This is a genomic window from Streptomyces sp. NPDC014889 (genome assembly GCF_043081205.1).
Taxonomy (GTDB): domain Bacteria; phylum Actinomycetota; class Actinomycetes; order Streptomycetales; family Streptomycetaceae; genus Streptomyces.
In genome coordinates this window covers 343,586-434,837 of the sequence record NZ_JBIBWH010000008.1, presented here as the reverse complement: position 1 = coordinate 434,837, position 91,252 = coordinate 343,586, and the positions used below count along the sequence as shown (strand labels likewise).

Here is a 91,252-nt window from a genome sequence, read left to right as displayed (position 1 = left end):
CCACGTCAGGGGCAGACAGAAGCATCCCCAGCGCGCGCCACGGGATTTACCACGCCCCCGGCGCGCACCGAAGGTGCGCTGGATCGCTGACCTGCGGTTAGCAGTAGCGTCAGTTGGTCTCGACCTGTTTCGCGATATCCAGCAGGTCGAACCCCTCGGACCCGCCTCACCTGCGGGTTTGTGCTGGAGTGACCGGTGGGGCGGCTGCGTGATGCTCGGTCGTCGTGATGCCTGTAACCGCCCTGCCGGGGAGCCGCTGACATGGCTCCGCGCCGATCAGCATGAGTGACTTCTGTTGCCAGCCGTTAGGAAAGTCGGGCTGGACAGGATTTGTCTAAGTAGACTTAGACACCTTGTGGTCGATCCAGGCTGGTGGAGAGTTCCTGTGCACGAGAGCATGCTTGCCAAGCCCGAGGACGTGGTCGACCGTGATCGTGAGTGGGGTCTGCTGACCGAGTTCGTCACGGATCCGGATCCGGCGATGCGTCTGGGGATCGTGTCGGGGCGCAGGCGGCACGGGAAGTCGTATCTGCTGCAGGCGCTGTCGGAGCGGGTCGGGGGTCTGTACGTCACCGCGGTGCGGGAGGAAGGGCGGCTGCCGGCGCTCCAGCGGTTCAGCGACGCCATCGCGACCTACGCAGGTCTGCGGCCCGGCACGCTGCGGTTGACCGACTGGCGTGATGTCCTGTCCAACGCCCTTGATGTCACCGCGCGCACACAGACACCGCTGTTGGTGATCGACGAGTTGCCGTATCTCCTCCAGCACTCTCCCGAGATTCCTGGCCTGCTCCAACAGCTCTATGACGAGCGTCAGCGGGGCACCGGGGCCGGACCTGGAGCGCGGGTGATCCTGTGTGGGTCCGCGATGAGCGTCATGCACGAACTGCTGTCGGGAACGAAGCCGTTGCGCGGCCGTGCGGTGATCGATCTGAGGCTGGGAGCCTTCGACTACCGGGCCAGCCGCGTGTTCTGGCAGATCGACGACCCGCTGACCGCCCTGCAGGTGCACGCCGTTCTCGGTGGCGCTCCCGGTTACCGGCCGGTGGCGGCACGCCCGCACCCGAACGACGGCTTTGCCTCCTGGCTGACGCGGACGCTCCTGGACCCGGGGCGGGCGGTGTACTCGCGCACGGAGACGGAGTATCTGCTGCGCGAGGATCCGCGGATCACCCAGCACACCCTGTACTACGACATCCTCACCGCGATCGCCCAGGGAGCCACCACCCCCACCAGGATCGGCGCGGCCCTGGAACGCCAGCGCAACGCCGTTACCCACCCGCTCGACGTCCTGGAGTCCACGGGCTACGTCCAGCGCGAGCAGGACATCCTGCGTCCCCGCCACCCCGTCATCACGCTGGCCGACCCCGTCATCCGCTTCAACCAGCTGATCACCCTGCCGCAGGCGGCCACCGTCGAGCAGGGCTTCGCCGAACAGGCATGGCAGGCCGCCGCGCCGACCTTCAACTCCAAGATCCTCGGCCCCCACTTCGAGGACCTCGCCCGCGCCTTCACCCGTCGGTACGCCCACACCCTGCTTCCCGGCGGCCTGCCCGGCCCGGTCGGCACCACCGAGGTGGCCGACCCGGCGGCCCGCACCAAGCACGAGGTCGACGTCATCGCCCTGGCCCTGGGCGAACGCCCGCAAGCTCCGCGCGCCAGGATCGCCCTCATCGGCGAGGCCAAGGCCACCGCTGCTCGCCGGGGTACGGGTGACCTGCAGCGCCTGGAACACATCCGCGCCCTGCTCACCGACCAGGGCTACGACACCACGGGCACCACACTGGCCCTGTTCTCCCTGCACGGCTTCTACCCGGACTTGATGGAGTCCGCGGCCGACCGTGACGATCTGCTCCTGGTCGACCTGGCGACTCTCTACGGGATCGGCTAGCCACCAGTCCTGTCACGATGTCATCGGCAGCCCCAGCGACGCGATGGGGCGTGCCCGCGCACAGTGTCGGCGGAGGCGAATGGTCTGCCGCGGCCGGTTCAGGCAGTCGTGACGACGATGCCGATGTCGATGAACAGTCGGCCGGTCGTCAGCTTCCAGCGGTGGCGGGCCGTCGGGTGGGTGAGGAGTGCGCGGGACGGGGCGGGGCGGACCGCGCGGAAGCCGCGGAAGCCGGGGGATTCGGTGGCATGCCGCCTGTCCGCGAATGCGCCCGTACGTCCACGGTGTTGCATGGTGCGACGCTAGAGGTACGACGTGATCACCACGATCGAGACGAGTTCGCCGGTGGCGGAGCGGCCGAGCCATACCGGCCATGTCCCGTCGCCCCCGTGCAGAACGACACCAGGTCGCTTCCGGTCGCCTCGTCGACGGCACGTATGCGGCCGTTGCCGATGGACTCGCATGCGCCGTCGTCCTGCTCCTCGTAGTGGCGCCCGACCTTTCCGGACAGCGTCTCCCAGGCCGCGGCGTCCGCGAAGCTGTCGGTCGCTGCGTCGGTGCTGAAGCCGTAGGCGTGGCCGTCGAGGAGCAGACGGGGGTCTTCGCCCTCACTCAGCGCCCACTCCCAGGCGACGGCGGGTTCGTCCCGGATCAACAGGCGCACGGCGGGCTCCTCGGTGACCGGGAACCGATCCTCGCCGTACTCGCCCTCGCCAGCGATCACGGCCGCCTCCAGCGCGTACTCTCCGGGGGGTATGCGCTCGGTGAGTTCCCGGGGCTTCTCGTCGAGAGGGTCCGAGACGGCCAGGCGCCCGCTCGGGATGCGCACCATGGCGATGTGCCGCGGCTCGGCTGTCTCCGTCTCGTCCCAGGGTTCCACGGAGAAGGGGTTCCCCGGCTGAAAGAGGTCGTCGACGGGCAACTCCATACGCATGGGTTTCGGCGGGCGCCACAACGATGCGGGTTCTTCGTCGCCCGCGAAAGCCACCTCCTGTGCTGTGGCGTCACCAGGCTCGGGCCCGTCCGACGGCCGGGACGAGTCGGCCGCCCGGACTCCGAACCCGCACCGGTCGTGCCACCGCCGCTCCTCCGGCACATCGGCCAGGGTGTGGAACGACCCGCCGTTCCGTCCATGTTCCTCCAGCACCTTGCTGCCTCGGCAACCGGGCAGGAGTTCCACCGTGAGCCGCCAGGCGTCGGGCGCCAGGTCCGGCTGTTCCGGTGAGGCGTACCGCCGTTCCACGTACTGCCGCACGAACAGACGGCCGTCCTCCAGCAGCCGGAGATCGACCTCGTGGGTTCGCCGTCCCAGCTCGTCATAGGCCCACTGCCCGACGAAACGATCACGCCAGGCGACGAGGTGCACCTCTGCGGGGACCGCGCGCCCGGGGACCCGGTGCAGCACCACATAGGGGTCCCCGGTGACGTCCTGGGAACCGGGGGACCGCGGGGCGGGCAGGGGCGCAGCGCCTGCAGCATGGCGCGCACGGCACGCTGACCTTTCACGTCGACTTCCAGGCCGAGACCGTGGAGGCCGAGCGCGTGGGGACGCACGAGGGTCGGCTCCAGTTGATCAGCCACGCCAATGGGGGGCAGCCTGGCCTCCGACTGATCTTCCCGCTCTGCCTCGGCTGCGCCCTGGGTCGGCAAGTCCTCTCACCCCCCGCCGGTCACGGGCTTGACCTTGACATGGTGACAAGGTGTCCCCTGGTGCAGGAGGTGGTTTCGATCAACCCGACAAACGGAACCCCGCAGCACGCCCGCATGGTCGACGCCCTGAGCGCTGTGGACTCGTCGGTCAGGCTTCAGGCGGCCCTGGCGGCCGGCTCGAACCCCGACCCCGGGTTCATGGAGACGCTCGTCGAGCGGTGCGCGGTCGAGCCGGACTTCTACGTGCGGGACATGCTGACCTGGGCGCTGACCCGCCTCCCGCCGGAGATCACCCTGCCGCGGATTCGCCTCGAACTCGGCTCCGAGCACACTCGGGCCCGCAGCCAGGCGTTGCACACGCTGTCCAAGATCGGCGACAGGAACGCGTGGGTCTGGATCACGCGCGACATGCTGCGTGACGCCGACGACGAGGTCGCACGGACCGCATGGCGCGTCGCGGTCGCCCTCGTGCCCGAGGACGAGAAGCAGGGCCTGGCCGACGAACTGGTCACGCAGCTCGGCCGCGGCGACCGCAACGTGCAGCTGAGTCTGAGCCGGGCCCTCGTCGACCTCGGCGACGTGACCGAGGCCGTCCTGGAGAAGGCCGCGGCGAGCCCCGACCCGGCGGTGGCCGCGCACGCCGGTGCCACCGAGCTGCTCCGGCAGAATCCGGAGACCGGTTTCGACGCGGCCATCGAGGAGGCGAAGCGAGTCGTGATCCTCGGTCCGGAACGAGCCGCTGCCGTGGAGAGCGCGGAATGCTGATCGGTGATGTGGCCCGTCACTCGGGGGTGAGTCCCCGGATGCTCCGGCACTACGACGCCCTCGGGCTGGTGCGTCCGACGGGCCGTACCGTCGGCGGCTACCGCGAGTACTCCGCCGAGGACGTCCGCAGGATCTTCCACGTGGAGAGCCTGCGGTCCCTCGGGCTCTCGCTCAAGCAGATCGGGCGCGCGCTGGAGGACCCGGCCTTCACGCCGTCCGACCTGGTCAGCGACCTCATCCGGTGGACGGAAGACCGTTTGGAGCGGGAACAGGAGCTGCTGGATCGGCTCCGTGCCGTCGACGCGTCGGCGCCCACCGGCTGGCAGGACGTCCTGCGCATCGTCGAACTGATGCAGGGGCTCAACTCGACCAGTGCCGCGCGCAGGCAGCAGGCCGTCCTGGCCCGGCCGGAGGGTGGCCCGGTCCCCGCCGAGCTGCTGGCCGGAGCGGTCCTGACCGAATCCGACCCCCACGTCGCGGGCGCCCTGCGCTGGGCACTCGCCCGCTCGGGCGGCGAAGGCGTGGCGACACTGGCCGCCGGCGTGCAGTCGGAGGACGTCGACATCCGGCGACGCGCGGTGCTGGCGATCGCCGAGATGGCCGAGGCCCCGGGGGCGACCGCGGTGCTTGCGGACGCGCTCGGGGACCCGGACACGAGGGTGCGCGGGTATGCCGCGCTGGCGCTGGGCAGGCGCGGCGTGACCGGGGCCGTGCCGACACTCGTCGGCATGGTGGTCGAGGGTTCCCTCGACGTCGAAGCGGCGGAGGTACTGGGAACGCTGTCCCAGGACCCCGAGTGCACGGACCGGATCATGACCGCGGTGATCGACGAACTCGCCGCGCCCACCGCCGACTCCGCGGTACGCATACGTCTGACCCAGGCGCTGGTCGAGCTGTCGGGGACCTCGGCGCAGGAGGTCCTTCGCCAACTGGCCCAGGACGACGACCACGCCGTCGCCCTCGTTGCCTCGGCCTTGGTCACGGTAGTCGGCGAGCGGTCTCCCGAAGACCGGGGCGACGAGGGTTCCTGAAGAAGAGGCCATCCGCTGAGAAAACCTGGCCGGTTTGTGTGCACTGCCCCGAGTTCAGTGGAGCGACTACGGCCGTGGGACTTCGGCCACACAGCCTGGCCTGACCCAGAGGCATCATGGTGACGTGGACGTCGAACTTCTGTACTTCGCCAGCTCCGCGTTGAACTGAGCACCGATCAGAAGGGCCAGGTTGGCCAGCCACAGCCAGACCAGGAAGACCACGGCACCCGCCAGTGAACCGTACAGACGGTGATAGGTGCCGGCGTGGGAGGTGTAGACGCCGAAGCCGAGCGAGACGGCCAACAGGAGCCCTACCGCCAAGGTGCCGCCGGGGGCCATCTTTCGCACAGGGCGGGAAGGCGCGGGGCCCGAACGGTACAGCACGAGCACCAGGGCGACGGCGACCGCAGCCACGACCGGCCACCGCAGCGCACCCCAGACGGCCTGCGGCCCGGTACCCAGGTCCAGCGCCCGGCCCAGACGCCGGGTCAGGCTGCCGGTGAGAAACAACGCCAGGGTGCTCGTGAGAAGTAGCGAGATCAGGACGAGGGCCGTGGCGATGATGCGCGGAGCGGTGCGCCAGACCGGCCGATGCGCGCTGACGCCGTGCATGGCGTGCAACGCCCGGCGGAAGACGCTCAGATAGCTGGATCCCGACCACAAGGCTCCTGCTCCGCCGATAAAGATCAGCGTCCATGCCGCTGACGACTGTTCGGCCATCTGCCGCAGGGTGCTTCGCAGCAGTGCGCGGGACGCGACCGGCGCGGCCTGCGACATGCGGTCGATGACCTCCGGTTTGGCCGTCGGAATGGTCAGTCCCACGATCGACAGGATCACCAGCAGCACCGGAAACAGGGCCAGGACCGCGTAGTACGTCAAAGCGGCGGCCCAGTCCGTGACGTCGTCGTTCCAGACCGCCACCGGCGTACGGCGCAGCGCCGCCGGCCACCGGCCCGCGCGACCCTCTGCATTGGTCATGAGGCGAATGCTCTCCCCCCGTGCTCGGCCGCTTTTATGGAAGAGGAGCCGAAGGGCCTTCCCGGATCACGTCCGGCAAGGCCCCTTTCAATCCCCGATGCCAGGGGCGAGGTCAGTGCTTGAATACGTCCTTGACCTTTTTCCTTGGCCTCACGCGCTCGTGCCCCGGCTTTCCCTTCATAAACAAGACACCGTTGCGGCATGCCGGTGACATCGCAGGGCAGACGGGGGGGGCAGGAGGTTGATAAATATGGTTCCCCTGCTGCTCGTTCTGCTTCTCGCGCTGATTCTCTTCGGTGTCGGCTTCGCCATCAAGGTTCTTTGGTGGGTCGCCGTCGCCGTTCTGGTGCTGTGGCTTCTCGGCTTCGTCATGCGCTCCACCACCGCCGGCGGTGGCCGAGGCCGTTGGTATCGATGGTGACCTGACTCACCCCTGCGAAGCAGGCGCGCCTGACGGGAAGCTCAGAGGCGGGCGTCCGCCGCCAGTGCGGTGAACGCCGACCAGGCGTCGAGGGACACGGCCAGCGCTCGCCTGTCCGTGTCCTTCGAGTCCCGGACAAGAACGGCCTCTGGGCACACAGCGACCTCTACGCAGTTGCCGCCTCCACCGCCGCTGTAGCTGCTCTTGAACCAAGCAAGTTCGGTGGTGCTCATAGCGCTCCTCGCATCTGCTTCAGCAGGCTCGCGGTGGCCTGATGGCTCAGTGCCTGTGAGCGCATCTTGCCATAGCGCTGAAGCATGGCGCTTGCGGCTTTTGTATCGGTGACGAGCATGCTGCAGTCGTGGGCTTCCACGTAGCCGACCCATCGGTTCTCGGCTGTTTCAGCGAGATAGAGAGGGCCTTCGAAGCCTGCGTGATCCTCCTGGACCAGGGGCATGACCTGGATCTCCACGTTGCGGAGGCAGCCCACATCAAGCAGGTTGTCGAGCAGCGCTCGAGTCACGTCGACACCGGCCAGGCAGCGTTCCAGCAGAGCCTGCTCGACGATGAAGCTGAACGCGCTGTTCGGCCGCTCCCTCAGGAGGCGCTGGCGTTCGAGCCGAGCCGTGACTTGTTGTTCGAACTGGTCCTCGGACAGCGGCGGCAGGCGCCGGTCGAAGAGGGCGCGAATGTACGGCTCGGGTTGCAACAAGCCCGGAATGACAGAGCACTCGTACGCATACAGCGAGATCGCCTCCTCCTCGACCCCCGCCCACTGCCGGAACCAGGAAGCAAGACCCGCCTTCCGCGTCAGGCTCCTCGCCGCGGCCTCCAGGACCCGTGCCGCCGACGGGCCGTCAACTGCCAGCACGCTGGCCCGCATGCCAGCCCTGAACCACGAATCCACCACTCCCACACGTACGTTCACGCAGCGTTTTGGTGCCCGCCTCGCCCGGCTGCTCGCCGCGCACCAGCTCACCGAGTGGGGACATCCTCGCGGGACCGAAGCGCATGACTCCGTCGTCCTCGTCGTCGCCGAACTCGCCGCGAACGCCGTTCTCCACAGCCGTGTCCCGGGACGGGACTTCGCCCTCACCCTGTTCTTCGAGGAGGGCCGGGACGCCGTCCGCATCGAGGTGACCGACACCCACCCTGCCCTGCCGGCGCGCATGGATCCCGGCCCGGAGCAGGGCGGGGGCCGTGGCCTGGTGCTCGTCGACGCGCTCGCCGTCGACTGGGGCGTACGGGACCGCGTCGGCCCCGGCAAGACGGTGTGGGCCGAGTGCGCGCTGTAAGGAGGGCTTACGGGTTCAACTTCAAGAGGTCGCCCGTGGGTTCAGTTTCCCAGGGACGACAGCGCGGCCCCGACTCGCTCCGCTGCCTCCGGTGGGGTCGAGGCGTGCGGGGAGAGCCTGAGCGAGTCGGTGCGGACGGTCGCGGCGACGCCTTCGGCGTGCAGGGCCTTGGCGACGAGGGCCGGATCGTGGTCCGGCATGGTGAAGGAGAGGATGCCGGCTCGTCGCGCCGGGTCGGCGGGGGAGAGGACGCGGCCGCCGTACGTCTCGACGGCGTCGGTGAGTTCGGCGATCCGTACGGCGATCGCGGCTTCGATCGTGGCGACGGTGTGCCGCTCGACGAGCTCCAGCGCGGAGGCGAACGCGGCGGCGGCCACCGGGCTCAGATTGGTGATCGACCAGCGTCGGGCGTCCGGGGCGGGCGGGTGCTCGGCTCCGTCGAAGAGGCCGGCGTCCTCGACGCCCGTCCAGCCGGTGAGGACCGGTTCCAGGGATTCCAGGGCGCGGTCGGACAGGGTGGCGAAGCCGGTCGACCATCCGGCGCGCAGCCATTTCTGGCCGCCCGCGACCACCACGTCGGCGGCGTCCCAGGGCAGGGAGGCGACGCCGAACGCCTGGATGGCGTCCACGATCAGCAGCCGTTCCGGTCCGATCGCCTCGCGCAGCGCCGCGAGGTCGGCACGGAACCCGGTGCGGAAGTCCACGGCGCTGACGGAGAGGGCCACGACGTCGTCGGTCAGCGCGGCGCGGACCAGGTCGGGGGTGACTCCGGAACCGGGCTCGGGGTCGAGCCAGCGCGGCGTGGCCCGGCCCAGGTCCGCGTTGCGGCGCCACGGGTAGTGGTTGGCGGGGAAGTCGGTGCGCGGGGCGAGGACCACGCCCTCCCTGATGCCGAGCGCGGCGTGGAACAGACCGGTGGACGCGTTCGGGAGCAGCACCGTGTGCCGAGCGTCGGTGCCGGCGAGGCGGGCGGCCGTGTCGCGGGCCGTCTCCTCCGCGCGCATCAGGGTGTCCACGGTGGTGTGGTCGGCGCGGGCGGACGCCTCCAGGGCACGGGCGGTGGCGGCGACGGCGTCCCGGGACGGCGGCCCGAAGCGTGCGAAGTCCAGGTACCCGGCGGGCGTGTCGAAATGGGCGGCGTACGACGTGAGCACGGGGCTCGTCCCTCCGGGTGGTGCGTGCGGATCGAGTGGCGCGGCGGGCGGTGGAGTGGAGTCCCGTGGTGCCTCGGAGCCCGCCCGCGCATCCTGCCACAGCGCTTCAGATGCTCCGGATGGTGAGGTGGTCCGTGAGCGGGTGGAAGCGGCTCGGTGGAGAAGATCATGTCCGAGGGCGCGGTCTTGGCCGGGCGGGCGGCACGCGATACCGTCTGTCCGATATCGACGACGGCGAGACGGAAGCCGGTGGGAATCCGGCACGGTCGCGCCACTGTATGCGAACGCTCCCGGGCGTTCGTGAGTCAGACCCGTGGCTGTCGTCCTGTGCACCACCGAGATGGGACGCGAACTCCCAGAGGAGGTTCTGCCATGGCGCAGACCGTCGCCCGGCCGACTGCCACCGCCGCACCCGCCCCGCTGCCGCTGAAGGCGATAGCTCCCTGGGCGGTCTTCTTCGGCGTTCTCATGCTGGTCCTGCTGTACTTCGTCGGCGCCGAGCAGGGCGCCACCTCCGTGTTCAGCGGCACGGACGTTCACGAGTGGGTGCACGACGCCCGCCACCTGCTCGGTTTCCCCTGCCACTGAGCCGAGGGACGCCGCACGCACATGAACTCCGCAACGGTAAGAAACCTCCTGGTGCGGGGCATGCTCGCCGGCCTCGCCGCCGGTGTGCTCGCCCTCGTCGTCGCCTACTTCCTCGGGGAGCCGTTCGTCGACAAGGCGATCGGCTTCGAGGAGGCGCACTCCCACACGCACTCCCACGACGACGTGGAAGTCGTCTCCCGTTCCCTCCAGTCCACCGCCGGTCTCGCCACCGGCGTCCTCGTCTACGGGGTCGCCTTCGGCGGCATCGCCGCGCTCGCCTTCTGCTTCGCTCTGGGCCGCGTGGGCCGCTTCTCCCCCCGGGCGACCGCGCTGCTGCTGTCCGGGTGCGCGCTGCTGGCCGTGTACGTCGTGCCGTTCCTGAAGTACCCGGCCAACCCGCCCGCGGTCGGTGACGAGGACACCATCGGCAAGCGGACGACCCTGTACTTCCTGATGATGCTGCTCAGCATCCTCCTCGCGATCGCCGCCACCATCCTGGGCAAGCGCCTCGCGCCCGCGCTGGGCACGTGGTACGCGACGGTGGCCGCGGTGGCCGCCTTCGCCGTGGTGATCGGGACGGCGTACGCCTTCCTGCCCGTCGTCAACGAGGTGCCGGGGGACTTCCCGGCCACCGTGCTGTGGCGGTTCCGGCTCTCCGCCCTGGCCATCCAGGCCGTCCTGTGGGGTGGTTTCGGGCTGGTCTTCGGCGAGTTGGCCGAGCGGCTGCTGAACCCCCGGCCCGAGACCGCCGCGTCCGGGCAGGCGGTGCCGACCGCGCACTGAACCCTTCAGCGTGAACGGCAGGGCCCCGCGGAGAAACTCCGGGGGCCCTGCCGCGTTCGGTCAGGGCGCGGCCAACGGCCGGCCGAGTCGCAGATTCCAGCGGCCGGCCCGTCCGCTGAGTTCCGTGGCCGTCAACGGCGGTACGTCCAGCCGCCAGAAGCCGGCCAGGGGCAGATCCAGTACATGGACGACCGCGGCCCGTACGACCTCCGGCTCGACGACCGCGAGCGTACGGCCGTCCGCGTCCCGCGCGGAGTCGAGCCGGCGTCCGACCCGCTCGCACAGGTCCCGCACCGACTCTCCCCCGTGCGGCGCGCAGTCCGGGTCGGCGAGCCAGCGGCCCACCGCCTCCGGCTCGCCGGCCATCAGTTCCTCCAGGTTCCGGCCGCGCCAGCGGCCCGCGTCCAGGCCCGCCAACTCGGCCGCCGCCACGCCGTCGAGGCCGAGAGCCGAGGCCGTCTCCCGGCAGCGCACGCTCGGGGACAGGAGCACCCGGGCGGCCGAGGGCAGCGACCCGGCCGCCGAACGGGCGTCGGCCGCACCGCCGTCGTCGAGCGAGTCGCCGTCGTCCAAGCGGGCCTGCCGCAGCGACGGGCTGGTCGCGGGCGAGATGAGCGTCATACGGCTGGTCAACGTCACTCCTTGCCTGCGGTGGTGACGGCGGTGCCCGCGGCGCGCAGCGCCTCGACCTCGTCGGGTGGCGCGGAGTCGTCGGTGACGAGGGTGTGCAGCCGCGTGACGGGTGCGACGAAGGCGTGTGCCGTACGGGACAGTTTGCTGCCGTCGGCCACGGCGAGCACGCGCCGGGCGGATTCGATCGCGGCCCGCTTCACCGCCGCGTCGTCCAAGTCGTAGGCGGTCAGGCCCTGTTGTGCGTTGAGCCCGCAGCAGCCGATGACAGCGGTGTCGAAGCGCAGGGCCGTGAGCGAGGACAGGGTCAGGGGTCCGGTGAGGGCCCCCTCGCCCGGACGGGGCCGGCCGCCCGGCACGAGGAGGGTGGTCTGCCCGGGGCTGTCGGCGAGCACGTTGACGGCCTGGAGCGACAGCGGCATCACGGTCACCCGCCGTCCGCGCAGCGCCCTGGCGGCCTCCAGGCAGGTGGTGCCGCTGTCGAGGACGACCGTCTCACCGTCGGCGATCAGCGCGGCCACCTCCGCGCCGATGCGCTCCTTGGCCCGCGTGCCCTCCTGCGCGCGCAGGGTGAAGGGGGGTTCCTCGCCGCGCAGCAGCAGGGTCCGGGCGCCGCCCCGGAACCGCTCCAGCACGCCTTGCGCCGCCAGGGCCTCCAGATCGCGGCGGACGGTCATCTCCGAGGCCCCGGTGAGTTCGGCCAACTCGCCGACGCCGAGGCTGCCCGCCTCGCGCACCGCGTCCGTGATCTGCCGCAGGCGGTCCATGTTCCCCATGGCCGCGATTGAACACCATGCGCCGACAAACAGAAATACTGTGAGAACAGGCGCTTTTCAAACAAGCATCATGTTCGATACGTTCGGATCCATGGAGCGATCCCTTCGTGTCGCGCGCCTGGCGACCTTCACGTACTTCATCCTCAACGGGACCCTGCTGGGGATGTGGATCGTGCAGATCCCGCCCATCGAGCACCGCGTCGGCGTCAGCCACGCCGTCCTGGGCGGCTTCCTGCTCCTGCTCGGGGCGGGCGCCTTCGTGGGGATGCAGCTCGCCGGCCCGGTCGCCGACCGCCTCGGCACCCGGATCGTCGTGCCCGCCTCGGGCGTGCTGTGCAGCGCCGCCCTGGCACTGCCCGGACTGGCCTTTGAACCCTGGATGCTCGCCGCCGCCCTGGTCGTGCTCGGGTTCGGCAACGGCTGCCTGGACGTGAGTATGAACGCCCACGCCGTCCAGGTCGAGAAGGCCTACGGACGCCCGGTGATGTCCGCGTTCCACGCCACCTTCTCCGTCGGCGGCGTGGTGGCCGCCCTCGCGGGGGCCGCCGTGGCGAGCGCGGGCTGGACCCCGGCGGCGACGCTCGGCACGGCCGCCGTGCTGGGAGTGGTGGTCTCCGTGTGCGCCGCGCCCGGTCTGCTGCCCTCCGCCCTGCCCGCCGTCGCGGGACCGGCCGCGGACGCCGGGGGCGGGGCCGGGTCCGACGGGCACGTCGAGCAGGCGGCCCGGGCGCGCACCCGTATCTGGATCCTGGCCGTCCTCGCGCTGATGGTCATGCTGTGCGAGGGCGTCGCCAACGACTGGAGCGTGCTGCACCTGCGGACCGTCCTCGGCGCCTCCGACAGCACCGCGGCGTTCGCCTACGGCGCGTTCGCCGCGACGATGACCATCGGCCGCCTGCTCGCCGACCGCGTCTCGGCCCGCTTCGGCCCCGCCGCGATCCTGCGGTACGGCGCCTCGGTCGCCGCCGTCGGCATCGCGGCGGCCGCCCTGTCGCCGTGGATCCCGCTCGCCCTGGCCGGCTGGGGGCTGTTCGGCGCCGGACTCTCCGGCTGCGTTCCCCAGCTCTTCAGCGCCGCCGGTCACGCCGACGCCGGCGCCGCCGGCGCCAACGTCTCCAAGGTCGCCGGGCTCGGCTACCTGGGCATGCTCGCGGGACCGGCCGTCATCGGCTGGCTCACCCGCCTGGTCCCGCTGAACCTGACCTTCTTCCTCCCCGTGGCCTGCTGCGTCGTCGCGGCGGCGACGGCGGGCGTGCTGCGGCAGCGGGCGACCACGGTCGCGGGCCGGGGGCCCGTCCCCGGGGCGGGGACTCCGGCCGCGCCGGCCCTCGGCGGCGAGCAGGGTGCCGCCGGGGGCCGAGGCGCGGGGCACTAGACGGGCGCCGGGAGCACCGTGCCGGTGCCCGTCCCGCCCCGTACGCCCGCGTCCCGGCTCAGCGCCCGTGACACCGTGGAGGCCTGGACGCAGTCGATTGCGGGGAGCGGGCTCATGCGTCGTATCCACGTCGTGGCGACCGGTGGCACCATCGCGAGCCGTTCCGGGGCGGCGGGCCGCCGGGCGACCGTGCTCGCGGAAGAGCTGGTCGCGTCGGCCGGCCCGCTCCCGGACGGCGTGGAGGTGAGCACGCGGGACGTGGTCACCCGGGGCAGCTACGCCTTCGACACCGCCGATCTGCTGGCGCTGGCCCGCGAGGTGCGGGGCGCGCTGCGCGACGGCGCCGACGGGGTGGTGATGACCCATGGCACCGACACCATGGAGGAGACCGTCTTCCTGCTCGACCTGGCGTTCGACGACCCGCGGCCGATCGTGCTGACCGGCGCGCAGCGCCCGTTCGACGACCGCGCCGCCGACGGCCCGGGCAACCTGGGCGACGCCCTCGCCGTGGCCGCCGACGACGCGGCCCGCGGGCACGGCCCGCTGCTGGTCTTCGACGGCTTCGCCCACCGCGCCCGCGGGGTGCGCAAGAGCGACACCATGTCGGCGCACGCCTTCACCGCGCCCGGACGCGGTCCCGCGCTGCGCGTGGTGGGCCGGCGCGTGATCCCCCTGTGGCAGCCGGCGCCCGGTCCGCGGCTGCCTCTCGACCTCGACCTGCCCCGGCTGCCCCGGGTGGACGTGGTGCCCGCGTACCCCGGTGCGGACGGCCTGTTCGTACGGGCCAGCCTGGGCGCGGGCGCCACGGGGGTGGTGGTGGCGGCGGTCGGCGCGGGCAACGCCGGGCCGGAGCTGGTGGAGGCCGTCGCCGAGGCCGTCGCGGCGGGCCGTCCGGTGCTCATCTGCTCACGGGTCCACTCCGGCCCGGTCGAGCCCCTCTACGCGGACGGCGGCGCCGAACTGCAACGGGTCGGCGCGATCTTCGCGGACGACCTCAGCCCCTGGCAGGCCCGGCTGCTGCTGGCCGCCGCGAGCGCCGTGCCCGGCCGGTCGCCGGAGGCACTGGTCCGCGCCTGGCTCGCTGGACGGGACCCGTCGTCCGACAGTGGTTCCTGACGGCTTCCGACCGCCTGACTTCGCGGCTTCCCGGCCGCCCCGGCCCACCCACAGCAATCCCGTCCCGAGCGGTCAAGAGCAGGGAGATGTCGATGACCAAGGAAATCCTCGTCGGCTTCGGTGTGGACGTGGACGCCGTCGGCGGATGGCTCGGCTCCTACGGGGGCGCGGACTCGCCCGACGACATCTCCCGCGGGCTGTTCGCGGGCGAGGTCGGCGTGCCGCGCCTGCTGGAGCTGTTCCGGCGCCGCGGTCTGACCCAGACCTTCTTCTGGCCCGGCCACTCCGTCGAGACCTTCCCGGAGGTGTTCGACGCGTGTGTCGCCGCCGGACACGAGATCGGCGTGCACGGCTACAGCCACGAGAACCCGATCGCCATGAGCCGCGAGCAGGAGGCCGCGGTCCTGGATCGCTGCATCGAGCTGATCGAGACCCGCTCCGGCCGCCGCCCGACCGGCTACGTCGCTCCCTGGTGGGAGTTCAGCCAGGTCACCAACGAACTGCTCCTTGAGCGGGGGATCAAGTACGACCACTCGCTGATGCACCGGGACTTCGAGCCGTACTACGTGCGGGTCGGCGACTCCTGGACGAAGATCGACTACAGCCGGCCGGCCGAGGACTGGATGAAGCCGCTGGTGCGCGGCCGGGAGACGGACCTCGTCGAGATCCCGGCGAACTGGTACCTCGACGACCTGCCCCCGATGATGTTCATCAAGGCCAGCCCGAACAGCCACGGCTTCGTCAACCCCCTTGACATCGAGCAGATGTGGCGCGACCAGTTCGACTGGGTGCACCGGGAGATGGACCACGCCGCCTTCACCATGACCGTCCACCCCGACGTGTCCGGCCGGCCGCAGGTGCTGCTGATGCTGGAGCGGCTGATCGACCACATCAACTCCCACGAAGGCGTCCGCTGGGTGACCGTCGACCGGATCGCGGACGACTTCGCCGCCCGTAACCCGCGTCAGCAGGACGACGGAGTGCCGCACTGAGGCGGATTCTCGAAACTTTCGAACTACTTGGCCTTCCCGTTGATCTAGAGCTTGGGGGGCAGGTCGGGCATGCCTGAGTGAATCCAGTGGAAGTGGCTTTGAACAGGGGAAACGTGTCTACGGTGCGCCCTGGGGCTCAGCGAACGTTTCGAAATTCCGACCGAAACTGTTGACACCCGTCGGACCCGGCTCAACACTTCTCACCGCTGCGTCACCTCCTGGCAGCCGGCCGTTCCGCGAGGTTCTGTCGTGCTGCCCGCCCCCCACCACCTTCACGAGGAGGAAGCACGGACATGAACACGCTCGTCCAGACGAACGGCCGCAGACGCGGTCGCCTCACGTGGTTCATCAGGAGCCTCTGCGCCGCCGCCCTGGTTGTCATGGCCGCGATGACTTTGCCGGGCACCGCCAGCGCCGACACGGTCATCACGTCGAACCAGACCGGCACCAACAACGGCTACTACTACTCGTTCTGGACCGATGGCGGCGGCTCGGTCTCGATGAACCTCGGCTCCGGCGGCGGCTACAGCACCCAGTGGAGCAACGTCGGCAACTTCGTGGCCGGCAAGGGCTGGGCCACCGGCGGCCGCAAGGCGGTCAACTACTCGGGCAGCTTCAACCCGTCCGGCAACGCCTACCTGGCCCTCTACGGGTGGACGACCAACCCGCTCGTCGAGTACTACGTCGTCGACAACTGGGGCACCTACCGGCCCACCGGGACGTTTATGGGCACCGTCACCAGCGACGGCGGCACCTACGACATCTACAAGACGACGCGGGTCAACGCCCCCTCCATCGAGGGCACCCGGACCTTCGACCAGTACTGGAGCGTCCGTCAGTCGAAGAAGACCGGTGGAACCATCACCACCGGCAACCACTTCGACGCCTGGGCGAGCAAGGGAATGAAGCTGGGCAGCTTCAACTACATGATCCTCGCGACCGAGGGCTACCAGAGCAGCGGCAACTCCAGCATCACCGTGGGCGACGGCGGTTCCGGCGGTGGCGGCAACGGCGGTGGCGGTGGCGGTGGTGGTGGCGGCACCGGTGGGTGCACCGCGACGCTGTCGGCGGGTCAGCAGTGGAGCGACCGGTACAACCTGAACGTGTCGGTGAGCGGTTCGAGCAACTGGACCGTGACGATGAACGTTCCGTCGCCGGAGAAGATCATCGCGACCTGGAACGTCACCGCGAGCTACCCGAGTTCGCAGGTGCTGGTCGCCAAACCCAACGGCAACGGCCACAACTGGGGCGTGACCGTCCAGACCAACGGCGCCTGGACCTGGCCCACGGTCTCCTGCAGTGCGAGCTGACCCGGTCGACACCGAAGACCTCTTCAGAAAGGTCCCAAGACGTATGAGTCTCAGACCACTTGCGTCACTGCGGTCCCTGGTCGCGGGACTGGCCGTCGCCGCGCTGGCCGTGGCCGGCTCCCTCACCCTCGATGCCGCTCCGTCGTACGCCGCCACCTGCAACGGCTACGTCGGGCTCACCTTCGACGACGGCCCGTCCAACGACCACACCCCGGCCCTGCTGAACGCCCTGAAGCAGAACGGGCTGCGGGCCACGATGTTCAACGAGGGCCAGTACGCCGCCTCCTACCCGGCCCAGGTGCGGGCCCAGGTGAACGCCGGCATGTGGGTCGGCAACCACAGCTACACCCACCCGCACCTGATCCAGCAGAGCCAGTCGCAGATCGACTCGGAGCTCTCCCGGACCCAGCAGGCCATCGCCGCCGCGGGCGGTGGTACGCCGAAGCTGTTCCGGCCGCCCTACGGCGAGACCAACTCCACGCTGAAGTCGGTCGAGGCCAAGTACGGCCTGACCGAGATCATCTGGGACGTCGACTCGCAGGACTGGAACGGCGCGAGCACCGACGCGATCGTGCAGGCCGTCTCCCGGCTCGGCAACGGCCAGATCATCCTCATGCACGAGTGGCCCGCCAACACGCTCGCGGCGATCCCGCGGATCGCGCAGACACTGGCCTCCAAGGGCCTGTGCTCCGGCATGATCTCCCCGCAGACGGGCCGCGCCGTGGCCCCCGACGGAGGCGGCTCCGGCGGTGGTGGTGGCGGCGGTGGTGGCGGTGGCACCGGTGGGTGCACCGCGACGCTGTCGGCGGGTCAGCAGTGGAGCGACCGGTACAACCTGAACGTGTCGGTGAGCGGTTCGAGCAACTGGACCGTGACGATGAACGTTCCGTCGCCGGAGAAGATCATCGCGACCTGGAACATCACCGCGAGCTACCCGAGTTCGCAGGTGCTGGTCGCCAAGCCCAACGGCAACGGCAACAACTGGGGCGTGACCGTCCAGACCAACGGCGCCTGGACCTGGCCGACGGTCTCCTGCAGTACGAGTTAGTCGTCCGGTGGTTGCGGCGGACCACGGCCGCCGCGCCACCGGCGGTTCGCGTCCGGCGCGAGCGCGCGCGGGGGCCACCGGAAGCGGGCCTCCGCGCGCTCAACCCTTCGGCGCGGACGACTTCGGTGCCGCCGCTTTCGGTGCCGTCAGTGAGATGTCCTGGCTCGACAGCGTCTGCGGGGTGTCCGTGTACGCCCGCAGCCGGATGCGGACACCGCGCCCGGGGACGGTGTACCCGCCGCCGGGCGCCCGCAGTTCGAGGCGGGCGGTGGAGTGACCGGGCACCGTCGCCGGACCTTTCGCCAGGGACCAGTACCTGCCCGAGCCCTGGCCCGTGGTGAGCATGAAGTGGGGCGTGAGGGGACCGCCGCCGGTGTTGGTGACCTGGACGGTCAGCCGGGAGACGCGCGTGGCGGAGGACCGCTGCACCCCCGTGACCCGCATGGCCAGCGGCGGCCTGCCCGTCACCGCCAAGGTCGCGCTGAGCAGCGCGGGGAGGACCAGGAGCCCGACCGCCGCGATCCGGGCCGGGCGCCGGTGCGGCCCCGACAGCGGGCGCGGCCGGGGCTGCCAGGCCCGCGTGAACTCCGAGGACGGCGCCGTGACCGCGGCCGCGAGCCAGAGCGGGGTCATCATCAGGTAGTAGCCGTCCTGGGAGCGCGTCGCCAGGAAGAAGGCGCACCAGGGAAGAACGGTCGCCGCCGGGCCGAGCCGCCGTACGAAGAGCACGAACAGGGCCAGCAGGCCCGCCGCGAGGAGCACACTCGCATGCGAGTACCAGTCCAGGCGGTCGCTGCCGTCGGTGAAGTACAGGGACACGTCCACCAGGCCCTGTCCGTGCAGCACCGCGCCCTGGGTCAGCGGCAGCGCGATTCCGCGCAGCCAGTCGCCCGACTCGTGCACGATGAAGTACGCGTCGACCAGCAGCCATGCCATGACGGCGGTCCCGAGCACCCGGAGCAGCACCGACAGGGCCTGCCGGTGGCCGAGTTCGCCGCGGCGCACGGCGTAGATCCCGGCCAGCAGGAACGGGGTGACGAACCAGGGGAGTTGCTGCGCCGCGCAGGCCGCGCCCAGGCACGCTGCCCGGGCCAGTCCGGCCGCGCCGAGCCGCCCGCCCTGCCCGATCCGGGGCCAGCGGACCACGACCGGGATCAGCAGCGCCAGGGCGAGGACCGCCGGATAGCCGAGGCGCCCGTAGTTCGGCAGGAAGCCGAAGCCCAGGCACACCATGGTGGCCACCGGGCGCCACCGCTGCGGCAGCATCCGCCACAGGAGGACCGTGCCGGCGATCAGCGCGGCCGTGCTCACCGCCGTCGCGGGGGCGCCGCCGTGCCCGAGCCACAGCAGGGGCGCGGTCAGCAGCACCGCCAGCGGGGGGTAGCCGTAGGTGTAGTCGTAGCCGCCGTACACGGTGGGGGTGCGCGCCACGTGGCCGTGGAAGAGCCAGGGCCACGGCTGCCCGTACACCGGGTGCCCGGCGACCAGTTCCCTCGCGGCCTGCGAGGTGAGGGCGGCTTCGTCGTTGCCCGCGTGGTTCAGGACCCAGGCGCACAGGGCGAGCGTGACCGCGGTCACCAGCACGCACAGGTCCACGCGGGCCAGGGACCGCGTACGGCGGACCACCAGGGCCAGCACCCCGCAGACCAGGATCGAGGCGTAGCACAGGGAGATGACGCCGGCGACGGGGAGCAGCCGGGACGCGGCCTGCGTCCACACCGCCCGGGTACCGATGAAGAGGCTGACGACGGCCAGCAGTGTCAGGACGCGATGCCACTGGGCCGGTGGTTCCGGGGCGGACACCGCCGACAGTGTCCGCCGACCGGGTGCCACCAGCTGTTCTTCTGCCAAGTGCACGACACGCGAACGTAATCGGATCGGGTGAGCGGCGTGTGACGGACGGTGAAGAGTCCGGTGTGAACGCGGTAAGAAGCCCCTTTCGGGCAGGAAACGGTCAAGCCGCGTGTCGTTGGCGATCCATCGGGGCTGAAAAGATGTCTCTTTCGGACACTCTCGCGACCTCTTGTCGCGGACCGTGTCGCTGTTGGGCCGAAAGGGTGACTTGGCGTAAGAATTGGCTGGTGCAGGTGAGGGAAGCGAGTCAGGGCGGGGGGAGCCGGTGAGCAGGCGCGACGTCACCGATGAGCAGTGGGAGGGGCTCGCCCAGGTCGTCCCGCTGCGCGGCCGCGACGCCTGGCCGTCCGCGGTGGACCACCGGGTGCCTCCGGAGGCGACGACGGAGGCGCGCCGCCGCTTCGTCGTCCTGCGGGTCAATGTGTTTGCGGACGCCCGGGACGTCGCCGAGACCCTGATGGCGGGCGTCCCGGTGCTGCTCGACCTCACCGGCGCCGGGGGTGATGTCGCGAAGCGGGTCCTGGACTTCAGTACCGGTGTCGTCTTCGGGCTGAGCAGCGGGATGCACCGCGTCGACCGCAATGTCTTCCTGCTCACGCCGCCCGGCACCGAGGTGAGCGGACTCATGCCGGGAGCGGCGGTTCCGGGCGGGTGAGCCCCGGCTCCGTACCGGTGGGTGCGGGTGCCGCGCCGGTGAGGGCGCCGCGGGGTGGTACACCTGGTGCCGTGACTGAGGAACCCGAACATCCGGATCTGGCCGGGCTGCAGCGGCGGCTGGCGGAGTTCGCCGCGGCGCGCGACTGGCAGCCGTACCACACTCCGAAGAACCTGGTCGCCGCCCTCAGTGTGGAGGCGTCCGAACTCGTCGAGATCTTCCAGTGGATGACTCCGGAGGAGTCGGCCGGTGTCATGGCGGACCCGGAGAGCGCGCACCGCGTGCGCGACGAGGTCGCGGACGTCCTCGCGTATCTGCTGCAACTGTGCGAGGTGCTCGGGGTCGACCCGCTGGCGGAGCTGGCGGCGAAGATCGACCGGAACGAGCGGCGGTTCCCGGTGCCGGGCGAGCCGGAGGAATCCGGGGGGCCGGGAGACCCGGCGCGGTGAAGAAAGGGGAAGCCCACCTTCCGTTGTCACTCTCCGGAATCATCCATCGGGTCGAAACCGTTTTGTTGTCCGCAGATTTCCGTCTTCCTCTGGCTTTTGACCCCAGTCGCCTTCACTCTGGGTAGTGAACAACGGAGTTCGGGCGGACGTGCGAACAGCACGTCGGGACAGACAGGGGCAGCGCATGGACGCGGTGCGGCTCATCCTGGCGAGCAGGCGTGCCCTGGCGGGCAGTGACGAGGCCCCGGCCATCCTGACCGAGGTGTGGCAGGCGCAGGCATTGGCGCAGGCGATCGGCAGCCGCCTCGCCGTCTCGGGACCGCCCGAATTACGGGGCGAGGCATTGGGGTTGACGGAACTGGCGGGCCGCGGCTGCGGGGTACTCGGGGCGCCGGACCTCGATCCGGCGGACCTGCGGGCGGCCCGGCTCACCGAACTGGACGACGCCCGGCAGGCGTTGCTCAACCTGGACGTCCTGCTGGGCGAGGCCGGCATCGCGCTCGTCGGCGTCGCCAGCTCGGCCGCCGACGAGGCCATGTACTGGCAGTGCATGGAGGCGATCGACGCGGCGGACGAGTCCCGGGACCGGGTCCGCGAGATGGTGCGGAAACTGGCCGCGCGGGAGGAGGCGCCGCCGGAGCGGGAGGCGATTTCACCCGACCGGGGGTGGGAGGGGGGCGGGCCCCGGTGAGGCCCCCGCGCCCGCCGGCCGTCCGGCGTGCAGGATGGGGGGTATGGATCTGCGCATCTTCACCGATGTCATGGCCCGTTCATACACTCTTTCTCATGAGGCGATCGACGAACGGCAAGCAGACCAAGCCTGATGACGGAGAGGCGGCGATCTACTGCCGGATCTCCCAGGCCGGCGACGAGGACCAGACGGGGGTGGACCGGCAGGAGCGCATCTGCCGGGAGATGGCGGAACGTCTCGGCGTACACGTTGCCGACGTGTTCGTGGACAACAACCGGTCCGCGTGGCGCCGGAACCGCAGCCGTCCGGGGTGGGACGAGTTGCTGGAGATGATGGCGACGGGGAAGTACCGGCACGTTCTCGTGTACCACCCGGATCGCTTAATGCGGCAGCCGAGGGACCTGGAACAGTTGCTCTCGGTTGCCGACGACCAGCACATCATGCTCCACGGGCAAGCCAACCGCAGGGATCTTTCCGACCCTGACGACCGCTTCATCCTGCGGATCGAGGTCGCGCACGCGTGTCGCTCGTCGGATGACACCTCCCGGAGGATCGTCTCCGCGCTGGAGGACAGGGTGCGCGCGGGTGATCCGCACATGAGCAGGCGACCGTACGGCTACACGCCGGACCGGCGCACAGTCGTGGAGGAAGAAGCAGAGATCATCCGGGATGTCTTCCGCCGCTACCTGGACGGAGAATCGCCGGAAGCCCTGGCGAAGGATCTGCACAAGCGAGGGATCACAACAGCCCAGGGGAAAGCCTGGCAGGGTACCAACATCCGTAACCTGCTTTCGCAGCCTTTCCTTGCCGGCATACGGGTCTACCGCGGTGAGCACGTCGGAACGGGCAACTGGCCCGCGATCATTGACCTTGGGCAGTGGCAGGAAGTGCAGGAGATGCGCTCCCATCGTGCCGCACAGCACGCGGAGGGAAAGAAGCCTCAGCGCTACTACTTGCTCCGTGGAGTAGTCACCTGTACATGTGGAAAACGCATGGCCGGGAGCAAGACGAAGCAGAAGGCGAACTATCGTTGTACGCGAATGTCCTTCAACGGTGAGGGGAAGTGTCAGCGAGTGATCGCGGCCGACCCCCTTGAGGCGGCGGTCAAGAACGTCGCACTTGAAGTCCTGGAAAAGTTGGACGTCACCGGGCATCAGCCTGCCGCCACTGCGCGGCCGCACGCCGACGTCACGGCCGACGAGGACGACGCTCGGCAGCTTCAGGAGCTCAACGAGATGTGGCTTGCGAAGGAGATTCCCACCCCTGAATACCGGACGATGCGCCGGACGATCGAAGATCGGATGAAAGAGCGCCAGCGTCGGACCGTGCAACGACCCGTGGCCGTGCTGGAAGGGGTCGCGGGACCTGGCAGCCGTAAAGCGTGGGCAGAGCTTGAGAAGGAAGAGAACTATGCGCGCATGAACGCGATTTACCGCTTCCTGTTCTCGGCGGTGATCATTCATCCGGCAACGAAGATGGGGAGGGGGCTCGACCTGGACCGGATCGAGATCGAGCCCGCCCCTCTGTGGGATTAGCGTTCCGGTTTGGGGCTGAGGAGCCGGGCAAGGCGCTCTGCGCTCTTCGGCCCCAAGCGGGTCGGGAATTTGGCAGCCTGCTTCCTTACCCACCGGGCCCGCTCTTCCTCGCGAGGGTTCATAGGCTGCCGCCCCCACGCCGGTCCAGTTCTTCTCGAACGATCTCGCGATGGATGGCTATGTCATGGGCGATTCCGGCGGCGATCTGCGCGGCGCCGGGGGTGTGGCCGGAGCCGGCGTAGCGCCAGTGCCGTTCGGTGATCGTGTCGGGGGCGTCGACGTGGCCCATGTGGTGGGCGCGTTCGGCACGAAGTGCTGCGTAGGTGGTGGAGTAGGCGCGGGACTTGGTGAGGATGTGACCCCGGTAGCCGAGGGTGTGGGCCCAGGCCCGCAGGCGAAGGGGTTCGTACTCGGGGAGGCCGCCGAGGCGCCAGCAAGCGCGCATGAGGGTGCGCACGTGTTGGCTGACCGGCGCCATGGCGATGTCGGCCCAGGCGGTGAGCGGGTGGTCGAGGCCGGCGCCTGTCTCACTCGCCCCTTTGGTGACGTACTTGGCGACGTACGCGGCCACGGCGTCGTCGTCCGGGCCGTCACCATCAGCACGCAGAGGGCGAGCGTCGACCTGCGCGCCCCAGCGCAGCACCAGTTCACCCACGGATGGGCTGTACGGCGTGCGGACCAGAACGTGCTGAGCGGATTTGCGTACGACGTCGATGAGTCGCTCCGTTGTGCCCCAGGCCGGGGGTTCGTCGTCGGGCCCGGCCGGTCCGTCGAGGCGGACGACGGCATGGACATGGACGGCCGCCCGTTTTTGGTACTCGGCGACGCGGGCGAAGGACAGTCGGGCGTGGTCGGCGAAGCGCGACTGTACGAGGCCGGCCGCGGAGGCGAGGCGGCGCCGGACGTCGATGACGAAGCGATCCCACAGCTTGGATGCGTGCGCGTGCCAGAGGACGTGCGTCGAGTAGTCGTAGCAGTCGGGGCAGAGCGGTTGGCCGACGACCAAGGCGTCCGGGGCGTGGGCCGTGCCGCAGCCGAGGGAGCGGCCATGTTCGCAGGTTCGGCCGTTGCGGCGAGGTCGGCAGGCTTCTCCGGCCCGGTGGACCGGTCCGAAGGAGGGAGCGGTCAAGGTGACGAAGAGCCGGGGCCGGTGGCGGACGGCGGCGGGAACGTGCTTGCCGCCGAGGAGGCCCGCGCGCACGAGGTGGAAGGTGTCTCCAGCGTGGAGGCGGGAGCAGGCCGGGCAGACGGTGGCGCGGCGGTTGCGGCAGCGGACGAGGAGGCGTTCGGCGGGTTCGTCGCGGGTGTCGTAGTGGCGGAGGATCTCGCCGGTCGTGCCGTCCAGGGTGGCGGTCGAGCCGGACAGATGGATGGGGTGGGCGCAGCCGCCGGTAGCGGTGACCTGTTCCAGCCAGCGGGGGAACTGCGGGTCTTGGGCGAGGCGGATGGCGTCGCGGTCGGTTTCGGGGAGCTGACGCAGGCGCGCCGCACGATCGAGGGCGGCGCGCCTGTCAGCCGGGGTGTACTCGGGCGTGATGGGGGTGACCTTCCAGTGTGGGCCGCCGAAGCGGCTCTGGGGTTGGCGGGCGGTGCGCGGTCGGTCATGGGGATCGCTCCTTGCGTGGTCGGGCGCGTCGGTCGTGGGCTCAGCGGATGGTGCCGGTACCCCGGCAGACGCGGCAGCGGTGACGCCGTCCGGTCCAGGTCCTACGGGCCCCTTCGCCCTTGCAGACGGGGCACCTCACACGGCTCATGGGCATGGTGGTGTACGTCCTTCCTGCTCAGAAGTGGGCGAAGCCGCTGAAGACCCAGGTCGTGAAGCCGTTGATGGTGAGGCTGACCGGGGTCTGGCCGAGGTACATGCCGAACAGGACGATGCAGACGGCTTCCCAGGCCCGTACGTCGCGGGAGCGGACGAGGAGGAAGGTGATGATCCCGAAGACCACCACGAGGGACACGGCTGTTCCGGTGCTGATCATTCGGAGTTCCCTTCGACAACTGCGAGAGCGAGGGCAACGGCGGGCAGTTCCGGCGTGGTGGCCGCGTACTTCTTCGTGATCACCACGGCTTCCCCGGTCGAGGTGAGGTGGGAGCGGGCACGGCTCCAGCCGCCCTCAGGTCCGGTGCAGACGGCCACGCCGCGTTCCTCCGCCGTGATCGCCTGCGCGACGGCCACGGCGTCCTTGTTCAGGTCACCGAGGGTCATTTCTGCCGTGCCGGGGTCGTTGACGCGGTGGCAGATGCGTCCGCCGAGTTGGGCGCGCAGGGCGGTGACGCCGGATCCGAGGTCGGAGCCGACGCGTTGGCCGGCGACGACCAGGTGCATGCCGAGCGCGGCCCCGAGCTGGGCCAGGCGCAGCAGCAGCGTGGAGCACTGTTCGGCTTCCGCTCTGCTCTCACGGGTCCCGTCGGACAGATACAGCTCCGCGATCTCGTCGACGATCACGACGACCGGGACCGGCCGCAGCGTGTCAGGGAGCTCCCAGACCGAGCGGACCCCGGCCGACCGGCAGGCGCTCATCCGCTCTTGCATGTCGACGACGAGCGCGCTCAGGACTGCGACCGCTTCGCGGCGGCAGGTGGCAAGCGCGGACAACCGTCCGCCGAACAGGCCGAGTTCCATGCCGCCCTTGCAGTCGATGCCGACCAGGGCGACGGGTTGCGGCGCGAGTTGAGTGATCAGTCGGGCCAGCAGGGTGGACTTGCCGGACCGCGTGGCACCGACGATGAGCCAGTGCGGCACGAGGCGCAGGTCCATGATCCAGGCGCCGCCGGTCTCCCGCGCGCCGATCAGCGCGGACAGTAACTCAGTAGGTGCGGTGGCTAAGCCGGGGTATTGAAGCGGGTCACTGGCTATCGCGGTCAGCAGGACGAGGCCCCGTTCCGGGGAGGTGACGCGGACCGCGTGAACCTTCCACGCGTGGACGAGCGCGTCGGCCGCCTGCATGTAGGTCGCCGGGGTCTGGCCCGCGTGCAGCCGCACGACCACGGTCAGGCCCAGCCGCGTGGGCCGCGGGAACGACAGCCGCGGAGCCACCGGCCGCACCGGATCACCCTTGACCAGCAGGTGACCGATGAGTGTGCGTGCCGGAAGCCGGGACACCGACAGATCGTTGAGCAGGGCGACCCGGCGCCAGGTAAACAGCACCCGGCACACGGTCACCGGATAGCCGACGAGGTACCAGTGCCAGGCCGGACGGTGCCGGCGCACCAGGTCGCCGACGACGAGCATCCAGGCCAGCACGGCCAGGGCGAAGGAGATGATGTAGGGCGCCATCACGCTTCGCCGCCCTTGCGCTGTGCCCCGGTCGAGGGCACGGGTGTAATGGCGTCCGCGCGGAAGCTGAGGCCGTGCCGGTCACCCATGGCCCAGGCGAACGCGGTCAGGCCGGTGACCTTGACGATCTGCCCTTCCTCGATGCCGGTCGGCTGACCGCTGACGGCGATCTCGATGACGGAGATCCGCCGCCGGTCCTGCCGCACGGTGACCGCCACGGTGTAGACCGGGTTGCCGTCCCGGTCCCTCTTCACCTCCTGTGTCTCGGAGTTGCTGATCTTCACTTCGGGAGCGATGGCGCACCGCAGTACGCCGAGCCGCGCCGTGTCCACGGGAATGGACTGCATTCTTTGGCCTCCCTGGCCAGTCACGACATCAATCTGATACTGACGTCACTTGTCCTTACGAGTTACGACTATGAAGTCCTGTACGGCGAGGATGCAACTACTTATGCTGACGAGTGATGTCGCGCGTGCGACGTGCCTACGACACCGACTCGGAGATGCCGAGATGACCGAGATCCAGCGTCCCGGAGCCCTCTACCAGCAGGTGGCCGGCGCCATCCGCGAGGCGATCCTGTCGGGTGAGTTCGCGCCCGACTCCTTGTTGCCGTCCGAAGCCCAGCTCATGGCCCGCTACGCCGTCTCCCGTCCCACGGTCCGCAACGCGATTGCGGCGCTGCGCGCGGAAGGCCTGATCGACGTCCGCCACGGCAAGGGCAGCTTCGTACGCTCCGCCGGCCAGCCCGCCCTGACGATCGAGCGCCGCATCAGCCGCACCGCGGACGGCAACTTCGTGATGCCCAACGGCGATGTCTGGCAGGAGGCCGAAGAGCCCAGCAGCTACCGCACCCACACCACGAAGGCCACCGCCCGACTCCTCCAGCTCGGTGAGGAAGAAGCCCTCTTCGGCTGCGACCGGCTGCTCTTCGACCCAGCTACGGGCACCCGCGCGATGCACCGCACGCTGATCCCGTTCGCCGTGGCCGACAGCTTCCCGCCACTCGCCGAAGAGCCGTGCAAGCGCCCGGCCGCGTTCTACCGCCTGCTCACCGAGGGCGGACACACACTCACCTGGTCCGAGACCGTACGGGCCCGCATGCCCCTGCCCGACGAGCGGACCACCCTCCAGCTCCCCGACGCGACCCCGGTCCTGCATCTGTCCCGCGTCACCCACGACACCGACGACCGGCCCCTGATCCTCGAAGAACTCCGCATCGGTGCCGACCGCGCCGAACTCACCTACCGGCTCACCGCCGACAAGCAGCCCGTTCGACGCTCCCGCACCTGAGCAGCAGCGCCCATCGGTCGAAACAGCCTTCACTTCCTCAAGGGCGCGCCTGCGGCGCGCCGGGCCGCCCGGCCGCCCCGGCCGGGCGTGCGGCGTGGCCGCCGGTCCCGTCCGGTCGCCGGACGCCCCCCACCGCAGCACGGCCGAGGAGTCGAGGCGACAACCGGCCGCCGAGGGCCGGAGCCCGTAGGGCTGGGGGTCGTCGGCCGGAGAGATTTTAGGCAGCTCCCATGGGGCGAGCCTCGAAGAACAGGGGGCCGATCGGGCACCACACCGGGCAGGTCCAGTACCTGCCCGATTCGCCGGGCGAGCGTAAGGCCCCCTGTTCACTCGCCCCATGGCAGCTACCGCCCAAAATCTCTCCGGCCGACGACGTGCCCAAGCGCGCCACTCACCAGCGGAAACACCCCTCACCGCGCACCACCGTCACGAGGGGGCAGCGCCTCCAGGAGCCCGGCAAGCCGTTCCACGGCGTCCGGCCAGCAGGCCACACGCACGACACCGCGCCCCTCGGCGTCTGTCGAGGCGACCGCCCGTACCTCGGACGGTTCGAACCCCGCCCCGAGCAACGCCCGATTCAGCCGGTCCGCGGACTCACGCGCCACACGCCAGCCCGCCATGTAGTCGACGCCTCGCACCCACAAGCCGGATGCCGCAGACGCCGTGTCGTCGAGACCGTCACTCAGCCAGCCCTCACCGGAGCCGCCCACGTATCCCACCTCTGCCCTGATCTAGATAACGGGTCGTCAACTCTGTTTGGTCCAGGGCAGATACACAGCACGAAGGCCCCGGTACCATCAGGCACCGGGGATCTTCGCGTTCCCCAACCGGGCCACCCTTCGCTTTCCAGGGCTGATGGGGTGGCCCGGTCTCGGTCTTCGGTTGTGCAGCGTGGCCCCTGAGCGCTGAGCGGGGATCTCAGCGGTTGGTCCCAGGAGCCACGCCGTGTACGCCGGATGAGCTAGCTTCCGGCGCCCGACTGCCGCGCGATCGTCAGAGAGCGAGACGCGCAATGGCAGCCGGAGATCAACAAGACGCCTGGCCCCGGGTCTCGGCATCGAGGTCGAGGCGGCACCACACGGTCTTGCCGCCACGGTCTTCCGGCATCCACCACACCGCCGCCGCCAAGCGCTGCACGATCAGCAGCCCCCGGCCGCTGTCGGGTAAGACCGCTTCCGACAGTCCTTCCATCAGGCCAGGCCAGAACGTGTCACCAAGTGGCAGCAGCGGCGGTGACGAGTCCTCGTCCGCGACTCCGATGAACAGCCACTTCGGCCATACCTTGAAGTGGACATCGACACGACGGGAGCTGCCGGGACAGGCCAGAGAGCGTTCCGGCACCACGTGGTTCACCACGTTTCCCACCAGCTCCGACACGATCAGGCGAGCGTCATCCACCACGTCTTCGTGGCCCGCGCCCCGGAGGAACTCGGCCGTCTGGTCACGCGCGACGCGTACCGCGTTGCCGCAGTCGACGAAGAGCGTCAGCGTCAAGTAGTGCCCACCGGACGAGGGGTCCGGCGCGATGAACCAGTGCGCATACGCATCCAGTTCACTCGCAAAGCGCGCTTGCGATCGCGCTCTTCTCGCGTCCATGAATGGGTCCTGTCTCACGTCACGCTCACCGGGGCCCTCCCGGCAGGTGACGAGGGTGCACCCGTCAACCCACGTGCCGCTCCCCCCTCTTGGGGACCCCCCCCTCACCGGTACACTCGGCGTCAGGACGTGAGTGCAGATCGAGAGAGCCGATCTGACGAAGAGCGTCAGGTCAATCACGATGGGGAAGTGAGATGACCGAGGCAGCACCCACACCGGCAGCTCTGCCGCCGCACGTGCTGGAACGCGCGGACGTACGGTCGGCAATCGGCAACCACGACTTCGGCGAAGTCTTCAGACTCGCCAAGCTGCACGGCCACATCAGCTACGCCAAGATCTCCGAAGCTGTCGGATACAAGCGCGAACACATCGGCAAGATGGCCCGCCCCGAGACCGACGGCAAGGGCGTCCGCCCGCGGATCACCCAGCACTACAAGATCCTCGAAGTCGTCGACGGCCTACGCATCCCCGGCCATCTCGCGGGACTCGCCCCCCGCCCATGGGAGCTGGAACGGCCAGCCACCAGCTCCCCGACAGACGACCCCAGCGCCTTGATCGCACAAGGCGGAGCCGGTCTGTGGGACATCGCCGAGATGCTCCGCCGCACCGAGATGTCCAGCATCAACAGCGCCGCCCTGGAGTCGATCGAACAGGGCATCGACCAACTGGCCCGCTCCTACCCGTACGCCGATGCCGACTACCTCCACGAGCGCACTCGCAACGGTCTCCAGTACGTCACCAAGCAGCTCGAAGGCCGGATGACGCTCCGCCAGCACCGGGAACTACTCGTCGACACTGGATGGCTGTTCCTGCTGAACGCCTGCGTCCAGTACGACCGTGGCCAGCGCGAGGCCGCGAACCTCAGCAAGACCGCCGCACTTCGCATCGGCCAGGAGGCTGGCCACGGCGAGATCATGGCGTGGGCATGGGAGATCGAGGCTTGGTTCGCTCTCACCCAGAGCCGTTGGCAAGACATGCTCGAAGCAGTCGAGGCCGGCCACATCGCCGACCAGACCCATTCCGTGGGCGTCCAGCTCTACGCACACAAGGCCCGAGCCGCCGCCCGTATGGGAGACGGCCGCCTGGTCCGAGACTCCCTCGATGCCGGCCGCGCCCGCCTGGACCGCCTCCCCCGCCCGGACCACCCGGAACACCACTTCATCATCGACCCCGACAAGTGGGACTTCTATGAGATGGACGCCTACCGTCTCCTCGGAGACGACGAACGCGCCGCCGCCCACGCACGGTCAGTCATCCGCATGAGCACCGGCCCCGACGGCACCGAAATCTCCCCCATGCGTGCGGCAGAGGCGCGCCTCACCCTCGGAGTCGCTGCCGCTCGCACCGGCGATATAGAAGAAGCCATTGGTATGGGAACCACAGCACTCGAAGCGGACCGCAAGTCGCTGCCGTCCCTGCTTTTAGTCGCTGACGAGCTGGACAAAGAACTGCGATCCCGGTACCCACGTGAGGCATCCACGCGTGACTTTCACGAACAGGTCATGGCCATCAAGCGAGGCGCGTCCAAACCAGAGCTGCCGTTTTGAGACAGCGTGGTCATGTACTTGCTCCGGACGAGCCACCTGGGGCTGTTGTTGCGATTCCCGATCGCGTGACGCTTAGTGCTCCCAGTCAGCAACAATCGGTGGGAACAGTACGTCGTGCCAAGGGCGCACCCATTCCTGAAGGTATCGCACGTCGCTTGAAGAAGGCACGGGCAGAGCTTCCTCCAAGCGTACGAGCGAAGGCATGACGGCGGCGTCTCCGATGAGCAGTGCCTCACCCGAGGAAAGCATGGGTAGTGACTGCGTCAATGGCCCGAGAGAGTCAGGAATCAGTCGCTTCACATAGTTTTGATCCTCAGGGTTAGTCAACCGCATTGCTAGAAAATTACTGCACTGAGAAAAGATCGTCTCAGAGATCTCCGATGGTCTTTGACTGACAATTGCAGCCGTGATGCCGTACTTGCGTCCCTCTTTTGCAATCCTCTCAATTGCCGTCCGGGCGGCGTTATATTTTGCTGGCCCGCCCTTCGGGACGTACTTGTGAGCTTCCTCGTACACCACTAGAAGTGGGGTATCGGTTCGCATTTCAGGATGCGTCTTCTTGTAGTAGTAAGCGTAGTCAAAAAGAAGCCGAGAAATGAGTGAAACGGTGATACTCAAGACCTCGAAAGGGACACCACTGAGGTCAATCACCGTTACATTGGATGTAGAGTCAGCGGTATAACCGGTGAACTGTCTCAGAGTCTCCTCAAGAGTTGTTTCTTTTGCTCGCTTCCCCATCAAGAAGTCAAGCCTGCGGTCATGAAAGCGATTCTCCAGGCGAGTGAGGAAGTTATCCAGCTTTCCGTGCAGTTGCCCTTGCTTTGGGCCACGCGCCCCGTCGATCATCTCTTCGTTTTTGTTGCGGATCGCCGTCAATACATCTTCAAAGTCAAACCGAAGGGGTGAGTCGTAGTGAATGCGCTCCCTCAGCTTCTCTTCGCCATCAAAATGCGCTCGTCGGCTGTCGGTTACGGTGCGCTTCAACACGGCGACTTGGTTGTGCGATTGCTCCTCACTGCTCTCAATCAAGAGATCTTGTAGTTCCTCGGAATTCAGCAACCAGAACGGTAGCGTGAGCTGATGGACATTTAGAAAGTTCGCGTCAGGAAAAGCGGTCTGGTACTCGCAATGAATGTCGAAAATTACGATGTGCGTATTGTTGAGCTGGTAATCTCCATGTCGAGAATCTCTCATACCGGTTGCGGTTTGAATGATCCTAGCCATCGCGTGTGACTTTCCAGATCCAGTGGACCCAACAATCGCGAGGTGGCGGTTAAAGAACTTGTCTCCGTCAACTGGGACATCCACGTGACGCTCGTGCGCCAGACGAGCAAACAAGAATTTCTTTTCGTCTGGGACGGTGTCGTATACCTTTTGGACTTCGCTGCGCGTTGCCACTTCGACCGATTTAGGAGGGATGGCGATGCTGCCTCCACCGCGCTCAAAGTTTCCGTCTGTGTCGAGGAACCCGAGAGGTAGGGCTTCTAGAATGTACACCCGTTGGTACTCCGAAGGATCCGACCCATTTCCCGAAGCGACTGGCTTGAGTTCGATTGAGAAGTTTTCAATGATAGCGATGATGGAACAGTCGGCGCTGTCGAATACTCGCAAATATGAGCCGACTTTGAGGGGATCTCCCTCGGAAAGCTCCTTGATGTCGGTGACAGCGATTTTGATGCGGTCGGGATAAACTCCTACAACCTCAGCGCTTGACACCGCTACCCCCACTCTTGAAGACTTCACACAGATCAGAAGGTGACTGAATGATTACATGCCGCACCCTGGCGTCACGGAATGGATTATCCGCTGGTTCGGTGAGGTAGAAGTCGTGCACTTCGTTCATTTTCACATGGTCGACCAGTTGCGTCAAAATAGAGTAATCGACCAGCTTGATTCCATGGCCAGGGAGATGCGGGGAAACCAGACTTTGGAAACTGAACTCGGCGCCGCCATAGTCAAACCCGTCATGGAAGTGCTCTCTTTGCTGCCAAAGAGCGTGTTTAATCGAGATCAATCCAATAGGCCCGCGGAAGCACACGTACGGTGCTGGCGACTCGCCGGCGAAGTATCGACGACGGAGGCAGAGCGCAACGTCGACCAGATCCAGCGGGTGAGTCTGATCGTCGCATTCGATGATGAGGAGTCGCTCTCGAGGGGACACATGTGCGGCAACGCTTTTGTATTCCTCGCGAAGCAGTCTCAAGTACTTATCGTGACCGCAGACCTGAGCGTAACTGGCCTCGAAAACGGCTGTGCGAGCCTGATGTACTAGGTCCCTCAGGTCGCGAAGGGTGATTGTCCGGTCTCCAGGTGGCCGTTTCAGGATGACATCACGCAGGTATCCATGGATTACCGCATGCCAACAAAAGGCTTCCGCTTCGTTCCGTGCTCGAAGCGTTCTCTTGAGATGATCAAGGACTGTAGTGAATTGCGATACGAAGTCCGGGGCGAAAATCACCTCGAAAGATTTCGTGAACCAATCTTTGATGTCATTTTTGTAGTCGTTAGAAAATTCTCCGAGTGCGGTTTCTAGCTCCTCTCTGCTGATCCGCAATGTCTCGCCAGGAGTCCGGTCGGGAAAATATCCGTAGAGCGCAAATCTGGCCGTATTGTCCGCGGCGAACTGGCGCATCATTTGCTGCACCGCTGGCGCGATCCGCGAAAGGCTATAGGGGGTGCTTCTGTGTTTGACCTGAATATGGAAGGTGTGAACGCCGATATCCTGTGCGCCCTCGATCTCGACGGCTGCACCAGGGTTCGTGAGGATTTGCAGCAATGATGCATCGAACTGAAAAGCGAAGCCCTTGATGGCGTGATGTCCTCCATCAGAGGACAGTGTCCTACCGCCCAGCGCCGTACACCCCCCAGCATCGCGGCACGGCCCCGGGGCAGGCACTGAAGCAGGTGAGCCACCGTGACGCGTGTTGCCAACTGTCCGACATGGTACGCGTGGCGGCAGATGGTCGCCCTTGATTGTCGAAAGATGGCGAGTCTCGGATGGTGGCGCCCGCCCGACGTCTGGCGACTCCCCTGAGTCTGATGATGTTCAGTCAATTCGAAAGCAGTATCGAATTGGTGTCGTGATGAGGGAGGATCTCGTTGACGCGGGCAGTTCTGGGGCCCTCATCGGGCGCCGCAGGGGCGGTAGTTGCCTGGCAGGCGCCCTCGAGGTGTAGCCAGCCTCGCTGTTGAACATGCTGGTGGTCGTATAGGGTGCCGCAGAATCAGCTGAGCAGGCATCCAGCAGGGGGACGGGATGGACGCAGGGGATCTGGCCACGTGGGTGGGATCGACGTTTGCCGCGATTGCCGCAGGGGCCACGCTGTGGACGCTCAAGAGTCAGCGAGACCAGATCGCCGAACAACGAGTGTTCATCGCGGAGCAGTCAGCCACTCTTGAGCTCGAACGCGCCGAACTCCGAGCCCTGGCAGCAGAGCGGCGGACACGTCAGGCCAAGCGGATTGCAATGCTCCCTAAGCTCGGCGGGAGCCAGGGACCCCGCAGCGCTCTGGACATCGAGCTGCAAGGGTACGACCGGTGGCACGTCGACATCGCTAATCGTAGCGATGAGCCCATCCGAGACGTGCTGGTCCGCTTCGGTGATGCGTACAACGCGGGAGTGGCGGTGATCCTCGAAGCCGCTGAGATGCCCGAGAACGGCCGCCGCGTTGTTCCGCTGCACATTGTGGGCGCCGGTCACACCGCGCGGTTCGAGTCCCCTTCATGGGGTTCCCAAGTGACTGTCGACAACAACCGCCCGGTCGTGACCTTCACTGACGCTGCCGGCAGCAGTTGGCTCCTTGATGAACATGGTGAACTGCGCGAAGCCTCCGGAGCATAGTTGGGTGCTGCCCCAAGAATCCCCGATCCGTTGGGGACGCAGCCGACCAGTGGCGGAGGGAAAGTCTGTGAATGAGGCTTGACTTGCATCGTCAAGCCGCGTTCGCAGAATCCATCCGCGCTGTTGGCGGCATGACTGTGACGACTGTCGGTGCGTTGCTTGCCTTGCGGGCAGGACGGACAGCGGCCCTGGGAGATGCCAGCCACCCTGTCCGGACCGTCGGTCGGGGACGCAGATGGGCCAGTAGCTAAGGTCCCCGATGGACGGATGGCTGGCAGCGACGGTGTCCATGAAGCCAAGCCCGGCACATTGGCAGGATGCGCGGGTGACTCTGGGGCCCCGCATCCGGGGGCCCCGGACCTACGCGTCTCCCAGCGTCATTTCCGCAGTGACTTCCTGAAGCGGCGCCAGGAGTCGACCAGCGACGGAAGTTGATCAAGGAGACCCTTGAGCGCGTAGATGAACACAGCGAGGACTCCGAACCAAGTGATGATCCAGAGGCTGACGTCGGACGCCACGGTGCGGCTTCCCTTCGGGTAAAGGCCGAACCTCATGCGCGGGCACACTCAGTCCGACCACGTTAAGTGATCGAACTGAGTCCCATCCGACGCTGAAACTCAGGTACTACTGCAATATCTGGGTACCTGTTTGTGGTAGTGAGCCCTGGTTTGCTCTCCCAGGGGCCGTTCAGAGGCTGTCGGCTAGAGCAGTCGTCGGATTGCTCCCGGCAGCGTGAGTTGACTGGGCGTCACGTCATCGAGCGACGAACCCAACTCACCGTGTTCCCATCATGATAGCTGCCCTGCCAAGGCTTAGGTGTTGCATCTGTCGGGGGCAGGTAATGGTGCATGAGCCATGCTTGACCGAGCCCCAGCAGGGGGCGACCTACGACACCTTGCTCACCGTGGCGAAGGCCACGGAGGACCTCGGGTTCGACGCATTCTTCCGCTCGGATCATTTCCTCCACATGGGAGACGTGGACGGCCTGCCCGGACCCACCGACGCCTGGATCACGCTGGCCGGACTCGCCCGCGAGACCAAGCGCATCCGGCTCGGCACCCTGATGACGGCCGCCACCTTCCGGCTGCCCGGCGTGCTCGCCGTCCAGGTCGCCCAGGTGGACCGGATGTCCGGCGGCCGGGTCGAACTGGGCCTGGGAGCGGGCTGGTTCGAGGAGGAGCACAAGGCGTACGGCATCCCCTTCCCGAAGGAGAAGTTCGGCCGCCTGGAGGAGCAACTGGCCATCGTCACGGGGATGTGGGCGACGGAGGCCGGCAAGACCTTCGACTTCCGCGGGACCTACTACGAGCTGACCGGGTCGCCTGCGCTGCCGAAGCCCGCGCAGGCGAAGGTCCCGGTGCTCGTCGGCGGGCTCGGAGCGACCCGCACACCGCGGCTCGCCGCCCAGTACGCCGACGAGTTCAACGTCCCGTTCGCCTCCGTCGAGGACAGCGAGCGGCAGTTCGGCCGGGTCCGGGCCGCCGCCGAGGCGGCCGGCCGCGGCGCCGACGACCTGACGTACTCCAACGCCCTCGTCGTCTGCGTCGGCCGGAACGACCAGGAGGTCGCCCGCCGCGCCGCCGCGATCGGCCGTGAGGTCGGAGAACTGAAGGCCAACGGCCTGGCAGGCTCCCCGGCCGAGGTCGTCGACAGGATCGGCCGCTACGCCGCGATCGGCGCCGGCCGGATCTACCTCCAGATCCTCGACCTGTCCGACCTCGACCACCTGGAACTGATCTCCAGCCAGGTGCAGTCGCAGCTGTCCTGACAGCAGGGGCAGGCCGTGCGCGGGCCGGGCGTCACGCCCACGGCCTGCCCTCGCGCAGGCACACGGCCGACGCGCTCAGCGCCGCCCCGTGCAGCGCGGTGAGGGTCTGCGCACCGGCGGCGAGCCGTGCGCCGGGCAGATCGGCCGGGGCGAACCAGCCGTGCCGGTCGTGCTCGGCGCTGAGCCGCACGGCCGTGTCCGCGCCGCCGGGCAGCGTGCCGCCGTAGAAGAAGCAGTCCAGGACCGGGCCGGTGCCCAGCACGTCCACGCGGTGGTCCACGCCGATCAGCCGCGGCACCGGCCCGAGTTCGAGACCCGTCTCCTCGCGCATCTCCCGCCGGGCCGCCGTCCAGGGGTCCTCGCCGTGGTCCAGCATCCCGCCGGGCAGCCACCAACTCCCCGCCCCCGGCTGCCCGGAGCCGTAGCGCAGGAGCAGGACGCGGCCGTCGCCGTCAAGCACCACCACACACGCGGCGAGGAGTGCCTGCGGCTGCGTCCTCACCCATTCCTCGCGCGGCATCCACTCCACCACTGATCGCCTCCCGGACGGTCTCGCACCGGCACCACCGCGGCCGCGGTCCCGGCTGTTTCCCCTGCCCCCTGACAACGACCCCGCGGCCAGGGGGAAGTGGGCGGCGAATATTGGAAGGCACAGGTCCGGCCCCCTGTGCGAAGGTGAGGGCGTCGTCCTGCCGGGCCCCCGGGACCATGGTCCTCGGGGGCTCCGGCGTACCCGGCACCCCAGTCGTCCACCCAGCCGGAGAGGCCCTCCGCATGTTCCTGACCATCACCACCACCGGCACGCCCGAACGCCCGGCCACCGACCTCGGTTTCCTGCTGCACAAGCATCCCGGCAGGGCGCAGGCGTTCTCCACCTCCTACGGCACCGCGCACGTCCTCTACCCCGAGGCGGACGATCTGCGCTGCACGGCGGCGCTGCTCCTGGAGGTCGACACGGTGGCCCTGGTCCGGCGCGGCAAGGCCAAGGGACGCGGCGGCGCCCCCGACACGGCGCTCGCCCAGTACGTCAACGACCGCCCCTACGCGGCCTCTTCACTGCTGGCGGTGGCGCTGAGCGCCGTCTTCTCCAGCGCCCTGCACGGGGTGTGCCGCGCGCGCCCCGAACTCCCGTCCCAACCCCGTCCGTTGCGCATCGAGGTACCGGCGGTCGCGGCCCGCGGCGGCCCCGCCCTCGTGCAGCGCCTGTTCGCACCGCTCGGCTGGACTGTCACCGCCGAACCGGTCGCTCTGGACACGGAGTTCCCCGAATGGGGCGACTCGCGGTACGTACGGCTCGTGCTGGAGTCGGAGGCGATCACCCTCGCCCAGGCCCTGCGCCACCTCTACGTACTGCTCCCCGTCCTCGACGACGCCAAGCACTACTGGGTCGCCCCCGACGAGGTCGACAAGCTGCTCCGGGCCGGCGAGGGATGGCTGCCCGCGCACCCGGAGCAGAAGCTCATCACCAGCCGCTACCTCTCGCGCCGCTGGTCGCTGACCCGGGAGGCGATGGAGCGCCTGGAACTGGTGCGGCTGGCCGAGGCCGACGACAGCGGGGTCGAGGAGCTCGACAACGCCGTGGCCGCGGAGACCGGGACCGAGGAGAAGCCGACGCCGCTCGCCGTGCGGCGACGGGACGCGATCGTCGCCGCGCTGCACGAGCACGGGGCCGCCCGGGTCCTCGACCTCGGCTGCGGACAGGGCCAGTTGGTGCAGGCCCTGCTGCGGGACGCGCGGTTCACCGAGATCGTCGGCGTCGACGTGTCGGTACGGGCCCTCACCATCGCCGCCCGGCGGTTGAAGCTGGACCGGATGGGCGAGCGGCAGGCCGCCCGCGTCACGCTCCGGCAGGGCTCGCTCGTCTACACCGACAAGCAGCTCAAGGGCTACGACGCCGCCGTGCTCAGCGAGGTGATCGAACACCTCGACCTGCCCCGGCTGCCCGCCCTGGAGTACGCGGTGTTCGGCGCCGCCCGCCCCCGCACCGTCCTCGTGACCACCCCGAACGTCGAGTACAACGTCCGCTGGGAAACCCTCCCCGCCGGGCACGCCCGGCACGGCGACCACCGCTTCGAGTGGACCCGCGAGCAGTTCCGCCAGTGGGCGCACACCGTGGCCGGACGCCACGGCTACGACGTCGGGTTCCGCCCTGTGGGCCCCGACGACCCCGAGGTCGGACCGCCCACCCAGATGGCCGTGTTCACCCTCGGCACCACCAAGCACGACACAGACAGCGAGAAGGAGGCGAAGGCGGCATGACCGAGACACAGACCCCGACACCACGAGGACGCGTCCTGCCCGTGACCGACCTCTCGCTGGTCGTCCTCGTCGGCGCCTCCGGCTCGGGCAAGTCCACCTTCGCCCGGCGCCACTTCAAGCCCACCGAGATCCTCTCCTCGGACTTCTGCCGCGGACTGGTCTCCGACGACGAGAACGACCAGGGCGCCACCCGCGACGCCTTCGACGTGCTGCACTACATCGCCGGCAAGCGCCTGGCGGCCGGCCGCCGTACCGTCGTCGACGCCACCAGCGTGCAGCCCGACGCCCGGCGGCAGTTGATCGACCTCGCGAAGAGCCACGACGTGCTGCCCATCGCCATCGTGCTCGACGTGCCGGAGGAGGTGTGCGCCGAGCGCAACGCGGCCCGCGCCGACCGGGCCGACATGCCGCGCCGGGTGATCCGCCGGCACACCCGCGAACTGCGGCGCTCCCTGCGGCACCTGGAGCGCGAGGGCTTCCGCAAGGTGCACGTGCTGCGCGGAGCCGAGGAGGTCGAGAACGCGTCCGTCGTCACCGAGAAGCGCTTCAACGACCTCACCCACCTGCCCGGGCCGTTCGACATCATCGGCGACATCCACGGCTGCTCCGCCGAGCTGGAGGCGCTGCTCGCCAAGTTGGGCTACTCCGAAGGGGCGCACCCCGAGGGCCGTACCGCCGTCTTCGTCGGCGACCTGGTCGACCGCGGCCCGGACAGCCCGGGTGTGCTGCGCCGGGTGATGTCCATGGTCGAGTCGGGCGACGCGCTGTGCGTGCCGGGCAACCACGAGAACAAGTACGGGCGCCACCTCAAGGGCCGCAAGGTCCAGCACACCCACGGACTCGCCGAGACCATCGCGCAGATGGAGGGGGAGAGCGAGGAGTTCAGGGCACGGGTACGGGAGTTCATCGACGGTCTGGTCAGCCACTACGTCCTCGACGGCGGGCGGCTGGTGGTCAGCCACGCCGGGCTGCCGGAGAAGTACCACGGCCGCACCTCGGGCCGGGTGCGCTCGCACGCGCTCTACGGCGACACCACGGGGGAGACGGACGAGTTCGGCCTGCCGGTGCGCTACCCGTGGGCGGAGGACTACCGCGGCCGGGCGGCCGTGGTCTACGGCCACACCCCGGTACCGGAGGCGACCTGGCTCAACAACACGATCTGCCTGGACACCGGCGCGGTGTTCGGGGGCAGGCTGACCGCGCTGCGCTGGCCGGAGCGGGAACTGGTCGACGTACCGGCCGAGCGGGTCTGGTACGAGCCGGCCAGGCCGCTGCGCACCGAGGCGCCGGGCGGGCACGAAGGGCGTCCGCTGGACCTCGGTGACGTGCACGGCCGCCGGGGCGTCGAGACCCGGCACGCCGGGCGGGTCGCGGTGCGCGAGGAGAACGCGGCGGCGGCCCTGGAGGTGATGAGCCGCTTCGCGGTCGACCCGCGGCTGCTGCCGTACCTGCCCCCCACCATGGCGCCGACGGCGACTTCGAGGGCCGACGGCTACTTGGAGCACCCGGAGGAGGCGTTCGCCCAGTACCGGGAGGACGGGGTGGCCCGGGTCGTGTGCGAGGAGAAGCACATGGGCTCGCGGGCGGTGGCCCTGGTCTGCCGCGACGCGGAGGCGGCGCGCGGGCGGTTCGGAGCGGACGGCGCGACCGGTTCGCTCTACACCCGCACGGGCCGCCCTTTCTTCGACGACCCGTCGGTCACCGAGGAGATACTCGGCCGGCTGCGCACGGCGGCCACCGAGGCGGGCCTGTGGGCGGACCTCGACACCGACTGGCTGCTGCTCGACGCCGAGCTGATGCCGTGGTCGCTGAAGGCGTCCGGGCTGCTGCGCTCGCAGTACGCGGCGGTCGGCGCGGCCTCCGGCGCGGTGTTCCCGGGCGCGCTGGCCGCCCTGGAGAGTGCCGCGGCGCGCGGTGTCGACGTGACGGACCTGATCGGCCGGCAGCGTGAACGGGCCGCCGACGCGACCGCGTTCACGGCCGCCTACCGCCGCTACTGCTGGCCGACCGACGGCCTGGACGGCGTCCGCCTGGCGCCGTTCCAGATCCTGGCCGTGCGGGGCCGCAGCCTGGCCGCACTGCCGCACGACGGGCAACTGGCGCTGATCGACCGGCTCGTGGAGCACGACGCGACGGGCCTGCTCCAGACCACCCGCCGTCTGTACGTCGACGTGGCCGACCCGGAGTCGGTGCGGGCGGGCGTCGACTGGTGGCTGGAGATGACCGGGCGCGGCGGCGAGGGCATGGTCGTCAAGCCGCTGGGCGCGCTGGTGCGCGGCGAGACGGGCCGGCTGGTCCAGCCCGGCATCAAGTGCCGCGGCCGCGAGTACCTGCGGATCATCTACGGTCCCGAGTACACCCGCCCGGACAACCTCGCCCGTCTGCGTCACCGCTCCCTCCACCACAAGCGCTCCCTGGCGATCCGTGAGTACGCCCTCGGTCTGGAGGCACTGGACCGCCTGGCCGACGGCGAACCGCTGTGGCGGGTGCACGAGGCGGTGTTCGGCGTGCTCGCTCTGGAGTCGGAGCCGGTGGACCCGCGTCTGTGACGGGGCGTCCCGCCGCTTCCGGCGAATCTCGTCGAGGTGACGAAAAAAGGAGGCCGTGGATACACGTGCACGGAGGGTGAAACCGGCCGCCGTTGGCCAGGATGGAGGCATGGGATTCCATGTCGACTCCGAGGCCGGGCGGCTGCGCCGGGTCATCCTGCACCGGCCCGATCTAGAGCTCAAGAGGCTCACCCCCAGCAACAAGGACGCCCTTCTCTTCGACGACGTGCTGTGGGTGCGCCGGGCGCGTGCCGAGCACGACGGGTTCGCCGACGTGCTGCGCGACCGCGGGGTCGCCGTGCACCTCTTCGGCGATCTGCTGACCGAGGCGATGGAGATCCCGTCGGCCCGCTCGCTCGTCCTGGACCGCGTCTTCGACGAGAAGGAGTACGGGCCGCTCGCCACCGATCACCTGCGGGCCGCCTTCGAGACCCTGTCCGCCGCCGACCTCGTCGAGGCCCTCGTCGGCGGCATGACCAAGCGGGAGTTCCTGGCCGGCCACGAGGAGCCGACGTCCGTGCGGTTCCACGCCATGGAACTGGACGACTTCCTGCTCGGCCCGCTGCCCAACCACCTCTTCACCCGTGACACCTCCGCCTGGATCTACGACGGCGTGTCCATCAACGCCATGCGCTGGCCCGCCCGGCAGCGCGAGACCGTCCACTTCGAGGCGATCTACCGCCACCACCCCCTGTTCCGGGGGGAGACGTTCCACCTGTGGTCCGAGGGGCAGGCCGACTACCCGTCCACGATCGAGGGCGGGGACGTGCTTGTGATCGGCAACGGGGCCGTGCTCATCGGCATGAGCGAGCGGACCACGCCCCAGGCCGTCGAGATGCTCGCGCACAAGCTGTTCGCCGCCGGCTCGGCCCGGACGATCGTCGCGCTCGACATGCCCAAGCGGCGGGCCGTGATGCACCTCGACACCGTGATGACCATGATCGACGGCGACACCTTCACGCAGTACGCCGGGCTCGGCATGCTCCGCTCGTACACCATCGAACCAGGCTCCGCGGACAAGGAGTTGAAGGTCACCGACCATCCGGCGGAGCACATGCACCGCGCGATCGCGGCCGCGCTGGGGCTCAGTGAGATCCGGGTCCTGACCGCCACCCAGGACGTGCACGCGGCCGAGCGCGAGCAGTGGGACGACGGCTGCAACGTCCTCGCCGTCGAACCCGGCGTCGTCGTCGCCTACGAGCGCAACGCCACCACCAACACCCACCTGCGCAAGCAGGGCATCGAGGTCATCGAGATCCCCGGCAGCGAACTGGGCCGGGGCAGGGGCGGACCGCGCTGCATGAGCTGCCCGGTCGAGCGGGACGCCGTGTAGGGCCGGGGCGTACGCGGGGATCACGTTCCGGTGACGGCGGAAGGAGAGGCTTGTGTGGCAGGTCACCTGAGCGTACGGTCCGTATCACGTCAGCGAACAAAGTGTTCGCTGAAGACGCATCAGGTGTTCACTCATGACTGATCGCTCATTGCCGGACCCCTCCGACGCCGCCGCCGACGCGGCGTTGGGGGTCCGTGTCCGGGAATACCGGACGCTGCGGCGGATGACCCTGCGGGCCCTGGGGGAGGCCGCCCAGGCAAGCCCCGGGTTCCTCAGCCAGCTGGAACGCGGGCAGGCGAACGCCTCCATCGGCATGTTGCGGCGGATCGCCGCGGCGCTCGGCCTCACCGTGGCCGATCTGTTCGACCAGGACAGCGCGCCGGGTCCGAGGGTGGTGCGGCGGGCCGACCGGCCGACGCTGCACACCGCCCCGGGAAGCCGCAAGTTCCTCATCTCACAGCGTCCGCTCAGCCATCTGGAGGTGTACGCGGGCGAGTTCGACCCCGGGACCTCCACCGGTGACGACGCCTACACCCATGGCGACTCCCAGGAGATCCTCCTGGTGATCCGCGGCGCCGTGCGGGTCGAACTCGACGGCCGGGCCCACGACCTGGAGGCCGGCGACAGCATCGAATACCGCTCCTCGGTGCCGCACCGCGTGGTCAACAGCCACGACGAGCCCGCCGAGATCCTCTGGATCATCAGCCCGCCGACCCCGGACTGACCCCTTCCCGCCCCGCACCACTCCCCGCCCCGCACCCGTCCGCACCCTTCGCACTCCTCCCGCCCGCAGTCCCTCCCCGAGCCCGCCCGCGACGCACCCGCACCCTCTTCACCGTGCCGCCGCCGCGCGGCGCCCCGCCGTGCCACGCCGCCGTGCGCTCCGCGCCGCGCCGCGCTCTCTCGATCCCCCTGTGTCTTCACCGTCCTCCTTGGAGGCAGTCATGCCCGGAATATCCCGCAACGTCATGGGGTGCGCCGCTGCCGCCGGCGCCCTCCTGCTGACCCTCACCGGCTGCGCCGGCACCGGCCCGGCCGCCGCCGACGTCGACCTCGGCCCCGGACCGGCCGCGGCCGGCCAGGTGAAGAAGGGCGCCCTCGACGGCGTCACTCTCACCTTCGCCTCCTACGGCGGCATCTACCAGGACGGCCAGGAAGCCGCCGCCGTCAAGCCGTTCGCCGCCGAGTCGGGGGCGAAGGTGCTCTCCGACGGGCCCACCGACTACACCAAGGTCAAGGCCCAGGTCGACGCCAAGAACGTCACCTGGGACGTGGTGGACACCGACACGCTCTGGGCCAAGCGCCAGTGCGGCAAGATGTTCATGCCGCTGGACAGGGACATCGTCGACATCTCCAAGCTGCCCAAGGGCACGGAGGACAAGTGCTCGGTGCCGGCCATGAGTTACGGCGTCGTCCTGATGTACGACAAAAAGAAGTTCGGCGACAACCCGCCGAAGGACTGGGCGGACTTCCTCGACACCAAGAAGTACCCCGGCAAGCGTGCGATCCCCGGCTTCGCGTCGGACGCGGCCCCGGGAGCGCTGGAGGCGGCGCTGATCTCCGACGGGGTCGCTCCCGACAAGCTGTACCCGCTGGACGTCGACCGGGCCCTGAAGAAGCTGACGAGCGTCCGCTCCTCGCTGGTCTTCTGGGACACCGGCGCCCGGTCCCAGCAACTGCTGGAGTCCGGTGAGGTCTCCATGGCGATGGTGTGGTCCGGCCGCGCCTACTCGGCGGTCAAGAACGGCGCCCACTTCGCCCCGCAGTGGAACCAGTTCCTGCCCGTCTCCGACTCCCTCGCCGTCCCCGTCGGCGCCAGGAACCCCAAGGCCGCCATGGCGCTGATCAACTACTACCTGGGCGCCGCCCAGCAGACCAAGCTCACCGAGCTGACGTCGTACTCGCCGATCAACACCGACGCCAAGCCCAAGCTCGACACGCTCGCCACGCAGTACCTGACCACGACGCCCGAGCGGCAGGCGCAGGCGCTCAAGGTCGACGACGCCTGGTGGGCTCAGAACCAGGAGCAGATCATCCAGAAGTGGTCCGACTGGCTGGCGCGGTAACCCATGACAGCCCTGATCGAGATCGCCTCCCCGGCCACCGGCGGCCGGCCCCGCAAGGGCGCCGGCGGCCGGTGGGGATGGCTGCTGCTGCCCGCGCTGGTCCTGCTGGCCGTGCTCTTCCTGGTGCCGCTGGGTCTGATGGCCTGGCGCAGCGTCAGCGAGCCGACGCCCGGCGCGGGCAACTACTCCTGGTTCTTCACCAGCGACGTCGCCCTCGCCACGCTGGTCCGCACCCTGGCCGTCGGTGCCGTCGTCACCCTGGTGACGTTGGTGCTCTCCTACCCGTACGCCTACCTGATGACCGTGGTCGGCGCGCGGGCGCGGATCTGGCTCACGCTGCTGGTGCTGCTGCCCTTCTGGACCAGCCTGATGGTGCGCACCTTCGCCTGGGTGGTGCTGCTCCAGGACAGCGGCGTGGTCAACCAGGTCCTCGGCACCATGGGTCTTGGCCCGCTGCACCTCATCCGCACCCCCACCGGCGTGGTGATCGGCATGTCGCAGGTCCTGATGCCGTTCATGGTGCTGCCGCTGTACGCGGTGATGAGCGGCATCGACCGCCGGCTCCTGGATGCCGCGCAGGGCATGGGCGCGCGCCCGGCGATCGCGTTCCTGCGCGTGTTCGTGCCGCTGTCGCTGCCCGGGGTGGGCGCCGGCGCGCTGACCGTGTTCATCACCTCGCTCGGTTTCTACGTCACCCCGGCGCTGCTCGGCTCGCCCGACCAGGCGCTGATCTCGCAGCAGATCTTCACCCAGGTCAACGGGCTGCTCGCGTGGGGCCGCGGCGGAGCGATGGGCGTGGTGCTGCTGGCGGTGACGCTGGTCCTGCTGGGACTGGTCGGCGTCGTTCTGCGCCTCACCCGCAGCCGGGGAGGTGCCCGATGAGGACCGCACCCGCGCGGATCGCGCTGTGGGTGTTCAGCGCGCTGGTGGGCCTGTGGCTCATCGCGCCCACGCTCGTGGTGATCCCGCTGAGCTTCACCGACAAGGCATCCCTGGTGTTCCCGCCGAGCGGCTGGTCCACCCGCTGGTACACCAACTTCTTCACCGACCCCCGGTGGACCGAGGCACTGTTCGCCTCGCTCCAGGTCGGCGCCCTGGTCGCGGTGGTGGCCACCGTCCTGGGCACCGCAGCCGCGATCGCGCTCACCCGGTCGGGATCGCGCTGGGTGAAGGCGTCGTACGGGCTGCTGCTGGCCCCCATGATCGTGCCGACCGTGGTGGTCGCCATTGGCGTGTACGCGCTGTTCCTGCAGTACAACCTGCTGGGCACCCTGCTCGGCTTCGTCACCGCCCACACCGTGCTGGCCCTGCCGTTCGTGATCATTCCGGTGACGGCGAGCCTGCGCGGCTTCGACCGGCGCCTGGAGGACGCCGCACTGATCTGCGGCGCCACCCGGTGGGGCGCCATCCGGCAGGTGACCCTGCCGCTCATCGCCCCGGGCGTCGTCTCCGGCGCCCTGTTCGCCTTCGTCACCAGCTTCGACGAGGTCGTGGTCTCGCTGTTCATCCAGAGCCCCTACCTGCAGACCCTGCCGGTCAGGATGTTCGCCAGCGTGACCCGGGACACCGATCCCACCATCGCCGCGGCCGCCACCCTGATCATCGTTTTCACCACGGTGCTCGTGCTGGCCGCCACCTTCGCCACCGCCAGGAGGAACCGTGTCCGCTGAGACCAGCCTCATCAAGGCGCGCGGAGCCCGTATCGAACTGGCGCAGGTGCGCAAGGAGTACGCGGACTCCGTCGCCGTCGACGACGTCTCCCTGGTGATCGAACCGGGCGAGTTCATGACCCTGCTGGGCCCCAGCGGCTCCGGCAAGACCACCACCCTCAACATCATCGCCGGATTCACCGCCGCCACCTCCGGCACGCTCACCATCGGCGGCAGGCAGATGCAGGACCTGCCGCCGCACCGGCGCGACATCGGCATGGTCTTCCAGCACTACGCGCTCTTCCCGCACATGACCGTCGCGGAGAACGTCGCCTTCCCGCTCAAACAGCGCAAGGTGCCGAAGGCCCGCCGCGCCGAGATGGTCGAGGCGGCCCTGGAGACCGTACGGCTCGGCGGCTACGGCCACCGCAGGCCGCGCGAACTCTCCGGCGGCCAGCAGCAGCGGGTCGCCCTGGCCCGGGCCGTGGTGTACGAGCCGAGCGTGCTGCTGATGGACGAGCCGCTCGGCGCGCTCGACAAGAAGCTGCGCGAATCCCTCCAGTTGGAGATCAAGCGGGTGCACCAGGAGGTCGGCTCCACCTTCGTCTTCGTCACCCACGACCAGGAGGAGGCACTCGTCCTGTCGGACCGCATCGCCGTCTTCGACGACGGGGGCATCCAGCAGGTCGGCACCGCGAGCGAACTCTACGAACGGCCCCGGAGCCTCTTCGTGGCCGAGTTCCTCGGAGAGTCCTCCACCGTCCGGGGACGCGTCGAGCCGGACGGCGACGACTCCCGCCTGCGGGTCGGCGACCGCACCGTACGCGTCGCCGGACGACTGCCCGGGGGCGGCGCCGCCGCCGTCGTGGTCAGGCCCGAGCACCTGCGGGTGCAGCCTGCCGCCGAACCCGTCGCAGCCGGGGCCAACGCGCTGCCCGCCCGCGTCACCCAGGAGATATACCTGGGCTCCGGCCGCAAGCTCGAACTCGCCCTGCCCGACGGCACCGTGCTGCTCGCCCGCGAGCAGGCCGACCGGCTCTCCGGCGTCCGCCACGGCGACGAGGTCACCGTGGTCTGGGACGTCGCACGAGGCGTCCTGCTCGACGACCCCTCCGGCACCACCCACCCACCCACGTCCGGCGACCGGATCCCCGTCGCCGCAGCGGAAGAGAGCGGACGATGAGTACCACTCCCGCCACCAGCCCCACCTTCGTCAACGGCGACGTCTCCTTCTGGTTCCGGGAGAGCGGCGTCCCCGCCCGCCGCCCCGCCCTGCCCGGCGACCTGGACGTCGACGTCGCACTCGTCGGCGGCGGCTACACCTCCCTGTGGACCGCCTACTACCTCAAGAAGGCCCAGCCCGACCTCCGGATCGCCGTCCTGGAGAAGGAGTTCGCCGGCTTCGGCGCCTCCGGCCGCAACGGCGGCTGGCTCAGCGCCGAACCGCCCGGCCAGATGCGCCGCTACGCCAAGTCGCACGGCAAGGAGCCGGCCGTCGCCCTGCAGCGGGAGATGTTCTCCTCCGTCGACGAGGTCATCAGGGTCGCCGCCGAGGAGGGCATCGAGGCCGACATCCAGAAGGACGGACTGCTGCACGTCGCCACCAACGCCGCCCAGGAGCGGCGGCTGCGCGAAGGGCTCCCCACGCTGCGCGCCGAGGGCTGGGGCGAGGACGACCTGGTCGAACTCGACGCGGACCAGCTCGCCCGGCGGGTACGCGTGGCCGGGGCCCGCTACGCCCAGTGGAGCCCGCACTGCGCCCGCATCCAGCCCGCCAAGCTGGTGCGGGGCCTGGCCGACGTGGTCGAGCGGATGGGCGTCGCGATCCACGAGGGCACCGAGGTCACCGAGATCCGCCCGCACGAGGCGGTCACCACCCACGGCACCGTACGGGCGTCGTACGTCATCCGGGCGCTGGAGGGGTTCACCGCCGGGCTGCGCGGCCACCGCCGGGTGTGGCTGCCGATGAACAGCAGCATGATCGTCACCGAGCCGCTGCCCGCCTCCGCGTGGGAGGAGATCGGCTGGCGCGGCGCCGAACTGATCGGGGACGAGGCCAACTCGTACTGCTACATCCAGCGCACCACCGACGGCCGCATCGCCATCGGCGGGCGCGGCATCCCGTACATGTTCGGCTCCCACGTCGACCAGCGCGGCGAGACCCGGGCCGCCACCCAGACGCAGCTCCAGGCGATCCTGCGGCAGCACTTCCCGGCCACCGAGGGCGTCGCGATCGACCACACCTGGTCCGGCGTGCTGGGCGTGCCGCGCGACTGGTGCGCCACCGTCCACCTGGACCGGGACACCGGCCTCGGCTGGGCCGGCGGCTACGTCGGGCACGGCGTGACCACCACCAACCTCGCCGGACGCACCCTGCGCGACCTGATCCTCGGTCAGGACACCGACCTGACCCGGCTGCCCTGGGTCGGCCGCAAGGTGCGCGGCTGGGAGCCGGAACCCCTGCGCTGGCTCGGCGTGCGCAGCCTCTACGTCGCCTACCGCGCCGCCGACCGGCACGAGAACTCCGGTCTGGAGCGCACCTCCGTCATCGCACGCGTCGCCAACGTCATCAGCGGACGCTGAAAGGAGCAGACCCCGATGGACACCAACACCCTCGTCCCCGCCGTCGCCTTCCTCGCGGACGCGGCGAGTGCCGACCTGCCCCCCATGGCGCCCAAGCCCACCAGTACCACCGGCCAGCAGGAGACGACCCGCACCCTGTGGCAGTCGCCCGACGGGCTGGTCGAGGTCGGCGTCTGGGAGTGCGACCCCGGCCACTTCACCGCCACCCGCGAGGGCTACGACGAGGTCTGCCAGGTGCTGACCGGATCCGCCACCGTCCGCACCGAGGGCGGTGAGGACGTCGAGCTGCGTCCCGGCGCCACCCTCGCGATGCCGGCCGGCTGGCGCGGCACCTGGCAGGTCCACGAGACCCTGCGCAAGGTGTACGTGCTGCGCACCCACGGGGCCGGCGCATGACCCTCGTCCTGCACGGCGGCCGGGTGTGGACCGGCGACCCGCGGCGCCCCGACGCCACCGCCGTCGCCGTGTCCGGCGGCCGGATCACGGCCGTCGGCACCGACGCCGAGGTGCGCCGGACCGCCGGCCGCCCGGCCGAGACGTTCGACCTGGCCGGCCGGACCGTGGTGCCCGGCCTCCAGGACGCGCACATCCACCCGGTCTGGGGCGCCCTGGAGGCGCTGCGCTGCGACCTCACCCGCGCCACCGACGCCGAGGGCTGCCTCACGGCCGTCCGCGAGTACGCGGCCGCCCACCCAGGCCGGCCGTGGATCCTCGGCGGCGGCTGGAGCATGGAGTGCTTCCCCGGCGGCTGGCCCACCCGCGGCCCGCTGGACGCGGCCGTACCGGACCGGCCGGTGTTCCTGCCCAATGCCGACCACCACTCGGCGTGGGTCAACTCGGCGGCACTGGAGCGCGCCGGGATCGACGCGGCCACCCCGGACCCGCCGGCCGGGCGGATCGAGCGCGACGCGGCCGGCCGGCCCACCGGGGTGCTGCACGAGAGCGCCATGGACCTGGTGGCCCGCCTGCTCCCGCCGGACACCGTCGAGGACCAGCTCGCGGCGCTGCGCCACGCGCAGGACCATCTCTTCCGGTACGGCGTCACCGGCTGGCAGGACGCCATCGTCGGCGCCTACGGCGGGGCGGGCGACACGCTCGCCGCCTACCGGCGGGCCGACGCGGAGGGGCTGCTGAAGGCCCGCGTCACCGGCGCCCTGTGGTGGGACCGTGACCGCGGCCTCGAGCAGCTCGACGACCTGGTGGCGCGGCGCGGCGAGCCCGGCCGCCGGTTCCGGGCCGGCGCCGTGAAGGTGATGCAGGACGGCGTGCTGGAGAACGGCACCGGCGCCCTGCTGGAGCCGTACCTGGACTCCTGCGGGTGCGCCACCGGCAACCTCGGCCACTCCAACGTGCCCGCGGCACTGCTCACCGAGGCGGTGACCCTCCTGGACGCCGCCGGGTTCCAGGTGCACTTCCACGCGATCGGCGACCGGGCGGTGCGCGAGTGCCTGGACGCGGTCGAGGCCGCGACCGCGGCCAACGGGGCCCGCGAGCGGCGCCACCACATCGCCCATGTGCAGTTGGTCGACGACGCGGACATCGGCCGCTTCGCCGCGCTGGGGGTGACGGCCAACGTCCAGTCGCTGTGGGCGACCCACCACCAGCAGACCGACGAGCTGACCAACCCGCTGCTGGGTGAGGCACGGGCCGGCCGGCAGTACCCCTTCCGGCGGCTGCTGGACAGCGGCGCCCGGCTCGCCGGGGGCAGCGACTGGCCGGTCACCACGGCCGACCCCTGGCAGGCCATGCACGTCGCCGTGCACCGCACCGAACCGCCCGGTTCGGCGAACACCGGATGGCCGGGCGCCGACCGCCCGTTCGTGCCGCGCGAACGGCTGGAGCTGACCGACATCCTGCGTGCCTACACGGCCGGCTCGGCCTGGGTGAACGGCAACGACGACGAGGTCGGCCTGCTCCGCGAGGGCATGGCGGCCGACCTCGCCGTCCTCGACCGGGACCTCCTCGCCCCGGAGGCGGACGTGGCCGGCACCCGCGCCGTGCTCACCCTGGTCGCGGGGGAGGCGGTCCACACCGCGTGAGCGGCCGGCTCACCAGTTGACGGGGAGGGTGAGCGGCGACTTGCTCGGTGACTCGTCCTCCCAGATGGGGCGGTGGCCCTCGGCCAGGCGCAGGTCCGGGAGCCGGTCGAACAGCGCCTCAAGGCACACCGTCATCTGGGCCCGGGCCAGATGGGAGCCGATGCAGTTGTGCGCCCCGCGGCCGAAGGTGAGGTGGGGGTTGTCCGCGCGGCACAGGTCGAGACCGTCGGCGTCGGCGAACACGCTCTCGTCGCGGTTGGCCGCGGCGAGCACGGGCAGCACGGCGTCGCCGGCGCGGATCGTCCGGCCGTGCAACTCGATGTCCTCGACGGCCTGGAGGACGACGACACCGTTCATCACCGGGACGTAGCGCAGGAGTTCCTCCACCGCGCCCGGCAGGAGGGCGCGGTCGTCGCGCAGGCGCGCGTACGCGCCGGGCACGGTCAGCAGGGTCAGCACCGCGTCGGCCAGGAACATGGTGCTCGTGCGGTAGCCGGCGACCAGCATGGACAGCCCGAAGCTCACCGCGCTCTCGTGGTCCAGAGCGCCGCGGTCGCACTCCCGGACCAGCCGGGTGAGCATGTCGTCGCCGGGTCCGCGCCGCTTCCGGTCGAGCAACGAGGTGATGTACTCGCGCAGTTGGGAGGTCGCCTCGCGGCCCTCCTCAAGTGTGAGGATGGCGCCGAGCGCGGCGTCCGCCCTGGGCAGGAAGTAGTCGCTGTCCTCGTAGGGGATGCCGACGAGATCGCACATCACCATGACGGGGAAGGGCTCGACGTACCGGACGACCAGGTCGCCGGGCTGGTCGCCATCGACGAACGGATCGAGCAGCCGGTCGGCCGACCGCCGGATGCGCGGCAGCCGGCTCCGCACGGACCGCACGCTGAACGGCTCGCTCAGCGTCCGGCGCAGCGCGGCGTGCCGGGGGCCCTCCAGCTCCATCATCGTGACCAGGCCCGGCTCGTCCCCGGGCACATGGCCGGGGCGGGGCGGCCAGTCGGTGATGCTCGGCCTGATCAGCCGGGCGTCGGCGATCAGTTCCTTGACGTCGTCGTAGCGGGTGGCGTACCAGGCGGTTGCGCCGATCGGCAGCCTGACCCTGGCCAGGGGGCACTCACGGCGCAGCCGGCGGTACTCCTCGGGCGGGCCCATGGTGCCGGGCGGCGGCAGGGGCAGCTCGATGACGGGGACGGCGGGCACGTCGGCGGCGGGTTCCGGCCTGGTGTTCACGGGTGGACCTCCCCTGGCGCCTGCGGGTGGGCTCACCAGCCGACCGGAAGGGTCAGCGGTGACTTGGTGACGGACTGGTCGTCCCAGAGCGGCTGTTGACCCTCGGCCGGACGCAGCTCCGGGAAGCGGTCGAGCAACGCCTGAAGTCCCACGGTCAGTTCGGCGCGCGCCAGGTGCGCGCCGACGCAGTTGTGGGTGCCCCGGCCGAAGGCGAGGTGGGGGTTGTCGGCGCGGCACGGGTCGAGCCGGTCGGCGTCGTTGAACACGCTTCCGTCGCGGTTGGCCGATGCCAGCACGGGGATGACGGCGTCGCCGCGGCGGACGGTCTGCCCGCCCACCTCGATGTCCTCGGTGGCCAGGAGCAGCACGGTGCCGTTCATCACCGGCATGTACCGCAGGAGTTCCTCCACCGCGCCGGGCACGAGGTCGCGGTGGTCGCGCAGGCGGGCCCACTGTTCCGGACGGTGCAGCAGGGTGTGCACCGAGCCGGCCAGGAAGAAGCCGCTGATGCCGAAGCCGACCGTGAGCATGGACAGCCCGAACGCCGTCACCTCGTCGTCGGTCAGCGCCCCCTCCTCGCACTCGCGGACCAGCAGGCTCAGGACGTCGTCGGCGGGCCGGCTCCGCTTCTGCGCGATCAGCCCGGTCACGTACGCGCGTAGCAGGTCGGTGACCCTGCGTCCCTCGTCGGCGGTCACCATGCCGTCGAGGGCGGCGTCAAGGACCGGCAGGAACCAGTCCCGGTCCTGCCAGGGGATCCCCACCAGGTCGCACAGCACGAGCAGCGGGAACGGCTCGGTGAATCCGGCCACCAGGTCGCCGGGAGGGCCGCCCCGCGCGAACTCCTCCAGGAGCCGGTCGGCGAGTGCGCGGATGCGCGGCAGCCGGTCCCGGACGGCTCCGGCGCTGAACGCCGAGGACACGGACCTGCGCAGGGCCAGGTGCCGGGGCCCGTCCAGCTCCGCCATGGTGACCAGGCGCGGCCCCTCGTCGGCGGCCGGGCCGGGACGCGGCGGCCAGTCGTTGATGGTCGGCCTGATCAGCCGGGGGTCGGCGAGCAGCGCCCGCACGTCCTCGTACCGGGTGACGTACCAGGCGGTCGCGTCCATGAGCAGCCCGACCCTGGCCACGGGACGGCTCTCGCGCAGCCGCGCGCACGTCTCGGGCGGCCCCATGGTGCCCGGCGGCGGCAGCGGGAAGTCCAGGACGTCCGCCTCGGGGCCGGGCGCCCGCGCGCCGGGTGACTGTGGGGTCATGCTCGCTCCTCTGGCGTGGGCTACGGGCGTGGGGCTACGGGCGTTCGATGTAGCCGGTGGCGTAGAAGTACTCCAGGTAGCGGTCCAGCAGGTCCGCGTCGACGGGCGGGCAGCGCAGGCCCGTACCGGCCAGGTCACGTTCGACGTTGTCCCGCCCCACGGACGGGAAGGTGCCCTCGAAGTACATCTCCTTGACGGACATGTCCGCCTGCTTGCAGCGGTCCACGCACAGGGAGACGAACGGGGCGGTGGGGCTGGTGGGGTGCCGCGCGACATGGCGGACGAGGTCGTCCACCCACTCCTCGTAGGGGAGCCGCCGGATCCGGTGGCCGCCCGCGTCCATCCGGTCCAGCATGTCGCGCAGGCTCGCCGGGCGGGGGTTGGTCATGTGGTAGGTCCGGTGGGTGGCCCGGTGGGCGGTGGCGATGTGCACCACCGCCTCGGTGAGGAAGTCCACCGGGACGAAGTCCAGCGGCAGCGGGATGTCGGGGGCGAGACCGGTCTCGGTGATCGTCTTGAACAGCGAGCAGATCGCGGTGTCGGTGTTGCACGCGCCGGTGCGCCGGTCGCCGGTGATCTCGTACGGCCGGTGGACCGCCACCGGCAGGCCCTGGCCGGCGGCGTCCCGCAGGACCTCCTCGGCCACCCACTTGCTCTCGGCGTAGCCCATGGTGAGCCGGTCGGGGTGGTCGAGCGGCAGGTCCTCGTCCACGTGCCGCACGCCCGCGGTGCCGAAGCCGGCGAGCACCGCGATGGTGGAGAAGAAGTGCACGGGCACGGCCCGTTCGGCCGCCAGGCGTACGAGCTGCCGGGTGCCCTCCACGTTGGCGCGGCGCAATGCCTCGTACGGGTAGAGGAAGTTGACCTGTGCGGCGGCGTGCAGCACCAGGTCGAGGGTGCCGGCCAGCTCCTCGGCGCGGCCCGGTTCCAGACCGAGGCCGGGCTCGGTGAGGTCGGCGGGGAAGCACACGACGCGGTCGGCGGCCTCCGCGCCGGCGAGGCCGAAGCGGTCCAGGTTCCGCATCACCTTCCGCCGGGCGTGCGCGGCGTCGCGGCCGCGCACCGGGCAGTGCACCCGGGCGCCGGTGCGTCGCAGCAACCGGTCGAGCAGGAAGGCGCCGAGGAAGCCGGAGGCGCCGGTCAGTAGTACCTCCCGGGGGTGCCGCCAGTCCGGTTCCGGACCCCGCGGCGACGGCAGGGCGAAGCCGAGCCGCGCCTCGGCGCGGAAGTCCACGGCGCCGGCGTCCGGGGCCGCCCGGTCCCGCCGTCCCTCGACGGAGGTGAGGGTCGCGACGGCGGCGGTGAAGTCCTCCAGCGTGGGGGAGCGCAGCAGGCCGTGGACCAGGGTGCGGCCGTGCCGGGCGTCGAGTCCGAAGGCGGCCAGGGTGCGGGTGACGACCTCGGCCGCCAGCAGGGAGTCGCCGCCGATGTCGAAGAATCCGTCCCCGGGCGCCGGGTGCACGCCCAGCACCACCTGCCACACCCGCGCGACCGACTCCAGCGGCCCCTGCCCCGGCCCCGGCTGCTGCCCGTGCGCCGGGGCGGTGGCCATCTCCGTGCCCGCTTCTTGGACGCTGCCCGCCCCGGCTTCCCGGGCCGTGCCCGTAGCCGTCCCCGCGGCCGTGGCCGCGTTCGGGGTCGGCCCCGTGCCCGCCAGCAGGCGCAGCCTGCGGCGGTCCACCTTGCCCCCCGCGGTCACCGGGAACCGCGCCACCTCCACCAGCCGCGCGGGCACCGCCGCCGCGGGCAGCCATGCCGTGAGCGCGCCGCGGATGCGGCCCAGCGGCAGCGGCCGGCCGGGCCGGGCCGGTGTCACGTACCCGATCAGGCTGTCGCCCTCCAGTTCCACGACGGCCTCGCCGACCGCGTCGTCCGCGCGCAGCCGCGCCTCTATCTCGTCCGGCTCGATGCGGTGCCCGCGCAGCTTGATCTGCCGGTCCACCCGCGCCCGGTACTCCAGGACGCCGTCCGCGCGCCGTACCACCCGGTCGCCGGTGCGGTAGAGCCGCGTACCGGGCTCGAAGCGGTTGTCGACGAAGCGCTCGGCCGTCAGCTCGGGGTCGCCGAGGTATCCGAGCGCGAGCCCGTCCCCGCCGACGAGCAGTTCGCCCTCCTCACCGGCGTCCGCGAGCGTGCCGTCCGCCCGCACCACGTAACAGGTGGAGTTCTCCAGAGGCCTGCCGATCGGCACCGCCGTCGCCTCGGGCGGCAGGCCGTCCACCAGGTGCGCGGTGGAGACCACACTGTTCTCGGTCGGACCGTAGAAGTTGACCACGGTGGTGTCGGGGCAGGCCGCCAGGATCGCGCGGGCCAGCTCCGGGTCCATCGCCTCGCCGCCCGCCGAGGCGAACCGCAGCGACCGCAGGGCCGACGGCCTGGTGCGCCCGATGTGGTGGAACACCCCGGTCGTCAGGTAGGCGATGCTGACCCTCTCGGACAGCAGCCGGGACTCCAGGGCGGCCGGGGACAGCAGCTCCTCCTGATCGGCGATCACCACACAGGCACCCGCGAGCAGCGGGGACCAGATCTCGATCGTGGAGGCGTCCGAGGACAGGCCGTAGGCGTGCAGCACCCGCTCACCGGGCCGCGGCCGCTGCCACACCAGGTCGGAGGCGGCCAGCCGGACCACGCCGCAGTGCGGCACCGCCACCGGTTTGGGACGGCCGGTCGAGCCGGAGGTGAACATCACATAGGCGCAGTCCCCGGGGCGTGTCCCGGCCCGCGGGAGCGCGACCGGCGCGCTCGGCGCCGACCCGTTCAGCGCGATGCGGGTACGCACCCGCCGGATGCGGCACACACTGCCGGGCAGCGTCACCACGGTGTGCACCCCGGCGTCCTCCGCCATCGCCTGGAGCCGCCCGGGCGGGGAGGCGTCGTCGAGCGGGACGTAGGCCGCACCGGCCTTGAGGATGCCGAGAAAGGCGACCAGCGCTTCCGGGGACCGGCCCCCGCACACACCGACCCCGTCACCGCGCCGCACCCCGGAGCCCAGCAGCCGGGCGGCCAGCGCGTCGGAGCGGTCTCTCAGCTCGCCGTAGCTCATACTGCGGCCGTGCTGGACGGAGGCGGTCGCCCGCGGGCGCAGCGCGGCCTGGGAGTCGAACAGTTCATGCAGACAGCGATCGCGCGGGTACCACACCGTCCCCGCGTTCCACGCCGGCGCCGCCGGAAGCGTCGTGGCGTCAGTGACCATCGCGATGTCCCGTCTGTGCTGCGCGTGAACCGCCCGCCGCACGGAGGACTACGACTCGAACTCCTCGGCGAAGGCGGAGAAGTCGGCTGTCCTCCATCTCTCGGGCCGCATGCGGATGAGGACGTCGTCGGCCAGTTGCCCCTGGTTGGCCGCCAGGTACGCCGTCGCGGTCTCAGCGTCCAGGTACCGGTGGGCCAGTGCCTCCTGCTCGGCCCGGGGCAGCGGATCCTCGACGTCCACGACCGGCCCCTCCACGCTCACATAGCGATACGGTGCCGACTCGTCCTGCACGCAGAGGCTGAACCGCCCGGCGCCGCGAATAAGGCGGGCCTTCAGCGACTGCCGCCCGGTCGCGATCGTCACCGGACCGCCGGGTTGGTAGGAGTACCAGAGCGGGACCAGCAGCGGCCCACCGCCGTCACGAGGGTCGTCGACCCCCAGGATTCCCACGTGGAGACCGGCAAGGAACTCTTCCCGGTCTTCGGCCGACATCCTGAGATCCATGACTCCCAGAGTTCAACAGACCCGGGCGGTTCGCATCCCGGACCCCGGCCAAGCTCTGTATAGAAATGTGGAACGTCGTATAGACTTCCATGGTCCGCCCCTTTCGCCGTCCCCAGGAGACTCCCCGATGGTGCACGTCCCGACCGGTCTCACCGGCCGCCACTTCCTCAAGGAGCTGGACTTCACCGAGGAGGAGTTCCGCGGTCTGGTCGGGCTGGCCGCCGAGCTGAAGGCGGCCAAGCGGGCCGGGACCGAGACGCCGTACCTGCGGGGCCGCAACATCGCGCTGATCTTCGAGAAGACCTCGACGCGCACCCGCTGCGCCTTCGAGGTCGCCGCCGCCGACCAGGGCGCCTCGACGACGTATCTCGATCCGTCCGGGTCGCAGATGGGTCACAAGGAGTCCGTCAGGGACACCGCCCGTGTCCTCGGCCGGATGTTCGACGCGATCGAGTACCGGGGCGACAGCCAGGACACCGTCGAGGAGCTCGCCGCGCACGCCGGCGTCCCCGTCTACAACGGGCTCACCGACGACTGGCACCCCACGCAGATGCTCGCCGACGTGCTCACCATGACCGAGCACTGCGCCAAGCCGCTGCGCGAGACCGCCTTCGCCTACCTCGGCGACGCCCGCTTCAACATGGGCAACTCCTACCTGGTCACCGGCGCCCTGCTCGGCATGGACGTACGGCTCGTCGCCCCCAAGAGCTACTGGCCCGCTCAGGCGGTCGTCGACCGGGCCCGCGAACTGGCCGACTCCAGCGGTGCGCGCATCACGCTGACCGAGTCCCTCGATGAGGGCGTGCGCGGCGCCGACTTCGTCGCCACCGACGTCTGGGTCTCCATGGGGGAGCCGAAGGAGGTCTGGGACGAGCGGATCGAGGCCCTGGCCCCGTACGCCGTGACGATGGACGTGCTGCGCGCCACCGGCAACCCGGACGTGAGGTTCCTGCACTGCCTGCCCGCGTTCCACGACCTCGGCACCGAGGTCGGGCGGGAGATCCACGAGCGGCACGGCCGCACCTCCCTCGAGGTGACCGACGAGGTCTTCGAGTCGGCCCACTCGGTCGTCTTCGACGAGGCGGAGAACCGGCTGCACACCATCAAGGCGATCATGGTCGCCACCCTGGCCTGACCGGCCGTACGTCAGACCCGCGGCCCGGAGCCACCCCTTCCGCCGCCGCGACGCGACCTCCCCCCGCACGCGGGGTACACCCCGGAGGCCGCCCCGCACCACCAGAAACGAGCACCACCCCCACATGTCCGCTCCCCGCATCAAGTCCCCGGCCCTCCTCGTCTCCGAGTCCGGCGCCGACCGTGCCGGCCACGGCCTCAAGCGCACGATGGGCCTGTTCCAGCTCGTCTGCTTCGGCATCGGCGCGATCGTCGGCACCGGCATCTTCGTCGGCCTGTCCGACTCGGTCGCCCAGGCCGGTCCCGCCGTCGTCGTCTCCTTCGTCCTGGCGGCGATCACCTGTGTGTTCACCGCCTTCTCCTTCGCCGAGCTCGGCGGCGCGATCCCCGTCTCCGGATCCTCGTACTCCTTCGCCTACGCGGGTCTCGGCGAGACCACCGCCTTCCTGGTCGGCTGGTGCCTGCTCCTGGAGTACGGCATCTCCATCTCCGCGGTCGCCGTCGGCTGGAGCCAGTACGTCAACGAACTGCTGCACAGCCTCACCGGCACGCAGCTCCCGGCCGCCCTCTCCGCCGGACCCGGCGACGGCGGGGTCGTCAACCTGCCGGCCGTCCTCGTCATCGCCATGGCCTGCCTGCTGCTGGTGCGCGGAGTGCGCGAGAGCGCCCGGGCGACCGCCGCGATGGCCGTGCTCAAGCTCGCCATCCTCGTCGCCTTCTGCGCCATCGGGTTCTCCGCCTTCAAGCACGGCAACCTCACCCCGTTCTCGCCGGCCGGCCTCGGCGGCATCGGCGCGGGCACCACGGCCGCGTTCTTCTCCTACATCGGCTTCGACGCGATCACCACCGCGGGCGAGGAGGCCAGGAACCCCCGCCGGGACATCCCGGTCGCCATCCTCGTCTGCATCGGCCTGGTCACCCTGCTGTACTGCGCGGTCGCGCTCGCCGCGATCGGCGCCATCGGCGGCGACCAGGTAGGCGGCCGGCCCGCGGCCCTCTCGTACGTCGTCAACACGGTCACCGGCTCCACCGTCGGCGGCGCCGTGATCGCCTTCGGCGCGGTCGTCGCCATCGCCTCCGTGGTGCTGACCGTGACGTACGCCCAGTCCCGCATCCTGATGTCGATGTCCCGTGACGGGCTCGTGCCGCCCATCCTGCAGAAGGTCTCGCCGCGCACCTCGGTGCCCGTCGCCGGCACCCTGATCGTCGGCGTGGTCTTCGCGATCCCCGCCGCGTTCGCGTCGCTCGACGTCGTGGTCAACCTCTGCACCATCGGCACGCTCGCCATCATGGGCGTCGTCAACATCGCCGTGATCACACTGCGCCGCCGCGAGCCGGGCCTCGCCCGCACCTTCCGGGTGCCGCTCTACCCGGTGTTGCCGGTGCTCGGCGTCGGCTGCTCCCTGTACCTGATGTACGAGACCGGCTGGACCACCTGGCTCCAGTTCGCCGGCTTCCTCGTGGCCGGGCTGCTGGTGTACGCCGTCTACGGGCGCCGGCACTCCCGGCTGGCGGCCCGGGCCGAAGCCGCGGAGGTCACGCCGGGCGCAGCCGGGGCGGGCCCGCGGACAACCTGAACCACACCGCCTTGCCCGAAGCGGTCGCGCGGTGCCCGCAGGCGGAGCTGAGGGTGCGGATCAGCAGCAGGCCGCGCCCGTGCTCCTGCCAGGGGTCCGGGGCCGCGAGGCCCGGCCGGGTCAGACCGCCGGGCGGGTCCGGGTCCGGGTCGTGCACCTCGACATGGCAGCCGGTCGGCCTCAGCTCCACCACCAGCTCTATCGGTCCCCGGCCCGCGGCGTGCTCCACGGCGTTCGCGACCAGCTCCGCGGTCAGCAGCTCCGCGGTGTCGCAGTCGGCCGTGTGCTCCAGCTCCGTCAGCGCCGTCCGCACCAGGGCGCGCGCCACCGGCACGGCGGCCGCCGAGTGCGGCAGCGCGACGCGCCAGGACGACGGGTGGGACGGGGCTGAAGGGGGCTCGTACAAGGTGTGTCCGTTCGGGGCGGGGGGCCTCCCGGTGGTGGCCACCAGGTTGTCCCGCTTTCAACGAGGGGAATGGTACGGGGGCCCTCCACGCGATCTTGAGGCGGCCTCGGACCCGGGCCGCCGCTGCCGCATATCGCGTACTCGTGACGGCAGTCATGAATGAGTGATAACTTCGAGGGAGCGCGGCACAGGTTCGTGGCAGTCCCCCGAGGAGGCCCCACGTCATGAGTCCCTTCACCGGCTCCGCCGACCGCACCCCCCACTGGCGCCATCTGCGCGTCGAACGCGCCGACGGCGTCGCCACGGTCACCCTCGCCCGCCCCGACAAGCTCAACGCGCTCACCTTCGGCGCCTACGCCGACCTGCGCGACCTGCTCGCCGAGCTGTCCCGCGAGCGGGCCGTGCGCGCCCTGGTGCTGGCCGGCGAGGGCCGCGGCTTCTGCTCGGGCGGCGACGTGGACGAGATCATCGGCGCCACCCTGAGCATGAACACGTCCGAGCTGCTCGACTTCAACCGGATGACCGGACAGGTCGTCCGGGCCGTACGGGAGTGCCCCTTCCCGGTGATCGCGGCCGTGCACGGAGTGGCGGCCGGGGCGGGCGCGGTCCTGGCCCTGGCGGCGGACTTCCGGGTCGCGGACCCCACCGCGCGGTTCGCCTTCCTCTTCACCCGCGTGGGCCTCTCCGGCGGCGACATGGGCGCGGCGTACCTGCTGCCCCGGGTGGTCGGGCTCGGCCACGCCACCCGGCTGCTGATGCTCGGCGAGCCGGTGCGGGCGGCCGAGGCCGAGCGGATCGGCCTGATCAGCCACCTCACCGACGAGGGCAGCGCCGACGAGGCCGCGCGCTCCCTGGCCCGCCGGCTGGCCGACGGCCCCGCCCTCGCCCACGCCCAGACGAAGGCCCTGCTCACCGCCGAACTGGACATGCCCCTGTCCGCCGCGGTCGAACTGGACGCCTCCACCCAGGCCCTGCTGATGAACGGCGAGGACTACGCCGAGTTCCATGCGGCCTTCACCGAGAAGCGCCCGCCGAAGTGGCGGGGGAGGTGACCGGGGGTGACCGGTGTCACGAGGGTCGCGGTCATCGGCGGCGGACCCGGGGGCCTGTACGCGGCGGCCCTGCTGAAACGGCTCGACCCGGCTCGTGAGATCACCGTCTGGGAGCGCAACGCGCCCGACGACACCTTCGGATTCGGCGTCGTGCTCTCCGACGAGACGCTCGGCGGCATCGAACACGCCGACCCGGTGGTGTACGAGGCCCTGCGCCGGGAGTTCGTGCGCTGGGACGACATCGACATCGTGCACCGGGGCACCCGGCACACCTCCGGCGGCCACGGGTTCGCCGCGCTCGGCAGACGGCGCCTGCTGCGGATCCTGCACGAACGCTGCCGCGCACTCGGCGTCGACCTGCGCTTTCGCACCGAGGCGCCCGACCCCGGACGGCTGACCCGGACGTACGACCTGGTCGTCGCCGCCGACGGCGTGCACAGCGCCACCCGCGAGGCGTACGCCCACGTCTTCCGGCCCCGGGTGACCGGCCACCGCTGCCGCTACATCTGGCTGGCCGCCGACTTCGCCCTCGACGCCTTCCGCTTCGAGATCGCCGAGACCGAGCACGGCGTGGCACAACTGCACGGCTACCCCTTCGCGCCGGACGCCTCGACGGTCATCGTCGAGATGCGCGAGGAGGTGTGGCGTGCGGCCGGCTTCGACACCATGGACGAGCAGGAGTCCGTCGAACGCTGCGCCAAGATCTTCGCCGACGCGCTCGGCGGACGGCCGCTGCGCTCCAACAAGTCCGCGTGGACCACCTTCCGCACCGTCGTCACCGAGCGCTGGTCGCACGGCAACCTGGTGCTGCTCGGCGACGCCGCCCACACCGCCCACTTCTCCATCGGCTCCGGCACCAAGCTCGCCGTCGAGGACGCCCTCGCCCTCGCCGCCTGCCTGGACGAAAAGCCGTCCCTGGCCGAGGCGCTCACCGCCTACGAGGAGGAGCGCGGACCGGTCGTCGCCTCCACCCAGCGCGCCGCCCGGGCCAGCCTGGAGTGGTTCGAGAACCTGGACCGCTACCTCGGCCAGCCGCCCCGGCAGTTCGCCTTCAACCTGCTCACCCGCAGCCGCCGCGTCACCCACGGCAACCTGCGGCTGCGCGACCCCCGCTTCACCGACGCCGTGGAGCGCGAGTTCGGCTGCCCGCCCGGGACACCGCCCATGTTCACCCCGTTCCGGCTGCGCGGACTGACCCTGCGCAACCGGGTCGTCGTCTCGCCCATGGACATGTACTCGGCCACCGACGGCGTCCCCGGCGACTTCCACCTCGTCCACCTGGGCGCCCGGGCGCTCGGCGGTGCGGGCCTGGTGATGACCGAGATGGTCTGCGTCAGCCCCGAGGGCCGGATCACCCCGGGCTGCGCCGGCCTGTGGACCGGACGGCAGGCCGAGGCCTGGCGGCGGATCACCGACTTCGTGCACCGGCAGGCCCCGGACACCGCGATCGGCGTGCAGCTCGGCCACAGCGGACGCAAGGGCTCGACCCGGCTGATGTGGGAGGGCATGGACGAGCCGCTGCCGCACGGCAACTGGCCGCTGGTGGCCGCCTCCCCGCTGCCGTACCGGCCGGACAGCCAGATCCCGGGCGAGCTCGGCCGGGCCCAGCTCACCGACATGCGCGAGCAGTTCGCCGCCGCCGCCTGGCGAGCCGCCCGGGCCGGCTTCGACCTGCTCGAACTGCACTGCGCCCACGGCTATCTGCTCTCCGGCTTCCTCTCCCCGCTGACCAACCGCCGCACCGACGCCTACGGCGGCTCCCTGGACGGACGGCTGCGCTTCCCGCTGGAGGTCTTCGACGCCGTACGCGGAGTGTGGCCCGAGGAGCGCCCGATGACCGTACGGATCTCCGCCACCGACTGGGCCGAGGGCGGCACGACCGCCGCCGAGGCCGTGGAGATCGCCCGCGCCTTCGCCGCGCACGGCGCCGACGCGATCGACGTGTCGACCGGACAGGTGGTCGACGGCGAACGCCCCGAGTTCGGGCGCTCGTACCAGACACCGTACGCCGACCGGATCCGCCACGAGGCGGGCGTCCCGGTGATCGCGGTCGGCGCGATCTCCTCCTGGGACGACGTCAACTCGCTGATACTGGCGGGCCGTACGGACCTGTGCGCGCTGGCCCGCCCGCACCTGTACGACCCGCACTGGACGCTGCACGCGGCCGCCGAACAGGAGTACACGGGCCCGGCCGCGGTCTGGCCGGCGCCCTACCGGGCGGGCAGCCGCCGCCCACGCACGGGGCGTACGGATGCGCCCAAGCCGCGTCTCGGGCTGGGCGGTTGAGCGGCGTCAGGCGCTCGGACCGTCGACACGGACGCCGACACCCGGAAGGCGAACGGGGTCAGAGTCCGGCGAACTCGGCGCCCGCGTCCCGCAGTCGCTCGTGCAGTCCCTGGAAGACGGCGGCCGAGCGGGCGCCGGGCCAGTCGGCGGGCAGCAGCCGCGCGGGCAGGCCGGGGTCGGCGTACGGCAGATGGCGCCAGGAGTCCAGGGCGAGGAGGTAGTCGCGATAGGCCTCCTCCGGCGGGGTGTCCGCACGCTCCTCCCAGGCGTGCAGCACACGCGCGTGCCGGTCGAGGAACGCCTCGTGCTGCTCGGCGATCGCCGCCAGGTCCCACCACCGACCGACCGCCTGGGCGGTCGGCGTGAAGCCCAGGTGCTCGCCGCGGAAGAAGTCCACGTACGGGTCCAGGTCCAGGCGTCGCAGCGTGTGCCGGGTCTCCTCGTACAGCCGGGCCGGGGCGATCCACACGCCGGGCGCCGCCGTGCCGAAGCCGAGCCCGGCCAGCCGGGAGCGCAGCACGTGCCGCTTGTTGCGCTCCGACTCCGGCACGGAGAACACGGCCAGCACCCAGTCCTCGTCACCGGGGTGCGCCGTGGCATAGATACGGCGGTCGCCGTCGTCGAGCAACTGCCGTGCCTCCCCCGACAGTTCGTACCCGGCCGCGCCCTGCGCCGTACGTGCGGGCAGCAGCAGCCCGCGCCGCTTGAGCCGCGACACCGAGGAGCGCACGGACGGCGCGTCCACCCCCACGGCGGCCAGCAGCCGGATCAGCTCGGCGACGGGCACCGGGCCCGGCGCGAAGCGGCCGTAGGCGCCGTAGAGCGTGACGATGAGGGACCTCGGGGCGTGTAGCGCCTGCTGCTCGGACACGTTGATCATTTTAGGTCTTCGGCATCACTGCTGGTCACCGGTACGGCTGGTCACCGGGGCGGCCGTGTGCGGTCACCGTCGAGCGGCGACGCGTCCGAACGCCGTCACCGCCGGCCGCCGTCGGCGCGCAGCCGGAACCGCTGGAGCTTGCCGGTGGCCGTGCGCGGCAGCGCGTCCAGGAACACGATCTCGCGCGGGCACTTGTAGGGGGCCAGCTCCGACTTGAGGTACGCGCGCAGCGCCTCCGCGTCCCGCCGCGCGCCCTGCCGCAGGACGGCGTAGGCCACCACGACCTGCCCGCGGTCCTCGTCGGGCCGTCCGACGACGGCCGTCTCCACCACGTCCGGGTGGCGCAGCAGGGCGTCCTCGACCTCGGGCCCGGCGATGTTGTACCCGGCCGAGATGATCATGTCGTCGGCGCGGGCGACGTAACGGAAGTAACCGTCGGGCTCACGGACATAGGTGTCGCCGGTGACGTTCCAGCCGTCCCGCACGTACACGCGTTGCCGCGGGTCGGCGAGGTAGCGGCAGCCGACCGGCCCCCGGACGGCGAGCAGCCCCGGCACTCCGTCCGGCACGGGTTCGCCGCGCTCGTCCTGCACACGCGCGTGCCATCCCGGCACGGGCACTCCGGTCGTGCCGGGCCGGATGTCCTCGTCCGCCGCCGAGATGAAGATGTGCAGCAGTTCGGTGGCGCCGATGCCGTTGACGATGCGCACTCCGGTCCGCTCGTGCCAGGCGTGCCAGGTGGCCGCGGGCAGGTTCTCCCCGGCGGACACGCAGCGCCGCAGCGAGGAGACGTCATGCGAGCCGAGTTCGTCGAGCATCGCGCGGTAGGCGGTGGGGGCGGTGAACAGCACGGACACCCGGTGTTCGGCGATCGCGGGCAACAGCTGCCGCGGATGGGCCTGTTCGAGCAGGAGCGCACAGGCGCCGGCCCGCATCGGGAAGACCACGAGCCCGCCGAGCCCGAAGGTGAAGCCGAGCGGGGGACTGCCCGCGAACACGTCGTCCGCGTGCGGTCTGAGCACATGGCGGGAGAAGGTGTCCGCGACGGCCAGCACGTCCCGGTGGAAGTGGACGCAGCCCTTGGGCCGCCCGGTGGTGCCCGAGGTGAACGCGATGAGCGCGACGTCGTCGGCGGCGGTGTCCACGGCCGGGTACGGCGTGCCGGGCGCCGGACGGCGCAGAAGATCGTCGGGGCCGTCACCGCCGTACGTCGTGACGACGAGCCCCGGTACCTCCGCCTTGGCCAGGTCGTCCACGGCCCGGACGTCGCACAGCGCGTGCCGGACCCGGGCGATCCCGCAGATCGTGCTCAGCTCGTGCGGGCGCTGCTGGGCCAGCACGGTGACGGCGACCCCGCCCGCCTTGAGCACGGCCAGCCAGCAGGCCGCGAGCCAGGGGGTGGTGGGGCCGCGCAGCAGCACCCGGTTGCCGGGGACCACACCGAGGTCGCCGGTCAGCACGTGCGCGATGCGGTCGACACGGGCGCGCAGGTCGCCGTAGGTCCACGTCTCGCCGACGGGGGTACGGAAGGCCGGGCGCCCGGCTTCGGTGCCGTCCAGCAGTTCGGCGGCGCAGTTGAGCCGGTCCGGATAGCGCAGTTCCGGGAGGTCGAAACGGAGTTCGGGCCACTGGTCCCCGGGCGGCAGATGGTCGCGCGCGAAGGTGTCCACGTGCGCCGAGGCCGTCGGCCGCGCGGTGCCGCCCCTGCCTGAGTCCACAGTGTCCATGGCGGTTCGCCCCCTTGTCGTGGTGGGCTCGCACAAGGAGCGTATCGTGTTGGTGACGACAGTCAACGGTACGCGATACGGTGGATCGTGCCCGTGGCGATCGTGCCCGTGGCGATCGGGGATGGCGGCCGGTCGGTCGGGAGGCAGGGAGGACGGCGAATGCCCGCATTCTCGCTCGAACCGGAACAGGCGGCCTGGCGCGCCGAGTTGCGCACCCTGGCCGCCGAACGGCTGCGCCCGCTCGCGGAGAAGGGCGAGCCGGGCCGCGTCAACCGCGCACTCCTCGCCGAACTGGGCCGACTCGGCCTGCTGGAGCGCCTGTTCACCTCCGGCGCTCTCGATCTGTGCCTCATGCGCGAGTCCCTGGCCCACGCCTGCACCGAGGCCGAGACCGCCCTCGCCCTCCAGGGCCTCGGCGCCCACCCCGTCCACGCCCACGGCACCCCCGCCCAGCGCGCCCGCTGGCTGCCGCGGGTGACGGACGGCAGCGCGGCAGCGGCCTTCGCCCTGAGCGAGCCGGGCGCGGGCTCGGACGCGGCGGCCCTGGCGCTGGCGGCCCGCCCGGACGGCCCCGCCCGCTGGCGGCTCACCGGCGAGAAGTGCTGGATCTCCAACGCCCCCGAGGCCGACTTCTACACCGTCTTCGCCCGTACGACACAGGATGCGGGCTCCCGCGGCGTGACCGCGTTCCTGGTACCGGCCGACCGCCCCGGCCTCACCGGCACCGAACTGGAGATGCTCTCCCCGCACCCCGTCGGCGCGCTCCACTTCGACGGCGTCCCCGTCACGTCGGAGGACGTGATCGGCCAGAGGGACCGCGGCTTCCGGGTGGCCATGGGCACCCTCAACCTGTTCCGTCCCAGCGTCGGCGCCTTCGCCGTGGGCATGGCGCAGGCGGCGCTGGACGCCACCCTCGTCCACACCGCCGGCCGCGACGCCTTCGGAGGCAAGCTGAGGGACCTCCAGACGGTCGCCCACCAGGTCGCCGAGATGGCCCTGCGCACGGAGGCGGCCCGCCTGATGGTGTACGCGGCGGCGACGGCGTACGACGAGGGCGCCCCCGGCGTTTCCGGCCGCGCCGCGATGGCGAAGCTGCTCGCCACCGAGACCGCGCAGTACGTCGTCGACACCGCAGTCCAACTCCACGGCGCCCGCGCCCTGCGCCGCGGCCACCTGCTGGAACACCTGTACAGAGAGGTACGGGCCCCCCGGGTGTACGAGGGGGCGAGCGAGGTGCAGCGGGGAATCATCGCGAAGGAGCTGTACGCGCGCCTGGGCGAGCGTGGGAAGGACGGGTGACCGAGTTCGTGACCGCCGACCGTGTGAACCCGCCCGGGGAGACCGTATGACCGCCGAGCCGCGTACGAATCTGGAGCCCGGATGACCGCCGAACGAGTGAACCCGCCCGTACTGTCCCCGCCCACCGGCTTCTCGCACGCGGTGGTCGCCACCGGCTCACGGCTGGTGTTCCTGGCGGGCCAGACGGCACTGGACGCCGACGGCAAGGTGGTCGGCGAGTCCCTGCCCGAGCAGTTCGAGCGGGCGCTGACCAACCTGCTGACCGCGCTCGAGGCGGCCGGAGGCACCGCGTCGGACCTGGCCCGGGTGACGGTGTACACCACGGATGTCAGCGCCTACCGCGACCACGCCGCCGAGCTCGGCCGGGTGTGGCGCCGGTTGGCGGGCCGCGACTACCCCGCGATGGCGGTGGTCGGGATCGTACGGCTGTGGGACGAGAGCGCCCTGGTGGAACTGGACGGCTTCGCCGTACTGGACGAGAGCTGATCGGGGGACGTCGGCCAAGTGGTCGACGGGCACGCGCCGCCGAAGAGTGAGGATCACGGCCACCGCCGAGGGCGCCGGGTACGAGTGGAACTTCCTGTTCCCAGCCACCCGGGAGGTTCTTCCATGCCCCTGCGTCCCGTACTCGGAGCCCTGGGCGCGGCGGCGGCCGCCGTGCTCGCGCTGAGCACACCCGCCACCGCTGCTCCGGGCGACAACGTGACCATCGACCAGACGGCCCGCCTGTCGGCGGACGGCACCGTCACCGTCTCCGGTACCTACCGCTGCTTCGACGCGAACGGCCCGGTCTTCGTCGGCGCCGCCATCAGCCAGGACCCGTCGGCCACCCGCTACGGCATCGGCGGCACCCGTGCCGTCTGCGACGGCGCCTACCACCGCTGGCAGGACTCCGGCACGGTGACGCCGAACCGTCTCACCACCGGCCCGGCCCGCGTCGAGGCCGCCCTCGTGGAACTGCGCACCCACGGCGGCCTGCCCCTGCCCCACGTCCACTCCGTACGCCGGCAGAACGTGGTGCTCCTCGCGGACTGACCGCATCCCGGACCGGGCTGCCCGGCCCTCACGGCCCCGGGCAGCCCGGACACCCGTCGGAGCTAAGCCGCCCTGGTTCGCGCGGCACGCAGGCCCGAGGAGGACCCCTGGACATCCTCGGTCAGGAAGGTCTCGTCCTCCCCGAAGTCCGGTGCCTGGAAGGGGTCGGTCGCCGGAGGCGGCGATGCCGCGGTGGCACCGCGGGGTTGCCCTTCCAGGGCGGAGAACAGCGACGTCGGATCGATGAGAGGTCTCCCTTTCGTTACAGGTCCCCGAAGGGGCCTGGCGTGCCGTGACCGGGCACAGCGGTCCTACAGCTTGGTCATCTTGGCGTACGGGCTCAGGATCCGCATTTGCGCCGAGCCGAAATCGACGAGCGCGGCGATTCCGTCCTCGACGCCGATCACCCGGCCGAGGCCGTACACGTCGTGTGTGACCTGGTCGCCCACGGCGAAATGCTTGGGAGCCGGCGTGACCGGGGCCTTGAAGGGGCTGGTAGGCAAATGACGCTTCGGTGCAGCAGGCTTTGTCATCGACCCCAGTATGCACCTACGAACCGCGCTGGTGGCCGACTCCCGGGCGCATCAGTGTGCGATCGTTGCACTCCGCTCCGGCAGGAGCCGAGCCCGCCCGCCGGCCGGCGGACGCGCGGGGCCGGGCGGTTCGGCTTCGTGGGCGGCCGATCCGCCCGTACGCTTCATGGTGTCTACGGCGTCACATAGCGGGCGCCACACACTGGAGGCAATACCCCGTGCTGATCGCTCAGCGTCCGTCACTGACCGAAGAGGTCGTCGACGAGTTCCGCTCCCGGTTCGTGATCGAGCCGCTGGAGCCGGGCTTCGGCTACACCCTCGGCAACTCCCTTCGCCGCACCCTCCTGTCGTCGATCCCCGGTGCCGCTGTCACCAGCATCCGCATCGACGGTGTCCTGCACGAGTTCACCACCGTGCCGGGCGTCAAGGACGACGTCACCGACCTGATCCTCAACATCAAGCAGCTGGTCGTCTCCTCGGAGCACGACGAGCCGGTCGTGATGTACCTGCGCAAGCAGGGCCCGGGTCTGGTCACCGCCGCCGACATCGCGCCCCCGGCCGGTGTCGAGGTGCACAACCCCGACCTGGTCCTCGCCACGCTCAACGGCAAGGGCAAGCTGGAGATGGAGCTGACCGTCGAGCGCGGTCGCGGCTACGTCTCCGCCGTGCAGAACAAGCAGGTGGGCCAGGAGATCGGGCGTATCCCGGTCGACTCGATCTACTCGCCGGTGCTCAAGGTCACGTACAAGGTCGAGGCCACGCGTGTCGAGCAGCGCACCGACTTCGACAAGCTGATCGTCGACGTCGAGACCAAGCAGGCCATGCGTCCGCGTGACGCCATGGCGTCGGCCGGCAAGACCCTGGTCGAGCTGTTCGGTCTGGCCCGCGAGCTCAACATCGACGCCGAGGGCATCGACATGGGTCCGTCCCCGACGGACGCCGCCCTGGCCGCCGACCTGGCGCTGCCGATCGAGGAGCTGGAGCTCACGGTCCGCTCCTACAACTGCCTCAAGCGTGAGGGCGTCCACTCGGTGGGTGAGCTCCTGGCGCGCTCCGAGGCGGACCTGCTGGACATCCGCAACTTCGGTGCGAAGTCCATCGACGAGGTCAAGGCGAAGCTGGCCGGCATGGGCCTGGCCCTGAAGGACAGCCCGCCCGGATTCGACCCGACCGCCGCGGCCTTCGACGCGGACGACGACACGGGCACGGGTTTCGTGGAGACCGAGCAGTACTGAACGCCGCGCCGGGGTCGCGGGGGAGCCGGATTCTCGCGACCCGACGCCGGTTCGGAAAACCGCTCGACGGGCTGAGCCGGAGTCGTCATGATCCGCACTCGTGACGACTCCGAAGCAGCTCCTGGCCAGGGCCGGCGCCCGGAACAACGCCGAGTGGTGCGCGGCGATGAGCCGATCGCACGGCTTGACGGGCGGGTTCGGGGCGCAGGCCTGGGCCGCCCCGTCCCGCCCCCCGCTCTACTACCCCGACGCGGTGACGCTGGTGCCGGGCGCCGACCGGACCGCGCTGGCGGCCCGGATCGACACGACCGCACCCGGCGCCTCCGTCAAGGACAGTTTCGCCGACCTCGATCTGACGGGGATCGGCTTCCAGGTGCTGTCCGAGGCGCAGTGGATCCACCGCCCGGCCGGTGCGCCCGCTCCCGCGCCGGAGCTCGCCTGGGCCGTGGCGGACGACCCGGACACGCTGCGCGCGTGGGCGCTGGCCTGGGACGACGGGGACGGCAACGCGGACCTCTTCCGGCCCGAACTGCTCGAAGACCCCGCGACGTTCGTGCTCGCCGGACACTCCACCGATGGCCGAGTGGTCGCCGGCGCGGTGGCGAGCCGCAGCCGCCGAGTGGTCGGAATCTCCAATCTGTTCGCGCTGGACGGTGGCCCTGACGCGGCCTGGCCGGTGGTACTGGACGCGGTGCACAGGCTGTTCCCCGCCTTGCCCGTGGTCGGCTACGAGCACGGCGACGACCTGGCGGCAGCCATCCGGCACGGCTTCGAGCCGGTCGGTCCACTGCGGATCTGGCTGCACGGCCAGTGACTTGCGAGCCGCTTCACGGCACAGCTCAGGCCCTAGGTCGAGCCGAGGGCCGCTGCCGGAACGGGGCGAGCGTGGCGCGCACGAGGTCGGCGGCGCCCCAGTCGGGGTCGAACTGGGCGATCACGGCCAGGTGCTGGCGCAGCTGGAGGATCGGCATGCGTGCGCGCCAGTCGCGGTCGAGCCCGGTCAGCTCGGCGTACAGCTCGAAGAACACGTGCGCCTCGGGCGGCGGCGCCGTGGTCCACAGATGGGCCAGGTCGACCTCGGCCCACGTGTACGAGACGGCCGGGTCGATCAGCGCGGGCCGCCCGTCGGGGCCGGCCATGACGTTCAGCGCCCACAGGTCGCCGTGCGTCAGGCACGCGGGCCTGACCGGCAGCAGCTCGGGCAGCCGGTCGCACAGCCGCTCCAGTGCCGCCCGGTCCGCGGCGTCGAGCGCCTCCTGGACGCGAGGCTCGTCGAGCCAGCGCAGCAGACGGTGCCGGGCGAAGAACTCGAACCCGTCGTCGTCCCAGGTGTTGACCTGCCGACGACGGCCCAGCCAGTTGTCCCGGTGCCACCCGAACCGGGGGTGCCGCGTGGTGGTGTGCAGGTGGGCGAGCCCCTGCGCGAGCCGCACCCAGAAGGCCTCGCTGCCCGGCCGGGGCCGCAGCGCGGACAGCACGAGCAGGTCGCGGTCGGCGAGGATGATCTCGGGCGTGGCGATGCCGCCCGCCTCGCGCAGCACGGTGAGCCCTTCCGCCTCCTCGGCGAAGGCGTCGTCCGACGGCGGCTCCCCGAACGCCTTGACGAACACCGATGTCCCGTCACCGCGGCGCGCGAGCCCCGCGGTCGCGGCAAGGCCTCCAGTGACCGGCTCGACCGCGACGACGTCGGTCAGGCCGGCCGAGTGCAGGCGTTCGAGCAGGAAGGACGTCGCGTCTGTCACGGGCGTGCTCCCGGGGCGGGCCGCTGTCAGGGAAGGTGCGCCAAGAGTAGTTCGGTCAGGCGTTCGGGTGTGCGGAGTGGCAGGTAGTGGTCGGCGTCCGGGATCGTCTCGCCGCGGGCGCCGGGGATGTCGGCGACAAGTCGTCCGGCGATCACCGCGATCTCCGGGTGGTCGCGGTCGCCGTGGACGACCAGCGTCGGCGCGGCGATGTCTCCGAGGCGTGGTTCGGCATCGCGGCCCACGGAGACAACGCAGTGCTGTTCGCTCACGACTCGCCGCTCGGCGTTCGAGGCGACCATCGTCTCGATGAGCTCCCCTCCAGGGGCCGTGCGGCCCATGGCTGCCCAGATCGTCAGCTCGAGCTCGGCCAGGATGGCCGTCTCACGCTCGCGCCGGGACGCCGCGTAGGCGGTCAATTCGGGACTTTCCGGCCAGGCGTGGCCGCTGACCGAGGCACCGACCAGGGCCAGCGCGGTGACGCGCTCCGGGTGGGTGAGGGCGAAGTCCAGCGCGGTCTCCCCGCCCATGCTCAACCCGACGAGCGCGGCTTGCCGGAGACCGAAGTGGTCGAGGACGGCACGCAGGTCCTCGACGTCGCTGAACGGCTTGCCGGGCGCTGTGGAGTGTCCCAGCCCGCGGGCGTCGTAGCGGATCACGTCGTGGCGGCGGGCCAGCCCGGGAACGACGGCGTCCCACAGACGGGAGTCCATGCCGGCGCCGTGCAGGAGCACCACCGGGCTGCCGGTGCCGCCGCGCGCGGCCCACAGCCGGCCACCACCGGGAGCTGGAACGCGGACCGCGTGGGGAGGCACGGCGGCGGGGTCGGGGGAGTTCGGTCTCACGCCGCGATCATTTCAGAGTGCTCAACCAGAAGGTCAGTGTTCGAAGCGGCCGCCGGAACGGATTCTCTGGGCCGTCCGCGGGAAAGCGGTCCTCGCCTGCGTGTGCCTGCGGTCCGGCTTCCTCACCGCGCTGAAAGATCGCCTGGTCATGGCTTATTCGCGCGTCTCGGCGGATTGAGGGGAGCGACCGATGGTCGCAGCGGAACACCCGAATCGCAGGGCTCTGCTCGCTGGTGGACTCGCGGTCTCCACGGCCGCGCTCCCGGGGTGCTCGTCGACGAGTGCCGCACCGCTGGCGGCGAGTGCTTCGCCGGAAGCGGGCCCGACGACGCCCGCCGCGGCGTTCGCGAGGCTGATGGACGGCAACAAGCGGTGGGTGAGCGGAGACCTTCAGCACCCCGACCGGGATCCCGATCGGCGCCAGTTCGTCGCCCAGGTCCAGAAGCCGTTCGGCGCGATCCTCGCCTGCATCGACTCCCGGGTGCCGCCTGAACTCCTCTTCGACACCGGGCTGGGCGACCTGTACGTGATGCGCACCGGAGGTGAGGCGGTCGAGCCGGTGGTCACGGGTTCTGTGGAGTACGGGCCCATGACGAGTGGCACTCCGCTCATCGTGGTCCTCGGGCATCAGCGGTGCGGAGCCATCGAGGCGGCGTACAGGTCTCTCCATGGCGGCAAGTCGCTGCCGGGCAACCTCGACGCGATCGTCGGGGCCCTGCGCCCGGCGTACGAACAGGCGGTCAAGGAAGGCGGTGCCGACCCGGTCGAGACGATGGCCCGTGCGCAGGCCAAGCTGACCGCAGCCGTCCTGCGCGCCAACCAGGACTTGGCCCCGCTCGTGAGAAAGGGCGTTCTCGCCGTGGTCGGCGCGTACTACTCCCTCGACACCGGGAAGGTGGAAGTCCTGGCGGGCGCGCCTTCCTGACGAAGTTTCGCCGCACGCTCACGCGGGTCGTATCCGGGACCGACGCCCTCGACCAGCACGACGTCCCCGTCGACGTGGTCGGTCCGCAGCCGCAGTATCTCCTGATACGCGGCGGACGCGTACCAGGAGCGGGCCTCGGCCAGGCCGGGGAAGGACCCGCCGTCCCGCCCTTGTAACCAGGGCGCTGTGGACTGCGTCTCCTGCCTTGAAATCTGATCACGGACACGTACCCGCCGGCTTCAGATCATCAGTGACTGTGATTGGACCGTGACGGTCGCAGCCTGACGCATGTCCCAGAGGCGTCGCCGCACCCCTCAAGGCCCGCATCGGCACAGGCCGAACAGGGGGGTGCGGCGGCAGCCGGCCGTCAGATGTCCCGGAACGTCTCGATCTGCGCCCCGATCGAGTTCAGCCGCTCCGCGAGGTCCTCGTAGCCGCGGTTGATGACGTAGACGTTGCGCAGGACCGACGTGCCCTCCGCGGCCATCATGGCCAGGAGGACGACCACGGCGGGGCGCAGGGCCGGCGGGCACATCATCTCGGCCGCGCGCCAGCGGGTGGGGCCCTCGACCAGGACCCGGTGGGGGTCGAGGAGTTGCAGGCGGCCGCCCAGGCGGTTCAGGTCCGTCAGGTAGATCGCGCGGTTGTCATAGACCCAGTCGTGGATCAGCGTCTTGCCCTGCGCCGCCGCCGCGATCGCCGCGAAGAACGGGACGTTGTCGATGTTCAGGCCGGGGAACGGCATCGGGTGGATCTTGTCGATCGGCGCCTCCAGCTTGGAGGGCCGGACGGTGAGGTCCACCAGCCGGGTGCGGCCGTTGTCGGCGAAGTACTCGGGCGTGCGGTCGTGGTCCAGGCCCATCTCCTCCAGGACCGCCAGCTCGATCTCCAGGAACTCGATCGGCACCCGGCGGACCGTCAGCTCCGACTCGGTGACCACGGCGGCGGCCACCAGGCTCATCGCCTCCACCGGGTCCTCGGAGGGCGAGTAGTCGACGTCGACGTCGATCTCCGGCACACCGTGCACGGTGAGCGTCGTCGTGCCGATGCCCTCGACCCTGACGCCGAGCACCTCCAGGAAGAAGCACAGGTCCTGGACCATGTAGTTGGAGGAGGCGTTGCGGATGACCGTCACGCCGGTGTGGCGGGCCGCCGCCAGCAGCGCGTTCTCGGTCACGGTGTCGCCGCGCTCGGTCAGTACGATCGGGCGGTCCGGGCGGACGGCGCGGTCCACCACGGCGTGGTACTGGCCCTCCGTCGCGGTGATGTCCAGTCCGAACCGGCGCAGCGCGATCATGTGCGGCTCGATGGTCCGGGTGCCCAGGTCGCAACCGCCCGCGTAGGGCAGCTTGAAGTGGTTCGTCCAGTGCAGCAGCGGCCCGAGGAACATGATGATGGACCGCGTACGGCGGGCGGCCTCGGCGTCGACGGCGTCCAGGTCGAGTTCGGCCGGCGGGACGATCTCCAGGTCGGTGCCGTCGTTGATCCAGCGGGTGCGCACGCCGATGGAGTTCAGCACCTCGAGCAGGCGGTACACCTCCTCGATCCGGGCCACCCGGCGCAGCACCGTGCGCCCCTTGTTGAGCAGCGAGGCGCACAGCAGCGCCACGCACGCGTTCTTGCTCGTCTTCACGTCGATCGCGCCGGAGAGCCGGCGGCCGCCGACCACCCGCAGGTGCATGGGACCCGCGTAGCCCAGCGAGACGATCTCGCTGTCCAGGGCTTCACCGATGCGGGCGATCATCTCAAGGCTGATGTTCTGGTTGCCGCGCTCGACGCGATTGACGGCGCTCTGGCTGGTGCCGAGCGCCTCGGCCAGCTGTGCCTGCGTCCAGCCCCGGTGCTGCCGGGCGTCACGGATGAGCTTGCCGATGCGTACGAGGTAGTCGTCTGCCATGAGGTTGAGGTTATCTCAGATATGAGATGGCGCTCGTTGGGGGGTCCATTCGGGTGATGAGGCGTCAGTGAGGTCCGGGCCAAGGGGTTCGGCCCGCCGGAAAGGGGCGGGTGTCGCAGGCCTGTCGGATGCGCCTCCCCGCGTGCGTCCCCGCGTGCGTCCGCGGGTTCGTCCGCAGGCGCGTCCCCGAGTGCGTCCACCGACTGCGCGTATCGGCGCTCTCCCGTGGTGTGCGGCGCGTCGTGCGGCATGCGCCACCCGATCCGCGCATGACCATCCGGCCCCCATGTACTAGAGTTATCTCGACATCGAGATATCTGCCCGGGGTGCACCACAGTCGTCACTCGGTAAGGGTGACCTAACTTAGCCATACCTTACTGAATCGGTCGAGTTGCCGTGGCGGCAGGATCGTGGTGGTAGGCGCACATGAATGAAGGAGACTGCCGTGTCGGCGAACAGCTTCGACGCCCGCAGCACGCTGCAGGTGGGCGACGAGTCGTACGAGATCTTCCGGCTTGACAAGGTCGAGGGCGCGGCCCGACTGCCTTACAGCCTGAAGGTGCTGCTGGAGAACCTGCTCCGCACCGAGGACGGCGCGAACATCACCGCCGACCACATCCGTGCCCTCGGCGGCTGGGACTCCCAGGCCAAGCCGTCGCAGGAGATCCAGTTCACGCCGGCCCGCGTGATCATGCAGGACTTCACCGGCGTGCCCTGCGTCGTGGACCTCGCCACCATGCGCGAGGCCGTCAAGGAGCTCGGCGGCGACCCGGCGAAGATCAACCCGCTGGCCCCGGCCGAGCTGGTCATCGACCACTCCGTCATCGCCGACAAGTTCGGCACCAACGACGCCTTCAAGCAGAACGTCGAGCTGGAGTACGGCCGCAACAGGGAGCGCTACCAGTTCCTGCGCTGGGGCCAGACCGCCTTCGACGAGTTCAAGGTCGTCCCGCCCGGCACCGGCATCGTCCACCAGGTCAACATCGAGCACCTGGCCCGGGTCGTCATGGTCCGCGACGGCAAGGCCTACCCGGACACCCTGGTCGGCACCGACTCGCACACCACCATGGTCAACGGCCTCGGCGTCCTCGGCTGGGGCGTCGGCGGCATCGAGGCCGAGGCGGCCATGCTCGGCCAGCCGGTCTCCATGCTCATCCCGCGCGTCGTCGGCTTCAAGCTCACCGGCGAGCTGCCCACCGGCACCACCGCCACCGACCTGGTGCTGACCATCACCGAGATGCTGCGCAAGCACGGCGTGGTCGGCAAGTTCGTCGAGTTCTACGGCGAGGGCGTGGCCGCGACGAGCCTGGCCAACCGCGCCACCATCGGCAACATGTCGCCGGAGTTCGGCTCCACTGCCGCGATCTTCCCGATCGACGACGAGACCATCAACTACATGCGCCTGACCGGCCGCCCGGAGCAGCAGCTCGCGCTCGTCGAGGCGTACGCCAAGGAGCAGGGCCTCTGGCTGGACCCGAACGCCGAGCCGGACTACTCCGAGAAGCTCGAGCTGGACCTGTCCACCGTCGTGCCGTCCATCGCCGGCCCCAAGCGCCCGCAGGACCGCATCATCCTGGCCAACGCCGCCGAGCAGTTCAAGCAGGACGTGCGCAACTACGTCGACAGCGTCGACGAGGCGGGCGTGGAGTCCTTCCCGGCCTCCGACGCCCCGGCGATCCACCCCAACGGCACCCCGACCAACCCGGTCCCGGTCACCGCCCCCGACGGCACCACCTACGAGCTGGACCACGGCGCGGTCACGGTCGCGGCCATCACCTCCTGCACCAACACCTCCAACCCGTACGTCATGGTCGCCGCCGCGCTGGTGGCCAAGAAGGCGGTGGAGAAGGGCCTGACCCGCAAGCCGTGGGTCAAGACCACGCTGGCGCCGGGCTCCAAGGTCGTCATGGACTACTACGACAAGGCCGGCCTCACCCCGTACCTGGACAAGCTGGGCTTCAACCTCGTCGGCTACGGCTGCACCACCTGCATCGGCAACTCCGGCCCGCTGCCGGAGGAGGTCTCCAAGGCCGTCAACGAGCACGACCTCGCGGTCACCTCGGTCCTGTCCGGCAACCGCAACTTCGAGGGCCGGATCAACCCCGACGTCAAGATGAACTACCTGGCGTCCCCGCCGCTGGTCGTCGCCTACGCGATCGCCGGTTCCATGAAGCTGGACATCACCCAGGACGCGCTGGGTGTCGACCAGGACGGCAAGCCGGTCCACCTGAAGGACATCTGGCCGTCGGAGGCCGAGGTCAACGACGTCGTCGCCAACGCCATCGGCGAGGACATGTTCTCGAAGTCCTACTCCGACGTGTTCGCCGGCGACGCCCAGTGGCAGTCGCTGCCGATCCCGACCGGCAACACCTTCGAGTGGGACACCGAGTCCACCTACGTCCGCAAGCCCCCGTACTTCGAGGGCATGACGATGGACCCGGTCCCGGTCGAGGACATCGCCGGCGCCCGGGTGCTCGCCAAGCTGGGCGACTCGGTCACCACCGACCACATCTCCCCGGCCGGCGCCATCAAGGCCGACACCCCGGCGGGCCAGTACCTCACCGAGCATGGCGTCGAGCGCCGCGACTTCAACAGCTACGGCTCCCGCCGCGGCAACCACGAGGTCATGATCCGCGGCACCTTCGCCAACATCCGCCTGCGCAACCAGATCGCGCCGGGGACGGAAGGCGGCTACACCCGCGACTTCACCCAGGAGGGCGCGCCGGTCTCCTTCATCTACGACGCCTCGCGCAACTACATCGAGCAGGGCATCCCGCTGGTCGTCCTGGCCGGCAAGGAGTACGGCTCCGGCTCGTCCCGCGACTGGGCCGCGAAGGGCACCGCGCTGCTCGGTGTCAAGGCCGTCATCGCCGAGTCCTACGAGCGCATCCACCGCTCGAACCTCATCGGCATGGGCGTCCTGCCGCTCCAGTTCCCGGAGGGCCTGACGGCCGACGCCCTCGGTCTGACCGGCGAGGAGTCCTTCACCATCACCGGCGTCACCGAGCTCAACGACGGCAGCACGCCGAGCACCATGAAGGTCACCACCGACACCGGTGTCGAGTTCGACGCGGTCGTCCGCATCGACACCCCCGGTGAGGCCGACTACTACCGCAACGGCGGCATCATGCAGTACGTGCTGCGCAGCCTGATCCGCAAGTAACGGATCCGGCAGGGCGGTTGGGCCGCATCCCCGGCGACGGGGGGTGCGGCCCCTCGCCGTTCGCGCCCTCATCAACAGGTGCAGTGCTGTGACCGGCGCGCAGAATGCGTCATAGGCGCGCAAGGGGTGAGCTCGGCGCGCAAAAACCGGCGCGTTGGCTCGCGCGTGCGCCCCTGGGGCCGTTTACAGCCGCTGCCGTCCGCGCTAGTTTTCTCGCACGCGAGGTGGGAGCGCTCCCATGACGGCGGACCGGAACCCGTCGCCCCTGGGCTCCCACCTCGCCCCCGGTGCTGCCGGCTTGTGCGACACCGCGGTGCGACAACGTTGTCGTGATTGGTCTGTACATGACTCTACTGGGTGACCATGCCCGCGGACAACGATGTCAAGCGGGTCCCGCGCGCTCTTCCGTGATACCACCGGCGCACGCTACTGTCCCTGAGGCTTGTGCGACCCGTGGTGCGCGACCCGTCCGAAGGAGGAGGGGCCGCGTCATGCGTTTCCGCCCCATGTCCCTGCTGCTGGCCGCGGTGCTCGCGACCGGTGGCGCCACCCCCGCCCTCGCGGCGTCCGCCGCACCCCCGAGAACCGGTCCCGCCCTGGTCCAGGACGCGACCGCGTACGTCGACCCGCTGATCGGCACCAGGAACGGCGGCAATGTCTTCCCGGGCGCCGTCGCCCCGTTCGGCATGCTCTCCTTCAGCCCCGAGAACACCCGCGGCGACGCCACGAGGACGGCCGCGCCCGGCGGCTACCAGTACGACGCGACCCGCATCCGCGGCTTCAGCCTCACTCACATGTCCGGCACCGGCTGCGCGGGCGGCAGCGGCGACATCCCGTTCTTCCCGTACGCCGGGAAGGTCGCCTCCTCGCCGGCGAGCGACACCAAGAACGCCGTCTACGCCTCCGACTTCCGCCACTCCGACGAGACCGCCGAGCCCGGCCACTTCAAGGTGGGCCTCGCCTCCGGGGTCACCGCCGACCTCACCGCCACGGCCCGCACCGGCTCGGCCCGCTTCACCTACCCCGCGGACCAGCCCGCCTCCCTCCTCATCCGTACCGCCGACTCCGAGGTGGGCTCGACCGGTTCGTCGGTCACCATCGACCCGGCGAAGCGGACCGTCTCCGGCTCCGTCACCTCCGGGAACTTCTGCGGCTACCTCGACCCGGAGGGCCGGCGCGCCTACTACACCCTGTACTTCACCGCCCGCTTCGACCGCTCCTTCAAGGCGACGGGCACCTGGCAGGACGACAAGCTGAACCCGGGCGCGACCTCGGCGACCGGCGGCACGGGCGGCTTCGCCGACGGCGGCAGGCCCGTGGCGGGCAAGGGCGCCGGCGGCTACGTGGAGTTCGCGCCCGGCACCGGCCCGGTCGGCGTCAAGGTCGGCATCTCCTACGTCAGTCAGGCCGGCGCCGAGGCCAACCTGGCCGCGGAGAACCCGCCGCAGCGCTCCTTCGACGCGGTCAGGGACGCCACCCGCCGCGCCTGGCGGGACCAACTGGGCGCGATCCGCGTCGGCGGCGGCACCGAGGACGAGCGCACCACCTTCTACACCGCGCTCTACCACGCCCTGCTCCACCCGAACGTCATCAGCGACGCCGACCGCAGGTACCGCGGCGCCGACGACAAGGTGCACACCGTGGGCCGCGGCCACCAGGCCCAGTACGGCACCTTCTCCGGCTGGGACGTCTATCGCGACCAGGTGCAGCTGCTGACCCTGCTCAGCCCGGACACCGGTTCGGACATCGCCCAGTCCCTGTACGAGCTGGCCCGCCAGAACGACGGGATCTGGGACCGCTGGCTGCACGGCGCGAGCGGCACCCACGTGATGAACGGCGACCCCTCGCCGACCGCCCTCGCCGGCATCCACGCCTTCGGCGGCACCGGCTTCGACCTGAAGGGGGCCCTCGCCTCCCTGGTGAAGGCGGCGACCGTGCCGACCGAGCGGGACCTGTCCCCGGCGGGCAAGCCGGTCCTGTCGGCCGGACAGCGGCCCTCCCTGGACAAGTACCTGAAGCTGCACTACATGCCGTCCGTCTCCAACGCCTGGGGCGGCGCCGCCGAAACGCTGGAGATGTCCACGGCCGACTTCGCCCTGGCCCAGCTCGCCGAGGCGGCCGGGCAGAAGAAGACCGCCGCGGCCTTCGCCGAGCGCGCCCAGTGGTGGCAGAACAACTTCAACGTCGCCGCCCATCCCACCGGCGGCTACATCGCCAACCGCAAGGCCGACGGCAGCTGGGTGACCGGCTTCACCCCCGACACCGGCAACGGCTTCGTCGAGGGCTCGGCGGCCCAGTACACCTGGATGGTCCCGCACAACCCGGCCGGCCTGTTCGCGGCGATGGGCGGCCGCGAGACGGCGCTGGCCCGCCTGGACGACTTCTTCCACGACGCCGACGGCGGCTGGGCGTTCACCGGCAACGGCGGCGCCAAGTCCGAACTCGACAATGAGCCCTCGATCAACGTCCCCTACCTGTACGACTACGCGGGCGCGCCCCACAAGACGCAGGAGACCGTCCGCGCGGCCATGCGGCAGCTCTGGACCACGCAGCCGGGCGGCATCCCCGGCAACGACGACCTCGGCGCGATGTCCGCCTGGTACGTCTTCTCCGCGCTCGGCATGTACCCGCAGGTGCCCTCCCGCGCCGAACTCGTCCTGGCCTCACCGCTGTTCGAGCGCATCGAGATCCACCGCCCGCACGGCAGGGACATCTCCGTGCGCGCCACGGGAGCGGCCGCCGCATCCCCGTACGTCCGGTCCCTGAAGGTGAACGGCCGGGCGAGCGACCGCCCCTGGCTGCCGGCGAGCTTTGTCCGTGACGGCGGCCGGCTCGACTACACCCTCTCGGCCACCCCGGACCGCACCTGGGGCAGCGCCCCGTCCTCCGCCCCGCCCTCCTTCCGCCAGGGCGAGCAGCCGTACCAGATCGGTGTGGGCCCGACCGCCGCGACGCTCGCGCCCGGCGGCAGCACGACGGTCGGCGTCCGCGCCCTGTCCCTGAACGGCGGTCAGGGCCCCGAGGTCCGCTTCAGTGTCCGCACCCCGTCCGGCGTCACGGCGACCCCCGCCGAGGGCACGGTGACCGACGGCGCCCGGCAGATCACCCTCACCGCCGCTCCGGACGCCGCACAGGGCTTCTACGACGCGAAGGTCACCGTCACCTCCGGCAGCCAGTCCTACGAGCAGCCGGTGTCCCTGACGGTTGCGGCCCCGGGCAGCCTGCTGGCCGCCTACGACAACACCGGGATCTCGGACGACGACGGCGAGCACGACGAGGCCGACTACGACGGGGGCGGCTGGAGCTACTCCCGCCAGGCCCTGGCCGCGGCCGGCCTGGCCCCGGGCGGGCAGGGCACGGTGAACGGCCTGTCCTTCACCTGGCCGAACTCGCCGAGCGGGCGCCCCGACAACGCCTCGGGGGCCGGTCAGAGCATCGAACTGGGCACGCCCGCGGCCCGGTTGTCCTTCGTCGGCAGCGCGGTCAACGGCAACCAGCAGGCGAAGGCCACCGTCACCTACACCGACGGCACCACGGGCACCGTCGACCTCTCCTTCACCGACTGGACCGTCGGCGGAGGCGGCGGCACCGTCCAGTTCGGCAACACGGTGGTGGCCAAAACCGCGTACCGCAACGTCGCGGGCGCCGACAAGGACACGGTGACCACCTACGTCTTCGCCACCGCGCCGTTCGAGGCCCCGGCGGGCAAGCGGATCAGTGGCGTGCGGCTGCCCGGCAACGCCGACCTGCACGTCTTCACCGTCGCCACCGGCTGACCGGACCTCCGGTCTCCGGACGGCACGAAGGGGCGGGCCCGGTGGGCCCGCCCCTTCTCATGCCGGACGCTCAGCGGCTCAGGCCAGCAGCTCCACCTCCGCGAGCGTCGAGGAGCCGTCCAGGACCAGGCGGTACTTCTGGTAGGCGCCCGGCGAGGCGATGGTGAAGGGCCGGGTCTGCTTGTCCCAGGCGAAGGACTCGCCCGTGCGCCGGTCCACCGTCTTCCAGGTCGTGCCGTCGGTGGAGGCCTGGAGCGTCCAGCCGGCCGGGGCCTTGGCGCGGTCGGCGGACGAGGTCAGGGTGTACTGGACCGCCTTGACGGGCCCGGACACCGGCAGGTCCACCGTCGTCACCGCGGCCTCCGTCGACGAGGTGTCGTCGAACAGAGCCCCGGCGCCCTTCAGCACGTCCGCCCGCGGGCTCGGCGCCTTGTCACCGGTCGTGATCGACACCGGCGCCGCGTCCTTGCCGGTGCCCCACGACGAGGGCCGCGGGCCCATGTCGAACTGGAGGACACCGCCCTTGGACAGCAGCGAGTGGGGCAGGTTCGTCGAGTTCCACGCCTTGCCGTTGAACCGCACGCCCTGCACGTACACGTTCTTCGCGCTGTTCTTCGGGGCCTGGATCACCAGATCGCGGCCGCCGTCCAGATGCAGCGTCGCCTGGGTGAACAGCGGGGAGCCGATGGTGTACTCGCCGCTGCCCATGGCCAGCGGGTAGAAGCCGAGCGCGGAGAACAGGTACCAGGCGGACTGCTCGCCGTTGTCCTCGTCGCCGTGGTAGCCCTGGCCGATCTCGCTGCCCACGTACAGCCTGGAGAGCGCCTCACGGACCTTCTCCTGCGCCTTCCACGGCTGCCCCGCCGCGTCGTACATGTAGATCACGTGGTGGGCGACCTGGTTGGAGTGGCCGTACTGGCCCATCCGCACGTCCCGCGCCTCGGTCATCTCGTGGATGACACCGCCGTAGGACCCGACGAACTCCGGGCCGGCCGTCTCGGGAGTGGCGAAGTAGGTGTCCAGCTTGTCCGCCAGGCCCTTCTGCCCGCCGTACAGGTTCGCCAGGCCCCGGCTGTCCTGCGGGGCGGTGAAGGCGTAGCCCCAGCCGTTGGTCTCCGTGTAGTCGTAGCCCCACACCCGCGGGTCGTACTTCGACGAGTCCAGGCGCCAGTTGCCCCGGGCGTCGCGGCCCTGGAAGAAGCCGGCCCCCGAGTCGTAGAGGTTCACGTAGTCCTGGGCACGGTTGAGGAAGTAGTCCGCCTCCTCCTTGTAGTGCTTCTCGCCGGTCTTCTTGTAGAGGGCCTCGCCCATCTTGGCGATGCCGTAGTCGTTGACGTAGCCCTCCATCGCCCAGGACAGGCCCTCGCCGGTGGCCGTGCTGGTGTAGCCGAGGAAGGGCGAGGTGGCCATGCCCTTGCGGCCCACGCCGGAGGACGGCGGCACGACGGTGGCGTTCTTCAGGGCCGCGTCGTAGGCCGCCTTGGCGTCCATCGGCACGCCCTTGACGTAGGCGTCCGCGAAGGCGACGTCCGAGGAGGTGCCGGTCATCAGGTCGGCGTAGCCGGGGGAGGACCAGCGGGAGGTCCAGCCGCCGTCCTTGTACTGCTGCACGAAGCCGTCGACCATCTCACCGGCCTGCCCCGGCGTCAGCAGCGAGTACGCCGGCCAGGTGGTCCGGTAGGTGTCCCAGAAGCCGTTGTTGACGTACACCTTGCCGTCGACGATCTTCGCGCCGGTGTGCGTCGGGGTGTCCTGGCTCGGCATCGGCGAGAACGGGGAGGCGTACTGGTACTTCCCGCCGACCTTCTCGAAGCCGGAGTTCGGGTACAGGTACAGCCGGTACAGGCTGGAGTAGAGCGTGGTGAGCTGGTCGGGCGTGGCGCCCTTGACCTCGACCTTGCCGAGCAGCTTGTCCCAGGAGCGCTGGGCGGCCGCCTTGACGGCGTCGAAGGAAGTGCCGTCCGGGATCTCCTGGCGCAGGTTGTCCTTCGCCTGGTCGAGGCTGATGAGGGAGGTGGCCAGGCGCAGGGTGACCGTGCGGTCCTTGCCCGCGTCGAAGCGCAGATGGCCCTTGACGCCGCTCGACGAGCCGTCCTTCACCGGCTTGTCGAACACGCCGTGGACGAACAGCCGGGTGGCGCCGGTGGACAGCCCGGACTTGACGTCCGAGTAGCCGGTGACGACGCCGTGCTCCTTGTCCAGGGTCAGGCCCGCCTGCTCGGTGACGTTGTCGAACACCACGCTCGCGTCGTCGCCCGGGTAGGTGAAGCGCAGGACGGCCGCGTGGTCGGTCGGCGTCATCTCGGCCTTGAGGCCGTTCTCGAAGCGCACCCCGTAGTAGTACGGCCGCGCGGTCTCGTTCTCGTGCCGGAAGGCGAGCGCGCGGGCGGTGCGGCCGGTGTCCGGGGTGCCCGCGGCGGCGGACGGCATCACCTGGAAGGTCTGCCGGTCACCCATCCAGGGGCTCGGCTCGTGGCTCGCGCTGAACGCCTGGATCGTCGGCAGGTTCTCCTCGTTGTTCGCGCGTGCGTACTCGTAGAGCCAGCTCAGCGAGGACGCGTTGGTCACCGGCGTCCAGAAGTTGAAGCCGTGCGGCGTCGCGGTCGCGGGGAAGTTGTTGCCGCGCGAGAAGCTGCCGCTGGAGTTGGTGCCGCGGGTGGTCAGCGCGTAGTCCGACAGATGCGCCTTCGGCTTCTCCTGCGGAGTCTGCTTGATCACCACGTCGTCCAGCCAGCCGCGGAACTTCGCGGGGCCGGTGGGGGAGTCGTAGGCGAGCAGGACCCGGTCGATCGTCTTGCCCGCGGCGACCGACCCGATCCGGGAGGCCACGTTGTTCCACTGGTTGACGTACAGCGTCCTGGCCGCGCCCTGGCCCTGCGGCGTCAGGGCGAAGCCGTGCTGGTCGGTCGCGCCGAGCCGGCTCAGGTAGGTGCCGTCGGTGAAGGCGAGGTCGACGGCGACGTTGGTCGAGTCGTAGTCGCGGTCACCGTCGGCCATCGACGGGTAGAGGCGGTAGGACAGTTCCGTGTCGGGCAGCACCTTGACGTTGACGTCGAAGACCTTGTTGTACGAGTACGCCCGGTCCTTCGCGGTGTGCCGTCCCGCGTACCGCAGGGCGCGCTTGCCCGTGTAGCCGGCGCCCGACTTCGCGGTCGGGGAGCCGCTGGGGCCGCGGTCGACCAGCGAGAGCATGTCCTGCGGTACCGGCGCGTCGTCGCCGCCGGTGGAGAACTGGACGTCGGCGAGCTGGAGTATGTCCGGCGCGCCGTTGTTCCTGGTGACGTCGAGCCGGAAGTGCTGGTACTCGGCCGCCTCGCCCAGATCGTAGGTCTTGGTCTGGAACCGTTCCGAGAAGTTCTCCCCGGCGCGGGTGTCGAGGGTCTTCCAGTCCTTGCCGTCGGTGGAGCCCTTCAGGGTCCAGTCCTTCGGGTCGCGTCCGTCGAAGTCGTTGGCGGACGTGAGGGCGTAACGGGTGATGTTCACCGGCTTGTCGAAGTCGAACTCGACCCAGCCGGTGGGCGCGAAGGTCAGCCACTTGGTGCCGGACTCGCCGTCGACGAGGTTCTCCTTCACCTCCCCGCCGCCCGTGTTCTCCCCGCTGGCCCGGACCTCGGTGATGTGGTCGTCCACATTGCCGGGGATGCCGGTGCTGTAGCCGCCGTCCACGCCCGAGGCGCGCTTGCCGCCGCCCGGGGCGGTGTCGACCGTGTTCAGCCAGTCCGGCGCCGGGTCGCCGGACTCGAACGAGGAGCTGAACTCCCGGCCGGCGGCCGGGGGCTTGCCGGGCAGGGCGACCGCCGCCCCCTGCGAGCCGGCTGCCGTGACGAAGGCGGCCGTGATGACGACCGCCGGACCCCATCTGTGCCGTACTCTGCGCTGCATGCGCGGCGTCCCTCCCTGCGTTTCGGACAACGTTGTCAACTCTGTACGCAAGGACCAGTAGGGAGCCAAGTGGCCAGTGATGTCAAGGGTGTTGGGTGTGGCATTCGGGCGCAAAGGTGCGGATATTTCCGTCAAGGGATGCCCATGGGCGGCTCATATTCGGCGCGAGGTCTCAACTCGGAAAAGACCCGCGGCGAACCTTGCTCTCGATCTTGCTCCGCTGACCGGAAGTGGACTATACCTGTCGGCGTCCGCGCGACCGTTAGACCGGCCGGAAGCGGACCCGGGGGAGTCGGAAAGGGTGGTACGACGTGTGAAAAGCGTCCGCCTCCTTGTCTTCCGTCCGATCCCGGTGCATGACGTACGACGCACACGCACGAGGCACTTCCTGCACGACCCAGCTTGACCCGACCGCGGTGCCGGGGAGGATCCGGTTCACCGCCTGAGTCCTGGAGAAAGCGAGGACTTGAGCATGGGATCCACTTCCGCCGAGAACCACGGAGGCGTCGACCGCCGGGCTCTGATCAAGCGGTCCGCCGCACTCGGTCTGATCAGCGTTCCCGCGATGGGCTTCCTGTCCGCCTGCGCCAGTGGTGGCGGTGACGGCCAGGACAAGGCCAAGGCGGGCAAGAAGACCGAGAAGAACCCGCTCGGCGTCAACGACACCGCGCAGATGGAATTCGTCCTCTTCGACGGCGGTTTCGGCAAGGAATACGCCGAGGACGCGGTGAAGATCTACGAGAAGGACTTCCCCAAGGCGAAGGCCAAGTTCGCCGCCACCCAGAAGATCCAGTCGACGCTCCAGCCGCGTTTCAACCAGGGCAACCCGCCGGACCTCATCGACAACTCCGGCGCGGAGCAGATGGACATGGGCGTCCTCGTGGGCAAGAACCAGCTCGCGGACCTCACCCCGCTGCTGGACGCGGCCTCCTACGACGACCCGAGCAAGAAGGTCCGCGACACGCTGCGCCCCGGCATCGTGGAGATGGGTCAGTTCGACGGCCGGCCGGTGTGGATCCTGTACTACGCCTACACCGTCTACGGCGTGTGGTACTCGCAGAAGGCCCTGGACTCGCTGGACGAGAAGTACCCGGAGACCTGGGACGAGATGCTCAAGGTCTGCGAGAAGGCCAAGAAGAAGGGCATGGCCGGCTGGACCTACGCCGGCAAGTACCCCTACTACCTGCCCTTCTCGCTCTACCCGATGATCGGCAAGGTCGGCGGCCGCGAGGTCCTGGACGCCATCGACAACCTCGAGCCGAACGCCTGGAAGCACCCGGCCGTCAAGGCCTGCTTCGAGGCCTACTACGAGCTCTACCAGAAGGGCTACATCCTCAAGGGCACCCCGGGCCTTGACCACATCCAGTCGCAGACCGCCTGGGCCAAGGGCAAGGCGCTGTTCATCCCGAACGGCTCCTGGGTGGAGAACGAGTCCGCCAACGTCATCCCGGCCGACTTCGACCTGGCCGTCTCCGCGCCCACCGGCATCGACAGCTCCGACAAGATGCCGTTCGGCACCATCTGGGCCTCCGGCGGCGAGCCGTTCATCGTCCCGGCCAAGGCCAGGAACCCCGAGGGCGGCATGGAGCAGCTGCGCATCATGCTCAGCGAGGCCTCCTCGAAGAACTTCACCGCCAAGGTGAAGTCGCTCACCGCGTACAACGGCGGCACGGACGGCATCGACCTCACCCCCGGACTGAAGTCCGGCGTCGCGGCGCTGGACAAGGCCGGCTCCAACGTGGTGAATCCGCGGCTCCAGGACTGGTACGTGCAGCTCCAGAAGGAGAAGATCGGTGTGTCCGGCATCGGCGAGATGATGGCCGGCCGGCTCACCCCGGCCGAGGCCATCAAGAAGATCCAGGGCTTCGCCGACGAGGCCGCCAAGGACCAGTCGATCAAGCACTACAAGCACCAGTAGCCCTGAGGATCCGTCACCAGCGGTACCACCCGCCCAGAGATCGGGGTCGGCAGCAATGCAGCACGGCAAGTACCGGTTCATCGTGGGGTTCCTCGCGGTTCCCCTGGGGCTGTACGCGCTTTTCGTCGTCTGGCCGTTCATCCAGTCCATCTACTACTCGTTCACGGACTGGACCGGTCTGAGCCCCGATTTCCAGATGGTCGGCTTCGACAACTACCAGAGGATGCTCCACGACGACATCTTCTGGAAGTCGTTGCAGCACAGCCTGCTGTTCGCCCTGGTGCTACCGCTGGTGACGATCGGTCTGGCGCTGTTCTTCTCCTTCATGATCAATGTGGGTGGGCGGCGCCGCCGGGGCGGACCGGCGATCTCCGGGGTCCGCGGCTCCTCGTTCTACAAGATCGTCTACTTCTTCCCGCAGGTGCTGTCGATCGCGATCGTGGCCCTGCTGTTCGCCTTCGCGTACAACCCGGACAGCGGCGCGATCAACTCCGTGCTGCGCGGGATCGGGCTCGACAGCGTCCAGCCGCTGTGGCTGGGCGACCCGAGCCTGGCGCTGTGGTGCGTGATGGCGGTGCTCGTCTGGTCCACGGTCGGCTTCTTCGTGGTCCTGTTCTCCGCCGGCATGGCCTCCATCCCGGCGGACCTGTACGAGGCCGCCCTGCTGGACGGCGCCAGCCGGTTCACCACCTTCTTCCGGATCACCCTGCCACTGCTGTGGGACACCGTGCAGTCCGGCTGGGTGTACATGGGCATCCTCGCCCTCGGGGCGGAGTCGTTCGCGGTCGTGCAGATCATGACGACCGGGCCGGGCGGCCCCGACTACTCGACCACCGTCATGGTCCTGTACGTGTACCAGAAGGCGTTCCGTGACGGTCAGGCCGCCTACGCCACCACGATCGGCGTCGCCCTGCTCGTCGTCACGCTGGCCTTCGCCGCCGTCGTGATGCGGCTGGGCCGGCGCGAGCGGCTGGAGTTCTGACCCATGAAAACGACCGAGACCCCCGCCCCCGTTCCGGCCGAGTCCGGAATCGGCCTCACCAAGGCCGAAGTGCCGGCCGGGAAGCCGGGCGGACGGAAGAAGGACGGCTCCGTCCTCAACGTCTTCTCGCACGGCATGCTGATCATCTGGGCGATCATGGTGGTCATGCCGCTGGTGTGGGCGGTGATGACGTCCTTCAAGGACGACAACTCCATCTTCAGCTCGCCCTGGGCGCTGCCCGACAAACTCCACTTCGACAACTGGGCGCGGGCCTGGACCGACGCCAATATGAGCCAGTACTTCCTGAACACCGTTCTGGTGGTGGGGGGTTCGCTGGTCGGCACGCTGGTGCTCGGTTCGATGGCGGCGTATGTGCTCGCCCGGTTCGACTTTCCGGGCAACCGCTTCATCTACTACCTCTTCATCGGCGGCATGAGTTTCCCGATCATGCTCGCGCTGGTCCCGCTGTTCTACGTGGTGAACAACATGGGACTGCTGAACACCATTCACGGTCTGATCCTGGTCTACATCGCCTATTCGCTGCCGTTCACGGTGTTCTTCCTGACCGCGTTCTTCCGGACCCTGCCGAGCTCGGTGGCGGAGGCCGCCTTCGTGGACGGGGCCTCGCACACCCGGACGTTCTTCCAGATCATGCTGCCGATGGCCAAGCCCGGCCTGATCAGTGTGGGAATCTTCAACTTCCTGGGGCAGTGGAACCAGTACATGCTGCCGACGGTGCTCAACACCGACCCGGACAAGCACGTGCTCACCCAGGGGCTGGTGCAGCTCGCCGTGAGCCAGGGCTACAAGGGCGACTGGTCCGGTCTCTTCGCCGGCCTGGTGATGGCGATGCTGCCGGTCCTCGCCGCGTACATCATCTTCCAGCGCCAGGTGGTACAGGGCCTCACGGCGGGCGCCCTGAAGTAAGCCGACGGCGCCGGGCCGCCCGTGGGCGGCTTGGCACCTACCCGCCGTCCGTCGCCTGCCGGCGCGGTGCGAGGCCCTGCCGGACCGCGCGACCCGCCTGGCCCGGCCTCCGCGAGCGGCGTTGCGGGGCCCGGCGCGCGGGCCCGCCGTGCGTCCTGCACGGCTCGCGACATCCGTGAGCGGCCTTGCCGGGGGCCCTGTTCTCCGACCGGCCTCCGCGCCCGCCGTGCTTGGCGCCGCGCCAACTTCGCGCTTGCCGGGGACGGGCTTGCGTGCTCGCTGTCCCGCTCCGCTGCCGCTCCGCTGCCGCTCCGCTGCCGCTCCGCTGCCGCTCCGCTGCCGCACCGCTGCCGCTGGCGCGCGGCGCCGCGGAGTTCCTGCGGCTCCCTCGTTTTGCCTTGCGAGGGCCGGGCTGGCGGGTTCTCCGTCGCGCATCGCTGCCGCTCGCCGCACGTTGTCGTGCAGCTCCCGTGGCGCCCGCAACCCGCCTTACAGGGCTGGGCTTGCGGACTCTCCGTCGTGTATCGCTACTGCTCGCGCGCATTGTCGTGCAGCTCCCGTGGCCCCCGCGAGCCCGCGTTCAGGAGCCCGGCTCGTGGGCTCGCCGTCCCGTGTTGCTGCTGCTCGGGTGCGGCGTCCTGTACGGCTCGCGGTCTTCGCGAGCGGCCTTGTCGGAGCCCTGTTGGTCGACCGGCCTCGGCGCCTGCCGTGCTTGGCGCCGTGCCATCCTCGCGCTTGCCGGGGACGGGCTTGCGTGCCCGCTGTCCCGCACCGCTGCCGCTCGCGCGTGGCGTCCGACAGTTCCTGTGGTCTCGGTGGGCGGCTTTGCGGAACCGGGCGCGCGGCGCCGTCCCGCACCGCTGCCGCTGCCGCTGCCGCTGGCGCGCGGCGCCCCGGAGTTCCTGCGGCACCTCGACTTGTCTGAGGGGGCCCGGGCGCCCGGGCCCGCATCGCTGCCGCTCGCTTGCGCTGTCGCGGGAACTCCTGCGGGCGTCTCGATCCGCCTTGCGGCTTGCCCCCGCACCGCTGCCGCTTGCGCGGGTCTCGTGTCTGCCGCGGGCTCCGTGAGC

General features: G+C 70.3%; 78 protein-coding genes and 1 riboswitch. Of the genes, 46 read left to right on the top strand and 32 right to left on the bottom strand.

Annotated elements, in window-relative coordinates; genetic code table 11:
- Positions 1-397 precede the first annotated feature (397 nt).
- Complete coding sequence (locus ACF09J_RS18870) at positions 398-1,888, top strand: ATP-binding protein (protein WP_392306561.1); 1,491 nt, start codon at positions 398-400, stop codon at positions 1,886-1,888.
- A gap of 98 nt (positions 1,889-1,986) precedes the next feature.
- Here ACF09J_RS18870 and ACF09J_RS18865 read toward each other — a convergent pair whose 3' ends face one another.
- Both ACF09J_RS18865 and ACF09J_RS18860 read right to left on the bottom strand, forming a co-directional pair.
- Positions 1,987-2,181, bottom strand: a complete 195-nt coding sequence (locus ACF09J_RS18865) for a hypothetical protein (protein ID WP_392306545.1) — start codon at positions 2,179-2,181, stop codon at positions 1,987-1,989.
- 26 nt (positions 2,182-2,207) lie between these two features.
- Positions 2,208-3,296, bottom strand: coding sequence for a DUF4241 domain-containing protein (locus ACF09J_RS18860; protein WP_392306544.1), 1,089 nt, complete (start codon positions 3,294-3,296; stop codon positions 2,208-2,210).
- A 302-nt stretch (positions 3,297-3,598) separates the two neighbouring features.
- Here ACF09J_RS18860 and ACF09J_RS18855 point away from each other — a divergent pair, with 302 nt between their 5' ends.
- Together ACF09J_RS18855 and ACF09J_RS18850 are read left to right on the top strand one after the other, a co-directional pair.
- Positions 3,599-4,303: a HEAT repeat domain-containing protein gene (locus ACF09J_RS18855; protein WP_392306543.1), complete on the top strand. Its 705-nt coding sequence runs from the start codon at positions 3,599-3,601 to the stop codon at positions 4,301-4,303.
- Entirely contained in the window at positions 4,297-5,334 is a 1,038-nt protein-coding gene (locus ACF09J_RS18850) for a MerR family transcriptional regulator (protein ID WP_392306542.1), read from the top strand. Before ACF09J_RS18855 ends, ACF09J_RS18850 begins: the two co-directional genes overlap by 7 nt.
- Positions 5,335-5,448: 114 nt before the next feature.
- On the opposite strand, the gene ACF09J_RS18845 is transcribed toward ACF09J_RS18850, so the two are convergent.
- Positions 5,449-6,255, bottom strand: coding sequence for a YihY/virulence factor BrkB family protein (locus ACF09J_RS18845; RefSeq protein ID WP_392306541.1), 807 nt, complete (start codon positions 6,253-6,255; stop codon positions 5,449-5,451).
- 307 nt (positions 6,256-6,562) lie between these two features.
- Here ACF09J_RS18845 and ACF09J_RS18840 point away from each other — a divergent pair, with 307 nt between their 5' ends.
- Positions 6,563-6,733 (top strand): hydrophobic protein, encoded by a 171-nt coding sequence (locus tag ACF09J_RS18840; RefSeq protein WP_392306540.1) that lies wholly within the window; start codon positions 6,563-6,565, stop codon positions 6,731-6,733.
- Positions 6,734-6,774: 41 nt separating this feature from the next.
- Here ACF09J_RS18840 and ACF09J_RS18835 read toward each other — a convergent pair whose 3' ends face one another.
- Both ACF09J_RS18835 and ACF09J_RS18830 read right to left on the bottom strand, forming a co-directional pair.
- Complete coding sequence (locus tag ACF09J_RS18835) at positions 6,775-6,966, bottom strand: DUF397 domain-containing protein (protein ID WP_392306539.1); 192 nt, start codon at positions 6,964-6,966, stop codon at positions 6,775-6,777.
- Positions 6,963-7,616, bottom strand: a complete 654-nt coding sequence (locus tag ACF09J_RS18830; RefSeq protein WP_392306538.1) for a DUF5753 domain-containing protein — start codon at positions 7,614-7,616, stop codon at positions 6,963-6,965. Before ACF09J_RS18830 ends, ACF09J_RS18835 begins: the two co-directional genes overlap by 4 nt.
- On the opposite strand from ACF09J_RS18830, the gene ACF09J_RS18825 reads away from it, so the two are divergent.
- Positions 7,615-8,028 carry an ATP-binding protein gene (locus tag ACF09J_RS18825; protein ID WP_392306537.1) on the top strand — a complete coding sequence of 138 codons (414 nt, stop codon included), beginning with the start codon at positions 7,615-7,617 and terminating at the stop codon, positions 8,026-8,028. The two genes, ACF09J_RS18830 and ACF09J_RS18825, sit on opposite strands and share 2 nt — an antisense overlap.
- A 41-nt stretch (positions 8,029-8,069) precedes the next feature.
- Here ACF09J_RS18825 and ACF09J_RS18820 read toward each other — a convergent pair whose 3' ends face one another.
- Positions 8,070-9,182, bottom strand: a complete 1,113-nt coding sequence (locus tag ACF09J_RS18820; RefSeq protein WP_392306536.1) for an aminotransferase class V-fold PLP-dependent enzyme — start codon at positions 9,180-9,182, stop codon at positions 8,070-8,072.
- A gap of 195 nt (positions 9,183-9,377) precedes the next feature.
- A riboswitch (cobalamin riboswitch) is annotated at positions 9,378-9,518 on the top strand.
- Positions 9,519-9,554: 36 nt separating this feature from the next.
- Between ACF09J_RS18820 and ACF09J_RS18815 the strand changes: the two genes are divergently transcribed.
- Together ACF09J_RS18815 and ACF09J_RS18810 are read left to right on the top strand one after the other, a co-directional pair.
- Positions 9,555-9,770, top strand: coding sequence for a CbtB-domain containing protein (locus tag ACF09J_RS18815; RefSeq protein ID WP_392306535.1), 216 nt, complete (start codon positions 9,555-9,557; stop codon positions 9,768-9,770).
- Positions 9,771-9,791: 21 nt separating this feature from the next.
- Positions 9,792-10,553 (top strand): CbtA family protein, encoded by a 762-nt coding sequence (locus ACF09J_RS18810; RefSeq protein WP_392306534.1) that lies wholly within the window; start codon positions 9,792-9,794, stop codon positions 10,551-10,553.
- Positions 10,554-10,613: 60 nt separating this feature from the next.
- Here the strand turns inward: ACF09J_RS18810 and ACF09J_RS18805 are convergent, their stop codons facing one another.
- Both ACF09J_RS18805 and ACF09J_RS18800 read right to left on the bottom strand, forming a co-directional pair.
- On the bottom strand, positions 10,614-11,186 hold the full coding sequence (locus ACF09J_RS18805; RefSeq protein ID WP_392306533.1) for a histidine phosphatase family protein: 573 nt from the start codon (positions 11,184-11,186) through the stop codon (positions 10,614-10,616).
- Between the two features lie 2 nt (positions 11,187-11,188).
- Complete coding sequence (locus ACF09J_RS18800; RefSeq protein ID WP_392306532.1) at positions 11,189-11,959, bottom strand: DeoR/GlpR family DNA-binding transcription regulator; 771 nt, start codon at positions 11,957-11,959, stop codon at positions 11,189-11,191.
- A gap of 91 nt (positions 11,960-12,050) precedes the next feature.
- Here ACF09J_RS18800 and ACF09J_RS18795 point away from each other — a divergent pair, with 91 nt between their 5' ends.
- The 5 genes from ACF09J_RS18795 to ACF09J_RS18775 all read left to right on the top strand — a co-directional run bounded on the left by ACF09J_RS18795 (position 12,051) and on the right by ACF09J_RS18775 (position 17,800).
- Entirely contained in the window at positions 12,051-13,334 is a 1,284-nt protein-coding gene (locus ACF09J_RS18795; RefSeq protein WP_392306531.1) for an MFS transporter, read from the top strand.
- A 114-nt stretch (positions 13,335-13,448) separates the two neighbouring features.
- Positions 13,449-14,450 (top strand): asparaginase domain-containing protein, encoded by a 1,002-nt coding sequence (locus ACF09J_RS18790; protein ID WP_392306530.1) that lies wholly within the window; start codon positions 13,449-13,451, stop codon positions 14,448-14,450.
- A gap of 92 nt (positions 14,451-14,542) precedes the next feature.
- Complete coding sequence (locus ACF09J_RS18785; protein WP_392306529.1) at positions 14,543-15,442, top strand: polysaccharide deacetylase; 900 nt, start codon at positions 14,543-14,545, stop codon at positions 15,440-15,442.
- 293 nt (positions 15,443-15,735) lie between these two features.
- Positions 15,736-16,752, top strand: coding sequence for a glycoside hydrolase family 11 protein (locus tag ACF09J_RS18780; protein WP_392306528.1), 1,017 nt, complete (start codon positions 15,736-15,738; stop codon positions 16,750-16,752).
- A 43-nt stretch (positions 16,753-16,795) separates the two neighbouring features.
- Positions 16,796-17,800 carry a polysaccharide deacetylase family protein gene (locus ACF09J_RS18775; protein ID WP_392306527.1) on the top strand — a complete coding sequence of 335 codons (1,005 nt, stop codon included), beginning with the start codon at positions 16,796-16,798 and terminating at the stop codon, positions 17,798-17,800.
- Positions 17,801-17,899: 99 nt separating this feature from the next.
- Here ACF09J_RS18775 and ACF09J_RS18770 read toward each other — a convergent pair whose 3' ends face one another.
- A complete protein-coding gene (locus ACF09J_RS18770; protein ID WP_392306526.1) occupies positions 17,900-19,603 on the bottom strand; it encodes a hypothetical protein in 1,704 nt (567 codons plus the stop codon).
- A gap of 316 nt (positions 19,604-19,919) precedes the next feature.
- Between ACF09J_RS18770 and ACF09J_RS18765 the strand changes: the two genes are divergently transcribed.
- The 4 genes from ACF09J_RS18765 (at position 19,920) to ACF09J_RS18750 (ending at position 22,984) form a co-directional block, all read left to right on the top strand.
- Positions 19,920-20,309, top strand: coding sequence for a cell division protein SepF (locus ACF09J_RS18765; RefSeq protein WP_392306525.1), 390 nt, complete (start codon positions 19,920-19,922; stop codon positions 20,307-20,309).
- A gap of 71 nt (positions 20,310-20,380) precedes the next feature.
- Entirely contained in the window at positions 20,381-20,758 is a 378-nt protein-coding gene (locus ACF09J_RS18760) for a nucleotide pyrophosphohydrolase (RefSeq protein WP_392306524.1), read from the top strand.
- Between the two features lie 184 nt (positions 20,759-20,942).
- Positions 20,943-21,449, top strand: coding sequence for a DUF6099 family protein (locus ACF09J_RS18755; protein ID WP_392306523.1), 507 nt, complete (start codon positions 20,943-20,945; stop codon positions 21,447-21,449).
- Between the two features lie 95 nt (positions 21,450-21,544).
- Entirely contained in the window at positions 21,545-22,984 is a 1,440-nt protein-coding gene (locus ACF09J_RS18750) for a recombinase family protein (protein WP_392306522.1), read from the top strand.
- Positions 22,985-23,102: 118 nt separating this feature from the next.
- Here ACF09J_RS18750 and ACF09J_RS18745 read toward each other — a convergent pair whose 3' ends face one another.
- From ACF09J_RS18745 to ACF09J_RS18730, 4 genes are all read right to left on the bottom strand, one after another.
- Positions 23,103-24,464: a replication initiator gene (locus ACF09J_RS18745; protein ID WP_392306560.1), complete on the bottom strand. Its 1,362-nt coding sequence runs from the start codon at positions 24,462-24,464 to the stop codon at positions 23,103-23,105.
- Between the two features lie 301 nt (positions 24,465-24,765).
- The gene (locus ACF09J_RS18740; RefSeq protein WP_392306521.1) at positions 24,766-24,963 is read right to left on the bottom strand and encodes a hypothetical protein; all 198 of its coding nucleotides are present in this window, start codon (positions 24,961-24,963) and stop codon (positions 24,766-24,768) included.
- Entirely contained in the window at positions 24,960-26,261 is a 1,302-nt protein-coding gene (locus tag ACF09J_RS18735) for an FtsK/SpoIIIE domain-containing protein (protein WP_392306520.1), read from the bottom strand. Before ACF09J_RS18735 ends, ACF09J_RS18740 begins: the two co-directional genes overlap by 4 nt.
- Positions 26,261-26,608, bottom strand: a complete 348-nt coding sequence (locus tag ACF09J_RS18730) for a hypothetical protein (RefSeq protein ID WP_392306519.1) — start codon at positions 26,606-26,608, stop codon at positions 26,261-26,263. The genes ACF09J_RS18735 and ACF09J_RS18730 overlap by 1 nt, the downstream gene beginning before the upstream one ends.
- Before the next feature lie 163 nt (positions 26,609-26,771).
- On the opposite strand from ACF09J_RS18730, the gene ACF09J_RS18725 reads away from it, so the two are divergent.
- Positions 26,772-27,551 carry a GntR family transcriptional regulator gene (locus tag ACF09J_RS18725; RefSeq protein WP_392306518.1) on the top strand — a complete coding sequence of 260 codons (780 nt, stop codon included), beginning with the start codon at positions 26,772-26,774 and terminating at the stop codon, positions 27,549-27,551.
- 410 nt (positions 27,552-27,961) lie between these two features.
- Here ACF09J_RS18725 and ACF09J_RS18720 read toward each other — a convergent pair whose 3' ends face one another.
- Together ACF09J_RS18720 and ACF09J_RS18715 are read right to left on the bottom strand one after the other, a co-directional pair.
- Entirely contained in the window at positions 27,962-28,261 is a 300-nt protein-coding gene (locus ACF09J_RS18720; protein ID WP_392306517.1) for a hypothetical protein, read from the bottom strand.
- Positions 28,262-28,577: 316 nt separating this feature from the next.
- Positions 28,578-29,147, bottom strand: a complete 570-nt coding sequence (locus ACF09J_RS18715) for an ATP-binding protein (protein WP_392306516.1) — start codon at positions 29,145-29,147, stop codon at positions 28,578-28,580.
- A 194-nt stretch (positions 29,148-29,341) separates the two neighbouring features.
- On the opposite strand from ACF09J_RS18715, the gene ACF09J_RS18710 reads away from it, so the two are divergent.
- A complete protein-coding gene (locus ACF09J_RS18710; protein ID WP_392306515.1) occupies positions 29,342-30,694 on the top strand; it encodes a tetratricopeptide repeat protein in 1,353 nt (450 codons plus the stop codon).
- 72 nt (positions 30,695-30,766) lie between these two features.
- Here ACF09J_RS18710 and ACF09J_RS18705 read toward each other — a convergent pair whose 3' ends face one another.
- A complete protein-coding gene (locus ACF09J_RS18705; protein WP_392306514.1) occupies positions 30,767-32,410 on the bottom strand; it encodes an ATP-binding protein in 1,644 nt (547 codons plus the stop codon).
- On the bottom strand, positions 32,397-33,470 hold the full coding sequence (locus ACF09J_RS18700; protein ID WP_392306513.1) for a hypothetical protein: 1,074 nt from the start codon (positions 33,468-33,470) through the stop codon (positions 32,397-32,399). Before ACF09J_RS18700 ends, ACF09J_RS18705 begins: the two co-directional genes overlap by 14 nt.
- A 480-nt stretch (positions 33,471-33,950) precedes the next feature.
- Here ACF09J_RS18700 and ACF09J_RS18695 point away from each other — a divergent pair, with 480 nt between their 5' ends.
- Positions 33,951-34,535 carry a hypothetical protein gene (locus ACF09J_RS18695; protein WP_392306512.1) on the top strand — a complete coding sequence of 195 codons (585 nt, stop codon included), beginning with the start codon at positions 33,951-33,953 and terminating at the stop codon, positions 34,533-34,535.
- 377 nt (positions 34,536-34,912) lie between these two features.
- Here ACF09J_RS18695 and ACF09J_RS18690 read toward each other — a convergent pair whose 3' ends face one another.
- Complete coding sequence (locus tag ACF09J_RS18690) at positions 34,913-35,089, bottom strand: hypothetical protein (RefSeq protein WP_392306511.1); 177 nt, start codon at positions 35,087-35,089, stop codon at positions 34,913-34,915.
- 305 nt (positions 35,090-35,394) lie between these two features.
- Between ACF09J_RS18690 and ACF09J_RS18685 the strand changes: the two genes are divergently transcribed.
- Positions 35,395-36,303, top strand: a complete 909-nt coding sequence (locus ACF09J_RS18685; protein WP_392306510.1) for an LLM class F420-dependent oxidoreductase — start codon at positions 35,395-35,397, stop codon at positions 36,301-36,303.
- A gap of 31 nt (positions 36,304-36,334) precedes the next feature.
- Here the strand turns inward: ACF09J_RS18685 and ACF09J_RS18680 are convergent, their stop codons facing one another.
- A complete protein-coding gene (locus ACF09J_RS18680) occupies positions 36,335-36,805 on the bottom strand; it encodes an NUDIX hydrolase (protein WP_392306509.1) in 471 nt (156 codons plus the stop codon).
- 272 nt (positions 36,806-37,077) lie between these two features.
- Between ACF09J_RS18680 and ACF09J_RS18675 the strand changes: the two genes are divergently transcribed.
- From ACF09J_RS18675 to ACF09J_RS18625, 11 genes are all read left to right on the top strand, one after another.
- Positions 37,078-38,562 (top strand): 3' terminal RNA ribose 2'-O-methyltransferase Hen1, encoded by a 1,485-nt coding sequence (locus ACF09J_RS18675; RefSeq protein ID WP_392306508.1) that lies wholly within the window; start codon positions 37,078-37,080, stop codon positions 38,560-38,562.
- Positions 38,559-41,111, top strand: coding sequence for a polynucleotide kinase-phosphatase (locus ACF09J_RS18670; protein ID WP_392306507.1), 2,553 nt, complete (start codon positions 38,559-38,561; stop codon positions 41,109-41,111). The genes ACF09J_RS18675 and ACF09J_RS18670 overlap by 4 nt, the downstream gene beginning before the upstream one ends.
- A 109-nt stretch (positions 41,112-41,220) precedes the next feature.
- Positions 41,221-42,444 carry an arginine deiminase gene (locus ACF09J_RS18665; RefSeq protein WP_392306506.1) on the top strand — a complete coding sequence of 408 codons (1,224 nt, stop codon included), beginning with the start codon at positions 41,221-41,223 and terminating at the stop codon, positions 42,442-42,444.
- A gap of 133 nt (positions 42,445-42,577) precedes the next feature.
- On the top strand, positions 42,578-43,168 hold the full coding sequence (locus ACF09J_RS18660; RefSeq protein WP_392306505.1) for a helix-turn-helix domain-containing protein: 591 nt from the start codon (positions 42,578-42,580) through the stop codon (positions 43,166-43,168).
- A gap of 220 nt (positions 43,169-43,388) precedes the next feature.
- A complete protein-coding gene (locus ACF09J_RS18655; protein WP_392306504.1) occupies positions 43,389-44,510 on the top strand; it encodes an ABC transporter substrate-binding protein in 1,122 nt (373 codons plus the stop codon).
- Between the two features lie 3 nt (positions 44,511-44,513).
- Positions 44,514-45,392 (top strand): ABC transporter permease, encoded by an 879-nt coding sequence (locus tag ACF09J_RS18650; protein ID WP_392306503.1) that lies wholly within the window; start codon positions 44,514-44,516, stop codon positions 45,390-45,392.
- Entirely contained in the window at positions 45,389-46,180 is a 792-nt protein-coding gene (locus ACF09J_RS18645) for an ABC transporter permease (protein ID WP_392306502.1), read from the top strand. The genes ACF09J_RS18650 and ACF09J_RS18645 overlap by 4 nt, the downstream gene beginning before the upstream one ends.
- Positions 46,170-47,342, top strand: a complete 1,173-nt coding sequence (locus ACF09J_RS18640; protein ID WP_392306501.1) for an ABC transporter ATP-binding protein — start codon at positions 46,170-46,172, stop codon at positions 47,340-47,342. Before ACF09J_RS18645 ends, ACF09J_RS18640 begins: the two co-directional genes overlap by 11 nt.
- Positions 47,339-48,742, top strand: a complete 1,404-nt coding sequence (locus tag ACF09J_RS18635) for an NAD(P)/FAD-dependent oxidoreductase (protein ID WP_392306500.1) — start codon at positions 47,339-47,341, stop codon at positions 48,740-48,742. The genes ACF09J_RS18640 and ACF09J_RS18635 overlap by 4 nt, the downstream gene beginning before the upstream one ends.
- Before the next feature lie 15 nt (positions 48,743-48,757).
- Positions 48,758-49,138 carry a cupin domain-containing protein gene (locus tag ACF09J_RS18630; RefSeq protein WP_392306499.1) on the top strand — a complete coding sequence of 127 codons (381 nt, stop codon included), beginning with the start codon at positions 48,758-48,760 and terminating at the stop codon, positions 49,136-49,138.
- Positions 49,135-50,781 carry an amidohydrolase gene (locus tag ACF09J_RS18625; protein WP_392306498.1) on the top strand — a complete coding sequence of 549 codons (1,647 nt, stop codon included), beginning with the start codon at positions 49,135-49,137 and terminating at the stop codon, positions 50,779-50,781. The genes ACF09J_RS18630 and ACF09J_RS18625 overlap by 4 nt, the downstream gene beginning before the upstream one ends.
- 9 nt (positions 50,782-50,790) lie before the next feature.
- On the opposite strand, the gene ACF09J_RS18620 is transcribed toward ACF09J_RS18625, so the two are convergent.
- The 4 genes from ACF09J_RS18620 to ACF09J_RS18605 are packed head-to-tail and all read right to left on the bottom strand — an operon-like array spanning position 50,791 to position 56,964.
- Positions 50,791-52,011, bottom strand: a complete 1,221-nt coding sequence (locus ACF09J_RS18620) for a cytochrome P450 (RefSeq protein ID WP_392306497.1) — start codon at positions 52,009-52,011, stop codon at positions 50,791-50,793.
- Positions 52,012-52,043: 32 nt separating this feature from the next.
- Complete coding sequence (locus ACF09J_RS18615; RefSeq protein ID WP_392306496.1) at positions 52,044-53,267, bottom strand: cytochrome P450; 1,224 nt, start codon at positions 53,265-53,267, stop codon at positions 52,044-52,046.
- A gap of 34 nt (positions 53,268-53,301) precedes the next feature.
- Positions 53,302-56,460, bottom strand: a complete 3,159-nt coding sequence (locus ACF09J_RS18610; RefSeq protein ID WP_392306495.1) for an amino acid adenylation domain-containing protein — start codon at positions 56,458-56,460, stop codon at positions 53,302-53,304.
- Between the two features lie 48 nt (positions 56,461-56,508).
- Positions 56,509-56,964, bottom strand: a complete 456-nt coding sequence (locus tag ACF09J_RS18605; protein ID WP_392306494.1) for a pyridoxamine 5'-phosphate oxidase family protein — start codon at positions 56,962-56,964, stop codon at positions 56,509-56,511.
- A gap of 127 nt (positions 56,965-57,091) precedes the next feature.
- On the opposite strand from ACF09J_RS18605, the gene argF reads away from it, so the two are divergent.
- Both argF and ACF09J_RS18595 read left to right on the top strand, forming a co-directional pair.
- Positions 57,092-58,099, top strand: coding sequence for an ornithine carbamoyltransferase (argF, locus tag ACF09J_RS18600; RefSeq protein WP_392306493.1), 1,008 nt, complete (start codon positions 57,092-57,094; stop codon positions 58,097-58,099).
- 124 nt (positions 58,100-58,223) lie between these two features.
- Positions 58,224-59,675: an amino acid permease gene (locus tag ACF09J_RS18595; protein WP_392306492.1), complete on the top strand. Its 1,452-nt coding sequence runs from the start codon at positions 58,224-58,226 to the stop codon at positions 59,673-59,675.
- On the opposite strand, the gene ACF09J_RS18590 is transcribed toward ACF09J_RS18595, so the two are convergent.
- A complete protein-coding gene (locus ACF09J_RS18590; RefSeq protein WP_392306491.1) occupies positions 59,635-60,081 on the bottom strand; it encodes an ATP-binding protein in 447 nt (148 codons plus the stop codon). The genes ACF09J_RS18595 and ACF09J_RS18590 overlap by 41 nt on opposite strands.
- A 224-nt stretch (positions 60,082-60,305) precedes the next feature.
- Between ACF09J_RS18590 and ACF09J_RS18585 the strand changes: the two genes are divergently transcribed.
- Positions 60,306-61,133, top strand: a complete 828-nt coding sequence (locus tag ACF09J_RS18585; protein ID WP_392306490.1) for an enoyl-CoA hydratase family protein — start codon at positions 60,306-60,308, stop codon at positions 61,131-61,133.
- 6 nt (positions 61,134-61,139) lie between these two features.
- Positions 61,140-63,419 carry a bifunctional salicylyl-CoA 5-hydroxylase/oxidoreductase gene (locus ACF09J_RS18580; protein WP_392306489.1) on the top strand — a complete coding sequence of 760 codons (2,280 nt, stop codon included), beginning with the start codon at positions 61,140-61,142 and terminating at the stop codon, positions 63,417-63,419.
- Positions 63,420-63,477: 58 nt separating this feature from the next.
- On the opposite strand, the gene ACF09J_RS18575 is transcribed toward ACF09J_RS18580, so the two are convergent.
- Together ACF09J_RS18575 and ACF09J_RS18570 are read right to left on the bottom strand one after the other, a co-directional pair.
- Positions 63,478-64,299 (bottom strand): PaaX family transcriptional regulator C-terminal domain-containing protein, encoded by an 822-nt coding sequence (locus tag ACF09J_RS18575; RefSeq protein ID WP_392306488.1) that lies wholly within the window; start codon positions 64,297-64,299, stop codon positions 63,478-63,480.
- Positions 64,300-64,394: 95 nt separating this feature from the next.
- Entirely contained in the window at positions 64,395-66,026 is a 1,632-nt protein-coding gene (locus ACF09J_RS18570; protein ID WP_392306487.1) for an AMP-binding protein, read from the bottom strand.
- A 159-nt stretch (positions 66,027-66,185) separates the two neighbouring features.
- Between ACF09J_RS18570 and ACF09J_RS18565 the strand changes: the two genes are divergently transcribed.
- From ACF09J_RS18565 to ACF09J_RS18555, 3 genes are all read left to right on the top strand, one after another.
- Positions 66,186-67,325 carry an acyl-CoA dehydrogenase family protein gene (locus ACF09J_RS18565; RefSeq protein ID WP_392306486.1) on the top strand — a complete coding sequence of 380 codons (1,140 nt, stop codon included), beginning with the start codon at positions 66,186-66,188 and terminating at the stop codon, positions 67,323-67,325.
- An 81-nt stretch (positions 67,326-67,406) separates the two neighbouring features.
- Entirely contained in the window at positions 67,407-67,811 is a 405-nt protein-coding gene (locus ACF09J_RS18560; RefSeq protein ID WP_392306485.1) for a RidA family protein, read from the top strand.
- A 123-nt stretch (positions 67,812-67,934) separates the two neighbouring features.
- The gene (locus tag ACF09J_RS18555) at positions 67,935-68,360 is read left to right on the top strand and encodes a DUF6299 family protein (protein ID WP_392306484.1); all 426 of its coding nucleotides are present in this window, start codon (positions 67,935-67,937) and stop codon (positions 68,358-68,360) included.
- A 311-nt stretch (positions 68,361-68,671) separates the two neighbouring features.
- Here the strand turns inward: ACF09J_RS18555 and ACF09J_RS18550 are convergent, their stop codons facing one another.
- Positions 68,672-68,893, bottom strand: coding sequence for a hypothetical protein (locus ACF09J_RS18550; protein ID WP_392306483.1), 222 nt, complete (start codon positions 68,891-68,893; stop codon positions 68,672-68,674).
- Positions 68,894-69,111: 218 nt separating this feature from the next.
- On the opposite strand from ACF09J_RS18550, the gene ACF09J_RS18545 reads away from it, so the two are divergent.
- Both ACF09J_RS18545 and ACF09J_RS18540 read left to right on the top strand, forming a co-directional pair.
- Entirely contained in the window at positions 69,112-70,128 is a 1,017-nt protein-coding gene (locus ACF09J_RS18545) for a DNA-directed RNA polymerase subunit alpha (RefSeq protein WP_392306482.1), read from the top strand.
- A gap of 100 nt (positions 70,129-70,228) precedes the next feature.
- Positions 70,229-70,942, top strand: a complete 714-nt coding sequence (locus ACF09J_RS18540; RefSeq protein ID WP_392306481.1) for a hypothetical protein — start codon at positions 70,229-70,231, stop codon at positions 70,940-70,942.
- Between the two features lie 25 nt (positions 70,943-70,967).
- Here the strand turns inward: ACF09J_RS18540 and ACF09J_RS18535 are convergent, their stop codons facing one another.
- Positions 70,968-71,870, bottom strand: a complete 903-nt coding sequence (locus ACF09J_RS18535) for a fructosamine kinase family protein (protein WP_392306480.1) — start codon at positions 71,868-71,870, stop codon at positions 70,968-70,970.
- A 26-nt stretch (positions 71,871-71,896) separates the two neighbouring features.
- Positions 71,897-72,712, bottom strand: a complete 816-nt coding sequence (locus tag ACF09J_RS18530; RefSeq protein WP_392306479.1) for an alpha/beta fold hydrolase — start codon at positions 72,710-72,712, stop codon at positions 71,897-71,899.
- Positions 72,713-72,902: 190 nt separating this feature from the next.
- Between ACF09J_RS18530 and ACF09J_RS18525 the strand changes: the two genes are divergently transcribed.
- Positions 72,903-73,637, top strand: coding sequence for a carbonic anhydrase (locus ACF09J_RS18525; RefSeq protein ID WP_392306478.1), 735 nt, complete (start codon positions 72,903-72,905; stop codon positions 73,635-73,637).
- Here the strand turns inward: ACF09J_RS18525 and ACF09J_RS18520 are convergent.
- A complete protein-coding gene (locus tag ACF09J_RS18520; protein ID WP_392306559.1) occupies positions 73,586-73,780 on the bottom strand; it encodes a DUF1330 domain-containing protein in 195 nt (64 codons plus the stop codon). The genes ACF09J_RS18525 and ACF09J_RS18520 overlap by 52 nt on opposite strands.
- Positions 73,781-74,004: 224 nt before the next feature.
- The gene (locus ACF09J_RS18515; RefSeq protein ID WP_392306477.1) at positions 74,005-75,534 is read right to left on the bottom strand and encodes a helix-turn-helix domain-containing protein; all 1,530 of its coding nucleotides are present in this window, start codon (positions 75,532-75,534) and stop codon (positions 74,005-74,007) included.
- 445 nt (positions 75,535-75,979) lie between these two features.
- On the opposite strand from ACF09J_RS18515, the gene acnA reads away from it, so the two are divergent.
- Together acnA and ACF09J_RS18505 are read left to right on the top strand one after the other, a co-directional pair.
- A complete protein-coding gene (gene acnA, locus ACF09J_RS18510) occupies positions 75,980-78,697 on the top strand; it encodes an aconitate hydratase AcnA (protein ID WP_392306476.1) in 2,718 nt (905 codons plus the stop codon).
- Positions 78,698-79,188: 491 nt separating this feature from the next.
- On the top strand, positions 79,189-82,473 hold the full coding sequence (locus ACF09J_RS18505) for a GH92 family glycosyl hydrolase (RefSeq protein WP_392306475.1): 3,285 nt from the start codon (positions 79,189-79,191) through the stop codon (positions 82,471-82,473).
- 78 nt (positions 82,474-82,551) lie between these two features.
- On the opposite strand, the gene ACF09J_RS18500 is transcribed toward ACF09J_RS18505, so the two are convergent.
- A complete protein-coding gene (locus ACF09J_RS18500; RefSeq protein ID WP_392306474.1) occupies positions 82,552-86,355 on the bottom strand; it encodes a GH92 family glycosyl hydrolase in 3,804 nt (1,267 codons plus the stop codon).
- Positions 86,356-86,827: 472 nt separating this feature from the next.
- Here ACF09J_RS18500 and ngcE point away from each other — a divergent pair, with 472 nt between their 5' ends.
- The 3 genes from ngcE to ACF09J_RS18485 are packed head-to-tail and all read left to right on the top strand — an operon-like array spanning position 86,828 to position 90,182.
- Positions 86,828-88,273, top strand: a complete 1,446-nt coding sequence (gene ngcE, locus ACF09J_RS18495) for an N-acetylglucosamine/diacetylchitobiose ABC transporter substrate-binding protein (protein WP_392306473.1) — start codon at positions 86,828-86,830, stop codon at positions 88,271-88,273.
- Positions 88,274-88,328: 55 nt separating this feature from the next.
- Entirely contained in the window at positions 88,329-89,255 is a 927-nt protein-coding gene (locus ACF09J_RS18490; protein WP_392306472.1) for a carbohydrate ABC transporter permease, read from the top strand.
- A gap of 3 nt (positions 89,256-89,258) precedes the next feature.
- The gene (locus ACF09J_RS18485) at positions 89,259-90,182 is read left to right on the top strand and encodes a carbohydrate ABC transporter permease (protein ID WP_392306471.1); all 924 of its coding nucleotides are present in this window, start codon (positions 89,259-89,261) and stop codon (positions 90,180-90,182) included.
- Positions 90,183-91,252 lie beyond the last annotated feature (1,070 nt).

Excerpts from the sequence above, each read along its gene's own strand:
- ACF09J_RS18840 (WP_392306540.1), top strand. The coding sequence starts at position 6,563 with ATGGTTCCCCTGCTGCTCGTTCTGCTTCTCGCGCTGATTCTCTTCGGT.
- ACF09J_RS18810 (WP_392306534.1), top strand. The coding sequence starts at position 9,792 with ATGAACTCCGCAACGGTAAGAAACCTCCTGGTGCGGGGCATGCTCGCC.
- ACF09J_RS18505 (WP_392306475.1), top strand. The coding sequence starts at position 79,189 with ATGCGTTTCCGCCCCATGTCCCTGCTGCTGGCCGCGGTGCTCGCGACC.
- ACF09J_RS18850 (WP_392306542.1), top strand. The coding sequence starts at position 4,297 with ATGCTGATCGGTGATGTGGCCCGTCACTCGGGGGTGAGTCCCCGGATG.
- ACF09J_RS18605 (WP_392306494.1), bottom strand. The coding sequence starts at position 56,964 with ATGGATCTCAGGATGTCGGCCGAAGACCGGGAAGAGTTCCTTGCCGGT.
- ACF09J_RS18735 (WP_392306520.1), bottom strand. The coding sequence starts at position 26,261 with ATGGCGCCCTACATCATCTCCTTCGCCCTGGCCGTGCTGGCCTGGATG.
- ACF09J_RS18830 (WP_392306538.1), bottom strand. The coding sequence starts at position 7,616 with ATGCGGGCCAGCGTGCTGGCAGTTGACGGCCCGTCGGCGGCACGGGTC.
- ACF09J_RS18695 (WP_392306512.1), top strand. The coding sequence starts at position 33,951 with ATGGACGCAGGGGATCTGGCCACGTGGGTGGGATCGACGTTTGCCGCG.
- ACF09J_RS18815 (WP_392306535.1), top strand. The coding sequence starts at position 9,555 with ATGGCGCAGACCGTCGCCCGGCCGACTGCCACCGCCGCACCCGCCCCG.
- ACF09J_RS18780 (WP_392306528.1), top strand. The coding sequence starts at position 15,736 with ATGAACACGCTCGTCCAGACGAACGGCCGCAGACGCGGTCGCCTCACG.
- ACF09J_RS18665 (WP_392306506.1), top strand. The coding sequence starts at position 41,221 with ATGGGATTCCATGTCGACTCCGAGGCCGGGCGGCTGCGCCGGGTCATC.
- ACF09J_RS18675 (WP_392306508.1), top strand. The coding sequence starts at position 37,078 with ATGTTCCTGACCATCACCACCACCGGCACGCCCGAACGCCCGGCCACC.
- ACF09J_RS18870 (WP_392306561.1), top strand. The coding sequence starts at position 398 with ATGCTTGCCAAGCCCGAGGACGTGGTCGACCGTGATCGTGAGTGGGGT.
- ACF09J_RS18515 (WP_392306477.1), bottom strand. The coding sequence starts at position 75,534 with ATGGCAGACGACTACCTCGTACGCATCGGCAAGCTCATCCGTGACGCC.
- ACF09J_RS18660 (WP_392306505.1), top strand. The coding sequence starts at position 42,578 with ATGACTGATCGCTCATTGCCGGACCCCTCCGACGCCGCCGCCGACGCG.
- ACF09J_RS18825 (WP_392306537.1), top strand. The coding sequence starts at position 7,615 with ATGCCAGCCCTGAACCACGAATCCACCACTCCCACACGTACGTTCACG.
- ngcE (WP_392306473.1), top strand. The coding sequence starts at position 86,828 with ATGGGATCCACTTCCGCCGAGAACCACGGAGGCGTCGACCGCCGGGCT.
- ACF09J_RS18865 (WP_392306545.1), bottom strand. The coding sequence starts at position 2,181 with ATGCAACACCGTGGACGTACGGGCGCATTCGCGGACAGGCGGCATGCC.
- ACF09J_RS18575 (WP_392306488.1), bottom strand. The coding sequence starts at position 64,299 with ATGATCAACGTGTCCGAGCAGCAGGCGCTACACGCCCCGAGGTCCCTC.
- ACF09J_RS18635 (WP_392306500.1), top strand. The coding sequence starts at position 47,339 with ATGAGTACCACTCCCGCCACCAGCCCCACCTTCGTCAACGGCGACGTC.
- ACF09J_RS18560 (WP_392306485.1), top strand. The coding sequence starts at position 67,407 with ATGACCGCCGAACGAGTGAACCCGCCCGTACTGTCCCCGCCCACCGGC.
- ACF09J_RS18650 (WP_392306503.1), top strand. The coding sequence starts at position 44,514 with ATGACAGCCCTGATCGAGATCGCCTCCCCGGCCACCGGCGGCCGGCCC.
- ACF09J_RS18490 (WP_392306472.1), top strand. The coding sequence starts at position 88,329 with ATGCAGCACGGCAAGTACCGGTTCATCGTGGGGTTCCTCGCGGTTCCC.
- ACF09J_RS18625 (WP_392306498.1), top strand. The coding sequence starts at position 49,135 with ATGACCCTCGTCCTGCACGGCGGCCGGGTGTGGACCGGCGACCCGCGG.
- ACF09J_RS18630 (WP_392306499.1), top strand. The coding sequence starts at position 48,758 with ATGGACACCAACACCCTCGTCCCCGCCGTCGCCTTCCTCGCGGACGCG.
- ACF09J_RS18595 (WP_392306492.1), top strand. The coding sequence starts at position 58,224 with ATGTCCGCTCCCCGCATCAAGTCCCCGGCCCTCCTCGTCTCCGAGTCC.
- ACF09J_RS18585 (WP_392306490.1), top strand. The coding sequence starts at position 60,306 with ATGAGTCCCTTCACCGGCTCCGCCGACCGCACCCCCCACTGGCGCCAT.
- ACF09J_RS18655 (WP_392306504.1), top strand. The coding sequence starts at position 43,389 with ATGCCCGGAATATCCCGCAACGTCATGGGGTGCGCCGCTGCCGCCGGC.
- ACF09J_RS18750 (WP_392306522.1), top strand. The coding sequence starts at position 21,545 with ATGAGGCGATCGACGAACGGCAAGCAGACCAAGCCTGATGACGGAGAG.
- ACF09J_RS18710 (WP_392306515.1), top strand. The coding sequence starts at position 29,342 with ATGACCGAGGCAGCACCCACACCGGCAGCTCTGCCGCCGCACGTGCTG.
- ACF09J_RS18790 (WP_392306530.1), top strand. The coding sequence starts at position 13,449 with ATGCGTCGTATCCACGTCGTGGCGACCGGTGGCACCATCGCGAGCCGT.
- ACF09J_RS18785 (WP_392306529.1), top strand. The coding sequence starts at position 14,543 with ATGACCAAGGAAATCCTCGTCGGCTTCGGTGTGGACGTGGACGCCGTC.
- ACF09J_RS18565 (WP_392306486.1), top strand. The coding sequence starts at position 66,186 with ATGCCCGCATTCTCGCTCGAACCGGAACAGGCGGCCTGGCGCGCCGAG.
- ACF09J_RS18485 (WP_392306471.1), top strand. The coding sequence starts at position 89,259 with ATGAAAACGACCGAGACCCCCGCCCCCGTTCCGGCCGAGTCCGGAATC.
- ACF09J_RS18570 (WP_392306487.1), bottom strand. The coding sequence starts at position 66,026 with ATGGACACTGTGGACTCAGGCAGGGGCGGCACCGCGCGGCCGACGGCC.
- ACF09J_RS18615 (WP_392306496.1), bottom strand. The coding sequence starts at position 53,267 with ATGACCCCACAGTCACCCGGCGCGCGGGCGCCCGGCCCCGAGGCGGAC.
- ACF09J_RS18715 (WP_392306516.1), bottom strand. The coding sequence starts at position 29,147 with ATGGACGCGAGAAGAGCGCGATCGCAAGCGCGCTTTGCGAGTGAACTG.
- ACF09J_RS18610 (WP_392306495.1), bottom strand. The coding sequence starts at position 56,460 with ATGGTCACTGACGCCACGACGCTTCCGGCGGCGCCGGCGTGGAACGCG.
- ACF09J_RS18670 (WP_392306507.1), top strand. The coding sequence starts at position 38,559 with ATGACCGAGACACAGACCCCGACACCACGAGGACGCGTCCTGCCCGTG.
- ACF09J_RS18690 (WP_392306511.1), bottom strand. The coding sequence starts at position 35,089 with ATGAGGTTCGGCCTTTACCCGAAGGGAAGCCGCACCGTGGCGTCCGAC.
- ACF09J_RS18800 (WP_392306532.1), bottom strand. The coding sequence starts at position 11,959 with ATGGGGAACATGGACCGCCTGCGGCAGATCACGGACGCGGTGCGCGAG.
- ACF09J_RS18725 (WP_392306518.1), top strand. The coding sequence starts at position 26,772 with ATGACCGAGATCCAGCGTCCCGGAGCCCTCTACCAGCAGGTGGCCGGC.
- argF (WP_392306493.1), top strand. The coding sequence starts at position 57,092 with ATGGTGCACGTCCCGACCGGTCTCACCGGCCGCCACTTCCTCAAGGAG.
- ACF09J_RS18795 (WP_392306531.1), top strand. The coding sequence starts at position 12,051 with ATGGAGCGATCCCTTCGTGTCGCGCGCCTGGCGACCTTCACGTACTTC.
- ACF09J_RS18525 (WP_392306478.1), top strand. The coding sequence starts at position 72,903 with ATGGTCGCAGCGGAACACCCGAATCGCAGGGCTCTGCTCGCTGGTGGA.
- ACF09J_RS18835 (WP_392306539.1), bottom strand. The coding sequence starts at position 6,966 with ATGAGCACCACCGAACTTGCTTGGTTCAAGAGCAGCTACAGCGGCGGT.
- ACF09J_RS18740 (WP_392306521.1), bottom strand. The coding sequence starts at position 24,963 with ATGATCAGCACCGGAACAGCCGTGTCCCTCGTGGTGGTCTTCGGGATC.
- ACF09J_RS18500 (WP_392306474.1), bottom strand. The coding sequence starts at position 86,355 with ATGCAGCGCAGAGTACGGCACAGATGGGGTCCGGCGGTCGTCATCACG.
- ACF09J_RS18775 (WP_392306527.1), top strand. The coding sequence starts at position 16,796 with ATGAGTCTCAGACCACTTGCGTCACTGCGGTCCCTGGTCGCGGGACTG.
- ACF09J_RS18645 (WP_392306502.1), top strand. The coding sequence starts at position 45,389 with ATGAGGACCGCACCCGCGCGGATCGCGCTGTGGGTGTTCAGCGCGCTG.
- ACF09J_RS18730 (WP_392306519.1), bottom strand. The coding sequence starts at position 26,608 with ATGCAGTCCATTCCCGTGGACACGGCGCGGCTCGGCGTACTGCGGTGC.
- ACF09J_RS18755 (WP_392306523.1), top strand. The coding sequence starts at position 20,943 with ATGGACGCGGTGCGGCTCATCCTGGCGAGCAGGCGTGCCCTGGCGGGC.
- ACF09J_RS18555 (WP_392306484.1), top strand. The coding sequence starts at position 67,935 with ATGCCCCTGCGTCCCGTACTCGGAGCCCTGGGCGCGGCGGCGGCCGCC.
- ACF09J_RS18550 (WP_392306483.1), bottom strand. The coding sequence starts at position 68,893 with ATGACAAAGCCTGCTGCACCGAAGCGTCATTTGCCTACCAGCCCCTTC.